The 115,343-nt window shown below is 46.0% G+C and carries 86 protein-coding genes (1 of these 86 running past the window's edge); 82 read left to right on the top strand and 4 right to left on the bottom strand.

Annotation, left to right across the window (positions count from 1 at the left end; translation table 11 throughout):
* The 36 genes from AR543_RS22780 to AR543_RS22605 all read left to right on the top strand — a co-directional run.
* Window positions 1-815 carry the 3' end of a DUF5693 family protein gene (locus tag AR543_RS22780; protein ID WP_060536542.1) on the top strand. It extends 1,213 nt beyond the left edge of the window, so 815 of the gene's 2,028 nt are visible here — the last part of the coding sequence; its start codon lies off the left edge, out of view; it ends in the stop codon at window positions 813-815.
* The gene (gene csaB, locus AR543_RS22775; RefSeq protein ID WP_060536541.1) at window positions 788-1,963 is read left to right on the top strand and encodes a polysaccharide pyruvyl transferase CsaB; all 1,176 of its coding nucleotides are present in this window, start codon (window positions 788-790) and stop codon (window positions 1,961-1,963) included. Before AR543_RS22780 ends, csaB begins: the two co-directional genes overlap by 28 nt.
* A 6-nt stretch (window positions 1,964-1,969) precedes the next feature.
* Window positions 1,970-2,728 carry a WecB/TagA/CpsF family glycosyltransferase gene (locus tag AR543_RS22770; protein WP_060536540.1) on the top strand — a complete coding sequence of 253 codons (759 nt, stop codon included), beginning with the start codon at window positions 1,970-1,972 and terminating at the stop codon, window positions 2,726-2,728.
* A gap of 113 nt (window positions 2,729-2,841) precedes the next feature.
* A complete protein-coding gene (locus AR543_RS22765; RefSeq protein WP_060536539.1) occupies window positions 2,842-3,969 on the top strand; it encodes an MraY family glycosyltransferase in 1,128 nt (375 codons plus the stop codon).
* Window positions 3,970-4,320: 351 nt separating this feature from the next.
* Window positions 4,321-8,331 carry an S-layer homology domain-containing protein gene (locus AR543_RS22760; protein ID WP_060536538.1) on the top strand — a complete coding sequence of 1,337 codons (4,011 nt, stop codon included), beginning with the start codon at window positions 4,321-4,323 and terminating at the stop codon, window positions 8,329-8,331.
* 835 nt (window positions 8,332-9,166) lie between these two features.
* Entirely contained in the window at window positions 9,167-11,557 is a 2,391-nt protein-coding gene (locus AR543_RS22755; RefSeq protein WP_060536537.1) for a copper amine oxidase N-terminal domain-containing protein, read from the top strand.
* A 211-nt stretch (window positions 11,558-11,768) separates the two neighbouring features.
* Complete coding sequence (locus AR543_RS22750; protein ID WP_064505605.1) at window positions 11,769-12,398, top strand: hypothetical protein; 630 nt, start codon at window positions 11,769-11,771, stop codon at window positions 12,396-12,398.
* 544 nt (window positions 12,399-12,942) lie between these two features.
* Complete coding sequence (gene metK, locus AR543_RS22745; RefSeq protein ID WP_174703760.1) at window positions 12,943-14,163, top strand: methionine adenosyltransferase; 1,221 nt, start codon at window positions 12,943-12,945, stop codon at window positions 14,161-14,163.
* Window positions 14,164-14,674: 511 nt separating this feature from the next.
* Window positions 14,675-17,347: a stalk domain-containing protein gene (locus AR543_RS22740; protein WP_087071291.1), complete on the top strand. Its 2,673-nt coding sequence runs from the start codon at window positions 14,675-14,677 to the stop codon at window positions 17,345-17,347.
* 60 nt (window positions 17,348-17,407) lie between these two features.
* Entirely contained in the window at window positions 17,408-18,559 is a 1,152-nt protein-coding gene (locus tag AR543_RS22735; RefSeq protein ID WP_060536533.1) for a sensor histidine kinase, read from the top strand.
* Between the two features lie 13 nt (window positions 18,560-18,572).
* The gene (locus AR543_RS22730) at window positions 18,573-19,298 is read left to right on the top strand and encodes a response regulator (protein WP_017810950.1); all 726 of its coding nucleotides are present in this window, start codon (window positions 18,573-18,575) and stop codon (window positions 19,296-19,298) included.
* 129 nt (window positions 19,299-19,427) lie between these two features.
* On the top strand, window positions 19,428-21,521 hold the full coding sequence (locus AR543_RS22725; RefSeq protein ID WP_060536532.1) for an ATP-dependent helicase ComFA: 2,094 nt from the start codon (window positions 19,428-19,430) through the stop codon (window positions 21,519-21,521).
* 182 nt (window positions 21,522-21,703) lie between these two features.
* The gene (locus tag AR543_RS22720; RefSeq protein WP_158524003.1) at window positions 21,704-22,456 is read left to right on the top strand and encodes a ComF family protein; all 753 of its coding nucleotides are present in this window, start codon (window positions 21,704-21,706) and stop codon (window positions 22,454-22,456) included.
* 234 nt (window positions 22,457-22,690) lie between these two features.
* Entirely contained in the window at window positions 22,691-23,101 is a 411-nt protein-coding gene (locus AR543_RS22715; RefSeq protein ID WP_060536530.1) for a TIGR03826 family flagellar region protein, read from the top strand.
* Between the two features lie 342 nt (window positions 23,102-23,443).
* Window positions 23,444-23,731, top strand: a complete 288-nt coding sequence (gene flgM / locus AR543_RS22710) for a flagellar biosynthesis anti-sigma factor FlgM (RefSeq protein WP_060536529.1) — start codon at window positions 23,444-23,446, stop codon at window positions 23,729-23,731.
* Between the two features lie 3 nt (window positions 23,732-23,734).
* Window positions 23,735-24,238: a flagellar protein FlgN gene (locus AR543_RS22705; RefSeq protein ID WP_060536528.1), complete on the top strand. Its 504-nt coding sequence runs from the start codon at window positions 23,735-23,737 to the stop codon at window positions 24,236-24,238.
* A 17-nt stretch (window positions 24,239-24,255) separates the two neighbouring features.
* On the top strand, window positions 24,256-25,833 hold the full coding sequence (flgK, locus tag AR543_RS22700; RefSeq protein WP_060536527.1) for a flagellar hook-associated protein FlgK: 1,578 nt from the start codon (window positions 24,256-24,258) through the stop codon (window positions 25,831-25,833).
* Between the two features lie 24 nt (window positions 25,834-25,857).
* Window positions 25,858-26,781 (top strand): flagellar hook-associated protein FlgL, encoded by a 924-nt coding sequence (gene flgL, locus AR543_RS22695; RefSeq protein ID WP_060536526.1) that lies wholly within the window; start codon window positions 25,858-25,860, stop codon window positions 26,779-26,781.
* 27 nt (window positions 26,782-26,808) lie between these two features.
* Window positions 26,809-27,381: a DUF6470 family protein gene (locus AR543_RS22690; protein ID WP_060536525.1), complete on the top strand. Its 573-nt coding sequence runs from the start codon at window positions 26,809-26,811 to the stop codon at window positions 27,379-27,381.
* Window positions 27,382-27,473: 92 nt separating this feature from the next.
* Window positions 27,474-27,908, top strand: coding sequence for a flagellar assembly protein FliW (locus tag AR543_RS22685; protein ID WP_060536524.1), 435 nt, complete (start codon window positions 27,474-27,476; stop codon window positions 27,906-27,908).
* A 2-nt stretch (window positions 27,909-27,910) separates the two neighbouring features.
* On the top strand, window positions 27,911-28,147 hold the full coding sequence (gene csrA / locus AR543_RS22680) for a carbon storage regulator CsrA (RefSeq protein WP_060536523.1): 237 nt from the start codon (window positions 27,911-27,913) through the stop codon (window positions 28,145-28,147).
* 180 nt (window positions 28,148-28,327) lie between these two features.
* The gene (gene hag / locus AR543_RS22675; RefSeq protein WP_060536522.1) at window positions 28,328-29,200 is read left to right on the top strand and encodes a flagellin Hag; all 873 of its coding nucleotides are present in this window, start codon (window positions 28,328-28,330) and stop codon (window positions 29,198-29,200) included.
* Between the two features lie 278 nt (window positions 29,201-29,478).
* Window positions 29,479-30,351 carry a flagellin Hag gene (hag, locus tag AR543_RS22670; protein WP_060536521.1) on the top strand — a complete coding sequence of 291 codons (873 nt, stop codon included), beginning with the start codon at window positions 29,479-29,481 and terminating at the stop codon, window positions 30,349-30,351.
* A gap of 257 nt (window positions 30,352-30,608) precedes the next feature.
* Window positions 30,609-31,478, top strand: a complete 870-nt coding sequence (hag, locus tag AR543_RS22665) for a flagellin Hag (RefSeq protein WP_060536520.1) — start codon at window positions 30,609-30,611, stop codon at window positions 31,476-31,478.
* 259 nt (window positions 31,479-31,737) lie between these two features.
* Window positions 31,738-32,610, top strand: coding sequence for a flagellin Hag (hag, locus tag AR543_RS22660; protein ID WP_060536519.1), 873 nt, complete (start codon window positions 31,738-31,740; stop codon window positions 32,608-32,610).
* Window positions 32,611-32,739: 129 nt separating this feature from the next.
* Window positions 32,740-34,617 (top strand): TPR domain-containing glycosyltransferase, encoded by a 1,878-nt coding sequence (locus AR543_RS22655; RefSeq protein WP_060536518.1) that lies wholly within the window; start codon window positions 32,740-32,742, stop codon window positions 34,615-34,617.
* 56 nt (window positions 34,618-34,673) lie between these two features.
* Window positions 34,674-36,335 (top strand): glycosyltransferase, encoded by a 1,662-nt coding sequence (locus AR543_RS22650; RefSeq protein WP_060536517.1) that lies wholly within the window; start codon window positions 34,674-34,676, stop codon window positions 36,333-36,335.
* A gap of 91 nt (window positions 36,336-36,426) precedes the next feature.
* Entirely contained in the window at window positions 36,427-36,819 is a 393-nt protein-coding gene (locus AR543_RS22645) for a flagellar protein FlaG (protein WP_060536516.1), read from the top strand.
* A gap of 73 nt (window positions 36,820-36,892) precedes the next feature.
* On the top strand, window positions 36,893-38,461 hold the full coding sequence (gene fliD / locus AR543_RS22640) for a flagellar filament capping protein FliD (protein WP_060536515.1): 1,569 nt from the start codon (window positions 36,893-36,895) through the stop codon (window positions 38,459-38,461).
* Between the two features lie 28 nt (window positions 38,462-38,489).
* Entirely contained in the window at window positions 38,490-38,882 is a 393-nt protein-coding gene (fliS, locus tag AR543_RS22635) for a flagellar export chaperone FliS (RefSeq protein WP_060536514.1), read from the top strand.
* Complete coding sequence (locus tag AR543_RS22630; protein ID WP_060536513.1) at window positions 38,875-39,210, top strand: flagellar protein FliT; 336 nt, start codon at window positions 38,875-38,877, stop codon at window positions 39,208-39,210. Before fliS ends, AR543_RS22630 begins: the two co-directional genes overlap by 8 nt.
* A gap of 270 nt (window positions 39,211-39,480) precedes the next feature.
* Complete coding sequence (locus tag AR543_RS22625; protein WP_017815470.1) at window positions 39,481-39,678, top strand: cold-shock protein; 198 nt, start codon at window positions 39,481-39,483, stop codon at window positions 39,676-39,678.
* A 456-nt stretch (window positions 39,679-40,134) separates the two neighbouring features.
* Complete coding sequence (hpf, locus tag AR543_RS22620) at window positions 40,135-40,707, top strand: ribosome hibernation-promoting factor, HPF/YfiA family (protein WP_017815471.1); 573 nt, start codon at window positions 40,135-40,137, stop codon at window positions 40,705-40,707.
* Window positions 40,708-41,380: 673 nt separating this feature from the next.
* The gene (gene secA, locus AR543_RS22615) at window positions 41,381-43,834 is read left to right on the top strand and encodes a preprotein translocase subunit SecA (RefSeq protein WP_060536512.1); all 2,454 of its coding nucleotides are present in this window, start codon (window positions 41,381-41,383) and stop codon (window positions 43,832-43,834) included.
* Between the two features lie 108 nt (window positions 43,835-43,942).
* A protein-coding gene (gene prfB, locus AR543_RS22610; protein WP_145953941.1) for a peptide chain release factor 2 occupies window positions 43,943-45,059 on the top strand; the annotation gives its coding sequence in 2 pieces (ribosomal slippage) (window positions 43,943-44,014 and window positions 44,016-45,059; 1,116 coding nt in all).
* A gap of 463 nt (window positions 45,060-45,522) precedes the next feature.
* Entirely contained in the window at window positions 45,523-46,422 is a 900-nt protein-coding gene (locus tag AR543_RS22605) for a YitT family protein (RefSeq protein ID WP_046227687.1), read from the top strand.
* A 347-nt stretch (window positions 46,423-46,769) separates the two neighbouring features.
* Here AR543_RS22605 and AR543_RS22600 read toward each other — a convergent pair whose 3' ends face one another.
* Window positions 46,770-47,240, bottom strand: a complete 471-nt coding sequence (locus AR543_RS22600) for a DUF6386 family protein (RefSeq protein WP_060536510.1) — start codon at window positions 47,238-47,240, stop codon at window positions 46,770-46,772.
* A gap of 378 nt (window positions 47,241-47,618) precedes the next feature.
* On the opposite strand from AR543_RS22600, the gene argC reads away from it, so the two are divergent.
* From argC to AR543_RS22505, 19 genes are all read left to right on the top strand, one after another.
* On the top strand, window positions 47,619-48,671 hold the full coding sequence (argC, locus tag AR543_RS22595) for an N-acetyl-gamma-glutamyl-phosphate reductase (protein WP_060536509.1): 1,053 nt from the start codon (window positions 47,619-47,621) through the stop codon (window positions 48,669-48,671).
* Window positions 48,672-48,775: 104 nt separating this feature from the next.
* The gene (gene argJ / locus AR543_RS22590) at window positions 48,776-50,002 is read left to right on the top strand and encodes a bifunctional glutamate N-acetyltransferase/amino-acid acetyltransferase ArgJ (protein ID WP_060536508.1); all 1,227 of its coding nucleotides are present in this window, start codon (window positions 48,776-48,778) and stop codon (window positions 50,000-50,002) included.
* Between the two features lie 21 nt (window positions 50,003-50,023).
* On the top strand, window positions 50,024-50,845 hold the full coding sequence (gene argB / locus AR543_RS22585; protein ID WP_060536507.1) for an acetylglutamate kinase: 822 nt from the start codon (window positions 50,024-50,026) through the stop codon (window positions 50,843-50,845).
* A 95-nt stretch (window positions 50,846-50,940) separates the two neighbouring features.
* Window positions 50,941-52,182: an acetylornithine transaminase gene (locus tag AR543_RS22580; RefSeq protein WP_060536506.1), complete on the top strand. Its 1,242-nt coding sequence runs from the start codon at window positions 50,941-50,943 to the stop codon at window positions 52,180-52,182.
* A gap of 42 nt (window positions 52,183-52,224) precedes the next feature.
* Window positions 52,225-53,190, top strand: coding sequence for an ornithine carbamoyltransferase (gene argF, locus AR543_RS22575; protein ID WP_060536505.1), 966 nt, complete (start codon window positions 52,225-52,227; stop codon window positions 53,188-53,190).
* A 192-nt stretch (window positions 53,191-53,382) separates the two neighbouring features.
* On the top strand, window positions 53,383-54,636 hold the full coding sequence (locus tag AR543_RS22570) for an argininosuccinate synthase (RefSeq protein ID WP_046227694.1): 1,254 nt from the start codon (window positions 53,383-53,385) through the stop codon (window positions 54,634-54,636).
* 8 nt (window positions 54,637-54,644) lie between these two features.
* The gene (gene argH, locus AR543_RS22565) at window positions 54,645-56,048 is read left to right on the top strand and encodes an argininosuccinate lyase (protein WP_060536504.1); all 1,404 of its coding nucleotides are present in this window, start codon (window positions 54,645-54,647) and stop codon (window positions 56,046-56,048) included.
* A gap of 697 nt (window positions 56,049-56,745) precedes the next feature.
* Window positions 56,746-58,173, top strand: coding sequence for a glucuronate isomerase (uxaC, locus tag AR543_RS22560; protein ID WP_060536503.1), 1,428 nt, complete (start codon window positions 56,746-56,748; stop codon window positions 58,171-58,173).
* A gap of 122 nt (window positions 58,174-58,295) precedes the next feature.
* Window positions 58,296-59,687, top strand: coding sequence for an MFS transporter (locus AR543_RS22555; protein WP_060536502.1), 1,392 nt, complete (start codon window positions 58,296-58,298; stop codon window positions 59,685-59,687).
* 194 nt (window positions 59,688-59,881) lie between these two features.
* Window positions 59,882-60,889, top strand: coding sequence for a LacI family DNA-binding transcriptional regulator (locus AR543_RS22550; RefSeq protein ID WP_060536501.1), 1,008 nt, complete (start codon window positions 59,882-59,884; stop codon window positions 60,887-60,889).
* Window positions 60,890-61,191: 302 nt separating this feature from the next.
* Window positions 61,192-62,661: a tagaturonate reductase gene (locus AR543_RS22545; protein WP_227871800.1), complete on the top strand. Its 1,470-nt coding sequence runs from the start codon at window positions 61,192-61,194 to the stop codon at window positions 62,659-62,661.
* Window positions 62,662-62,693: 32 nt separating this feature from the next.
* Entirely contained in the window at window positions 62,694-64,184 is a 1,491-nt protein-coding gene (locus AR543_RS22540; protein WP_060536499.1) for a UxaA family hydrolase, read from the top strand.
* Window positions 64,185-64,472: 288 nt separating this feature from the next.
* Window positions 64,473-64,859: a membrane lipoprotein lipid attachment site-containing protein gene (locus AR543_RS22535; RefSeq protein WP_060536498.1), complete on the top strand. Its 387-nt coding sequence runs from the start codon at window positions 64,473-64,475 to the stop codon at window positions 64,857-64,859.
* Between the two features lie 197 nt (window positions 64,860-65,056).
* On the top strand, window positions 65,057-66,613 hold the full coding sequence (locus AR543_RS22530) for an MDR family MFS transporter (RefSeq protein WP_060536497.1): 1,557 nt from the start codon (window positions 65,057-65,059) through the stop codon (window positions 66,611-66,613).
* 242 nt (window positions 66,614-66,855) lie between these two features.
* Window positions 66,856-67,542 (top strand): cell division ATP-binding protein FtsE, encoded by a 687-nt coding sequence (ftsE, locus tag AR543_RS22525; protein WP_017815490.1) that lies wholly within the window; start codon window positions 66,856-66,858, stop codon window positions 67,540-67,542.
* Window positions 67,532-68,452 carry a permease-like cell division protein FtsX gene (gene ftsX, locus AR543_RS22520; protein ID WP_060536496.1) on the top strand — a complete coding sequence of 307 codons (921 nt, stop codon included), beginning with the start codon at window positions 67,532-67,534 and terminating at the stop codon, window positions 68,450-68,452. The genes ftsE and ftsX overlap by 11 nt, the downstream gene beginning before the upstream one ends.
* Before the next feature lie 138 nt (window positions 68,453-68,590).
* Entirely contained in the window at window positions 68,591-69,883 is a 1,293-nt protein-coding gene (locus AR543_RS22515) for a murein hydrolase activator EnvC family protein (protein WP_060536495.1), read from the top strand.
* A 44-nt stretch (window positions 69,884-69,927) separates the two neighbouring features.
* Complete coding sequence (locus tag AR543_RS22510; RefSeq protein ID WP_060536494.1) at window positions 69,928-71,385, top strand: S41 family peptidase; 1,458 nt, start codon at window positions 69,928-69,930, stop codon at window positions 71,383-71,385.
* A gap of 169 nt (window positions 71,386-71,554) precedes the next feature.
* Window positions 71,555-72,994 (top strand): PDZ domain-containing protein, encoded by a 1,440-nt coding sequence (locus AR543_RS22505; RefSeq protein WP_060536493.1) that lies wholly within the window; start codon window positions 71,555-71,557, stop codon window positions 72,992-72,994.
* A 202-nt stretch (window positions 72,995-73,196) separates the two neighbouring features.
* Here AR543_RS22505 and AR543_RS22500 read toward each other — a convergent pair whose 3' ends face one another.
* Both AR543_RS22500 and AR543_RS22495 read right to left on the bottom strand, forming a co-directional pair.
* Window positions 73,197-74,003 (bottom strand): flagellar motor protein MotB, encoded by an 807-nt coding sequence (locus AR543_RS22500; protein ID WP_060536492.1) that lies wholly within the window; start codon window positions 74,001-74,003, stop codon window positions 73,197-73,199.
* 2 nt (window positions 74,004-74,005) lie between these two features.
* Entirely contained in the window at window positions 74,006-74,791 is a 786-nt protein-coding gene (locus AR543_RS22495) for a flagellar motor protein (protein WP_060536491.1), read from the bottom strand.
* 371 nt (window positions 74,792-75,162) lie between these two features.
* On the opposite strand from AR543_RS22495, the gene uvrB reads away from it, so the two are divergent.
* The 7 genes from uvrB to galU (AR543_RS22460) all read left to right on the top strand — a co-directional run bounded on the left by uvrB (window position 75,163) and on the right by galU (AR543_RS22460) (window position 89,576).
* Entirely contained in the window at window positions 75,163-77,163 is a 2,001-nt protein-coding gene (gene uvrB, locus AR543_RS22490) for an excinuclease ABC subunit UvrB (RefSeq protein WP_060536490.1), read from the top strand.
* A 222-nt stretch (window positions 77,164-77,385) separates the two neighbouring features.
* On the top strand, window positions 77,386-80,247 hold the full coding sequence (gene uvrA, locus AR543_RS22485; RefSeq protein ID WP_060536489.1) for an excinuclease ABC subunit UvrA: 2,862 nt from the start codon (window positions 77,386-77,388) through the stop codon (window positions 80,245-80,247).
* Between the two features lie 219 nt (window positions 80,248-80,466).
* The gene (locus AR543_RS22480) at window positions 80,467-81,621 is read left to right on the top strand and encodes a S1C family serine protease (protein WP_060536488.1); all 1,155 of its coding nucleotides are present in this window, start codon (window positions 80,467-80,469) and stop codon (window positions 81,619-81,621) included.
* A gap of 54 nt (window positions 81,622-81,675) precedes the next feature.
* Window positions 81,676-83,613: a stalk domain-containing protein gene (locus tag AR543_RS22475; protein WP_060536487.1), complete on the top strand. Its 1,938-nt coding sequence runs from the start codon at window positions 81,676-81,678 to the stop codon at window positions 83,611-83,613.
* A gap of 787 nt (window positions 83,614-84,400) precedes the next feature.
* Window positions 84,401-86,911, top strand: coding sequence for a U32 family peptidase (locus AR543_RS22470; protein WP_060536486.1), 2,511 nt, complete (start codon window positions 84,401-84,403; stop codon window positions 86,909-86,911).
* Window positions 86,912-87,515: 604 nt separating this feature from the next.
* Complete coding sequence (gene galU / locus AR543_RS22465) at window positions 87,516-88,403, top strand: UTP--glucose-1-phosphate uridylyltransferase GalU (RefSeq protein ID WP_060536485.1); 888 nt, start codon at window positions 87,516-87,518, stop codon at window positions 88,401-88,403.
* Window positions 88,404-88,679: 276 nt separating this feature from the next.
* Complete coding sequence (galU, locus tag AR543_RS22460) at window positions 88,680-89,576, top strand: UTP--glucose-1-phosphate uridylyltransferase GalU (protein WP_060536484.1); 897 nt, start codon at window positions 88,680-88,682, stop codon at window positions 89,574-89,576.
* 181 nt (window positions 89,577-89,757) lie between these two features.
* Here galU (AR543_RS22460) and AR543_RS22455 read toward each other — a convergent pair whose 3' ends face one another.
* Window positions 89,758-92,220 (bottom strand): O-antigen ligase family protein, encoded by a 2,463-nt coding sequence (locus AR543_RS22455; protein ID WP_060536483.1) that lies wholly within the window; start codon window positions 92,218-92,220, stop codon window positions 89,758-89,760.
* Window positions 92,221-92,346: 126 nt separating this feature from the next.
* On the opposite strand from AR543_RS22455, the gene AR543_RS22450 reads away from it, so the two are divergent.
* The 20 genes from AR543_RS22450 to ligA all read left to right on the top strand — a co-directional run bounded on the left by AR543_RS22450 (window position 92,347) and on the right by ligA (window position 115,066).
* Window positions 92,347-93,654 (top strand): class I SAM-dependent methyltransferase, encoded by a 1,308-nt coding sequence (locus tag AR543_RS22450; protein WP_060536482.1) that lies wholly within the window; start codon window positions 92,347-92,349, stop codon window positions 93,652-93,654.
* A gap of 275 nt (window positions 93,655-93,929) precedes the next feature.
* Window positions 93,930-94,715, top strand: coding sequence for an ABC transporter permease (locus tag AR543_RS22445; protein ID WP_060536481.1), 786 nt, complete (start codon window positions 93,930-93,932; stop codon window positions 94,713-94,715).
* 65 nt (window positions 94,716-94,780) lie between these two features.
* The gene (locus tag AR543_RS22440; RefSeq protein WP_227871799.1) at window positions 94,781-95,470 is read left to right on the top strand and encodes an ABC transporter ATP-binding protein; all 690 of its coding nucleotides are present in this window, start codon (window positions 94,781-94,783) and stop codon (window positions 95,468-95,470) included.
* 8 nt (window positions 95,471-95,478) lie between these two features.
* Window positions 95,479-96,351 carry a glycosyltransferase family 2 protein gene (locus AR543_RS22435; RefSeq protein ID WP_060536479.1) on the top strand — a complete coding sequence of 291 codons (873 nt, stop codon included), beginning with the start codon at window positions 95,479-95,481 and terminating at the stop codon, window positions 96,349-96,351.
* 278 nt (window positions 96,352-96,629) lie between these two features.
* Window positions 96,630-98,633 carry a glycosyltransferase gene (locus AR543_RS22430; RefSeq protein ID WP_227871798.1) on the top strand — a complete coding sequence of 668 codons (2,004 nt, stop codon included), beginning with the start codon at window positions 96,630-96,632 and terminating at the stop codon, window positions 98,631-98,633.
* A 7-nt stretch (window positions 98,634-98,640) separates the two neighbouring features.
* Complete coding sequence (locus tag AR543_RS22425) at window positions 98,641-99,144, top strand: hypothetical protein (protein WP_158524001.1); 504 nt, start codon at window positions 98,641-98,643, stop codon at window positions 99,142-99,144.
* A 34-nt stretch (window positions 99,145-99,178) separates the two neighbouring features.
* Window positions 99,179-100,618, top strand: a complete 1,440-nt coding sequence (locus tag AR543_RS22420) for a DUF2142 domain-containing protein (protein ID WP_060536476.1) — start codon at window positions 99,179-99,181, stop codon at window positions 100,616-100,618.
* Window positions 100,619-100,641: 23 nt separating this feature from the next.
* Window positions 100,642-101,349, top strand: coding sequence for a glycosyltransferase family 2 protein (locus AR543_RS22415; RefSeq protein WP_060536883.1), 708 nt, complete (start codon window positions 100,642-100,644; stop codon window positions 101,347-101,349).
* A gap of 8 nt (window positions 101,350-101,357) precedes the next feature.
* Window positions 101,358-101,729: a DUF2304 domain-containing protein gene (locus AR543_RS22410; protein ID WP_060536475.1), complete on the top strand. Its 372-nt coding sequence runs from the start codon at window positions 101,358-101,360 to the stop codon at window positions 101,727-101,729.
* Window positions 101,730-101,753: 24 nt separating this feature from the next.
* Window positions 101,754-102,119 (top strand): EamA family transporter, encoded by a 366-nt coding sequence (locus AR543_RS22405; protein WP_060536474.1) that lies wholly within the window; start codon window positions 101,754-101,756, stop codon window positions 102,117-102,119.
* Between the two features lie 20 nt (window positions 102,120-102,139).
* A complete protein-coding gene (locus AR543_RS22400) occupies window positions 102,140-102,883 on the top strand; it encodes a sugar phosphate nucleotidyltransferase (RefSeq protein ID WP_060536473.1) in 744 nt (247 codons plus the stop codon).
* Window positions 102,884-102,898: 15 nt separating this feature from the next.
* Entirely contained in the window at window positions 102,899-103,444 is a 546-nt protein-coding gene (gene rfbC / locus AR543_RS22395) for a dTDP-4-dehydrorhamnose 3,5-epimerase (RefSeq protein WP_060536472.1), read from the top strand.
* Between the two features lie 140 nt (window positions 103,445-103,584).
* Entirely contained in the window at window positions 103,585-104,604 is a 1,020-nt protein-coding gene (rfbB, locus tag AR543_RS22390; RefSeq protein WP_060536471.1) for a dTDP-glucose 4,6-dehydratase, read from the top strand.
* Complete coding sequence (rfbD, locus tag AR543_RS22385; RefSeq protein ID WP_060536470.1) at window positions 104,604-105,488, top strand: dTDP-4-dehydrorhamnose reductase; 885 nt, start codon at window positions 104,604-104,606, stop codon at window positions 105,486-105,488. The genes rfbB and rfbD overlap by 1 nt, the downstream gene beginning before the upstream one ends.
* A gap of 287 nt (window positions 105,489-105,775) precedes the next feature.
* Complete coding sequence (locus AR543_RS22380) at window positions 105,776-106,735, top strand: glycosyltransferase family 2 protein (RefSeq protein ID WP_060536469.1); 960 nt, start codon at window positions 105,776-105,778, stop codon at window positions 106,733-106,735.
* A 200-nt stretch (window positions 106,736-106,935) separates the two neighbouring features.
* Window positions 106,936-107,841, top strand: a complete 906-nt coding sequence (locus AR543_RS22375) for a glycosyltransferase family 2 protein (protein ID WP_060536468.1) — start codon at window positions 106,936-106,938, stop codon at window positions 107,839-107,841.
* Window positions 107,838-109,262: an undecaprenyl-phosphate glucose phosphotransferase gene (locus tag AR543_RS22370; RefSeq protein ID WP_060536467.1), complete on the top strand. Its 1,425-nt coding sequence runs from the start codon at window positions 107,838-107,840 to the stop codon at window positions 109,260-109,262. Before AR543_RS22375 ends, AR543_RS22370 begins: the two co-directional genes overlap by 4 nt.
* A 243-nt stretch (window positions 109,263-109,505) precedes the next feature.
* Window positions 109,506-110,195 carry a heptaprenylglyceryl phosphate synthase gene (gene pcrB / locus AR543_RS22365; RefSeq protein WP_060536466.1) on the top strand — a complete coding sequence of 230 codons (690 nt, stop codon included), beginning with the start codon at window positions 109,506-109,508 and terminating at the stop codon, window positions 110,193-110,195.
* Between the two features lie 292 nt (window positions 110,196-110,487).
* The gene (pcrA, locus tag AR543_RS22360; protein ID WP_060536465.1) at window positions 110,488-112,827 is read left to right on the top strand and encodes a DNA helicase PcrA; all 2,340 of its coding nucleotides are present in this window, start codon (window positions 110,488-110,490) and stop codon (window positions 112,825-112,827) included.
* A gap of 217 nt (window positions 112,828-113,044) precedes the next feature.
* Window positions 113,045-115,066, top strand: coding sequence for an NAD-dependent DNA ligase LigA (ligA, locus tag AR543_RS22355; RefSeq protein ID WP_060536464.1), 2,022 nt, complete (start codon window positions 113,045-113,047; stop codon window positions 115,064-115,066).
* Window positions 115,067-115,343: the final 277 nt, after the last annotated feature.

The raw sequence follows: 115,343 nt of genomic DNA, 5'->3' as shown, positions 1-115,343 counted from the left end.
TCGGCAGCGCCGGATTGATCCTGATTCACAAAGCACTGCTGCTGGAGCAGGGAATCGCTTTGCTGGCAGCAATCAGTATTCCTACTATTGCAATGATCTATGCCGTACGCAAAGTAGACCGTTTGTATGAGTCGAGACAGACTTTATCTACTGGCAAACGTGTGATCCAGGCAGTAGTATTGTTTATTATTACTTCCCTGTGGTCGCTGACCGGAGCCTTGTTCATTATTGGGCTGCTCGATGATATCACTTATCAGCTGGTTATTAATCAATTCCGTGGTGTGAGTCTTCTGCACTTTGCACCGATTGCACTGACAGCTATTTATATTGCTTTTTATCGTGGTAAAGAAGGATTCGGCTTTGCCGGCCTTCGTAAACTGCTCAAATCACCAGTTACTCTGACATGGATCATCGTGCTGGGAGTAGTATTTGTAGTCGGTCGTTATTATCTGGAGCGTACAGGCAATGCCGGAACCGTATCTCCACTGGAAATGCAGTTCCGTAATGCACTGGAAGGACTGTTTAATGTTCGTCCACGTAACAAGGAATTCCTGATGGCGCATCCGCTGTTTATTGTTGGTGTGTTTATCGCAGCCAAGTATCGTCATGCCATTTACATTCTGATTATTGCTTCAATCGGTCAGCTTTCGATGGTAGACACATTTGCCCATATTCATTCACCGGTACTGATTTCCCTGTCCCGTGGTCTGCTGGGTATGGGACTGGGTCTGATTCTGGGACTCGTGGCAATCGTTATCTGGCAAATCATTGAAAGGTGTTGGAGAAAATGGCTTCCGTCTCTGTTCAAATCGTAATTTCGGGCTATTACGGCTTTCGTAACAGCGGTGACGAGGCGGTCCTGAAATCCATACTGAATTCACTGGCAGCACAGGAAAAGGAGCAGGGCATCCGGATCGTACCGGTTGTCCTGTCCAATGATCCGGAATGGACATCTCGCATGTATGGCGTTCGCTCCGTACAGCGGATGAAGCTGGGCGAGATTCGCCAGCTGCTCAAGGAAAGCGATGGACTGATCAGTGGCGGAGGCAGTCTACTGCAGGATTCTACTGGACTGCTCACCATCCCCTACTATCTGGGCATTGTCCATATCGCCCAATGGGTACGTAAACCGGTATTCATCTATGCTCAGGGCGTCGGCCCGGTACAGCGCCCGTTCTTTTTCAAATGGATTCGCAACGTATTTCGTAAAAGTGCCTATATTTCTGTTCGTGATCAGGAATCAGCTTCACTGCTTGGCCGGATGGGAATCGATTCTTCTTCCGTCGAAGTTGTAGCTGATCCAGTGATGGGGCTTCCTTTGCCGGATGGTAATTCTGCTGCTTCATCAACTGCCAGTCATGGATCAGCTCATCAGGCGGCAGAAACAGCATCATATTCGACAACAGATTCGATTCCGGTGATTGGCATATCCGTTCGGTTCTGGGACAAGCAGCGCCGCGAACTGGATGGAATCGCCGAGGGACTGAAGCTTCTGAGCTCTCAGCGTCCGGTTCACCTGCGTTTCCTGCCTTTTCATTTACCTGATGATGAGCAGGCTTCCCGTTATGTTATTGATAAAATTGGAGACATAAGCGGAAATGGTAGTATAATCAGTACAGCCGATCAAGTGACAGATCCACAGCAGATGCTGGCCGAAGTCAGCCGCTGTCATATGCTGCTCGGTATGAGACTGCACAGTCTGATCTATGCAGCTTCACAGTCGGTTCCGCTGATGGGAATTTCCTATGATCCCAAAATTGATCAGTTCCTGAACCGGATGCAGATCAAGCCAACCGGTACCAGTTCGGTAACCGAACCTGCACGTCTGGTAGAAGATGCAGTATACTTGCTGGATCATGGGCAGGAATGGCAAACCAACAAACTGCCGCTTATCCAGGCATTACAACAGGATGCTGCCAGACCGGCTCATTTTATAGCTCAATATTTTCTGGCAAAAAGGTGATAACTAATGAATCAATTCCAAACAATTCCGACTGTGCCAATCTACGGTCTGAATGTATCCAAACTGAATATGAATGATACGGTAAGCTACCTTGAATCCATTGTAGGTACAGGCAAGCCTCATCAGATTATTACAGCCAATCCGATAATGATTATGACTGCCCTGGAGCAGCCGCAGTATATGCATATCATGAAAAATGCAGAATTGCTCGTTCCCGATGGAGCCGGGCTGGTATGGGCAGCCTCTACATGTGGACAGCCTGTAGCTGAACGCGTAACCGGATTCGATCTGCTTCATCGTCTGTTGGATGTCGGTCAGAAGCACAGCTGGAAAGTGTATCTGCTGGGCTCTACTCCCGAAGTGATTCAGGCTGCAGCCGCCCGGTTACAAAGTTTATATCCCGGCATTGTGATTGCCGGATACAGAGACGGATTTTTCGGACCGGACCAGGATGCGGAAGTCATCGCCGGTATTCGTGAAGCAGCACCGGATCTGCTGTTTGTAGCAAGGGGTGCGGATACGCAGGAACCATGGATTGGCCGGTATAAACAGGAGCTGGGTGTGCCGATTATGATGGGTGTAGGCGGTAGCTTCGATATCATTTCAGGCAAAACAAAACGTGCACCGGTGGCGTTTCAGAAATTGCGGATGGAATGGTTTTATCGCCTCATGAAAGAGCCTTATCGTTATAAACGGATGCTTGTTCTTCCCAAATTTGCTCTAAAAGTGCTTAAAGACAAGGAAAGTGTAGTAAAAGCTCAGTAATCCCTTGAATTTTCTATGCATTTTTGTCGAAAAGTTCTTAAAAAAAGCTTGGTGTTTAGATTCGAACGGAGTATAATTGGCTCCGTGAGATAAATTGGGGGTCGAAAAGCAAAATGTTAACTATTTGTATTATCGGGTTTGTCCTGGCGCTTGCCTTAGCGCTGGCACTCACACCACTCGTCAAAAAGTTTGCAATTCGAATCGGGGCAGTAGACGTTCCCAATGCCCGCAAGGTGCATACACGGATTATGCCGCGGCTTGGCGGACTCGGGATTTTCCTGGCATTTACGATTGCATTCGTTGCAGTCCTGCCATTTTTGCCTTTTGATCTTCCCGCACGCGATGCGAACTTTATGAAGGCGTTCTTTACAGCCGGCTCCATCATTGTACTGATTGGAGTACTGGATGACCGCTTTGAATTATCAGCCAAAGTTAAATTATTAGGACAAATCATTGCTGCATGTGCAGTAGTATTCGGATACGGTATCAAAGTTGATTTTGTAGATATTCCTTTTCAGGATAATTACTTCTCACTCGAAAACTGGATTTCCATTCCGCTCACGATCTTCTGGATCGTTGGTGTGACCAATGCAATTAATCTGATTGATGGACTCGATGGTCTGGCAGCCGGTGTATCTGCGATTGCGATCGGCAGCATTTTCACCATGTCACTGATTATGGGTAACTATCCTGTAGCGCTGCTGTGTGTGCTGCTGCTGGGTGCGATTATCGGATTCCTGTACTTCAATTTCCATCCGGCCAAGATTTTCATGGGGGATACCGGTTCGTTATTCCTCGGATTCAGTCTGGCCATGCTGTCACTGCTTGGATTCAAACAAATCGCGGTGGTATCGTTTATTACGCCGCTGATCATTATCGGAGTTCCATTGTCCGATACATTCTTTGCAATCATTCGCCGCTGGGTACATAAAAAGCCGATTTTTGCTCCGGACAAAGGTCATTTGCATCATTGTCTGCGTGAACTCGGACTCAGCCATCGTCAGACTGTACTGATGATTTATGGTATTGCTGCATTCTTCGGTGTTCTGGCGATTATCCAATCGTCGGCTGCATTGAACGAAGCCAACTGGGTGACCTTTGCCGTGATCTGTATCATGATGTTCGTTATGCAGATTGGAGCCGAACTGATTGGACTTGTCGGTAAAACAAGACGTCCACTGCTTACATTGCTGGCACGCCTGCGGGTCAAACCTGATCCAACAAGAGGCAGCAAATCGTAAACAAACCAGAATGGATGAAATGCGATAATACAGGTTGATTCCTCTGTCTAATTCAGTTGTTTACAAGACGGAAATTAACCGTTTCGTCGAGTTTCTTCTATATAATATGTACAGGCAATTCAGCTTCTCTAATAGCTAGGTTATAAGATAGAAAAGCCATAGCTGTTTGAATGAATAGGATACAGCCGAATAGCAGACCTCAAAGCTCTCTTCCTCCGGGAAGGGAGCTTTTTTATGGAATTTCCTGTTTTTATTAAAATATGAGTTACATCTGCCGATAAAATAGGTAGACAGGTTAAGCCCGCCATAAAGAGTTGGAGCGGTGACCGGAATAAAAGGAGGAACATTATTTTGAAGAAAATACTATCGATGCTTATGGCGGTAGTCTTGTTGGTCGGTATTTTGCCGCAGGGGATTGGTGGAAATACGGCCCAGGCAGCGAGCTTCTTTATTTTCCCGAACGAGAGTTATGATGCAAACTCACCACACGTAGTCGGTGATGCCAAAGTTACAATTAAGGGTAGCTATAACGGCGTGAATGCAAGCACGATTAAATATAGAGTCGTTCGTGTATACAAAAGTGGATCAGGCTTCGTAGAAGATAGTTCCAACGAAACAAAAGGCTTAACTAACTATACGGTTGAAAATTCCAGCATTACAGTAACTGATATTCCACTGTACTCTGGTTTGAATAAAGTAGAATTCTCCGCTAACCCTGCTGGTGGCGGTAACGCAGTAACCGAATCTATTTATTTTGATTATCATGATGGTCCTACTTTGTATAATCTGTCGGGTACGCTTGATGGAAATACGGTAGCACTGGAAGAAAATGTACCTGCTATTTTGAAAGCTTCCACAGGAAGTATCAGCTTTGGACAGGATAAAGCGAGTATCGCACTGAGCGGTTCTGCACCTAATGCCAAACAAGTTATCGTATCTGTAAATGGCGGAGCGAGCAGAACAGGTACAGTATCAGGCACAAACAGTCAGTTTACTGTTGCGCCGCTTACACTTAACAGCGGTAAAAACACACTGACGATTCAAGTGATTAATGGTACTCAAAAGCTGGTAACTACACGTGATGTTACATTTTTCAATGGTAAAACAACCTTTTATGATACGTATGCAGTAAAGGGTACAACTACTTCTGCTGATTTGTCCACGTATCCCGATTTTAGTGCAACACCTGAAACCGATGGTACAGGCAAAGTAGATATCACAGGTAAAGTGGTAATGCCAGTTCCTGCTTCTGGTGAACCTAACCTGCAAGGGTATATTACGTATGCTTTATCTGGAGATGGAGTTGGAACAGCTACAACAAAAACAGGCAGTGTGGATGCTGTGAAAATTGCAGCAGAGAGTACTTCAGCATATATCACTTTGAAGTATACTGTCTCTGGAGTATCCGGTCTCACTTACGGTAAAACCGTTAATGTAAGCATTAAAACTACAGATGGTTTGGCTTCCAATAATAGTTTGGGCTTTACGCTGAGAGATAGCTCTTCACCGTATATTTATAAAGTAAATTATCTGCCAGGCTATTCAGCTTCCATGAAAAGCCAAGCAAGCAGCTTGAGCAGCTCTGCTCTGGACGGTGCCAACATTTTCTCACTTCCAACAGCTATTGAGGTTCTTGTTGTAAATGGTACGGATAGTACTGTTATTGATACAAAAGCTGTAGATTCCCAAGGACAAGCCGCAACAATCAAAATGACAGAAATTCCAGGCACACGTAAAGATACTACAATGACTGTTAACGGCAAGTCTCAAACAATGAAAAGAATTTTGTATGAAGTTACAGATGTATCTCTAAAAGGAACGCTGACCCTTTCGTTTACTGCGAAAAAAGATTCAGCTGCTACTACAGCAAGTCCAGTAGTAAATGCTACAATCAATTTCCTGTATGGACCTTATGTAAGTTATACCAAAGCTTATGATGGTCAAGTTGTAAAATATGGACAAAACGATACTGAAGTAGCAACGAGTGTAGTAGACAAAGAGCTGAATAATTTTGCTGGTCAAATCTCGAATATTGCGGATGCCAGTGAAATTGTATATAGCGGAACAGGTCAAACTGTGTTCTTCTATATTAATAATACGCAGGTACAACTGAAAGAGTCTTCGGACAAATTCCACTTTGTAGTAGCTGATACGGCTACTGCTTACAAAGCGATGTTCTCTGGAGAAAACACAATCAAGTTTGTAATCAGCTCCAATAAGAATTCTTATGAAAACACGATCAAGGTAAGTCTGGTTCCAACAGATATCCCTGTTATTCCGTATAACGCTACACTGGGAATTTTCCCTTTCAAAGCAAGCACTTCTGTTAATCAAAGTGTGGAAATTCCTACTGCTAAGGATACCGTTAACTTCCCGATGAATGGATCGAACTATACTGCCAAAGAAGGCGCATTTAATGTATACGGAACATTCGATTTCCTCGATCTTGGTAAAGACAAAGCAACCGTACAAAACAATGTTAAACGTATTAGCAAATTGGAAAATTATAAATTACAGATCGTCGATTCAAATGGATTAACCAAGATTTGGACATTGAACAATGCATTCAGCTCTATCAGTGGTGGTAAATCTACAGGTGATGCTCTGAATCCAAATTCAAGTGCAACATCAGTAGACGGACTGTCTGTATTCTATGATTATGATACACAATCTTTTGCATTCACTATTACCGATGCCAAAATGGCTGAAAGCCCGATTGTATATAGCTTTACTGTATATAATTCTGGCGATGGCGGTCCAACTGCTACAGCTACTGTAGAGATCGACCCGGTAAGTGGAACTTATGATATTGTAAGACCATTAACTGCTCAAAAGACTACAAATAGCAACTTTATTGATGTTATCCTGACTTCCAAAGATGCATCTGAAGTAACAATCAACAAAGTCAAAGCTGAAAAGCAAAACTTTGATACAGATGGTAATGGAACTAATGAATTTGAAAATGCTTATCGTGTAACTGTAAAAGATCTGAAACCAAATAAAGAGACCAAGATTCCGATCACTGTAAAAATTGGTGATCAGACGCTTAAAGATACTGTAACCGTAAAATATGTGCCTACGAATATTCCTGGTGCACAGTATATGCAGACGATGAAAAACTCTGCTAAAGTATTCGATGGCAATCTCTCTCTGAAGTTTCCATCAGGAACAAGTTTGATCAGACGCGATGCTGAAGCGGCAGAAGACTTCAAATCCGAAGTTTTCTCTGGAAATAACATTTTGTTCGCAATTGCCAACAGTAATGATGGTGTTATCAACCGCTATGATTTTGAATCTCCAAAAGCGGGTGTAAAACAACAGTTCACAGATTATGGTAAACAGTATTTTGTAAATAACTTTAATAGCCATTTTGTTAAAGCTAGTGATGTGTACTGGATGGATCCAGGGATCGCAGATAATGCTTCTACTGGAACATTTGATCCGATTTCCGATGGTCAAGATCCTTATCAACCTGTAAACTTCCCGAGCAATCCTCAGGCACCAAGCTACTGGAACCGTGATGCAAATAATGAACTCGTTCCTTCCAAGCAAGGTACACTGACTTTATCATACCTGCCCGATATGGCAGTAGATGCCGGTAAACTGGTTACTGTATTCTATTTTGATCCTGAGTTGAAGCAATGGGATAATATCGGTGGTGTTGTAAATGCCTCCAAACGTACCATTACTGTACCATTTGATCGTTTTGGATATTATGTAGTAGCCAAACTGAGCTATTCCTATACTGACATCGTACAGCATAGTTATGCACGTGATTATATGGAAGCTTTGTTTGCCAAAGGTATTATGAACGCTACAGATCCAGATACAGCATTTGGTGCCAACCAGTATATTACACGTGGCGAGTTTGTACGTGCGATTGTTAAAGCACTGGAAATTCCTCTGAACTATCAGGGAACTAAGCACTTCATCGATTTGAATACCAATGTCAACTCGATTCGTTCCACAGATTTATATGATTTCCGTTATATCGAGACAGCGGCTCGTGCCGGCTTTGTACGCGGTACAGATCCACAGGTATTCAGCCCTGGTGATAATATCACCCGTCAAGATGCTGCTGTTATTATTGCCAGCGCAACCAACCTGAAACTCGAAACAGATATCGATAAAATCAATAAAGGTCTGGTGAAATACTTCAAAGACTTTAACTCAATCGACCGTTATGCTCGTGCTTCAGTACTGGCCGTAGCGAAAAAAGGTTATATTACTGGATCGGCTATTGATCCAACCGATCTTACCAAAGGCTACACTTATGATCCATCTGCCAAAATGCTGCGTTCCGATACAGACGTTATTCTGGCAAGAGTAATGATTGGACAAAAGCTGCTGCCTAAGATGTAAGTAGCGATTTTAAAATTTATTAAGCTTAAAAGGAGTACCTGACTAATCGGGTACTCCTTTTTTATGTGAGGAAAAACGCAAAGCATTAGCATTGTGCCATCATAAATATTCAGGCAAGAATCAAATTGCATCATTTAACTTTAATATGAATTGGTATCAGAAATAGATCACAAATATATAGGCACCATAACTGTTCGCAGGAAATTGAAAGACAATTATGCTGCCTACAATATCGTCTGTAAACGGGAGGATGATTGAGTATTACAGTACATTTCTAACAGAGTTAAAAAAAACAAAAATTCTTTTGCAACCTCTGCAACCTTTTCGCAACCCCCTGCGTCTATAGTTTTGGAAGCAGCAAATGATTTGATGAAATAACTGCTCCAGCCTGTTTGAACAGCAGCTAAGCTGTTTAGTACTACTATAGTTACCAAAAAGTAGTACAGTCAGGTTAGGCAAATTGGTATTTCTGCTAAAAGTGTAGTAAAATTAATAAGGTTGGGCCAAAAAATAGAATTTGATTAAAAAATCGAAACTTTTTTTGGAAGAACCGCAACTTTTAGAGAAAACCTGCGTCTATGTATATGAACCTGATGAAACAACAGCAAACACATGCTGGCAGGTTGTTGAATAAACACGAACCCAAATGGAACTATTCAACAATCTCAATGTGAAAAAATGTCTTTACGGCATCATTGACGCAATGTATAATACTTTTGGACACTGCGGTTTTCGATTGACGAATGTTCCGGTTACGATTTTCTGTGATTTTGTCACAGATATCATCATACAAAAACAGGATTTGCTTAAACTCGGAAAGGGGGTGTAACGACTGATGAGTGACAAAATCCATAACAAACAAAAAAACAAAAAAAACGTTTATGATATTCAAGGAGGAGAACAAAAGGTTATGAAAAAGTCTACTAAAAAAGTTATTAACGTAGCAGCAAGCGCAGCATTGCTGGCTGGCGTTGCTCCAGTTGCAGGTATCATCGCTCCAACAGCAGCACATGCATCGGGTAGCTTCGATGTAATCAGTGTTCCAACTATTTCTGGTAACTCTACTGAGTCCGTAACTGAACTGGGACGCGTAAGAGTAAATGTATTCGAAGATACACTCAACGATGGTACTGCAACAACTGCAACTTACAAATATCTGACAGTTACACTGCCAGAAGGTCTGGAACTGAAAGCTAACGCTAATCTGAATAGCATTGTTACTAGCCGTTCTGATGTTACTACAACAGGTGGAAACAATGTAATCGTATCTGCAGCTGAGCGAGTAGGAAGCAGCAACAAAACTTTCCGTATCGGCGTTAAAGGTACTAACCAAGACGACGATTTCAACTTCCAAATTGACTTGGCTAACCAAGTACGTTCTACTGGTCTGACTAGTGGTGATCTGAACCTGTCCTTTACTGCAGATCCAAACAGCGGTTTGCCTACAGGGAATGTTAAATTCGCTACTGTTGTAACTTCTGGTCAAGTAGCTCTGGAAGCACGTGAAACTCAATCCAGCAGCGAAGATTTCGCTTTCACACTGCGTGTGACTGAATCTGTTGCAGCTTCTCTGAGAGATGGCAATGCTATCAAACTGAAACTGCCAAGTGGTTTTGATTGGAGTGCTGCTGGTACTGCTACTGCATTGTACGGTGACCTGGATAACGAAGATCTGAACATCTCTATTGATGATGATACTCTTACAATCGCTACTAAATCCGGCGTTCGCTCTACTAGTGCTTCTTCCTTCGATCTGCCACTGACTTTCAGTGTAGATGATGAAGATCAAGCAAAAGATGGTGATGTTACAGCTTCCATTAGCGGTAACTCTTCTCTGAATGTTTCTTCTCTTGTAGTAGGTACTTATGGTGAGTATGGTGGTGGAGTAACAATTGCTTCTCCAACGACTGTAACTTCCGGACAAGATGAGCAACAAATCGGTGATGTAGTAATTAAAGAAACTGTAGCTGGTTCGTTCCTGAGAGGCCGCACAGTAACACTGCAACTGCCAGAAGGTGCACGTTGGCAGACAGTTTACGAAGATGGTAAAGGCGCAACTGGTAGCACAGGTTCTGTTGAAACAGCAAATGGTCTGACTCAACCTAACTTTGAATATTCCGGTACAGACGGTCGTACACTGCGTCTGACTTGGCCTACAGGTACTAACGACACTAATGGTGGCAAAATCAACACATCTAACCGTGCTGGTTCTATCACACTGAAAGATGTTGAAATTGCTGTACAACCAGGATTCACAGGTGATGTTAACCTGACAGTAGCTGGTAGCCAAGGTTTGACTGGTACAGTTAAAGCTGCAACTGCTACTAACGCTGTAACTCTGACAGCAACTAATGCAACTTACAATGTTGCAATTGGTACAGATATGGCTTCTATCGGTGACCTGACTCTGAAAGAAGGCGCTGCTGGTGCCTTGACTGATGACAATGGTAACGATGTAGCTAGCCCAGGTCTGGTAGAAATTCTGCTGCCATCCGGCGTGACATTCGGTTCCACTCCAACAGTATCTGTAACTTCTGGCGACCTGCGTATCCGTAACGTGTCTATCGACACTTACCAAAACAGTACTCAAGGCGTTCTGCGTTTCTACGTAGATAGCGAAAGTACTACTGCAAGTACTATTTCCATCAATGGCGTAAACCTGCGTATCGACCGTACTGTACCACAAGGCGATATCGTTGCTAAAGTACAAGGTCCTGCAGCTTCTTACACTGCTTACAACAGAAACAATGATGTAACAAGCAGCTGGTATGACAGCAACCGTGCAGCAACTCAAGCAGCAATTGCTACAATTGGTACAGCTCCAGCTGACCAAACTGACAATGCTGTAACTGCAATCTACACAATCGGAAGCACTGCTTACAGCGTAAACGGTACTACTCGTACTGCTGAAGTTGCTCCTTATGTAGAAAACGGCCGCACTTACTTGCCAGTTCGTTACGTAGCTGAAGCTCTGGGTGTATCCCAAGCTAACATCCTGTTCGACAAAGCAACTTCTATGGTTACTTTGATCAAAGGCGACCGCGTAGTTCAGCTGAAACTGAAAACTAATCAACTGACTATCAACGGTTCCACAATCAACATGGACGTTAAAGCTGTAACTAAAGCTAACCGTACTGTACTGCCAATCGCATGGGTTGGTAAAGCACTGGATGCAACTGTACAATACGATGCAGCTGCTAAAACTGTAACAGTAACTAGCAAATAATATCCCTGATATTATTGCTACAAAATAGAAGGTAGTAATACCTTCACTGAGACACCTCGGAGTAGGCAACTGCTCCGGGGTGTTTTTTTGTATATTTCTTTTAATATTAGGATAAATAAATGAATACTGAATACAATTTGAAGATCAACATATTTATCCGAATGAAAGATAGCGTCAGGTAAACACGATCAATATTTTACTGGAGGCAAACATGAAAAAATATTCAACGTGGTTAATGGCAGCAGGAACTATTGTTATCGGAATATGGGCAGGAAGTTCAATGACTACAGTTACCAGTGCAAGCAGCCAGCTGGGATCTGCAGATGATCCAGTAGTAACCAAAAGTTATGTCGACCAGCAAATTCAAAAAGCGCTTGGTGGAAAAATCAGCAGCGCCGATTCCAATATTACCGGTTCTAAAACTACACTTCCATCTAGTTCAAATGCTACTGGCACTTCCAGCAGTTCTACCAATAAAAATACTGCAAGCAATGCTGTGACTCCTTCGACAGGAACAGGTAATACAGGCTCAACGGTTACAAACACCGGTGCCAGTTCTTCTACAAGTTCCAATGTAAACATTGTAGAACTGCGTCCTGGCAAGAAACTCATCGCTGAGGCCGGAACTCAAATGATTGTACGAACCGGAAAAGCTATAGTATATAGCGATGGAGCTAATGGACTTATTGATATTACGGTAGGCAATGAACTAAGTAGTGCGCAACCAGCACCGAATAACCATTTGCTGCTTTTTCCAAGAGAAGGCCGTGGTGTAACAGTGGATTCCAGTATGCGCTATAATGCTACAATAATGGTTATTGGCAATTATAAAGTACTGTAAATCAGATGATTATTTGTCATATGGGTTCTTATTTATACTTGATTGAAGAATAATTTGTAAGAGATTATATAATAATTTTTTTCTGATAAACAATCTGATTTTATCAAAATATTTTCAATACTACTGAAGTTCACTGTTTTTGTTACTAATTATATAGGTAGTGTTTTTGTAACTGTTATACTTTTATAATCCATCTGTTTGTATTGCTCAATATGCTGGGATAATATAGTTACCAAGCAATTGTCATACCTGTAATAATCAACTTGGCTAATAATGCTCATTTTTATAAAGTGACAAATGCAATTGTTCTCTTTTTCGTAAGTATATCTCGTTTATTCTATTCGAATTGTGAAGGCGTAATTGCTTTTATTTCTATGTAGAGACTTACAAATAATAAGTTTGACACCAGGTATCAAATACGTTATTATGACTTCTGAGGCTTGTAAAGCAACCTTTTCCTTATGGAAAGGGTTCATTTTTTGTGTAGAAACTCTTGATATGCACACTGAGGTATTTTGCACAACGCTCACACCTTATTATCCATATGGGAGGTTGGAAACTGTTGTCCAATATTAAAAAACATCTATTTACATCAGAGTCTGTAACCGAAGGACATCCAGATAAGATTTGTGACCAAATTTCTGATGCTGTACTGGACGCTTTTTTGGCAAACGACCCGAATGCACGTGTTGCATGTGAAGTGTCTGTAGCTACAGGCCTGGTACTTGTCATTGGTGAAATTAGCACAAACTCGGAATATGTGGATATTCCATCTATCGTGAGAAATACTGTCAAAGAAATTGGCTATACTCGTGCCAAATACGGCTTTGATTACAATACATGTGCAGTACTGACTTCCCTGAACGAGCAATCTGCCGATATCGCCCAAGGCGTAAACGCAGCTCTGGAGACTCGTGATCCGGAACAAATGGAAAAAGAAACCGAAAATATTGGTGCAGGTGACCAGGGTCTGATGTTCGGCTTTGCAGCCAATGAGACCCCTGAACTGATGCCTCTTCCAATCGCTTTGTCCCACCGTATCGCACGCCGCCTTTCTGAGGTGCGTAAAGACGGTAAGCTGGATTATCTGCGTCCTGATGGCAAAACTCAGGTAACCGTAGAATACGAAAACGGTAAGCCTGTACGCGTAGATACAATCGTTGTATCCACACAGCACGCTGAAGAAGCAACACTGGAGCAAATCCAAAAAGATATTCGTGAGCATGTTATTCTGCCGGTTGTTCCTGCAGAACTGCTGGACGATGAAACCAAATACTTTATTAATCCTACAGGTCGTTTTGTTATCGGTGGTCCTCAAGGTGATGCAGGTCTGACAGGTCGTAAGATCATTGTAGATACGTACGGTGGTTATGCACGTCATGGCGGCGGAGCATTCTCCGGTAAGGATCCTACAAAAGTAGACCGTTCTGCTGCTTATGCTGCACGTTATGTAGCTAAAAACCTGGTGGCTGCAGGTCTGGCTGACAAATGTGAAATTCAGCTGGCGTATGCGATCGGTGTAGCTAACCCGGTATCGATCAACGTTGATACGTACGGTACAGGCAAAGTAGACGAAGACAAACTGGTAGAACTGGTACGCGATAATTTTGATCTGCGCCCAACTGGCATTATTCGTATGCTGGATCTGCGTCGTCCAATCTATCGTCAAACTGCAGCATATGGTCACTTTGGCCGTACTGATGTGGATCTTCCTTGGGAACGTGTAGACAAAGCAGAACTGCTGAAATCCCAAGCGGGTCTGTAATACAGGCAGAATAGCGATTGTATACAATCAATAGCAATAACAGGATTTTTGTAACCTCTTGTTTTAATTGTTATATGGCTGTATCATCGTGAAACGTTATCCGTTTTCTGACAAACGGATTTGCTCGTATTCATATCGTTTATAAATGAAGCAATGTATGTATGCCGTCCGGCCAAGTTACCGGGCGGCTTTTTATTTTATTATCAAGATACTGTTATTTCGCATGAAATCAAAATTGTAGTACTGTAAATAGTATGGTTGTACCATAGGCATGCTTTCACTTCTATGCGGTACATTTCATAATAAAGATGACAATATTTCAATAAAGTGATGATTGTTCCGTAACTTTTTATCCTTTTTGTAGTCTAACTGATAGAAGGATAACTTTGCCGCTTGGCGGTTAGTGGCTCATCATGAGTATAATTGAGGGATAGGAATAGGATATCCCTGTCGAAGACAAATAGATAAAGAATAGAAAATGGAATTTCAAGGAATAGGAGCGTTCAAAATTATGAATGGCAAAACAAAAACAATGCGCAAATGGATCGTACTGACCATTGCAGGCACATTGTGGATTCAACCCGTGCTGGAGATCGGCGTACCGGCAGCATCCTGGTTTCCGGTGCAGCGAGCCGAAGCTGCTTCAACCACTAAACTGAATGAAAGCAATATTACTTCAGGAGCCCAATTACTGGAGTATCGCTATAACACGACGCGATCTGGCAAGTCCGCTACTGTACTAGCGGATGTGGTCAAAGTGGATTTACAAAATCCATATGTTAATTTGAATGTGATGACCGGACAGGGTGGCAAAATTACAACCCGCCAATCTGTAGAAGGTATGGCAAAGGAAACCAAAGCAGTCGCTGGTGTCAATGGAGATTACTTTAATACGAGTGCCGAAGGCGTTCCTATGGGCGCCCAGGCATCGGATGGCGTATTGATGTCCAGTCCATCCGAACTCTCCGGAATGTACGCTTTTGGCGTAACCAAAAGCGGAACGCCTATGATTGAACAGTTTACATTTGAAGGTAAAGTAACCGCAGAAGATGGTTCTACTTTTGACCTGGCGGGTATTAATCAGGCTTCTTATATGACGGAGCCGGACAAAACTTTCAGTCATACTAATAAAATGTATATCTATACAGATGCATGGAAAGCAGTAGAGCGTCCGGCGAACAGTTCCACTACACCTACCGAAGTGCTGGTACAGGATGGAGTTATTACCCAGATTTCTTTGAATAAAGGAATCAAACAGACGGTTCCAGCAGGTGCCTACATTTTGAGAGCACACGGAACAGCTGCCAAATATATTCAACAGCATATGCAGGTAGGACAAAAAGTCACGACCGACTATGCCCTGAAAACACGCTCTACCGGTAAAACAGTAGATCCTGCTGATCTGAAAATGATGATTGGTGGTCATACGATTCTGGTGGATGAAGGCAAAACGACTTCCTTTTCCCGGAATGTGAATGCACTGGGTGGTAATCGTGCACGTACAGCGGTAGGATATTCCCAGAATGGACGTTATGCGTATATTATTGCAGTACAGGATAATAACAATAGTGCCGGGATGTCGCTATACGAGCTGCAGTCCTTTATGGTCTCTATCGGAGTATGGAAAGGCTTGAACCTGGATGGTGGGGGCTCTACGACCCTCGTGACGCGTCCACTCGGTGAGAAGCAAGCCGAGCTTACCTTTGAGACCGAGTACGGGGGCACGACCCAGCGCAGCGTGGTAAACGGTCTGGGTGTATACACTACCGCTCCTCAAGGCAGTGTAAAAGGATTTAATATTAGTGGTCCGAAGCAGCTGCTGTTAGGTCAGACTGCGAAATATTCGGCGAATGGATATGACACCTACTACAATCCAATCAACAATGAAAATATTAAGCCAACCTGGAAAGCAGGCAGCAGCAATATCAAATGGACAGGCAGCGAGTTCAAAGCAACAGGCTCGGGTACAGCCAAAGTCGTTGCAACAAGTAACGGAATCAGTACCAGCATGAATGTAGATATTGTAGGCGCCGATGCGATCCAGAGCCTGACTCCGGCAAGCACGACAGCTACGCTCAAAGCAGGTACAACTATTGCGGTTCCTGTAACGGCCAAACTAAAAAATGGTTCCAGTCTGACAATTTCGCCGGAAACATTGAAGTGGGAATTCGTCGGCTTCAAAGGAACAGTTAAAGATGATCAGCTGACTATCAATTCCGTAGATAGTGGTACTACAGTGGGCTACGCTATTGCACGTTATGATGGATTCAGCACAATGATGGTATTAACGACCGGTGGCGGCGCAACGACCACATGGGAAGACTTTGAAGGCCCAGATACGACAGTAAGCTTCCTCGGCAACCCAAGCTCGGTTACAGGTACAGCAGCAATCACGCAAGGAGCAGAAGATCACTCCAACTCCAAAGTGCTGCAGCTGACATATGATATGACCAACGGAACCGGCAAAAAGTATGCTTATGCTCAACTGAATGGCAAAACGTTGAATGCAGGTACCAAGGCGATGGCCGTAGATGTGTATGGCGATCAGAGCTTTAACTGGCTGCGCGCCGAAGCAACTGATGCCAGCGGCAAAACTGTCTATATCGATCTGGCGAAAAGCGTGAACTGGAAAGGCTGGAAAACACTGAATGTGGACCTGTCTTCACTCGGAATCAGCTATCCGGCCAAATTGAAACGCATTTATCTGGTTAATGTAGAAGAGGGTCAGGACGAACGTGCTGCTACCGGAAGCATCCAGATCGACAATATCAAACTGACCGGTGCTGCCCAGGCTGCCAGCTTTACAAACCCTTCAGGCACACTGGCCATGACTGTTGGTAAAAAGACAGCCACACTAAATGGCCAATCTCAGGCTATCGACGCGGCTCCCATGCTCCGGAACAACGCAACCTATATTCCGGTAAAATACATTATCGATGCATTTGGCGGACAGGCGAATTGGGATCAGAAAAACCAGCGTGTAACCATTCTTCGCTCTGGTGCATTGATGGATTTGACGGTTGGTAACAAAGAATATGTAATGAATGGCAAGCTGAAAAGCTCCAGTGTAGCACCTCTGGTTGTCTCGGGCAGGACTTTAGTCCCGCTCCGACTGGTATCTGAAGAGCTTGGTCTATCCGTAAAATGGGATCAAAAAACCAAGACGATTACTGTCCAATCATGATAAGTTATAATATGATATAAAAGTATCATATAATTGACTTACAGAAATGGAGAAGATCAAGTGGAGTTCCACGCTGATGCGATAGATCACGTCATTAAGAACGCAACAAACGTAATGGAAAACAGCAAATATCAGATCTTCGAGATTCTGGATACTTCTCGAAGAGAACTGCTTTCTCTCAATACGGAGCTGGAGCTTGTATTAAGGGAGACGGCAGAGACGATCGAGAAAGTAGATCAGCTCGAAGTCGGTTATCGCAGTTCCCGAATCAGACTCACTGAGGTAAGTCGTGACTTTGTGCGGTATAATGAAGAGGATATCAAGCAAGCCTATGAGAAGGCGACTCAGCTACAGCTTGATCTGATGATATACCGGGAAAAGGAAATGTACCTGAAAGCCAGACGGGACGATTTGCAAAAGCGCGTTAAAAATGTGGAAAGCTCTATCGAGCGAGCCGAGACGATCGGTTCGCAGATGGGCGTCGTACTGGAATATTTGTCCGGAGAGCTGAATCAGGTAACCCGTATCCTGGAATCTGCCAAAAATCGTCAGCTGATCGGCTTGAAGATCATTCTTGCTCAGGAAGATGAGCGCAAAAGAATTTCCCGGGAAATCCATGATGGGCCTGCGCAGTTGCTAGCCAATCTAGTTCTTAGGACGGAAATTTTGGAAAGAATGATTGCCAAGCAGGAATATCAGATGGTTAAGGACGAAATAGTAGATTTGAAAGCACAAGTGCGTTCAAGCTTACAAGAAATGAGAAAAGTCATATTTAATCTAAGACCGATGGCACTGGATGATCTGGGCCTCATTCCTACTTTGCGAAAATATGTGCAGGATTTTGAAGAAAAAACTCGAATTCGTTCTATTTTCGAAACCAGAGGCAAGGAATATCGGCTTACTTCAGCCATGGAGGCTGCTATCTACCGGCTGGTTCAGGAGGCGCTGACGAACGCATCCAAACATGCCGAGCCTACCTATGTAACAGTCATTATTACATTCCAGTCACAGATCGTGAAGCTGACTGTCGAAGATAACGGCAAAGGCTTCAATCTGGAAAAAGTAGAGCAGCGCACCAAGGACCATAATAACTTTGGATTAATTGGTATGCGTGAACGGGTTGAATTACTGGACGGCAGAATGGAAATTGAATCTGCCGAAAACCAAGGAACAAAAATTGTAATTCATATTCCGACGAACGTGGAAAAGTGAAAGGGGCAACAGAATGGAAAACCATGATTACGGCTCTAAAAAAATTAAAATACTGCTGGCCGATGATCATCAACTGTTTCGCGAAGGTCTGAAGCGCATCCTTAATATGGAGGATGATCTTGAGGTTATTGGCGAATGTGGAGATGGCATTCAAGTGCTGGAATTCTGTAACCATACTCCACCAGAGGTTGTATTGATGGATATCAATATGCCGATTGAGAATGGAGTAGAGGCTACAGAGAAGCTTCGTGAGCTTTTCCCGGATATCAAGGTTATCATTCTCTCTATTCATGATGACGAAAGTTATGTATTCGAGACATTGCGTAAAGGAGCATCCGGTTACCTGCTGAAAGATATGGAAGCCGAGTCACTGGTGAATGCTATCCGTTCTGTAGTGGAAGGACATGCTTATATCCATCCCAAAGTAACAGGTAAGCTTATTCAGCAGCTGCGCCGCATGACATATGTTAATGAGACCGGTACACTGGCAGACAATAACAACAATGGCGAGACCGGCGTTAAATTTGTTGCTGGTGATGACAATCCATTGACACGGCGTGAAGCAGAAGTGCTGCGTCTGATGGCAGAAGGCAAGAGCAATAAAATGATTGGTGAATATCTGTTTATCAGTGAGAAAACAGTTAAAAACCATGTCAGCAGCATTCTGCAAAAAATGGAAGTGGACGATCGTACACAAGCCGTTATCAATTCTATCAAACATGGCTGGGTTACTTTGTAATCTAGTTGATAACTTCTACAATATGATAGCTCAATAAAGTGAAGCACACTTTCCCATTAGGGAGAGTGTGCTTTTTTGTTTGGATGCCATCTGATCCAAATCAATAATTTGGCCGAGGAGGGACTACATATGCAGGTGGCTTTATATACTATCCAACATGAACAAGAATGGTCTATTTATATATCCCTTGATTTGCGAGTCGATCTGATCTGGTGGACTGCTTTGACAAAGCGAGAGCATATGAATGAACAGATCTGCCTGGTGACGACAGGTGTTCCTTTGGGCTGGGCACTACAATGCTGCTCACAACTTATGGCATTGGATCGAAGTTCTATGCAGCAGGAGGTATGGGGCTATCACATTCATAGATCGCTGCTGGATTCCTGTCATGCCAGTCTATCATTGAACAGCAGTAACCATACGCAGAATCATCCTGGTATCAATAATACGTGGAACCTGCTATGGGATATTCAAACTGGCTGGACAGCAGCAGGTTATTATATTTTGAATAGTAAAGAAGAAGATCAGCTGGAAGGTGATCCCGATTCATTCTTATGGAAAAAGCAGCTTACCCGGGAAGCTGCCTATATCAGCACAGCACTCCAAGGGCGTTCTCTGCTTTTTAACGAATTCACTGCTATGTTGCAAGATTCGGATCGGACACAGCATAACGTGAAAAGCTCGCTTCAGCTCGCCTATTTAAATCAACATATTTCATTACTCTCAGCTGTATATAAAGTGGATCAACCCAAACGGTCACATTATCTACCAATGTGGTTAACTGCCTCCTCTACCAATGAAGCCAGATGCCGCCGCTGTGGAGGCAACCGTATCCGTTATACTCCCTGTGCCAGCTGTGGTTCCGCTGCCTGTGGTTACTGTGAGGATTGTCTGACGCTTGGACGCAGCAGGGAATGTACACTGCTGCTGCAGACAAATTGCCTGAATACAGAGCTACAGCCTGCAGATCTTCGGGATGATCTCCAGCAGGAAACTATGAATATTTCCTATAGGAGATCTGCATCTGCTTTCTGCACCAGCTCCTATGATCCGCAAATGATTCAGCAGCGCTGGGGATTAAGCCCGCCTCAAACAGCTGCAGCCTATCAAGCATTATTATTTTTGTCCAGGCCAGTGCCTGAATATGTTGTTACCACTCCAGATCCTCTTCTATCTAGATCCAGCTATCACAAACGTAACCAGCACATACATAACCCCGATATAAGACACCCATCCATCAAGGAACGGTTTCTGTTGTGGGCAGTGACGGGTGCAGGCAAGACAGAGATGGTATTTCCGCTGCTGGAACACGCTATTTGTAAAGGAGGCAGGGCCGTTATTGCAACGCCGCGCCGGGATGTGGTATTGGAGCTGGCTCCCCGTCTGGCAAAAGCTTTTCCGGATATAGAGATTGCTGTCCTGTATGGCGGCAGTGAAGACAGGTGGCAGACAGCAGCGCTCACTATTTCGACTACTCATCAGCTTATGCGTTTCCACGAAGCTTTTGAACTGGTTATTATCGATGAGATCGATGCGTTTCCTTACCATAATAATCCTATGTTGAGCTACGCGGCAGCTCAGGCATGCCGGTCCAATGGCAAATTCATATATTTGTCTGCGACTCCATCTGCCAGTCTGCAGCAAGAGATAAAACGTGGTACATTAGCCCATGCCAAAGTTCCGGTTCGTTATCATCGTCATCCGCTACCTGTACCGCAGCATATCAGAATGAATTCATTATCCAAATGTATGGCCAAGAAGCAGCTGCCGGCTTCCCTGCAAAGCCAATTGCGCCAATCTATCGATCGTGGAGCACAGATTTTCCTGTTTATTCCCCGTATTGCCTGGATCGAGGAAACTGTTGAACTGATACGAAAATATTTTCCCCATATACAGGTTGAGGGGACATCTTCACAGGATCAGTATCGGACGGAAAAAGTAAATCTTTTTCGCCAGCAGCAGATCCGTTTGCTGGTCACAACGACTATTTTGGAACGTGGCGTGACAATCCCTCGAAGTGATGTCTACATTGTGGATGCGCAAGACAAGCTGTATGATGCCGCAGCGCTGATCCAGATGGCTGGCCGGGCAGGGCGCTCTATCGATGATCCAGCCGGAAGTGTATTTTTTGCTTCATCCGATTGGACGCTGGAACAGAAAAAGGCAGTCAATCAGATCAAGCGAATGAACCGGATAGCTAGAAAGCAGGGGTATTTGAAATAAGTTTGTGAGGATTGTGTTCCTATATTCCTACTATATATAGGAACCGTCTGGTACCGAACAGAGAATATCTATCCAAGGAGAACAATATGTCTATTCAGCAATTATCCGGTTTATGGGAAGGAATACTATCCTATCTGCATCCTCGACATACGATATGTACAGCCTGTAGTCGTCCAATCGGCATGAAGAGTAGAATCCCGGGTTTGTGCAGTCATTGTATTGCTGCTATTCCCTGGATTCGTCAGCCGATATGCAAAGTATGCGGCCGCTCGGTAGAGTGTCCGGATTGCCGTCGTGCTGCCTTTGCAGGACGACAATTTACATTCAACCGTAGTGCTGTACGGTATGATACAACTATGAGAGCATGGCTGGCTGCTTATAAATATAATGGGAATGAAGGTTACTCGGCAGTGATTGGAGGTATATTAAAAGAGGGATATTACCGTATGCAACAGGAGATGTCTTCATTTTACCGGGAGATTTGGTATCCTGATCTAATCACCTGGGTTCCTGCCAGTCCGGATCGTCTGGTCAGTCGCGGATTCGATCAGGCAGGCGTGATTGCAGAGGATTTGGCTGGAGCCATAAAGGTACCGTGTCTTCCTATGCTGATGCGCAATCGCCACACCGTCAAGCAAAGTACACAAAACCGTCAGGGCAGGATGCAAAATGTAGCAGGTGTGTTCTCCTGTCAGCCGCAGGCAGAAGATTGGCTGCTACATATCGCGCAGGCAAAAAATAGCAGAGCGACGAGCAATCTTTATTATTCATTAAAAGAACAAGCTGCCAAAAGCCTTCCGCTGCGTATTTTGCTAATCGATGACATTTATACAACAGGCAGCACCATCAATAGCTGTGCCGGAGCCCTGCAGCAAGCCGCTAGATATGGTCATACCCAAGCAGAAATATTCTCGCTCACCTGGGCACGTTCCTGAGCAATCCTTTTTGCTGCAAAATAGGAACTAAATTGAGAATAAGAAAATGGGGCTATATGTATCAAACTTGATCGAAGTGCTTACATCGGTGAATAATGAAATTGTTATTATGACTATTTATTTAGATATGGTACCTAACAAAAAAGCCTCCATCTTACGATATAAGTATAGACAAACATTTTAACTGCTATGCTCAATCCTATAGATGTTATGAACTTCAGGAGGCGAATATAAATGAATTTAGCAAACTGCCCGCAATGCGGTAAATTATACGTGGCCAATCTCAGAGGAATGTGCGGAAACTGTATCAAGGATATCGATCAGCAATATGAGCGATGCAATCAGTATCTGCGCGAGAACAGAGGAACAACAATCACTGAACTGTCCGAAGCGGTAGACGTGTCCATCAAGCAAATTTCCACATTTATCCGTGAAGGACGCATCTCGATCGCGAATGCACCAAACATGGGCTATGCCTGCGAAGTATGCGGAACACCTATCCGTGAAAACAATATGTGCGAACCATGCCGTACCCGTCTTACCAAGGATATCCGTAATGCATATCAAGATGATGCAGCTGCCAAAGAAACCAATAACACCAGTCATGGTGCCTATCGAATTGTCGACAAATACCGCAATAACTAGGAACTGTTCCTATTCCTAGTCAAATAACGACATTTCCTAGTACTATAAGAGGGCTAAAACTTGCATAGCTACGCAGGTTTAGGACTTAAGCAATGAAAAAAATTACTTTGTAATTAACCACTTTAAGACTATAAAATTTGTAGTTAAACTGGTCGATAATCTTAGTAAGAACAATCGGTTGCCTTATGATACCAGGAAATGAAGCAATTTGGATATCACCCAAGATTCCTGGTATCCTCTGAAGGACTTCCTATTTTGAAAAGACGGTCCCTCTTGCAGATTCAATTGACGGTAAGAACTAGGAACTCTTTCTCAAATTTACTAAGGAGTGTGTATAAAACCATGAAAATTAACGATACTCAACGTGTAAACGCAATTAACCCATACCAAAGAAGTGCAGAAGCCAAATCCGTAACTAACGATAAAAAAGCAGGTCGTAAAGACGAAGTATCCATCTCGCCGGAAGCTATGGAAATGCTGCAAGCCAACGCCACTCAAGCATCTGCAAATGCAGAACGTGCACAAAAAATCCAAAGTCTGAAAGAGCAAGTAGCTGCAGGCACTTACAAAGTAGACGCTGGTGCCCTTGCTGACAAACTACTTCCTTTCTTAAAGGGAACGGGGAATTAATCTATGTCTTTAGACAACCTTGTCGACGTGCTGAATAAGCTGGACGTACATCATCAGCAAATGATCGAGCTAGGTGAAAGTAAAAAAAGCAGCATTGTTGCCAATGATGTGGATGGAATGATTCGAGTAATGAATCAGGAGTCCAAGCTCATCAAGCTGATTGAGCAAACTGAGCAGGAACGTATGCAGGCTTCCTATGATTTTCTAAAAGAGCGCGGAATCAAGTCGCAATTGAATCTTACGCTGACTGAATTGGCACGTCTGGTGTTCGATGTGGAAGATAAAAAAAGATTATTAGGCATTCAGTCTAAACTTAAATCCACATTGGACCGATTAAAAGAATTAAACGATCTTAATCAGCAGCTAATTCAACAGTCTTTGGATTTTATTGAATTCTCGCTGGATGTAATGGTTGATAAGCCTGAGCAAGATATGGTGTATCAGCATCCGGCAGCAGCCCAGTATGGTGCAGGGCAGCGCAGAGGACTGTTCGACACGCGCGGATAATTATAGGGGGTTAACCAGTGACATCTACATTCCATTCGATTGAAACGGCAAAACGGAGTGTCATTACGCAATCGACGGCACTCAATACCACAGGCCATAACATAGCGAACGCAAATACAGAAGGTTACTCGCGGCAAACTGTAAAAATGTCAGCTACCCGTCCAATTGAAGCTCCGGGATTCTCGCATTCCACAGGCGCTGGACAAATTGGTACCGGTGTAGAAGCCACACAGGTTGTTCGTGTTAGAGAATTATTCTTGGATGGTCAGTTCCGTCAGGAAAATGCGACGCTGAATAGCTGGACCACCCGGGCAGATTCTTTAAGTAAAATCGAAGAGATTTTTCAGGACCCTTCTGAAACTGGCTTTAGTGCCGTACTTAAGAACTTTTGGGATTCCTGGTCTGACCTCAGTAAAGATCCAGATAGCCTTACAGCTCGCAGCGTAGTCAAAGAGAACGCCCTCGCTTTAACCGATTCCATGAATCAGATCAGCAAGCAATTAACAGACTATGCTTCTGATTTGACTGCCAATGTTACCAATACCGCTTCTGAAGTGCAGGGGTATGTCAACTCCATCGCCAACTTAAACCAGTCTATTGTCAAAGTAGAAGCGCTCGGTGATGATGCCAACGATCTTCGAGATCAACGGGATCTGTTCGTTGATAAGCTGTCTGCTCTCGTGAATATCAATGTAACCGATACAGCCCAAGGCTATAACGTAACGATGGGTGGACAGAGTCTTGTACAGGGATATACTCCTACCACAGTAGACGCTGCTTTTTTAAATAATGCTTATGAAGGCGGTACGCTAACAGGTGGCGAAGTGCATGGCATGATCCTGTCGCGTGACTCTTATGTAGCCGGTTATACCAATCAGCTGAATCAGCTGGCCAATACTATTGCAAATGGCGAAGTGCAGGTAACGTTCCCTAAAGGCTCCGTGATGCCGGAAGGAACAGTAGTACAGGTTGTGAATTCAGATGGTACCAAAACAGAGAAAACCTATACAGGCGCCAACCGTACCCTGACTTCAGATACCAATGTTATTGTCAAAGGTATTAATGGTCTGCAGCAGATGGGATATTCCATGGATACAGATGCTAGTGGGGCAGCCAAAACAGGTGTTCCGTTCTTTACATCATCCGATAATGGTACGTTGACTGCAGGCAGTATTACCGTGAATCCGGATATCGTGAATAATCTTAATGCGATTGCCACATCGATGCGTGTAGATGCAAATGGCAAAGTGATCAAGGGTAATAACGATATGGCGCTGATTACTTCGCAATTAACAGGCGCCAAGTTCAATAATGCAGATGGAACACAGTCTGCAACCATCAATTCATTTTACAGTACTATGGTAGGCCAACTCGGTGTTCAGGCTCAGGAAGCTAATCGTCAATCAGACAACTCTACAACAATCGTGACACAGATCGATTCTCGCAGACAATCGGTAAGTGGTGTTTCTGTTGATGAAGAAATGAGTAACCTGCTCAAATTCCAACATGCTTACAGCGCAGCAGCACGTTTCATGACGACTTATGATCAACTGCTGGATAAGCTCATTAACTCCACTGGCTTGGTTGGAAGATAATAACGGATAAAGGAGATTATTGAGATGCTTAGAGTAACCAACGGAATGAAGAACAATCAGCTGCTCATGAACCTGAACCGAAACGCACGAGCAATGCAGAACACCCAGGAACAAATGTCGACCGGTATGAAGATCAACCGTCCTTCGGATGATCCAGTAGGTATCACGTATTCCCTGCGCTACCGTGCCGATGTAGCTTCGGCACAGCAGTACCAGAAGAATGTGGACAGCTCTATTTCATGGCTGGAATACAATGATACCGTATTGACCCAGACTAATGATGTTATGCAGAAGCTGCGCGAACTTACTGTACAGGCAGCCAATGACACCAACCCACAATCTGCCCTGGACAGTATTAACAGTGAGGTTTCCCAGCTAAAAGAGCAGTTTATCGATATTGCTAATAGCCAGCTAAATGGGAAATATATTTTCAATGGTCAGAATTATAATGAAAAACCATATCAGTTCCCTACAGGTGCAGATGGAACACAGGATATTACCAATGGTGCTTCCATACAAACCGATACCGGCACTGTGAATTATATGGTAGGCGATAATATCAAGCTGCCTATTAACACAACAGGTAATGATGTATTTGGACAGACGGGTGAAGTGGATAATGTATTCAACCTGCTGAATAATATTTCGGCTGCACTGAAAAGTGGAGATACCAAAGAACTGACAAAGCAGCTGGCTAATATTGACTCCCGTGTCGGAAAAGTTCTAACTGCTCAGTCTCAGGTAGGAGCCAAAACCAACCGGGTAGAATTGATGCAAGCTCGACTTGGTGATATGGAGACCAACCTTACCGCTTTGCAATCCAAAGTAGAAGATGCAGACTATGCGCAGTTATTGGTCAAATCCCAAACCCAGGAAAATATCTATACAGCTTCCTTGTCAGCAGGTGCCAAAATCATCTCTACAACGCTGGTTGATTTCCTGAGATAATTTTAAAAAGTTAGAGGGGGCTATACCATGACCTCCATGCCAATTGTACAAATCAGACAGACACCAGGGCGAATCGGAATCGAGACGACCCCTGGTTCTTTCTCCATTCGGCAGCCTAAAGCCGATCTTCAGATTACTACCCAAAAAGCCGATCTGGAGATACAGCAGCCCAAACCCGAACTGACGATTGATCAGAGCCGGGCATTGGCTGCTTATGATGGAGGAAGCCATCTGGAGATGACCAAGCGGCTGTATTCCAATGTACAGCAGCTGTTCCTGCAGGGATTAAGTCAGCGAATGAAAGATGGAGAACGTATGCGGGAATTCTATAAGCCGGGTAATTCACTGGGAGAGATTATGAAGTCACGTTCCCAAAACACTCCTGGATTTATAGAATATAGAGGAGCAGCATCATCCGATAATGTGGATATTCAAGTGGAACGCAGAGATCCTATCATCGAAGTGACGACGCATAAGCCGGATATTCAGGTCCAGATCAACCGTCCGGAAATTGAATATACAAGAGGTAATGTGAATATCTATATGCAGCAATACCCATCCGTTCAGTTTATACCACCGGAAATAGATACTACCATGTAAAAGCCATGGATGGCGATTGTTCGCTATCTGTGGCTTTTTCAGTTATATTAAAAATATATACTGGCTATTACGCTGGAAAAGGAGAATATAACGTGATCATAAACACATTAACCTGGGGAAACATTGATGTCGCTGAAGAAAATATTTATCAATTTGCAAATGGTATTCCTGGTTTTGAAGAAGAACAGACATTTGCCTGGATCGATGTAGAAAATAGCCCATTTAGTTATCTCCAGTCTGTGCAGGAACCTGGTCTGTCTTTTCTGCTAGTGGATCCGTTCTCTATCTATGCCGATTATGAATTTGAAATCAAGGAAGAAGATTATCCTGAATTAACTACGGAGCAAGCAGTTCGTGTGGCTTGTATGGTCACATTGAATGATCCGATGGATAAATCTACGCTTAATCTTCTGGCGCCTATTGTATGCAATACAGATACACGACAGGCTGCACAAATCGTACTGCATCAATCGTCGTATCATACCAAGCATCCTCTGCAACCATCTGAACAGAAGGAAGGTGTGTAATTATGCTAGTATTGGCTCGTAAAAAAGGAGAAAAAATCGTTATACAGAACGATATCGAAGTTACTGTGCTTAGTGTTGACGGAGACACAGTAAAACTCGGTATTTCTGCACCTTCGCATATTGAAATTTATCGTCATGAAATCTATGCTGCTATTCAGGAAAGCAATAAGGCGTCTGCAGCTCCCCAATTAACACAGGTAAATGCATTGCTGGAGCAATTTAATAAATCTTCAAAATAATATTCCAAAAAATACTTTTTTTTCTAAAAATGCTATTAATAAAACCAGCGTAGCACCGATATATATATTAGGCGCTAAGGAGCTAGCAAAGTACTTCAAATTGCTGAACTTAGCGAATAAAAAACCTAAAGACGAACCACAAGGACGTGGATCGCTTACATTCCAAGGAGGAAATTACAAATGATTATCAACCACAATATCGCGGCACTGAACACTTCCCGTTCCCTGAACTCTGCTTCTGCAGCACAAAGCAAATCGATGGAAAAACTGTCTTCGGGTCTTCGCATTAACCGTGCGGGCGACGATGCAGCAGGTCTGGCGATCTCCGAGAAAATGCGTGGACAGATCCGCGGTCTGGATCAAGCTTCCCGTAATGCTCAAGATGGTATCTCCATGATCCAAACAGCTGAAGGTGCACTGAACGAAACTCACGATATCCTGCAACGTATGCGTGAGCTGTCTGTACAGTCCGGTAACGATACCAATACATCTGACGACCGTGCACAACTGCAAAAAGAAGTGGACGAGCTGGCAAAAGAAATCACTCGTATCTCCAACACAACCGAATTCAACACCAAGAAATTGCTGGATGGCCAAGGTGCTTCTTCAGTAACTCTGCAAATCGGTGCAAACACGAACCAAACCATGGCACTGAGCGTTAATGCGATGGATGCTAAAACGCTGGGCGTTTCCAAAGCAGCAGATACAGCAGCAACCGCAGCAGGTGGCGATGCAGTAGCAACTGGTGGTCTGGATATCTCTACAGATGCAGCAACTGCAACCGCAGCTATCGCTACGATTGATTCCGCAATCAAGAAAGTATCGGACGAGCGTTCCAAACTGGGTGCAAACCAAAACCGTCTGGAGCACACAATCAACAACCTGGGAGCTTCTTCCGAGAACCTGACAGCAGCCGAGTCCCGTGTACGTGACGTCGACATGGCTTCTGAGATGGTAAAACAAACTAAGAACTCCATCCTGTCTCAAGCAGCACAAGCAATGTTGTCCCAAGCCAACCAACAGCCACAAGGCGTACTGCAATTGCTTCGTTAATACTTGGTTGTATTCAAAAGACCTCCTTTTTGGAGGTCTTTTTTTAACAATTAATTGTTATCATTCATCCTGATTTAGGATATATTTTGCTACAAATTTATTTTGAAAAAAAGGAAAAATGTATAAAATTATATTAATAAATGGTATATATAACCGATATATATATTAGACGCTAAGGAGTCAACAAGAGCGGCCGATCTTGTACTTCAAGCGCATAAAACATTATAAGATGAACCACATGGATGTGGGTCGCTTACATTCCAAGGAGGAAATTACAAATGATCATCAACCACAATATCGCGGCACTGAACACTTCCCGTTCCCTGAACTCTGCTTCTGCAGCACAAAGCAAATCGATGGAAAAACTGTCTTCGGGTCTTCGCATTAACCGTGCGGGCGACGATGCAGCAGGTCTGGCGATCTCCGAGAAAATGCGTGGACAGATCCGTGGTCTGGATCAAGCTTCCCGTAACGCTCAAGATGGTATCTCCATGATCCAAACAGCTGAAGGTGCACTGAACGAAACTCACGATATCCTGCAACGTATGCGTGAGCTGTCTGTACAGTCCGGTAACGATACCAATACATCTGACGACCGTGCACAACTGCAAAAAGAAGTGGACGAGCTGGCGAAAGAAATCACTCGTATCTCCAACACAACCGAATTCAACACCAAGAAATTGCTGGATGGCCAAGGTGCTTCTACAGTAACCCTGCAAATCGGTGCAAACACGAACCAAACGATGTCACTGAGCGTTAATGCGATGGATGCTAAAACGCTGGGCGTTTCCAAAGCAGCGGATACAGCAGCAACCGCAGCAGGTGGCGATGCAGTAGCAACTGGTGGTCTGGATATCTCTACAGATGCAGCAACTGCAACCGCAGCTATCGCTACGATTGATTCCGCAATCAAGAAAGTATCGGACGAGCGTTCCAAACTGGGTGCAAACCAAAACCGTCTGGAGCACACAATCAACAACCTGGGAGCTTCTTCCGAGAACCTGACAGCAGCCGAGTCCCGTGTACGTGACGTCGACATGGCTTCCGAGATGGTAAAACAAACCAAGAACTCGATCCTGTCTCAAGCAGCACAAGCAATGTTGTCCCAAGCCAACCAACAGCCACAAGGCGTACTGCAATTGCTTCGTTAATACGTTATTCCTCAAAAGGTTCTCCTTGTGGAGACCTTTTGGTACATACTTTAGAATTGTAAAATTTCGTATGCTAAAAGAAATTTTTGAAAAAAGTGTTTATTTGCTATTCACAAATATATACATTCCTCCGATATAAGGATTATAGTTGCTTGCTGGCTTACATAATGAATTGATCTTGGTAAGTTTCAACGCATCTAATCAAAAGATGGACCACAAGGATGTGGTTCGTTTACATCCCAAGGAGGAAATTACAAATGATTATCAACCACAACATCGCAGCACTGAACACTTCTCGCTCCCTGAACGCAGCTTCTGGTGCGCAAAGCAAATCGATGGAAAAACTGTCTTCGGGTCTTCGCATTAACCGTGCGGGCGACGATGCAGCAGGTCTGGCGATCTCCGAGAAAATGCGTGGACAGATCCGTGGTCTGGATCAAGCTTCCCGTAACGCTCAAGATGGTATCTCTCTGATTCAAACAGCTGAGGGCGCACTGAACGAAACTCACGATATCCTGCAACGTATGCGTGAGCTGTCTGTACAGTCCGGTAACGATACCAATACATCTGACGATCGTGCTCAACTGCAAAAAGAAGTGGACGAGCTGGCGAAAGAAATCACTCGTATCTCCAACACAACGGAATTCAACACTAAGAAATTGCTGGATGGTCAAGGTGCTTCTGCAATGACATTCCAAATTGGTGCAAATAGTGACCAGACAATGACGTTGAGCATTAAAGCAATGGATGCTGCAACTCTGGGTGTAGGTGATACAACAGCAGCAGCAGCAACAGGTACAACTGCCGCTACAGCAGCAGGTGGTCTGGATATCTCTTCCACTGCAACAGTAGCAACAGGAGCAATTTCTAAAATTGATGAAGCAATCAAAAAAGTATCGGACGAGCGTTCCAAACTGGGTGCAAACCAAAACCGTCTGGAGCACACGATCAATAACCTGGGAGCTTCTTCCGAGAACCTGACAGCAGCTGAGTCCCGTGTACGTGACGTCGACATGGCTTCCGAGATGGTAAAACAAACTAAGAACTCCATCCTGTCCCAAGCAGCACAAGCAATGTTGTCCCAAGCAAACCAACAGCCACAAGGCGTACTGCAATTGCTTCGTTAATACTTGGTTGTATTCAAAAGGTCTCCTTTGCTGGAGGCCTTTTTTATTATATAAAGAAATGAAATACATAAATAATTTAAGAAAATTACTTATAAAATTTATCAAAAGCTATTAACAAACTAGAAAGAACGCCGATATATATATTAGACGCTAGGAAGTAAGCAAAGGCGATCGACTTTGCAGCTTCCAGTGCATCAAACTAAGAACAAGACGAACCACAAGGACGTGGATCGCTTACATTCCAAGGAGGAAATTACAAATGATTATCAACCACAATATCGCGGCACTGAACACTTCCCGTTCCCTGAACTCTGCTTCTGCAGCACAAAGCAAATCGATGGAAAAACTGTCTTCGGGTCTTCGCATTAACCGTGCGGGCGACGATGCAGCAGGTCTGGCGATCTCCGAGAAAATGCGTGGACAGATCCGTGGTCTGGATCAAGCTTCCCGTAACGCTCAAGATGGTATCTCCATGATCCAAACAGCTGAAGGTGCACTGAACGAAACTCACGATATCCTGCAACGTATGCGTGAGCTGTCTGTACAGTCCGGTAACGATACCAATACATCTGACGACCGTGCCCAACTGCAAAAAGAAGTGGACGAGCTGGCGAAAGAAATCACTCGTATCTCCAACACAACCGAATTCAACACCAAGAAATTGCTGGATGGCCAAGGTGCTTCTACAGTAACCCTGCAAATCGGTGCAAACACGAACCAAACGATGGCACTGAGCATTAATGCGATGGATGCTAAAACGCTGGGCGTTTCCAAAGCAGCGGATACAGCAGCAACCGCAGCAGGTGGCGATGCAGTAGCAACTGGTGGTCTGGATATTTCTACTTCTGCATCTGTAGCAACAGGAGCTATCGCTACAATCGATACAGCGATCAAGAAAGTATCGGACGAGCGTTCCAAACTGGGTGCGAACCAAAACCGTCTGGAGCACACGATCAATAACCTGGGAGCTTCTTCTGAGAACCTGACAGCAGCCGAGTCCCGTGTACGTGACGTCGACATGGCTTCCGAGATGGTAAAACAAACCAAGAACTCCATCCTGTCTCAAGCAGCACAAGCAATGCTGTCCCAAGCCAACCAACAGCCACAAGGCGTACTGCAATTGCTTCGTTAATACTTGGTTGTATTCAAAAGGTCTCCTTTTTTGGAGGCCTTTTTTCCTTAAGCAATTATTTGCTGGCATTTGCCTAATAGTTTGTTGATAATAAATGTAATATATTTGAAATTATCAGGAGGCGAAATAATGAGATTTACGGTCTCTTTATGTATGATCGTAAAAAACGAAGAAGAAGTTATTGGCAAGTGTCTTGAAAGTATCCATAAACAAATAAATGAAATTATTATAGTAGATACGGGTTCTTCTGATCGAACTATTCCTATTGCTGAAAGTTACGGGGCTACAATTCATTCATACAAGTGGAATGATGATTTTGCGTCTGCACGTAATTATTCTCTGCAGCAAGCAAAGTCGGATTATATTTTGATACTGGATGCAGACGAATACTTTGAAGGGGAATATGATTTGCAGAAAGAGCTAGCAACTGCAAAAGACTTTTACATCTTTCCTATCCATAACTTATTGGATAATGAAAGATATTTTATACATTCAGCTATCCGCTTATTTAAGAACAGTCCAGAGTTACGATACAAGAACCGCTTACATGAACATCTGGATCTTGAAGGGAAAGAAAAGCAGATGCAGTGGTCAAAAGTCTCTGTATCTATTCAGCATACAGGCTATCAAAGTAATACAATTATCGAGAAGGATAAAAACAATCGGAATCTCAATCTCATGATGCAGGAAACCAAAGAGCATCCTAATAGCTACAATTTCTACAACCTGGGTAAAGCTTACATGGCTATAGAGCAGTATGAGGAGTCTGCAGAGTATTTTGCTAAAGCTATAACAGACAGTGATAATCAGACTCATCAAGCGGATTTGTTGAAAAAATGGGGCGAGAGTCTTCTTCAACTCAATCGATCTAACGAAGCATTGAAAATTCTGTATGATGCTGTTCAAAAATACCCTGCCCATACAGACTTACTTTATGTATTGGCAGAAGCTTATTATGATGAAAAATACTTAAAGGATGCAGCTTCTACTTGGATCAAGTGTACTGAACTTGGAAACAAAGGCGACTTTATCAGCGAAGGAGTATCTGATTACCTGGCTTATGCCCAGCTTGCTGAACTGTATAAACAAGAAGACAACCTGGCTGAAGCCTATAAATATATTTTAAAAGCAATTACCTCCAAAAGAAGTCATATGCCAGCTTTGAAAAAGTATTTTGAGATTGCCTATATATACGCATTTGCTGAAGACGACATCAAAAAAGACCTTGATATTTCCTATAAAATTACTCGTGTAGAAGAGTTGCAAAATTTACTGGATGTACTGTACACGATGAGACACTACTTGTTCAGTGGTTATCTGAAATCCTATAATATCTCTCCTGAAAAAAATGTGCTTGCTATATCTTACCAGTATAGTAAGCAATACGATTTGGCTAAGAATAGTTGGTACGAAGTTGAACATATTCCTGAAGAGAATACGATAGATATTCTTACTCTGGCGTTCCTTTTAAAAGATGAAAAATTAGTAAAAAGCCTGCAGAATGTTGGAGAAATCGGTCCAAGTGATATTCGCATATTACTTCAGCTGCTGCACAACGAAAGTATCCAGATGGAAGAACTATCTTCGTCTCTGGAAACTCTTATATTTCAATTGGTTAATAATTTGATCTATATGAAGGAGTTTGAAGCTTTTCAAACTGTATTGCAATTATTGATGGGCAAAGATTTTGAAGTGAAGTATCAGATAGGCAGTATGTTAAATGGACACGGATATTATGAAGCCGCTATTGATATTCTGGTACAAGCTTATCATTTGGATTCTGAAAATATTCAAATGATTGGATTATTGGGAGACATATGCTTACGAGCAGGTTATTTTGATGATGCCGAATATTTTTATACGAACCTCATTGAACGATCACCGGTCTATGCTTCCTATGAGCGTTATTATCGTCTGTATGAACGCAAAAAGGACGAGAGTCGGATGCAAGAGATCAAGCAATTTATTGCAGCTCATTATCCAATGGCAACATGGAGTCAGGAATAAGTTTTTAATTTAGCCCTAATAACGATCTATACTCCAAATGAAATGAGGGACTGAAATTGCCTACAAGCTGGTACCAAACGATTCCCAATATATTAAATCACATTATTATGGAAAACCCTGCTTCTATTCTGGATATTGGTATAGGGTTTGGCAAGTACGGATTTTTAAGTAGAGAAATGCTGGAATTGCCTTATGAAAGGTATCAAAAAGAACAGTGGACCGTTAGGATCGATGGGGTAGAAGCATTTGAAAGCTACAAAAATCCGATTCATGAATTTGTGTATAACGATATCTATTATGGAGATATCTTGGAGACTATCGATCAGTTGCCTTCTTATGATGTTATTTTATTAATCGATGTATTGGAGCATTTCACCAAAGAAGATGGAAAAAGACTGTTAGAAAAGTTGGTTAAGCATACCAATAAGGCGCTTATTGTTTCTACTCCTATTTTTCCGGCGGAGCAAGAAGAATATTTGGGAAATAAATATGAGGAACACAAAAGCAGATGGTCGATTACGGACTTGGTTGATTTTTCATTTACGTATGAAGAGTTTTTGATTGGCGGAAATGGGGCTCATATATTTAAATTTTATCCCAAAGTCGAGCAACAGCAGAAAAGTATAGATCAATTGCTGATCAGTAAAACGGGGATAATAAATGCAAATAAAAAATTAGTGGTTACTTTTGTTCTGCCTCATCATGTGCTCACAGGTGGTCTCAAAATGCTGCTTCAGCAAATGAAAGAGCTTCGCAAAAGAGGACATGTGGTACAGGCAGCTTTGAGAAGTGATGAAGGACCCGTATTACCATCCTGGCTGGATCTGTCTGTAGATAAACAAATACTTATCCCTTCAACGGAAAACTATCTTCCTTATTTGGCAGGATCGGACATTATCGTTGCTGGCTGGTTTGATCAACTTCATGAATTACAAAATGATGATATTCCGGTATTTTATTGGGAACAAGGACATGAATGGCTATTTGGTGATATTGTGTCGCAGTATGAGACAGAAGTGGTTCGGAATCATTTACAGCTTAATTATGAGCAAAATATTGTTTTGACAGCCGTTTCTCCGATTATTTCCAAACTTCTCGAATCAAATTATGGGAGAAAATGTATAGTTCTGCCCAACTTTATTGATACTCATTTTTATCACCCTGCTATAGACAAGGTTGAGGACGATGAGTTAACGATCTTGCTGGTTGGTGATCCTGGATTAAGATTCAAAGGATCTGATATTGCCTTGAATGCGTTGCATCTGGTAAGCCAGGCGGGCTATCCATTTAAAGTCCAGTGGGTTATGCCAACATTGCGCGATCTGGGAGAATGGTCTTTTGATATCGAGTATGTTATAAAACCTTCTCAAGAAGAATTGGCCCAGTTATACAGGGACGCAGATATCCACTTGTTTACTTCATGGTATGAAGGATTTGGAATGCCTCCTCTTGAAGCCATGGCTTCGGGAATACCGGTAGTAGCAACCAACTGCGGAGGAATCAGTGTATACGCCAAGCATGGAGAAAATGCATATTTGGTTGAACCGGGTGACTTTGAAGGATTGGCAGTAGGTCTCTTATACTTTATGAAAAATGCCGCTAAACGTCATGAATATGGACAAAAAGGAAGAAATACTGCGCTGATGTTTGAATACTCTACTGGCATACAATATCTCGAAGAGTGTCTCATCAAAACGGTTGAACATTATCAGAAGTAGAATTTATATTTATAAATTCAATTCTGCTCTAAATCTATTCTCCAAAATGACCGATATATACAATAAATAGATTAGCGAAAGGTGGAATATCATGAATATCCAGTTTTCCTTCTCCTCAAACAATACTTATACTGCTCCGTCTTCAGCTCCTGTCAATCAGGCTCCTTCCGATTCCAAAACAATCGAAGAACGTCTGGCGGCCACTACAAGTTTGAGTCAAATGCAGCAGCTTGAAAAACAAGGAGCGGTACTCCCAGTTGGTGAGGAAGAGTTGATGCGCCGATTGGATACTGCTTTTAAAACTCTTTCTGGACCGGAAACTACTCTTGAAGTAAGTATGCATAAGGATACACACAGCATTATGGTCAAGGTATTGAACAAGGAAACTGGTGAAATTATCAGAGAAGTTCCCAGAGAAAAGACATTGGATCTGGTAGCCAATATGATGAAAATAGCTGGTATTCTCGTAGACAAGAAAGTGTAATACCCGTTCATTATAGCCTCATGAAATAGCACACGAACGAGTTCAAAATAAATACTATGAAGGAGGCTATTATATGTCCTACATGACATCGGCTTCATCTGTTCTACGCGTAAGCGGAGGAGCATCAGGGATGGATACAGACAGTATTGTCAAGCAGCTCATGGCAGCTCAGCGTATCCCACTGGATAAACTCAATCAAAATAAACAAGTTCTTGAATGGAAACGTGAATCCTACCGGGAAGTAAACAGCAAATTGGTCGATTTTCGACAAAATAAATTATTTGAATTCAAGAAAAGTGAATCCTTGAATGCGCAAAAAGCAGTCGTCACTGGTAATACCAGCGCAATGACTGCTACAGCAAATGCAGACGCCAGCGGTATTCCGATGAGTGTCTCTGTTGATCAAATGGCAACCAAAGCAACAGCTACCGGCTCTGCGCTTACTGTCAGCGGCGCAAAAGCAACTACAGCAACAACTATTGGACAGTTAAGCGGAGGTACCAGCGATTACACAGTGAAAGTGAATGGAGAAGAACTCACTTTCAAATCTACAGATACCATTTCTTCGGTTATTTCCAAAGTGAACAGCAATAGTAAAGCAGGAGCGACAGCAACCTTTGATGAGATCACCGGAAAATTCTCGATCAGCTCCAAAGACTTTGGAAAGCCGCTTGCTTTGGATAATGGAACAAGTGGTGGCAGCTTCCTAGAACTGAGTAAAATTAAAGACAGTTACCCTTCCAGCGTAACCAACGCGGATACATCCAAGGCCCAGGTTGTAGTTAATGGAACCAGCTTGAATTTTACAGGGGACAAAGCCAAAGCAACTGTCAATAATACAAGCCTTACTTTTGATAGCAATGTTAATACTTTAAATGGTGTAACCATGAATTTCCTTAATGTATCCGGAGCAGCCGGAGCAACCAATATTACAACCCAGACGGATACTACCAAAGTCGTAGATACCGTAAAAGCATTCGTTACAGCATATAATGATTTGCTGAATACGATGAAAACCAAAACCGAAGAATCCAAATACAAAGATTTTGCACCATTGACATCGGAACAAAAGAAATCAATGAGCGAAGATGATATTACTGCATGGACAGCCAAAGCCAAAAGCGGAATGCTGAAAGGCGACGATATCCTCAAAACAGCTCTACAGGATATGCGCAATGTGATTACATCTGCTCTGGGCAGTGTACCGGGCGGAGTCAGTCTTCCTGATATGGGGATCACCACAGGCAGTTACAGCGAAGGTGGTAAGCTGTATCTGGATGAATCAAAGCTGAAAAAAGCAGTTGCCGACAATCCGCAGGGCGTTATTACTACTCTAAAAGGTACGGGTACAGACACGACGAGCGGAGTATTTAACAAGTTGTACAACAAGCTCGATGAAACGGTAACCAAGTTTTATGACAGAGCCGGTACATCCAAGCTGAGTACAGATGTAAATGCAGCTTTTAACACCAAGAGCATTATAGCCAAAGAACTTACAGACTACAATAGTCGCATCAATGCCTTAACAAGCCGCTTAAATGATGTGGAATCACGATATTACAAACAATTCAGTGCCATGGAAAGTGCACTGTCCAAGCTTAATTCCCAGTCGTCCAGTCTAGCAGGGTATCTACAATCTTAATTTATCGGATATATAGGAGGACGCAAAAATGATTTCTTCCCCATATGAAAAATATCGTCAAAATGCAGTACAAACTTCTCCAGGTCAGCTACTGATTATGCTATATGATGGAGCGATTCGCTTTACACTGGCTGCTATTGACGGAATCAACCAAAAAGACTACGAGAAATCCAATATTAATTTTGGAAAGGCTCAAGCGATCGTAAGTGAATTCCGTGCTAGTCTGGATCGTTCGTACGAGGTGGCTGAAAACCTAGATCGTTTGTATGAATATATGAATTACCTGCTGATTCAGGCGAATGTGAAAAAAGATGTAGCTTCTGCCGAAGAAGCACTGGGATACCTGAAAGATCTACGCGAGACATGGGTGGAAGCCAATAAATTAGCACCAGCAGCATTAAGTGAAGCCAAACATGGATAATCCAATTGCTGCCTTAACTAAGGTGACAGAAGAATTAAGTCAGAATATTTTTCAGTTGTCCTATGAAGAAATGGAATCTTTTGTACAGCAACGTGAAGCGCTGATTAACAGCACCAATGACTATTTTATGGAACATCCTGTGACTCCGGAAGATAAAGAGCAGATCGAGCATATATTGAGTTATGATGAAGCGATTAAGAGCCGTATGATGGAGCTGAAGAATGAGGCTGCCAAATGGCTTACTCAAAGAAACGCAGCCAAATCACAGCGAAGTGCATATGAAATGAATTACTCGGCAGACAGTATGCTAATGGATCGTAAAAAATAAAAAAGAACACCCTGGCTTGAAAGAGTCAGGGTGTTCTTTTTGTATAAACAATGAAGAAAAAGCTACTATAATAGAATCTTGTCTTCACTTTTATAATACCATTTATTAAATAATCGATAGGTTAAAGAATTATAAATCGACACTCAATTTATGTAATATAATTACAATAAAACCTTTTCTCTTCCAATTGACATTTTCCAACCAGAGATGGTATATTCAGAAATGTAAGCGAGATCTTACTTTATTTGATAACGAAGGGAATGTTATTGCATGCAAGGTAAAGTAAAATGGTTTAACGCAGAAAAAGGTTACGGCTTCATCGAGACAGACGAAGGCGGAGACGTATTTGTACACTTTTCCGCAATCCAGTCCGAAGGTTTCAAGACGCTTGAAGAAGGCCAATCCGTAGAGTTCGACATCGTCGAAGGCGCGCGTGGACCTCAAGCAGCTAACGTTATCAAATTATAATCATCCCCTGGCAGCTGCCGACCTTACATAGGTAATTCCGATGGTTACATTTGAACAATTAGCTAAGACTCCGGTATATGCCGGGGTCTTTTTCTGTATATACTTTTGGTCTAAGACACTCTGTTGTAACGATCTTCAATCAAGTAATAATTCTGCTTCCTAATACCCGTTTTGGTACGTATTCAATCTTGGTAAAACAGGTTAAAAAGAAAGCAGAACCATCTGTACCGACTGCCAATTGTCCTACAATATATGTATCCTGATGGATATCGCTAAATGCTCAATCGTATAGAAGATATCCAGACCATCGCACCAATATTCCGGCTTGTAACGAGCTTGAACAGACGCTGTAGCAGTCGGTCACTAATTTGTTATACATTGCAGCTTCTTTCCTTTAACGCTCCTTTTACTTGCCGCTAACATCTATGTTATAATTCTCTAAAGGAGGAATGCTCTATGAATTTTGCTATTCGAGGTCAGCACTTTGAAGTCACAGATGCTATTAAAGATTATGTGGACAAAAAGCTCAACAGACTTGAAAGATATTTCGATTCACCTCCCGTATCCGACGGTATGGTTACACTTAGCTCCAATCGCGGACGCTTTACCGTTGAGGTTACGATTCCTCTCCCCGGCCTGCTGTTACGCGCTGAGGATCGCAGTGAAGATATGTACGCTTCTATCGACTCGGTTGTCGACAAACTGGAGCGCCAGATCCGTAAGCACAAAACCAAGCTGAACCGGAAATTCCGTCAAAATGACGAAAATCTGAAAGCGTTCTTCGTAGAAGATCCAACAGCTGCTGCTCTGGCAGTAGACGAAGATGCAGACGTGGAAGTGGAAAGCGATGAGTTCGAAATCGTCCGTAACAAACGCTTCCTCCTGAAGCCGATGGACGTTGAAGAGGCCATTTTGCAAATGAATCTGATCGGACATACGTTCTTTGTATTCTCGAACATTAACAGTCAACAGGTTAACGTAGTCTATCGTCGTGACGACGGCAAATACGGCCTGATTGAACAAGAATAATATACACTTGTGTAATGGAGCCTCGTCCAGCCGGACGGGGCTTTTTGAATTCCCGATAATATCCGCTTGCCGCAAAATGGAACGCGGCAGGAAAGCCCTGAAAAAAGTGCAATCCGGCGTAAAGTGGAGTATACTATATAGAGTGCAAAAAGCTAACGAATCCTGTCCAATGCCTTGCAGTTCCGCGACTCGGCAAGCTGGTGAAATCAAGGGATTTCGTTGAATGCTGGCTTTTACTGCACACACACATAATGAAACATTTCTGCTTTTTATACGTATAAGTATACGCACTAGCATTTACAGTAATGAATATCATATGGATATCGTCAGGCGCGGGATATATTTATCCTGGGCCCTATTGAAATTTAGTGTGTTAAGCGTTTGGCATTTAAAACGCGATGTTCGATAAAAAGTGATTTTTGCGCAGCAAAATATCTTACAATCAGCGCCAGGCATTTTGGGCGCAATTTCCAATAAAATCATCCATACAAAGCAAAATATCCTGCTTCATCATTATATGATTTTGCTTCCGGAAATAGCTGATTTGTTGCGGCTTTTACCTGAAACTGGTACAATTTATTGCAACTGAGGTTATTGAATAATCCCCCGGAAGCGTCGTGTAATTTCCATTTATTCAATAATCCATCTCTGTTTAGCGCGAAAGGGGTTAACCATGCTAGGTATCGTTAAGAAAATCTTTGGTGACACAAATGAACGTGATGTTAAACGGATCATGAAGACGGTTGACATCATCAACAATATGGAACCGGAATTTGAAGCTCTTTCCCACGATGAACTTCAAGGGAAAACAGCAGAATTCCGTGAACGTCTGGAAAAAGGCGAGACGCTTGAACAGCTGCTTCCCGAAGCTTTTGCCACAGTGCGTGAAGCTGCGAAACGTCAGCTGGGTATGCGTCATTTTGACGTACAGATGATTGGCGGTATTGCTCTGCATGAAGGCAAAATATCCGAGATGAGAACAGGTGAAGGTAAAACGCTGGTAGGTACACTGCCTGTTTATCTGAACGCCCTCGAAGGCAAAGGCGCTCACGTGGTTACGGTCAATGACTATCTGGCCAAACGTGACAGCTTGCAAATGGGTCGTATCTACAACTATCTCGGCATGGAAGTCGGCGTAAACCTCAGCGGCATGAAGCATGAGGAAAAACAGGCTGCTTATGCTTGCGACATCACATACGGTACGAATAACGAATTCGGCTTTGACTACTTGCGTGACAATATGGTGCTGTACAAAGAACAGATGGTACAGCGTCCGCTGCACTTCTGTATAATTGACGAAGTCGATTCCATTCTGATCGACGAAGCTCGTACCCCGTTGATCATCTCCGGTCAGGCACAGAAATCGACAGAGCTGTACTTTGCAGCGGATCGTTTCGTGAAGAGCCTCAAAGCGGAAGATGACTACACAGTGGATATCAAAGTAAAATCCGTAGCCCTGACTGAAACAGGTGTTGAAAAGGCCGAGAACTTCTTTGGTCTGGAGAACCTGTACGATAACGGCAATGTAACCATCAACCACCATGTAGTGCAGGCGCTCAAAGCGAATGCCATTATGCATCGTGACGTGGATTATGTTGTAGCTGACGGTGAAGTTCTGATCGTTGATGAATTCACTGGCCGTCTGATGGCGGGTCGTCGTTATAGTGATGGTCTTCACCAGGCGATTGAAGCAAAAGAAAACCTCGATGTACAAAACGAAAGCATGACGCTGGCAACGATTACGTTCCAGAACTACTTCCGTATGTACAAAAAGCTGGCAGGTATGACCGGTACAGCCAAAACCGAGGAAGAAGAGTTCAAAAAAATCTATGGTCTGGAAGTACTGCAGGTTCCTACTAACCGTATTAACCAGCGTAAAGATGCTCCGGACGTTGTATACAAGAGCGTGCAAAGCAAATTCCGCGCAGTAGTAGACGAAATCGTGGTTCGCCACGAGAAAAACCAGCCGGTACTGGTGGGTACTGTCTCTATCGAGAACTCGGAGCTGCTGTCCGAAATGCTGAAACGCAAAGGGATCAAGCACCAGGTACTGAATGCAAAATACCATGCGGAAGAAGCGGAAATCATCTCCCGTGCCGGTCAACCAGGTACAGTAACAATCGCTACCAATATGGCCGGACGCGGTACGGATATTATTCTGGGTGAAGGCGTTGCGGAAGTAGGCGGTCTGCACATTATCGGTACAGAGCGTCATGAATCCCGCCGGATCGATAACCAGCTGCGTGGTCGTGCCGGACGTCAGGGTGACCCGGGTTCTACCCAGTTCTACCTGTCGCTGGGCGATGAGCTTATGAAGCGTTTTGGTGCGGATAACGTTATGAACATGATGGAGAAACTGGGCTTTGAAGAAGACCAGCCGATCGAGAGCCGCATGATTACACGTGCCGTGGAATCTGCACAGCGCCGCGTCGAAGGCAGTAACTTTGATATGCGTAAAATCGTCCTGCAATATGATGATGTAATGAACAAACAGCGTGAGATCATCTACAAGCAGCGTCGTGAGGTTCTGGAATCGGACAACATCCGTGAGGTTGTTCTGCAGATGATCAAGCCTTGTATCGAGCGCGTGGTTGAGGTTCACTGTAACGATGATATTCCGGAAAACTGGGAGCTGCAGGAAGTCGCTGATTATGTAAACAACAACTTCCTGCTGGAAAATGCAATCAGTGAAGCCGAACTGCATGAGCAAGAAAAAGAAGAGATGGTCAACTATCTCTTCGAACGTGTAGAACTGCGTTACCTGCAGCGTGAAAAAGAAATCGGGGAAGAAACGATCCGCGAGTTCGAGAAAGTGGTTGTTCTGCGTGCGGTTGACCGTAAGTGGATGGACCATATCGATGCGATGGAACAACTTCGCCAGGGTATCCACCTTCGTGCATACGGCGGTACGGATCCGCTGCGTGAATACCAGTTTGAAGGATTTGAGATGTTCAATCAGATGGTGGCTGACATCCAGGAAGAAGTTGCCGGCTATGTGATGAGAGCTCAAATTCAGACACAGCAGGAACGTCAGGCTGTAGTAGATACAAGCCAAGTTAGCACCAATAGCTCGGAATCGGCAGAAAAGCGTCCTTCTCGTGAAGAACGCCGCCGCAGACGTAAATAATTCAGGTAATCGAACCAGGCTGTACAAGATACCGGAAGACACTCACCATTATCGTGGGTGTCTTTTCTCGGATAAAGGAATCGTATACTAACGAAGAGGTGAATGTTCATGATCGAACCGAATGTAAAGCATGATCTGCGTGAAATGGCTCAAAAATTATCCAACCTTAGGGGGTCTCTTTGACTTAGATCTCAAAAATGAAATGATCGAGAACTTTGAGGTGAAAATGTCAGCTCCGGACTTCTGGGATGACAATGAATCGGCTCAAGCGGTCATTGCAGAGATGAATGCAGTCAAAGGATCGGTAGACCAGTACAACAAGCTGCAGCAGGAATATGATGATATCAGCCTGATGGTTGAACTGGCAGACGAAGAAAATGACGAAGATCTGGCGAAGGAAGTCACTTCCGGCGTACAGGCTCTGGTCAAAAAGCTGGAAGAATTTGAACTGCAGCTGCTGCTCAATGAGCCGTATGACAAGCTGAACGCTATTCTGGAGCTGCATCCAGGTGCAGGCGGTACAGAATCCCAGGACTGGGGCTCCATGCTGCTGCGTATGTACACACGCTGGGCAGAGAAGAGTGGATTCAAAGTAGAAGTAATGGATTATCTGCCGGGCGACGAAGCCGGAATCAAAAGCGTTACCCTGCTGATCAAAGGCTATAATGCCTACGGTTATCTGAAAGCAGAAAAAGGAGTACACCGTCTGGTGCGTATTTCTCCATTTGATTCTTCAGGCCGCCGTCATACGTCATTCGTATCCTGTGATGTTGTACCGGAGATTACCAATGATGCCGAGATCGAGATCCGTACGGAAGATCTCAAAGTGGATACGTATCGTGCCAGCGGCGCCGGTGGTCAGCATATCAATACGACTGACTCCGCTGTCCGGATTACGCATTTACCATCCGGCGTTGTCGTGAGCTGTCAGACCGAACGCTCCCAGATCAAAAACCGTGAGCGGGCGATGACGATGCTGCGTTCCAAATTGTATGAGCGCAAAATCGAAGAGGAACGCAAGCAGCTGGATGAAATCCGCGGCGAGCAATCCGAGATTGCCTGGGGCAGCCAGATTCGCTCCTACGTATTCCACCCGTACAGCATGGTCAAAGACCATCGTACCCAGGTAGAGACCGGGAATATCGGAGCTGTTATGGACGGGGATCTGGATCCATTTATTGATGGATATCTTCGCAGCCAGCTGAAGATCGAAGTCGATCAGTAAAAGAATAAATGTAGTGCAAATGGATTGATAATCGAGAGCGACCTTCATTTTTATAGATGAAGGTCGCTTTTTTTAGTTTGCAGAATATGCGGACGGACCACATAATAAGGCAGTTACACAGTTACACAGTTACACAGTTACACAGTTACACAGTTACACAGTTACACAGTTACACAGTTACACAGTTACACAGTTACACAGTTACACAGTTACACAGTTACACAGGGAGGGACTAATTATAATATAGCTGCGTAACTATTCAGTTATTCAGCCTGAAGTTGCGTAGCTGCGTTGGCTCGCTCCCGGATTAAAGTATCACCTATTTGCCGTATGTTCTTTCAGAAATAAGCAATATGCACTACAATAAAACACGCGACAGATAGGTGTCTTCAATAGGAGAGGCGATCTGTAAGGGTTGTTCGGCAACTGATGCAAATTTTATGGGGTATAGGTGAATGAATATATGATGACAACATCTTCTCAGTCTAATGCACGCAGGCGGAAGCCGCCAATGATTCCACTGACAGGGCCGCTGCGTAACAGCTGGGATGCGGCACTGATCGTAATTGGGGCATGTATTATGGCATTGGCATTTAATCTGTTTTTGCTGCCTAACCATATCGCTTCGGGCGGGGTAGCAGGGATCTCCATTATTGCTTCGGAGGTTATGGGGATTGAACCGGCATATACACAGTGGGTCTTTAATATTCCGCTGTTTGTGGCAGGGTATCTGCTGCTGGGGCATCAGGCGAGCATACGGTCATTGCTGGGTACAATTGTACTGCCCATGTTTATTTATTTGACGCGTGATTTGCCGGCGCCTACCACCAATCCACTGCTGGGTGCACTGTATGGCGGGATCGGTGTAGGTATTGGTCTGGGCATTGTATTCCGCGGCCGGGGATCGACAGGCGGAATGGCGATTCTGGCGCAGATTATACACAAGCTGACCGGATTTAGCATGTCTTTCTGTGTCATTTTGACAGATGGTACCGTTATTCTGCTGGCAGGGCTACTGCTCAAGCCGGAACAGGCGCTGTATGCGCTGATCGGTCTATTTGTAACGAGTAAAATGATTGATGCGGTGGAGCTGGGATTCAGTAACTCCAAAGTGGCTTATATCATCTCTGATGAGATTGAACCGATGCGTCTGGCGATTCTGAATGACCTGGATCGTGGACTCACCAAGTTGAATGCTCAGGGTGGATATACAGGCGACGACCGAACGGTATTCATGGTTGTTGTCGGGCAAAATGAAGCCAGCCGGTTGAAAACTATTGTACGAGCAGTCGATCCGGATGCATTTGTCATTATTAGCAATGCGCATGAAGTACTGGGTAAAGGATTCAAGTTGCCTGGATGATCCTGCATAATATGTGGTGATCATTGATAGACAAGAATAAACGGTCCAGAAGAGTATGATGTACAGTGCAGGTTACAATGAACAGGACAAATGAAATACAGGCTGAAAAGCAGTTATTTCAACGAAATACAAATAAAGATTCCATGATTGTGGCAGCGATGTAAGATGATTAGCTGTTGGAATGAAAATAAAGCGTACAGACCGGTCGTGCATAATCGGTTTGTACGCTTTTTCAATATATTTCGTGCAGAATAAGTAAAGTGAAAGAATCAACCATAGTTATATACATAATAGGATGAATATAAGATCTACATGATGCAGAATTTTGGGATGATCGACTGCTATATTTAATCGAGCCGAATAGAATCTCTCCGTGAGTTATGATGTTCTCTGGCCGGGATAAACGATATCTGTATCTTGTATTCATTGAGATGAACAGAAAGCTCATAATTGCCGGGAGGCAGCGTGATAATTTGTCCGGATACAAAAGTCGGATCATCCGGCTGCAAATTTCCTCCAGTGATATCTTCCCCGGCACCGATAAATATTTGTCCGGATGGAACATGTAGATGACAGCGCACCTGTGTATCTGCTAGATGCGGAACAAGCTGAACGTCATAGGTACCGTCTGCAGGTAGATGACATACAATTATATTCCCCTGATTTAGTTCGCCGAGTTCGTCTTCCGGGATCGTCCACCAGTCGGGTGTATCCGTGATCCGGTGGTGAATCGCCTGCATATCGAATATTGCCAGAGCTGCTGTATCGGTTGAAAAAGAAAAAGAGGTATTTGTATCCGGTCTTTCGAATGTATTCATAAGGAACTCCTTCCACGATATGGATTGGATAATAATCAGGATCGAAATGAATTAAATAACAGTATGAATTGAATAAATCCATGAACATAAAGTGTTGATAAGTGACAGACAAAATGTAAAAAAGTATTCGACTGATGTTGAAGCGATGAATAAAGCAGCATTTATCTTTTATCTAAAGAATAATGTTCTACATGGGTAACAGTGAGCGATCTAAAGTAAGAAGGTAACATAATCTGTATAGTACTTCTGCTATTTTATCTGCTAGAGGTACTTATATGCAATGAAGGTTGTATTTATATTACATCGGATGTATAATAATACACATCTTATATTCGGAAATGCAAAGGCCAGGAAGATGGCGAACAGGGGGAAACAAGAGTGAATCCAGTTAAAACAAGAGTAGCTATTGTAGGTTCCACCGGTTACGGCGGGGTGGAGCTGATTCGTTTTTTGCATCAACATCCGGAAGTGGAGATTACTTCGGTCATATCGGCTTCAAGCAGCGGCAAGCCGATGTCGGCGCAGTTTCCTCATTTGATCGGTGTTATGGATATGGAGCTGGATGGAGTAGATGCAGCGAAGACCGCGCAAAAGGCGGATATTGTATTCCTGGCAACACCATCGGGCGTGAGCAGCAAGCTGGTTCCTCAGTATCTGGAAGCAGGCTTGAAGGTGATCGATCTGTCCGGCGATTATCGGATCAAAGACAGCAGCACCTACGAAGAGTGGTACAAACACGATGCACCGGATGCAGCTTCCCTGGAAGAAGCGGTATATGGATTGTGTGAGCTCAAAGGAAATGACGTACAGGGGAAACGCCTGATTTCCAATCCGGGCTGCTACCCAACGGCAACACTGCTGGGACTGCTGCCGGGTGTGGAAGCAGGATGGCTGGCGACGGACAGCATTATTATTGATGCCAAATCGGGAGTATCCGGTGCTGGACGCGGTACCAGCCTGACATCGCATTATGCAGAGATGAATGAGAATTTCAAAGCCTACAAAGTCAACAAGCATCAACATATCCCCGAGATTGAACAGGTACTGGGCGCCGCAGCCGGCAAGCCGGTAACGGTCACTTTTACCACCCATCTCGTACCGATGACACGGGGCATTATGAGCACCATGTATGGATCGACAGCAGGCAATCATTCCGAAGAAGAATGGATAGAGCTGTATCGTGAATATTACCGGGATCGTCCTTTTGTACGAATCCGTAAGCAGGGACAGTGGCCTTCAACCAAAGAAGTAGCAGGTTCCAACTATTGCGATATCGGCTTTGCACTGGATGCACGTACCGGTCGAATCACCATTATTGCGGTTATCGACAATCTGGTCAAAGGAGCAGCCGGTCAGGCGATTCAAAATATGAACCGTATGATGGGCTGGGCAGAACATACCGGATTGAACATGCTTCCGGTCTATCCGTAACCTTTTACCATCTGTCCAATCTGTTGACGTTTTGCAATATGCATATTCACTGCATGACAATATACAGCATATATAGTGCCTACGGGAAAGCGAGAGGAGTTATCATGTCACAATCATTGTTTGAGCCGGTTCCAAGCGGAACGATTGTTACTCCGCAGGGATTTCAGGCAGCAGGGCTGCATTGCGGACTAAAAAAAACAGAGCGTAATGATCTGGGTGTGATTGTATGCAGTGTACCGGCAGCAGCGGCTGCGGTGTATACGACCAATCTGTTCCAGGCAGCGCCGCTTCAGGTTACTCGTCAGAGTCTGGTCAATGGAACGCTGCGCGCCGTAGTGGTGAATAGCGGCAATGCCAACGCCTGTACCGGACAGCAGGGCGAGCAGGATGCCTATACGATGCGTGCACAGACCGCAAGCCAGCTCGGACTGGCGGAAGATGAGGTGGCGGTAGCTTCGACCGGCGTTATTGGTGAACTGCTAAAAATGGACTGCGTCACTGCAGGTATTGCGCAGCTGCCAGTGGCAATCGGCAATCAGCCGGAACATGCAGAGGAATTCTGTCAGGCGATTCTGACAACCGATCTGGTCAAAAAGGAAATATGCGTCGCTGTACAGGTGAACGGTCAACAGGTACATATTGCAGGAGCGGCCAAGGGATCGGGTATGATTCATCCGAATATGGCCACTATGCTGGCATTTATGACAACCGACGCGGTGATCTCGGGAGAGCATCTGCAGCAGCTGCTGCGGGAGACAACCGATCAGACATTTAACATGATTACGGTAGATGGTGATACCAGTACCAATGACATGCTGGTAGCGATGGCAAGTGGACTGGCCGAGCATGAGGCATTGACGCCGGGGCATCCGGATTGGAAAGCTTTTGCAGCAGGATTCCGGCATGTATGCGAACATCTGGCCAAATCGATAGCAAGAGATGGCGAAGGCGCGACCAAGCTGGTGGAAGTGGTTGTAAACGGCGCTATCAGTGATCTGTCTGCGCGTGCGATTGCCAAAACCGTGATTGGATCCAGCCTGGTCAAATCCGCGATGTTCGGAGCAGACGCCAACTGGGGACGGATCATTGCAGCTGTCGGTCGCGCCGGTGAACCGGTAAACGTGGATACAGTAAACATTCGCCTCGGCGATATCGTAGTACTGACCGGCTCCAGACCGGTACCATTTGATGAAGAAGCGGCACTGAAGTATCTACAGGGCGATACCGTACAAATCGTCGTGGATCTGCATTATGGCGAAGGACAGGCGCTCGCATGGGGCTGTGATCTGACATATGATTACGTCCGCATCAATGCAGCCTACCGCACTTAACTAGAACAGGGGGACTTCATTATGACTGAAATTGCAGCCGATCGTACCTTTGTGATGAAGTGCGGTGGAAGTACGCTGGCGGCCCTGCCCGCCTCCTTTTTTGAAGACCTGAAACATATTCAGGAATCGGGGATTACGCCTGTCATCGTACACGGGGGCGGCCCTGCCATATCGGATAATCTGACCCGGCTGGGCATTGAAACCGAATTTGTCGGCGGACTGCGCAAGACGACCGAGCAGGTGCTGGATGTGGTGGAAATGGTACTGTCCGGCAGCATCAACAAGCAGATTGTCCGCCGCATTCAAGGCAGTCATGCTAAAGCAATCGGGATATCGGGTGTAGATGGCGGACTGATTCAGGCACGACCGGTAAGCAACTCGGCAGAAGTCGGTCTGGTCGGCGACGTCACTTATGTAGAAGCCTCGATTATTCGTGCGATTGTCCAGCTGGGTTATATTCCGGTTATTGCACCGGTCGGCGCCGATGCTGTTGGACAGCGATATAATATCAATGCCGATACGGCAGCCGGAGCGGTCGCTTCGCATCTGGGTGTACCGCGAATGATCGTCGTCACCGATGTGCCGGGAATTATGCGCACGGTAGACGGCGAGAAACAGGTATTGCCGCGTGTAACGATCAGCGAGATCGACGAGATGATTGCTACCGGTGAAATCTATGGCGGCATGATCCCCAAGGTGAAAGCAGCCATTGCCTGTATCCAGGGAGACGTACAACAGGTCATTATTGTGGATGGCAGTGAACCGCAGATACTGAGTCGTGTACTTCGCGGCGATGCCGTAGGTACCCGTATCGTTCGTAATGAATCGATAATCAGCCAATGATTCCTAGAGCACAAAATCTGTATTAACTAAGATGTCTTTCAGTAAAAACAAGATTTCTACAGCACCAACTACCAATTCAGAGGAGCGTGACCCGTATGGCTAATCTGGCAAATAACCAGCAGCAATCACAACCGAACAAGGAAAGTGCATTATTCCCGACGTATGCACGATACCCGCTTGCTTTTGCAAAAGGACAAGGCAGCTACCTGTGGGATGTGAATGGCAAAAAGTATCTGGACTTTATGTGCGGACTGGCTGTAACCAATCTGGGTCATGCTCCGGCAGCAGTAGCCGACAAGCTCAAGCAGCAGCTCGACGAGCTGTGGCATACCTCGAATTTGTTCCAGATCCCGAATCAGGAAAAAGCAGCGCAGCTGCTGACTTCCATGACTTCCGGCGATGCCGTATTTTTTTGCAACAGCGGGGCCGAAGCCAATGAAGCAGCGATCAAGCTGGCACGCAAGTATCAGCAAAAGGTAAAGGGCGCAGATCGCTACGAAATTATTACCTTTACCCAATCATTCCATGGACGTACGCTGGCTACTCTGACAGCGACTGGACAGGACAAGGTCAAAGAAGGATTCCATCCTCTGCCGGCCGGTTTCGTTACGGTAGCGCTGAATGATCTGGAAGCACTCCAGTCAGCGATTGGACCGCATACGGCAGCAGTGATGCTGGAGATGATCCAGGCGGAAGGCGGCGTGTATCCGGCTGAAACGGAATATGTACAGGCAGTAGCAGAGCTGTGCAAGCAGCATGGACTGCTGCTCATTATCGATGAGATTCAGACGGGTATGGGGCGGACAGGGAAACTGCTCTCTTTTGAACATTACGGCATTGAGCCGGATATTTTCACACTGGCCAAGGGACTGGCGAGCGGATTCCCGGTCGGCGCGATGGTCGGCAAAGATTATCTCAAAGAAGCCTTTACAGCAGGCAGTCATGGCTCTACCTTTGGTGGTACACCACTGGCAACTGCAGCAGTGATTGCAACGCTGGAGACGATGCAGGAACAAAACGTGATCGAGCATGCCGCCCAGATGGGCGACTATCTGATGCAGCAGCTGCATGACAAGCTGTCGGGTCATTCTTTTGTCAAAGAAATTCGCGGCAAGGGTCTGATGATCGGGATGGAATGTGCAGCACCGGTGAACGAATTGATTATGGCCGGACAGGAAAAAGGGCTGCTGTTCGTCAATGCAGGACCTAACGTAATTCGTCTGCTGCCGAATCTGCTGATCACCGAGCAGGAAATTGATCAGGCAGTCCAGATCTTGAGTGAGATTATTCATGAATATGCTCCGGTAGTCAGTGCTTCCGGACCGAGCGGCGTATAGATAGCAGGACAGGCGACCATATCCGACAAGGGGGAAAACAGTATGGCAGATGCAGCACAGCAGAATCAACTGGAACTCAGTCATTTCAAAGGCAAGGATTTTGTGGAACTCAGCGATTATACAGCGGAAGAAATCAACTTTCTGATCGAACTGGCGATTGAGCTGAAGCGTAAGCAAAAAGCAGGAGAAGTCTACCGTCCGCTGGAAGGTAAAACAGTAGGTCTGATTTTTGAAAAGTCCTCGACACGTACACGGGTTTCTTTTGAAGTGGGAACCTATCAGCTGGGTGGACATGCCCTGTTCCTCAGCAAAAACGATATCCAGATGGGACGCGGCGAGACGATTGCCGATACAGCACGCGTCATGTCACGTTATCTGGATGGCATCATGATCCGTACATTCGGTCATGAAAATGTAACCGAACTGGCGAAATATGCAGACATCCCGGTGATTAACGGGCTGAGCGATCTGGGACACCCTTGTCAGGTGCTGGCAGACTTCCAGACGATCGTGGAGCAGAAGGGCAAGCTGAAAGGGCTCAAATTAGCCTACATCGGCGATGGCAACAATATGGCGCATTCCCTGATGATTGGCGGCGCACGGGTCGGCCTGGACGTGTATGTAGCGAGCCCGGAAGGGTATGAGCCTGATCCTGCTGTGATCAAGCAGTGCGAGCAGCTGGCAGCCGAGAGCGGAGCGACGGTCAAAGTCGTACGCGATCCGCAGGAAGCAGTGCAGGATGCAGATGTGATTTATACCGATGTATGGGCCAGCATGGGCTTTGAGGAAGAGCAGAAGATCCGTGAGCAGGCATTTGCCGACTATCAGGTAAATGAAGCACTCGTTAGCCATGCCAAGCCGGATTATATATTCCTGCACTGTCTGCCGGCCCACCGCGGCGAAGAAGTAAGCGCAGGTGTGATTGATGGACCGAACAGTGTTATTTTCGATGAAGCAGAGAATCGTCTGCATGCACAGAAAGCTATCATGGCTGCGCTGATCGGTTAAGATCTGCAGAAATAGCAAAATAACAAGCGATCTATTGGGATAGTGCATGACAGATATACAAGAAAGCCGAACCTATCAGCCATTGCTATTCTACAGAGTGTAGCTACGATCCATAGAAGCCCCATGAAATAAAGAGTATGACCAAAAGCAGCAACCAATACAAAGCGAATCAGTAACTGGAGGAACCTACTTATGGCTAAAGATAAAATTGTACTCGCCTATTCCGGCGGTCTGGATACATCGATCATTCTGAAGTGGCTCAAAGAAACGTATGACGCCGAAATTATTACCTTTACTGCCGATATCGGACAAGCGGACGAACTGGACGGTCTGGAAGAAAAAGCACTTGCTACCGGCGCCTCCAAAGTCTATATCGATGATCTGCGTGCTGAATTTGCCGAAGATTTCATTTATCCCATGTTCCAGGCAGGCGCACTATATGAAGGACAATATCTGCTCGGCACGAGTATTGCGCGTCCGTTGATCGCCAAGCGTATGGTCGAGATCGCCCGTGCCGAGGGAGCAATCGCTATTGCTCACGGCGCGACGGGTAAAGGAAACGACCAGGTACGCTTCGAATTGAATGCTGCTGCACTCGCACCGGAGATTCAGGTAATCGCTCCATGGCGTCTGGAGAAATTCCGTGAGGACTTCCCGGGACGTGCCGAGATGATCGCTTATGCGGAGTCCCACGGTATTCCGGTAACGGCATCGGCTGCCAAGCCATACTCTACCGACCGTAACCTGCTGCATATCAGCTATGAGAGCGGCGTACTGGAAGATCCGGACTTTGACGCAAGTGCAGAGAGCAACAAAGATATGTTCGTACTCAGCGTATCGCCGGAGGATGCACCGGATCAGCCGGAAATGCTGGAACTGCAATTTGAAAAAGGAAACTGTATCGCTCTGAACGGTCAATCCATGACACCGCTGGAAGTGATGGAGAAGCTCAATGAGCTGGGCGGCAAGCATGGTATCGGCCGCGTCGATATGGTCGAGAATCGCTTTGTCGGTATGAAGAGCCGCGGCGTATACGAGACACCGGGCGGCACGATCCTGTTCACCGCTCACCGCAAAATGGAGTCCCTGACGATGGACCGCGAAGTAATGAGTCTGCGCGACTCGCTGATTACCCGTTATGCGAATCTGGTCTACAATGGATTCTGGTTCGCACCGGAGCGCCTGGCACTTCAGGCACTGGTAACCGAGAGCCAGAAGAACATCACCGGTACCGTCAAAGTCAAACTGTACAAAGGCAATATCATCGCGGCAGGACTGAGCAGTCCGGTCAGCCTGTACAACCCGGATATCGCTACAATGGAAGCCGATCCGACCAATGCCTATGATCAGGGCGATGCGGCAGGATTTATCCAGCTGAACGCACTGCGTCTCAAGGTAAATGCAGGTGTACAGCAGGCAGCAGCACAAGCCAAACAGGGAGTGTGACCAACAGCATGAGCAAACTATGGGGCGGACGTTTTACCAAACAAACCAACCATCTGGTGGAGGAATATACAGCCTCTATCCATTTCGATAAAGCACTTGCAGAAGAAGATATCCAGGGCAGTCTCGCTCATGTCACCATGCTGGGCAAATGCGGCATCGTACCTGCAGAAGATGTAGAGACGATCAAAGCCGGTCTGAATAAAGTATTATCCAAGATCCAGGCGGGTGAAGTACAATTCTCCGTCTCGGATGAAGATATCCATATGAATATTGAAAAGCATCTGATCGAGGAAGTCGGCGCTGTCGGCGGCAAGCTGCATACCGGACGTAGCCGTAACGATCAGGTCGCGACCGATATGCATCTGTATCTGCGCAAGCGGGTCGTCGAGCTGATCGGGCTGCTGCATGCACTGCAGGAATCCCTGATTACCCAGGCCAAAAGCAATATGGACACCATCGTGCCGGGCTATACGCATCTGCAGCGTGCCCAGCCGATCCTGTTCCCTCATCATCTGATGGCATATGTATCCATGTTCGAACGGGATATTGACCGTCTCAAGGACAGCTACAAGCGTATTAACGTACTGCCGCTCGGAGCAGGTGCGCTCGCAGGGACGACCTTCCCGATCGATCGTCATTTCGTAGCCGAACAGCTCGGATTCGATGCTGTGTATGAAAACAGTCTGGATGCGGTCAGCGATCGCGACTTTATCGTCGAGTTCCTGTCCGGTGCCTCGCTGATCATGACGCATTTGTCCCGTTTGAGCGAAGAGTTGGTGCTGTGGAGCAGTACCGAGTTCAACTTTGTCGAATTGGATGATGCATTCTGCACGGGCAGCAGCATTATGCCACAGAAGAAAAATCCGGATGTTGCCGAGCTGGTACGCGGCAAAACCGGACGGGTATATGGCAATCTGATCGGTCTGCTGACCGTACTCAAATCCCTGCCGCTTGCTTACAACAAAGATATGCAGGAAGACAAAGAAGGCATGTTCGATACGGTAGCGACGCTGGAAGGCGCCCTGCAGCTGTTCGCACCGATGATCGCGACGATGAAGGTCAATACCGGCCGGATGCGCGAAGCGGTCAACAAGGACTTTTCCAATGCGACCGATATTGCGGATTTCCTCGTGGGTAAAGGTCTGCCTTTCCGTCAGGCGCATGAAGTTATCGGTAAAACGGTGCTGTATTGCATCCAGGAAGGCAAGTATCTGCTTGATCTGACACTGGACGAGTTCCAGAACTTCTCTCCGCTGTTTGACGATACGATCTATCAGGTACTGCAGCCGGAGACGGTCGTGAATGCCCGTAACGTATATGGCGGTACAGCAACCGTACAGGTGGAGCAGGCTATCGAACGTGCTGGAGGCAAACTACAGCATACAGTACAGTGGCTGGAGCAGCATACCTGATCGCATACTGGACGGGTATCGATAGATGGCTGAATCGGCCGGAAAATAATGGCGTTTGTATAGAAATGAAAATAGGATGGATCAGGCAGGAAAGCAAATGTGTATCCTGTCAGGTCCATCCTAAATAGTACATTTGAGAAGCAGCAGTCTGTATAAGACTGCTGCTTTTTGGCTTACAGATCATCTTGTGCCGATAGAAGCAGGAAACCGATTATATGCAAAAAGTCATATTGAACAGCCAAATAATAAGAACGTTATATGACTTCTCTGAGGAATAATAACAGTCCGGATGCTAATTATATTGATTATACAGACCCTAATAGAACCAAACTGGGCAAGCAGTCAGCTATATCATTACTATAATTAACGGGAAGAAGAAAGAAAAAGAACGCCCCTAAAACAAAATCCAGCTCCAGCAAAATAATGTAATGAAAAGAAACAATAATGAAAGCATATCCGTACAGGAAATGTAACGCTCTCCAAATGATAGATCGTGATCCACGAATTTTATCTGTGATATCTGTTACAGTAACAGTGTATACATTTTCAAATAACTGTAACAAGAAAAAACAGGAAATTGTATTGCGTATTCGTCAAAAACAGCTACAATGAAGTTGTAAATGTTAACGTTAACAATTTGAATTCAGACAGACGATCATGTGAAGTACCAGCATACATTGCGAAGGGAATGACGAACATGGCTAAAACGTTTTTGGATGAGAATTTTTTGTTAAACAGTGAAACTGCGATTCAACTGTATCATGGTACAGCCAAAGAAATGCCTATTATTGACTATCATTGCCATCTAAGCCCACAGGAGATTTTTGAAAATAAAACGTTCAAAAATATAACCGAAGCCTGGCTATACGGCGATCACTACAAATGGCGGGTCATGCGCGCCAATGGGATTGAGGAACGCTATATTACCGGAGAAGCCGAAGATTATGACAAATTTCTGGCCTGGGCACGTACAGTACCGCAGCTGATCGGCAACCCGCTGTATCACTGGACCCATCTGGAATTGCAGCGTTTCTTTGGCGTATATGAACTGCTGAATGAACACTCTGCTCCGGCGATCTGGGAAAAGGTGAACAAACAGCTGCAGGGACCGGGCTTTGGCGCACGTGATCTGATCACCAAATCCAAAGTGACTGTCGTGTGCACTACAGATGATCCTGTCGATTCGCTGGAGTACCACGCTCAAATTCGCGAAATCAGCGGATTCGAGACAGCTGTGCTGCCAAGCTTCCGTCCGGATAAGGCACTGGAAGTCAACCGCGCGACTTTCAAGCCATGGCTGGAGAAACTGAGCGTAGTACATGGTTCCGACATACGCAGCTATGATGAATTCCTCGCTGCTCTGGAGAAAAGAGTACGCTTCTTCCATGAAGCCGGCGGACGCGTCTCTGACCATGCGATCGACAAAGTCATGTACGCGGATACGACAAAAGAAGAAGCTAGCGAGATTTTCACCCGACTGCTGGAACAGGGACAGGTCAGTCCGGAAGAAGAAGCCAAGCATAAGAGCTATACGCTGGTCTTCCTGAGCAGCCTGTATGCGGAATTGGGCTGGGCGATGCAGCTGCATATTCATGCCTTGCGCAACAACAATTCAGTTGCTTTTGCCAAGTTGGGACCGGATACCGGATATGATTCTATCAATGACGGGGTAATTGCCCAGCCGCTTGTCTCCCTGCTGGATGCGATGGAGAATGCCGGCGGATTGCCGAAAACAATTCTGTATTCCCTGAATCCGAATGATTATCACGTACTGGCTAGTGCAGCAGGCAGCTTCCAGGGTGGAGGCATTCCAGGCAAAATCCAGTTCGGTACTTCATGGTGGTACAACGATCATCGTGATGGCATCCGCGAGCAGATGCGCATTCTCGGTAACCTGGGTGTACTGTCCCGCTTTGTCGGTATGCTGACCGATTCCCGCAGCTTCCTGTCGTATACCCGGCATGAATATTTCCGTCGTCTGCTGTGCGATCTGCTGGGCAGCTGGGTGGAGAGCGGCGAAGCGCCGAATGATCCACAGCTGCTGAGCAGCCTGGTAGAGGGAATCTGTTACAACAATGCCGAGCAGTATTTCAACTTTCCTGCAGTAGTCAGCAGCCGCTCTTAATTTAGAAAGCCGGACATTTCTTGCCGGATGCCAGCATATCCGCTGGTATCCGGGCAGAATCCGGTACGTCTTATTTAATAATGTGAAATATTTCACTAAATCAATTGAAGGAAGTGTTACAGATGGGAGCAACAGCATTAAAGCCTGTACATGTCGAGGAACAGGCAGCGACAACGAAGATCAGCCTCAAGGAAAAAATATCCTATGGCATGGGCGACTTTGGAAACGGATTCATGTTCGACCTGGGGCAGCTGTATTTGTTGAAATTCTTCACAGACGTTGCTGGCATACCGGCGATTGCAGCCGGTGGTATCTTTGCAGCGAGCAAACTGTTTGCGGCATTCTGTGACCCGATTGTCGGCTCCAGTATTGATTATCGCAAAAATATCGGACCTCGCGGCAAATTCAGACCTTATCTGATTATGGGCAGTATCGCGCTGGCGATTCTGACGATCCTGACCTTTATTTCGCCTAATCTGTCGACCTCTGGCAAGCTGATCTATGCGTATGCTTCCTATATGATCTGGGGCATCGGCTATTCCTTTGTCAATATTCCTTATGGTTCACTCGGAGCAGCGATTACGCAGGATACAGTGGAACGAGCCTCGCTGTCTTCTTTCCGACAGGCCGGTTCGCTGGGAGCATTGTTCGTAACGAGTGTTATCGTTATGCCGATTATCGTGCATTTTGCCAATCCCAAAGTCGGCTATCCTGTCGTCATGGGGATTATGTCGCTGATTGGGGTAATCGCTTTCTTCTTCTGTTATAAAGGAACCCGTGAACGGGTGGTCAATCAGTCACCACCGAGAGAAAAATTAACGCCTTGGCTGATCATCAAAACATTTATCAGCAACAAACCGCTGCTGGTACTGGTACTGATGACCGTATTTACCATTTCGGCTTACAATATCAAGTCGGCGATGCTGGTGTACTTTGCCCAGTATAATCTGGGTAACGTGGAATTGATGGCATACATGAACTTTATTATTATCGGTTCTTCCTTTATCGGGGTGCTGTTCCTGCCCAAGCTGGTCAAAAAGTTCGGTAAACGCAATACTGCAATGATCGGTCTTGGAGTGAGCGTAATTGCGGATACGATCAACTTTCTGGCACCATCCAATGTAGTTCTGTTCACGATTCTTGCGAGTATTGCTTTTATCGGGATCAGTATTCCGAACGGGATCACCTGGGCATTTGTATCGGATATTATCGATTACGGGGAGTGGGAATCCGGTGAGCGCAAAGACGGTATTACCTACTCGCTGTTCAACTTCTCCCGCAAACTGGCCCAATCGCTGGCAGGTACTTTGTCCGGTATCGGACTCGGACTGGTTGGTTATATTCCGAATGTCGCACAAAGCGCAGGTACGCTGCTCGGGATCAAAGGTCTGCTCTGTCTGTATCCGGCGATCGCACTCGCTATTGCCATGCTGATTATCGGATTCATGTACAAACTTACCGACAGCAAGCACGAAGAGATCGTTGCCGAGCTGAAGCTGCGCAATCAGCAGTAGAGCATCATACCAGCCATTTATAATGCAGCGAGAAAAAGCATAGCGCAGCAGGGCAGTTCTTATTATGGTCAATATGCATAGTATGGTATTCTTAGGGGAAAGCAGACGACAGTTAAGCGTCTGATCTGTCCGGTATCGTCATTACAGGATGCGGCCGGATCGATACTCAAGTTACGGAAAAGGAAGGTATGCATATGGCGGCTACGATCAAGGACATTGCCAGACTCGCCAATGTCTCTCATACAACAGTATCTCGTGCACTCAATAACAGCCCGCTGATCAAGGAAGTAACCAAGCGCAAAATTATGGAAATCGCGCGTGAAGTGAACTATATTCCCAACTACAATGCCAAAAGTCTCGTACTGCAGCGTTCCCATACGATTGGACTGTTTTTTACAAGTATTTCAACCGGTACAAGCAGCAGCTTTTTTGCAGCGACGATCCGGGGAGTGAACTCGGTGGTCGGCATCGGCTACAATTTGTTCGTACGCGGGATCGATGATTACGAGGATTTCTCTACGATTCACCGTAAGCGGTTCGATGGCATTATTTTGATGAGTCAGAGTGACGCGGACAACGAGTTTATCGAGCATGTGCTGGAGCAGAATATTCCGCTGGTTGTGCTGAATCGGCTGATTCCGGGAGGAGACTTTGTCAATATCGTCTCCAATGACCGGGAAGGTTCCCGTGAAGCCGGACGATATCTGATCGAGCAGGGTCATGAGCGGATCGCTATTATTGAAGGTATCAAAGGATTCAAGTCCACCGAGCAGCGCCGGGCAGGATTCCTCGAAGCCATCGAACAGAGCGGCAAAACGGTTCCGCAGGAGTACCGGATCGCCGGCGATTATACGACCGAGAGTGGTCACCAGGCGATGCGTCAGCTATTGCAGCTGCCGACACCGCCAACAGCCGTATTCTGTTCCAATGATGATATGGCTATCGGAGCGATGAATGCTGCCTATGCACTGGGGTACAACGTGCCGGAAGATGTGTCGGTTATCGGATTCGATGATATCAATTTTGCCCGTTATACGAATCCGGCACTGACTACCGTCAAGCGGCCGATTGAACAGATCAGCGCACATGGCGCCGAGAAAATCATGGAACGGATCGAAGAAGATGCCAACCGGGAAGAATTGATATTTCTGGAGACTCAGCTGATCGAGCGGCAGTCCGCGGCCGTTCGATCCGGCAGCTAACCCGGCGAGCAGAATTCTGCTATATCCCCGGTTCATGGAAAGCAGCTACAGCAGTGCATTCGCTGCTTACCACTTTCTATGAACCGGGGGAAAGCAGCGAATTTCTTTTCTTCAAAAGTGTGATTTAATTCATTTTGTTAACGTGTGCATAAATTTAGAATAAAAGTATGAATAGACGGCTTGTTGAATCTGTATCTGCTCTGATCCTCCTCGATTCTGGCAGTCTCATCCGAGATTCGGCAAGCCTTGCTTTTTATAAGGAATCCATGTGGACAATGAATCAATTAACGGAGGCGATAATTATGCAACGACTGAATCGGAATAATCATCCGGCAGAGCGATATCCGGAGAAAGTACTGCAATTTGGAGAAGGCAACTTTTTACGGGCTTTTGCAGACTGGCAGATTGATCAGATGAACCGCAAAGCGGATTTTAACGGAGGCGTAGTCATTGTACAGCCGCTGGCAAATGGAATGGCAGAGCAGCTGAATGAGCAGGATGGGCTGTATACCGTTTATCTGGAAGGCATACAAAATGGACAGGCGCTGCAGGAGCATCAGGTGATGGAATGTGTCACACGGGGCATTGATCCGTATGCCCGTTATGAAGTGTACGAAGAGCTGGCGTATCAACCGGAACTGCGTTTTATCGTCTCCAACACGACGGAGGCTGGTATCGCTTTTCAGCCGGAAGATCGACTGGAAGATCGTCCGCAGAGAAGCTATCCCGGCAAGCTGACTGCGCTGCTATATCGCCGTTATCTTCATTTCGGTGGGGATCGTTCCAAAGGGTTCATCATCATACCGTGTGAGCTGATTGATCGCAATGGTGAAGTACTAAAAGATATCGTGCTTCAGTACAGCAAGTTATGGGGACTGGAGAGCGAGTTCGTCAGCTGGCTGGAAGAAGCCAATACATTCTGCTGCAGTCTAGTAGACCGGATCGTACCGGGTTATCCCAAGCAGCGTATGCCGCACATTACCGCAGAACTCGGTTATGAGGATTCCTTTGTCGTAGTAGGTGAACCATTTCACTTGTGGGTAATCGAAGGACCTGCCTGGATTGCACAGGAATTCCCGGCTGAAGCGGCGGGACTGCAGGTGAAGGTCGTCGAAGATATGGCCCCTTATCGGACGCGCAAAGTGCGTATTCTGAACGGCGCACACACAGCGCTTACGCCGGTAGCGTATCTGTATGGGCTGGAGACGGTAGGACAGGCTGTAGAGGATGAACTGGTAGGCAGCTTTGTCCGTGAGCTGATTGATGAAGAGATTATTCCGACACTGGATCTGCCTGCCGAAGAACTGACTGCTTTTGCTGCAGCGGTGCTGGAACGATTCCGCAATCCGTATGTAGAGCATTATGTAATGAGCATCGCCCTGAATTCTATTTCCAAATTCAAAACACGGGATCTGCCTACACTGACTGCTTTTGTAGAGGAACAGGGTAGACTGCCGGAAAGACTGACCTTCTCCCTGGCAGCCCTGATCGCCTTTTACCGTGGAGAACGTGAAGGTGAGCCGATTCAACTGGCAGATAACAGTGCTGTTCTGGATTACTTCCGCCAGATCTGGTCACAATATCAGGATACCGCAGAAGATATGAAGCAGCTGGTAAGCAGTGTATTCGGACAGACTTCCTTTTGGGGGATGAATCTGAACGAAATACCGGGGCTGACCGAGCAGACCAGTCGCTATCTGTACCAGATCCGGACAGAAGGTATCCGCCAGGCGCTGCGTGAGCTGATGACCCATGGCACATTGGCCGTCTAAATGCATATCCAAACAACAGGGAGGCTGTTACCGTGCTTGAGATGATACAGATTAATGAACAGGATAATGTGGTGGTGGCTCTGCGCGATTACCGTCGTGGCGAGACCATTCCGGCAGGGGAGCGTCAGATTGTCCTGCAGGAAGATGTAGCCCGCGGACACAAAATTGCAATCGAGACGATCGAACCCGATCACAATATTATTAAATACGGTTATCCGATCGGTCATGCTCTGCAGCGCATTCCGGCAGGCAGCCATGTGCATACACATAATGCTAAAACCAACCTGACCGGTGTGGAGGAATATCGGTATGAACCGCGTACGTTTTCGATTCCCTATCATTTGGAAAATCGTACTTTTCAGGGCTACCGCCGGGCGAATGGAGAAGTGGGCATCCGTAATGAGCTGTGGATTGTGCCGACAGTAGGCTGTGTTAATGGGATTGCCGAGATGATCCTCAAACAGTTCCAGGCAGAACTGGACGAGCTGGCTCCTTTTGAAAATGCGCTTGTACTCAAGCACAGCTACGGCTGTTCCCAGCTGGGTGACGATCATCTGCATACCCAGACCATTCTGGCCGATGCAGTCAGACATCCGAATGCCGGCGGCGTACTTGTACTCGGTCTGGGCTGCGAGAATAATATAATGGAAGACTTCAAAAAGGCGATTGGTGATTATGATGAGTCGAGAGTCAAGTTTCTTGTCTCCCAGATCGTATCGGATGAAGTAGAAGCAGGTGTGGAGCTGCTTCGGCAAATTTATCAGAGTGCTTCGCAAGACAGACGTGAAGAGATTCCACTGTCCGAACTCCGAATCGGTCTGAAATGCGGCGGCTCCGATGGATTATCCGGTATTACCGCGAATCCGCTACTCGGCAAACTGTCGGATTATATGGCAGCCCAGGGCGGAACAACGGTACTGACCGAAGTGCCCGAAATGTTCGGCGCCGAGAAGATTCTGATGGAGCGTGCAGCCGATGAACAGGTATTCGGCAAAATCGTGCATCTGATTAATGACTTCAAACAGTACTTTCTCGATTACAAACAACCTGTATATGAGAATCCATCGCCAGGCAACAAAGCCGGCGGAATCACTACGCTGGAAGACAAGTCGCTCGGCTGTACACAGAAATCCGGTATGTCTACTGTACAGGATGTGCTGCAGTACGGAGAACGGCTGCAAAAGCGCGGGCTCAATCTGCTCAGTGCGCCGGGGAATGATCTGGTCGCTTCCTCGGCACTCGGAGCTGCGGGATGCCAGCTGGTGATTTTCACGACAGGCAGAGGCACACCATTTGGTTCGTTTGTGCCTACGATGAAGGTGTCCACCAATTCGCCGCTGTACGCCAACAAGCCGCACTGGATTGATTACAATGCAGGGGTGCTGGTAGAAGAGACGACAATGGAAGACTGTCTGGCTGATTTTATCGATTACATTATCGAGGTAGCCAGCGGACGCTGGGTAAATAACGAGAAGAATAACTTCCGCGAGATTGCCATTTTCAAAAATGGGGTTACTTTGTAGGGTGTTGGTAAAAGAAGCATAATAATGATAAGACCTTGATCCTTCTATAATAAGAAGATCATGGTCTTTTTATTATCTAATAATGATCCAAAGGGCAACATGAATGTTCTTGGTCAATTTCTGAGTTTTATTTAAGTATTTAATGTAGGCAATCTAGGCAAAATAGGATTCGAGAAAAATGTGGTGATAAATCAGCACCGTAGACTAGTGTTATCAACAATTATAGTTATACTGTAAATGCAAAAGCTCAATAATAATTTTAACTAGTTATTCATCAAAGGGGGATCCATGCGTAAAATTTTCGTTTTTTTAATACTTGTTGTATTACTTACAGGTTGCGGTGCAAATAACCGTGAAAAAGCTATCGGGCATTTACTAAGTAGCCAAAAGAAGAGTGAAGAGATTTCAATAATTGTTTTCAGCAAGAAGTCTCTAGAAGAATCATTTATTAGGGATTTACAAACTAATGTCGACTACATTAATAATCATATCCGAATTGAGGATCCTATAGTAAATGTATCCTTGATCAATATAAAAGATGATCAGACTTATAATTACGAAAAAATCTTTGGCCTTCAGCGAGATCCACAGATTATTCTTTTCCAAAACAACGATGTGCTGTTGGAACCTGATAAGCCGGAAGACATACGTCAATATTTCGAAAAACAAAAATAGTAAGAAAAAAAATCAAAAAAAGAGACGCTTTCTCTAGAGAGCGTCTCTTTTTCTGTGGAAATTGAGAATGAAGATTAGTATCTAAATATATTTTATGACCGATGGGTCATTTTATTAAAATTGTGTTAATATCAACATATGTATTGTTGCATGTGATCACAAGGCAATGGTGAAAGCAAAATAAGGGGTGTGTAACTATGGCTCAAAGAGCGGTAGCTCAAAAAAGCACGTTAAAAACCGGCTGGATTGTAGCAGGACTGCTGCTGGGTATATTTATCGCTTCAATCGACAACACGATTGTAGCGACTGCCATCGCGACGATTGTTGGCGATCTGGGCGGGTTTGATCAGTTTGTCTGGGTGACTTCTGCTTATCTGGTGGCTTCGCTGGCAGGAACACCGATTTTCGGTAAATTATCCGATATGTATGGACGGCGACGATTTTTTATTTTTGGACTGGTAATGTTTATGATCGGTTCGATCTTGTGCGGAACTGCGCATTCGATTGTAGAGCTCAGTATTTACCGGGCGATCCAGGGAATTGGAGGCGGCGCGCTGGTACCGATTGCGTTTACAATCGTGTTTGATACGTTTCCACCGGAAAAACGGGGCAAAATGACAGGTCTACTGGGAGCGGTATTTGGAATGTCCAGTTTGTTTGGGCCCCTGCTGGGCGCTTATATTACCGAGTATTTCAGCTGGCGGTGGGTATTCTATATCAATGTACCATTAGGCATTGTATCCTTGCTGCTGATCGTTATCTTTTACAAGGAATCCCTGGAACGTTCGCGGCAAAAGATTGACTGGGCAGGTGCCGGTCTGCTCGTTGGTGCGGTTGTATCCCTGATGTTTGCGCTGGAGCTGGGCGGGGGCACGTATGCGTGGAATTCGGCAGTGATTATCGGTTTGTTCAGCTGTTTTATTGTGCTGGCAGCTGCTTTTGTACTGGTGGAGCGCCGTGCGGCAGAGCCGATTATTTCGTTCCCGATGTTCCGCAAGCAGCTGTTTGCAGGCAGTGTAGCGGCATCGTTCTTTTATGGAGCCGCCTTTATTACGGTTACATTATATATTCCTATTTATGTACAGGGAGTTACCGGAGGCACAGCAGTGAACTCCGGTCTGACGCTGATGCCGATGACGATTGGCTCGGTGATTGCTGCGATGATGGGTGGTATTCTGGTTAATAAAATGCCGTTTCGCCGAATTATGCTGTTCTCGGCGGTTGTATTTACCTTTGGCATGTTCCTGCTCAGTCGTCTGACAGCAGATACTCCTACCTGGCTGCTGGTAACCGATCTGGCGATCACCGGGTTTGGTATCGGATTCTCCTTTTCCGTGCTGGGGATTAGCGGAATTCAGGAATTTGATTTCCGGCAGCGCGGTGCAGCCAATTCCACGCTTTCCTTTGTCCGTTCGCTGGGCATGTCGATTGGCGTGACTGTATTCGGATTGGTACAGCGCAGTCTGCTCAGCGGCAGAATCAACGAGCAGATAGGCACAGGCGGATCGCAGCCGGCCGGCATGGATCTTTCGGCTATTGATCCGAGAGCCCTTTTATCGGAAGAAATGCAGTCGCGGATACCGGCAGCTGTTCTGGAAATGATCCGTCAGGCATTGACGGTATCGGTCGCCGGTACATTTGGCTGGGCGATTATCCCGGCGATCGGTGCGTTGATTGCCGTGGCACTGATGGGTGGCAGCCGGGCGATATCTTCCGATTCAGCCACTGCCAAACCGAATATGAAAAAGGGCTGAGCCCGTTAGCAGCCTAAGAACACAGCAGAAAGCCCGGTTTCATTGTCAAAATGAAATCGGGCTTTTTTGATTCTGTGGATATTTTCGCGTTATTATAGTACTCAAGAGGTAACGAATTTGTTACAATAGAGATTGTTGAATTGTTCATAAATCTGGTCAAAACCTTATGATTATTGCGTTTCCCGTTACCTATGAAGCGAATGTTATTGTCATAATTGAACCTGTGCTTAGGAAGTGATGAATTGATAGAGATGCAAGACGTATGGAAAACGTACCCGAATGGTGCTCATGCCCTGCAAGGTGTTTCCGTAAAAATTGACCGTAATGAGTTTGTATACGTGGTCGGGCCTTCCGGAGCCGGCAAGTCCACCTTTATGAAATTAATGTACCGCGAAGAACAGCCGACCAAAGGACAGATTTCGGTAAACGGCTTTAATTTGAGCAAGCTCAAGCAGCGCAAAATTCCGCTGCTGCGCCGGAATATAGGCGTCATTTTCCAGGATTTCCGTCTGCTGCCCAAGCTGACTGCCTACGAGAATGTCGCTTTTGCCATGGAAGTTATCGAAGCGCCAAGACGGCAGATCAAAAAGCGGGTCATGGAAGTGCTCGATCTTGTCGGTCTGCAAAGCAAAGCCAATCGTTATCCGGACCATCTGTCCGGCGGGGAACAGCAGCGGATCGCGATTGCCAGAGCGATCGTCAATAATCCTTCTGTGATTATTGCGGACGAGCCGACAGGTAACCTTGATCCGGAGACATCCTACGGGATTATGCAGCTGCTGGACGAAATTAATTTTCGGGGGACCACGATCATTATGGCTACACATAATAGAGATATCGTCAATTCCATGCGTCGACGCGTACTGGCGATTGAGAACGGTATGATTGTCAGAGACCAGATCAGAGGGGAGTACGGTTATGAATTTTAGTACCTTCTTGCGGCACATGCGGGAAGGGTTTAGAAGCGTATTCCGCAACGGATGGATGTCGATAGCGTCCATCACCTCGATTATTGTGTCCCTGTTTATTTTGGGCGTATTTATACTGCTCGTTTTTAATGTCAATAACCTGGCAGACCAGGCTGACAGTCAGGTAGAAGTCAATGTATTTTTGGAACTGAATGTGAATCAAGACCTGCGCGAACAGCTGCAGGACGAAATTAGCAAAATGCCGGAAGTCAGCAATATCCGTTATATCCCCAAGGATAAGGGATTGGAAGAGCTGCGTGAGAACCTCGGCGAGGGCGGCGAAAGCTTCCTTGAAGGCTATGCCAAAGATAACAACCCGCTGCCGGATGCTTTCCGGGTGCAGGTAATCGAAGCAACCACTGTACCTTTTGTTGCTCAAAAGATCGAAGCACTCAATACGGAGCATGTAGAGAAGCCGATTCTCAAAGTACGTTATGGTGGTGAGACGGTACAGACCTTGTTCAAGGTTACAGCATTGATCCGCAATATTGGATTGATCCTGGTTGCGGCTCTGGCACTGATGGCGATGTTCCTGATTGCCAATACAATTCGTGTGACGATCCTGGCACGCCGCCGGGAGATCAGTATTATGAAGCTTGTCGGTGCGACCAATCAGTTTATCCGGTGGCCGTTCTTTATAGAAGGGGCACTGCTGGGCGGGATTGGATCGATCGTGACTATTATTATTCTGTTTGTCGGGTATCATCAGCTGGTTGTCGCTTCGGTGACTTCACTCAGCATGGCCTCCATGGTCACACTGATCCCGCTGCAGCAAATCTGGCTGTGGCTCGGCGGATTGCTGCTTGCACTGGGCATTGTGATCGGAGTATGGGGAAGTACGGTATCGATTCGCCGTTTCCTGAAAGTTTAATTCAATAATTTACCAGAAAATGTTTGAAAACTATCAAGGTATCCACTCAGGCTGCCGATAATAAAGTTGACGTAATTGCTGAATGCCGGAATCGACTATTTCAAACAACCTATAAATGTTAAAAGGATGGGAAAACAATTGAAAAAAGTCGCATCAGTCATGGCCATCATGTTATTGGCCGCTGCAGTGGTACAACCTGGACACGGATATGCTGCCAAATCTTCGAGCGAGATTCAAAAAGAACTGAACGCCGTCGAGCAAAAGGCTCACAAGGCTGAACTGCAGCAGAAAAAAGCACAGGCTCAAAAGCAAAAATCGGCAGCACTGAAGAAAAGCGCTCAAAAAAACCTGAGTAACGTACTGCAGGCGATTAATGAAGTGAACAGCCAGCTGTCACGGGTGTCCAATAATATAACGAAGACCGAATCGGGTCTGCGTCAGTCCAAAAAAGATCTGGCCGAAGCCAAAGAACGTATCAAGGCACGTGAAGGCATGATTGATACGCGCGTAAGACTGATGTATACGGATGGCAGAGTATCCTATCTGGATGTACTGATGTCTTCCACCAGCTTTTCCGATTTTGTAGAGCGCGCAGATTCGCTGCGTATGATTGTAGACCAGGATCAGGATATCCTGGCACAGCATGAGAAAGACAAACAATTTGTCATTGTGACTCAAAATAAATTAAAAGCACAGTATGCCTATGCCAAAAGCCTGTATGCTGAAAAAGCAGAACGCAAAGGTGAACTGAATGCCAAAGAAAACGAAAAACAGCGTCTGATTGCCAAATACGACCTGCAGATCGAGAATGCCGAAGAAGCAACAGCAGAGCAGGAGCAGGCACTGTGGGATCTGGCTGACAGACGTGCAGCTCTGTATCGTGAGAAAACAGCTGCCGAAGCCCAAGAACGAGCAGCAGCCGAAGCGCGTGCGGCCGCAGAAGCTGCAGCAGCCGCTGCCGCAGCGGCGGCATCCGGTGGAGGAAGTTCTTCGGGCGGTAGCAGCGGTGGTGGAGGCGGGGGTTACCAGGCCAGCGGTACTGGACTGCTGGGTGTGCCTGTTATTGGCGCTCGTCTGTCTTCTCCGTTTGGTTATCGGACCAACCCGGTTACCGGTATTTACAAATTGCACGCGGGTGTGGATTTTGCAGCACCTCAGGGCACGCCTATTATTGCAGCAGACGGTGGTACAGTAGTCGTAGCAGGAGCAATGAGCGGCTATGGTAATGCTGTTATTATCGATCACGGCAATGGTATTCAGACATTGTACGGTCATATCCGTAATGGTGGTGTGATGGTATCTTCAGGCCAGAGTGTTAGCAAAGGCCAAAAGATTGCCGAAGTAGGTTCGACCGGTAATTCTACCGGACCACACTGTCACTTTGAAGTACGGGTAAATGGAACAGCGGTCGATCCGATGGGTTATCTGTAAGCTATCGGATCGACGGGTTGAATGGAGAGAGGCGGTAATACACGATGAGAAAACGCACGGTGGCACTGCTCATTATTGCCATGATGGTGCTCAGCAGCGTACTGACGCTGGCTGTAGTCAATCTACCGTCTTTTGTGCAAAGAGCTTCAATGGGACAGGGCGTAATCGGCGCGCTGAGTGGCGGTGGACTCACCGACCAGGAACAAAGCAAGCTGAGTACGGTAGCCAGTCTGATTGAAAATAATTATTACCAGAATGTAGATGAAAATAAACTGGTGGATGGAGCGATCAACGGGATGCTCGAAGCGCTTGGTGATCCTTACTCCAGTTATATGGATACCGATACTGCCGGACAATTCTCTGAATCGATCGCAGGTTCCTTTACCGGAATTGGCGCGGAAGTGTCTGAGGATAACGGTAATGTTGTTATTGTATCTCCGATCAAAGGTTCGCCGGCAGAAAAAGCCGGACTGCGTGCCAAGGATATTATTGTCTCCGTCAATGGAGAAAGTCTGTCCGGCAAAGAACTCAATGCAGCTGTTGCCAAAATCCGCGGCGAAAAAGGATCAACGGCTAAGCTGGAAGTCAAACGTGCCGGCAGCAGTGATACGATGACATTCGATATTGTACGTGATGATATCGCGATGGAGACGGTATACGCACGTATGACCAAGGATAAAATCGGTGTAATCGAGATTACCCAGTTCTCCCTGAATACAGCGCAGCGCTTCGAAGAGGAGCTGCACAAGCTGGATGCCCAGGGCATGAAGGGACTTGTAATCGATGTACGTAACAATCCAGGCGGTGTATTGTCTGTCGTTGAAGAAATGGCAGAACAATTTGTACCCAAAGGCAAAGCTCTGGTACAGGTCGAGGACAAAAACGGTCAGCGTCAGGTAACCAACTCGAACGGTCAGGGAGTAAACTATCCGATCGCGGTTGTAACCAATGGTGGCAGTGCGAGTGCCTCCGAGATTCTGGCAGGTGCCCTCAAGCAGTCTGCCGGCGCTACGCTGTATGGAGAAACGACCTACGGTAAAGGCACCGTGCAGACCAGTATGGATAATCTGTTCAATGATGGCAGTCTGATCAAGATTACGATTGCCAAGTGGCTGACACCTAACGGTGACTGGATTCACAAAAAAGGAATCAAGCCCGACGTAAAAGTGGCTCCACCGGATTATTACACGGTGACACCGATCAACAAGGATAAAACCCTCAAGTACGATATGAATAACAATGATGTGAAAAGTGCGCAGATTATGCTTGCCGGACTGGATTACAAAGTAGATCGTAAAGATGGCTATTTTGATCGCAGTACCGAAATAGCAGTGAAAACTTTCCAAAAAGATCACAAGCTTGTTGTTAACGGTACACTGGATGCCAAAACAGCAGCTGAATTGGAAGCCGAACTGATCAAGCATATCCAGGACCCGCAATACGATGTACAACTGAATAAAGCCATCGCCGGCGTGAAGCAGCAGTTGAGCGCAACAAAGTAAAGTCCACGGAGTATAATGCTATAACAGCATGGAACCGTCGGAATTGCATCTGAGTAATAAGACGATGGATTGTAAAAAGAAGGCTGTCACAGCCTTCTTTTTTTATGTACAATAAAGAATGTTGGACAGCAAGTTGGCAGGTATGGAAAGCAAAGGAGTGTGAAGCGTGATGGCAGTGTTGGGAGAAGCACTCCGTATCACTGGTGGGGCGATAGGACAGCTGCTTTCGCAGCCATTTTACTATATATTTCTGATTGGATTGCTGCTGCATTATCGGCGGCAGGGAATACTGGAACGCAAACTGTTTAATATACGTGTACATATTTATGCCGGCAGGGTAGTTCGTACCGTTCTTACCGGACTGGTTATTGGGTGTATTCTGTCGGCAGTCATGCTTGGAATTGGTATACATATCGAAAAGGAAATCGTCTGGTGCCTCGGTATCATCATCGTGCTGCTGTCGCTGATTCGCCTGCGTCTGGCGCACCTGATGGATGCGCTCGCTGTGCTGATGGTAGTTCATGTAGCGTTACTGCTTTTCCCGTCATGGCAACCGCAAGGCTGGATTGGACAGACGGTAATAGCTATTCGTCAGGCGGATCTGCCGGGCCTGCTGATGATTGCCGTGCTGCTGCAGGCGGCCGAAGCGGTACTGTTCCGTCTGCAGGGACCTGCTTTGTCTTCGCCGGTAGTGATCGAGGGCAAGCGGGGCAAGCCGGTAGGGGCCTATGCGATGGAAGCTTTTTGGCCGGTACCGCTCTGGCTGCTGATGCCGGCGGCTGGTGGGTTTATTTTACCCTGGACGCCGCTGCATAACGGTGAATTCTGGAGCGGCGGAGCAGTAGTTACCGCGCTGCCGGTGATGATTGGCTGCAGTATCCTGACCCAGAGCCGACTGCCTGGAGACAAGGCACGTATCGTATCCAAGCGGCTGCTGCTCGGCAGCTTGGCACTGCTGGTGCTGGCTGCCGGCGCACTCTGGTGGCCGCCACTGGCTGTGCCCGCTATCTGTATCGCTGTGATCTGGCGCGAGGTGGTTGTCTATCTGAGCAGACGTGAAGAACTGGAGAGTATACCGCTGTATACCGAGACACTGCGCGGTCTGCGGATACTGGATGTTATTCCCGGCAGCCCGGCGCATGAACTGGGCATTCGAGCTGCGGAGACGGTCTATAAAGTAAACGGCATACCTGTACATCATCCGCAATCTCTGCATGAAGCACTGCGAATGAATCCGGCTTTTTGCAAGCTGGAAATCCTCAATATTCATGGAGAAAGCAAGTTTTTGCAGCGAGCGATTTACGCCGGGGATCATCATCAGCTGGGCATGATTTTTGCTCCCGATGATCACGCACCTGTTTCTCCTGATATTCAGCAACTGTCTGCTTTTCATTTGTTGGTTCGTCCGCGAACGCGGCGTCTTTCCTCGGGAAATACGGAATCATCCGGCAACTTGCTATTGGCTGCCGAATCAGCAGTTTTGTCAGAAGAACCTGTTTCTCCGGCAGAAAAGCTAGATACAGCGCCCGAAGATCATCAATCTGCACTGTCTGATGATAACTATAGTCTTCCGAAACGAAAACGCCGTACAGATAACAACAAGCACTAAGACGATCTATAAACAAGGGAATCCATAAAGCGGATCATAATACTATTCAGCAGATCATGACATTATCCATACTATGAATCATATGACTATGAAGCCTATGATTTACAATCATTACGGTCGTATGAACAATAATAAAAGCACACGGACTATCCGGGAGTATCCCGCTGTCCGTGTGCTTTTGCTATATCTGGCTTGTATCCGGCTATTCTTGCAGCTGGCGCAGCACGATAATTTCCACGCGCCGGTTTTTCTGGCGTCCGGCAGCGGTAGAGTTGTCGGCTGAAGGACGCGTCGCTCCATAACCCGCATACTGAAAATTGGCCTGATCCAGTTTCTTTGTATCAATAAAATAACGCAGTACGGACAAGGCCCGTGCGCCTGACAACTCCCAGTTATCCTGATATCGGGAAGCATAGACGATCGGCAGATTGTCTGTATGCCCCTCGATACTGATAGTTGTATTGATCGACTGGAACAGGCTGGCGAGCCGAGCCAATGTGCCCAGTGAACGCGCTTTGAGATCGGCTTGACCTTCGTCGAACAGGAATTGGTCGCTCAGGGTAATAGAGATCCCCTGCGGCTTATCCACTACCGATACCTGATTCTGCAGATTGTTGGTATCTACATAATTTTCAATAACCTGCATCAGATTGGCAAGTTCCTGCTCCTGCTTGCGAAAAGCTTCTTCGCGGCTGGTCAGCTGTTCCTGCCCTTTGTCGCCGCCTTGCTGTCCTGCCTGATTCTGCTCGGAGTCGGTACCACCGTTGTTCACATTCTGACCAGCGGTACCGGTAACGCCCTTGCCGCCGTCCAGCACCGAGTTGGCACTCTGGAAAGTGAGCTGCAGCGACTCGGTCAACACTTTGTATTTATCGGAATCAATCTGGCTGACCGAATACATCACGACAAAGAAAATTAGCAGCAGTGTAATCAAATCGGCATAAGTAATCAACCAACGATCTTTGTGATCATGTCCGGTATTTTTGTTGCGGCGAGAATAACGTCGCATCGTTATTCCTCCCTCATTCGTGGTTCGTTATCGGAATAACCATCTGTATCTGTCAGGAAGGTCTCCAGTTTGCGTCGTACCAACTGAGGATTTTCTCCATTCTGGATAGAAAGGATACCTTCGAGCAGCATTTCCATTGTCAGCGTCTCCAGTTCACTGCGCGCCCGGATCTTGGAAGCGAGCGGCAGGAAAATCAGGTTGGCGCTGGCTACACCGTACAGGGTAGCGGTAAAAGCTACAGCTATCGAACTGCCCAGACCGGTAGGCTCACTGAGACTGCCCAGTACCTGGATCAGACCCATGACCGTACCGATAATCCCCATAGTCGGTGCGTAACCACCGGCCGAATCGAAAATTTTGGCATGCTGTTCATATTCCTGCTCGACTTTGGCCATCTCCAGTTCAAGAATCTGACGGATAACGTCCCGGTCCGTGCCATCCACAACCTGCTGCAGACCTTCGCGTAGAAAAGCATTTTCATGCGATACCGCTTGCGGCTCCAGAGCGAGTACTCCGGCGCGCCGGGCATGCATGGACATATTAACCACATCTTCGATCAGCTGCTCATTATCCGAGCGAACCGGAACAAGTACCGTCCGGATAGCCTGCGGCAGTCTTTTCAGACGCGAAGCCGGAAAACTGATAGCGACAGCGGCGGCTGTACCACCAAACACGATCAGTGCAGCCGCTCCCTGAAGCAATCCTCCCGCGTCGCCGCCTTCCCATAAAAACCCCCCAATCAATGCAGCGATCCCTGCAATAATACCGATAATCGTTGTTAAATCCATGTATCCATCTCCTGTTCTGCGTCTGGGAAGTAGTTAGCTGTAACTGTGTGCCAGCCCCCTGGAAAGAAAGCAGGCCATGCCTTGATATGAAAAAAACGTCTGAAAAATTTGTCGTTTACAGACGTGTTTCAATTGCATAAGTAAAATTTGGAGAGTATAATAGAAGGGAACAAACATTCCTATTTGGAACATTAGGTTGTTAAATTATGTTATATAAGTATTAACCAATAATGAGATTCGTCTATTCAGGATGTGCCATTACAGCCAACGTTGGGTAAAGTATTATGTGTCCGGCACTCTGATGAACGGTCTCTTTTGTTATTATCGGGCAAGCGTAATATATATTTTAGACGATAGGGTGATGCAGGGCAATGAACGATATTGTTGTCAGCTCCAAAAAATTCGAGATAGAGTCGGAATTCACTCCGCAGGGTGACCAGCCTGCCGCGATTGAAGAGCTCGTACAGGGCGTACAGCAGGGCAAGAAGTTCCAGACACTGCTGGGCGCGACCGGTACAGGAAAGACCTTTACTGTTGCACAGACGATTTCCAAGCTCCAGCGTCCTACACTGGTTATTGCACATAACAAGACGTTGGCAGCCCAGCTGGCGAGCGAGTTCAAGGAATTTTTCCCCAATAACTCGGTCGATTATTTTGTCAGCTATTATGATTATTATCAGCCGGAAGCGTATATTCCGTCTTCCGACACGTATATCGAGAAAGACTCCAGTATTAATGAAGAGATCGACAAGCTTCGTCACTCGGCGACTAGCTCACTGTTTGAACGCCGTGATGTTATTATTGTAGCCAGCGTATCCTGTATCTATGGTCTCGGTTCGCCGCAGGAATATGGTGGCATGCTGCTGTCTCTGCGTGTAGGCATGGAAAAGTCACGCAACGAGATTTTGTCGCGTCTGGTCGATATCCAGTATCAGCGCAATGATATCAATTTTGTGCGCGGTACTTTCCGGGTACGGGGCGACGTTATCGAGATTTTCCCGGCTTCCAAAAGTGAGCATGCTATACGGGTCGAACTGTTCGGGGATGAGATCGAACGGATTACCGAGATTGATGTACTGACCGGCGAGCTGATCGGTGAACGCGAACATATTGCGATTTTCCCGGCGTCTCACTTTGTTACCAAAGAAGAGACGATGAAAGTCGCGCTCAAAAATATCGAGCGTGAACTGGAAGACCGCCTCGCCGTGCTCAATGAGCAGGGCAAATTGCTAGAAGCGCAGCGGCTCGAACAGCGTACCCGCTATGATATCGAGATGATGAAAGAAGTCGGTTTCTGCTCCGGTATCGAGAACTATTCCGGGCCGCTGACTTTCCGTGAACGTGGAGATACGCCGTTTACCCTGCTGGACTATTTCCCGGATGACATGCTGATTGTGGTCGATGAGTCGCATGTGACCCTGCCGCAGATCCGGGCGATGTACAATGGTGACCAGGCGCGCAAAAATGTGCTGGTGGATCACGGATTCCGTCTGCCATCTGCACTGGATAACCGTCCATTGAAATTTGAAGAGTTTGAGGACAAGATCAATCAGATCATTTTCGTATCGGCTACGCCGGGACCTTATGAGCTAGAGCACTGCGAGACAACGACTCAGCAGATTATCCGTCCTACCGGCTTGCTGGATCCGATTATCGAAGTGCGTCCGACCAAAGGACAGATTGATGATCTGATCAATGAGATTCGTATTCGGATTGAACGGGATGAGCGCGTACTGGTTACGACGCTGACCAAGAAAATGTCCGAAGATCTCACCGATTATCTCAAAGAAGTCGGAATCAAGGTCAGGTATATGCACTCCGATATCAAGACATTGGAGCGTATGGCTATTCTGAGGGATCTGCGGCTGGGTACATTCCATGTGCTTGTCGGGATCAACCTGCTGCGGGAAGGATTGGATCTGCCGGAAGTTTCGCTGGTCACTATTCTGGATGCCGACAAGGAAGGATTCCTGCGTTCGGAGCGTTCGCTTATACAGACGATTGGACGGGCAGCGCGTAACTCCGAAGGCCGGGTTATTATGTACGGTGACAAAGTGACCGACTCCATGGCTAGCGCCATGCGGGAAACCGAACGCCGCCGTACGATCCAGATTGCCTATAACGAAGAACATGGCATTACCCCACAAACGATCCGCAAAAAAGTACGTGATGTCATTGAAGCGACCAAAGTGGCTGAAGGCAAAGCGGACTATATGGCGGAAGCAGGCAAAGCCAAGATGTCCAAGCGCGACCGGATGGCGCTGATTCAGCGTCTGGAGAACGAGATGAAGTCTGCTGCCAAAGAGCTTCAGTTCGAACGTGCCGCCGAACTGCGTGATGCGGTACTGGAACTGCGGGCAGAAATCAGCTAATTTCTGTCGTTCCTGAATGTTGACAGCTGGACTCCTACAGCATGAACATGATACACAATCCAAGGTTGTTGGGTAATTCCGGATACAGAACCGGAATTCCCGGCAACCTTTATCATAGTTGGGCCGTTTATGCGCACAGCTCTTACATTTTGCAGATACACTACAAAATGACGGGCGGCGTTGTGATTATTCCGGAAGCACCGGATTTGGAGGTTGGATTATTTGTCGAATAAACATATTGAAATTAAGGGCGCGCGAGCGCATAATCTTAAAAATATTGATATCAGCATCCCGCGTGACCGCTTTGTCGTATTGACCGGTCTGAGCGGCTCGGGTAAATCTTCACTGGCATTTGATACCATTTATGCCGAAGGTCAGCGTCGTTATGTCGAGTCTCTGTCTGCCTATGCACGTCAGTTCCTCGGACAAATGGACAAACCAGACGTGGATTCGATCGAAGGTCTGTCTCCGGCAATCTCGATCGACCAGAAAACGACGAGCCGTAACCCTCGTTCTACAGTCGGAACCGTAACCGAGATTTATGATTATCTGCGTCTATTGTTCGCACGTGTGGGTCATCCGCATTGTCCGAATCATGGTGTCGAGATCACATCCCAGACGGTCGAGCAGATGGTAGACCGGATTATGGAATATCCGGAACGTACCCGTCTGCAGATTCTGGCTCCGGTCATCTCCGGTCGCAAAGGTGAACACAAAAGTATTTTCTCGGAAATCTCCAAGCAGGGCTTTGTCCGTGTCCGTGTAAACGGGGAACTGCGTGATCTGTCCGAAGATATTCAGCTGGAAAAAAACAAAAAACATACGATTGAAGTCGTAGTTGACCGGATCGTGGTCAAGGAAGACGTAGCCGTACGTCTGGCCGACTCGATCGAGATGGCGCTCAAAATGTCCGGTGGTCAGCTGCTGGTCGATATTATCGGTCAGGAAGAGCTGCGCTTCAGCTCCAACTTTGCCTGTCCGATCTGTGGATTCAGTATCGAAGAGCTGGCACCGCGGATGTTCTCGTTTAACAGCCCATTTGGTGCTTGCCCGGAATGTGATGGTCTGGGTATCCGTATGGTGGTAGATCGTGATCTGCTGATTCCCGATCGCAGCAAAACAATCGAAGAAGGTGCTTTCCAGGCATGGAGCGGCGGATTATCCAACTACTATCCACAGTTCCTGAAATCGGTCTGTCAGCACTATAAGATTCCGACAGATGTACCGCTCTCCGAACTAAAAGAAGAACAGATCAATCTGATCTTGAATGGCTCGGATGGACAAAAGATTCGTTTCCGCTACGAAAGTGATTTTGGACGGGTCAAGGAAGCTCATGTCGTATTCGAAGGCATTATTCCCAATCTGGAACGCCGCTACAAGGATACTTCATCCGAGAGTATGCGCGAATATATCGAAGGTTATATGAGTGCCAAGCCTTGTCCGGTATGTAAAGGAAAGCGTCTCAAAAAAGAAATTCTGGCCGTGAGTGTGGACAAGCGAAATATCGCTGATATTACCGATCTGCCTATTGGTGAAGCCAAGCAATTTTTTGAGCATATTCATCTGAGTGAAAAGGAACAGAGTATTGCGCGCCTGATCCTCAAGGAAATCTGCAGCCGGCTTGGATTCCTCGTGAATGTCGGTCTGGAGTATCTGACCATGTCCCGTGCAGCAGGCACGTTGTCCGGTGGGGAAGCCCAGCGGATTCGTCTGGCGACCCAGATCGGTTCCAGTCTGACCGGCGTACTGTATATTCTGGATGAGCCGAGTATCGGTCTGCACCAGCGCGATAACGATCGTCTGATCAAGACGCTCGAGCATATGCGTGATCTGGGCAATACGCTGATCGTCGTAGAGCATGATGAGGATACGATGATGGCAGCGGATCATATTATCGATATTGGTCCGGGAGCCGGTATCCATGGCGGTCAGGTCATTGCCCAGGGTACACCGGCGGAGATTATGGAAGATCCCAACTCACTGACCGGACAGTATCTGAGCGGCCGCAAATTCGTTCCTGTGCCGCTGGAACGTCGTAAAACGGATAATCGCTGGCTGGAGATTCGCGGTGCCAAGGAAAACAACCTCAAGAATATTAATGTCAAAATTCCAATTGGCGTCTTTACCGCAGTAACCGGAGTATCCGGCTCTGGTAAATCAACACTGGTCAACGAGATTCTGTACAAAACACTGGCACGCGATCTGAACAAGGCACGCGTTATTCCGGGACAGTATCGCGAAATTCGTGGCCTGGAGCATATTGAGAAAGTAATCGATATCGACCAGTCGCCAATCGGCCGCACGCCTCGTTCCAACCCGGCGACCTATACCGGCGTATTCGATGATATTCGTGACTTGTTCGCACAGACGAATGAAGCCAAAGTACGTGGTTACAAAAAAGGCCGCTTCAGCTTTAATATCAAGGGCGGCCGCTGTGAAGCCTGCCGCGGTGACGGTATTATCAAAATCGAGATGCACTTCCTGCCGGATGTATACGTTCCGTGCGAAGTCTGCAAAGGTCAGCGTTATAACCGCGAGACCCTCGAAGTGAAATACAAAAACCGCAATATCGCCGATGTGCTGGATATGACGGTTGAAGATGCTGTGGATTTCTTCCAGAACATCCCGCGTATTCACCGCAAAATGCAAACCCTGCTCGATGTAGGTCTGGGCTATGTGAAGCTGGGTCAACCGGCCACTACATTGTCCGGTGGTGAAGCGCAGCGCGTGAAGCTGGCTTCCGAACTGCATCGCCGCAGTACCGGCAAAACAATGTATATCCTGGATGAGCCGACTACCGGTCTTCATGTGGATGATATCGATCGTCTGCTGGTTGTGCTGCATCGTCTGGTTGATTCCGGCGAATCGGTACTGGTTATCGAGCATAATCTGGATGTGATCAAAACAGCCGACTATCTGATCGATCTGGGACCAGAGGGCGGTAGTGGTGGCGGTACGATTCTCGCTTCCGGTACGCCGGAGGATATCACCAGGGTAGAAGGATCCTATACCGGCCATTACCTCAAACCTGTGCTTGAACGCGACACGGCACGTAGTCGTGAACTAGAGAGCAGTCAGGTCTAATCTTTTTCTGCTTCATCTTTTTAGTTTGAGCAGGCTGTTGAAGGCAAATAAGCTTTCTTTGTATTCAACAGCCTGCTTATTTATACATAAAGATAGGCTTCTGGGTAATTGTGCCTGAATACAGGAATATGGTACTCTGGATTCAGACTCATTTTACTGTAATTACCAGTTAAATGGTGGACACGCAAGCAACTATAGAAAGGCTGGATGAATTTGAAAATGTTTTCCTCGAAAATACCTGCACTTGTACTACTGGCTTCGGCTTTTACCGTGTCTGCCCCTTATGCGACTATGGCTTCTGCAGCAGATTGGACTTCTCATTATACATACCAGGCACCACAATTGGGTGCTTCTTCCACCCATCCCGGATACAGCAAAATTATCGCCAAGGTATCTCCTTCTGTTGTTGGCATCGTTGGTATACCAACACCGGAAGCAATGGCTGAAGAAAGCAGCAGTGATGACAGTGACGATGGCGGTTACGGTCAGGACAAAGAAGGCATTGCTTTTGGTTCGGGCGTAATTATTGCCTCCAACGGCTGGATCGTGACCAATGCCCATGTTATCGACAGCATGCAGGAAGGCGCCAAGGTCATTACGTCCGAAGCAAATGGACAGAGCAAGACCTATCTGGTCAAAGAAATCTACAGCGACACCGTAAGCGATCTGGCGCTGATCAAGATTAATGCGACCGGACTCAAAACAGCTTCGTTTGTCTCCGGTAACCAGAAGCCCGAAGTGGGTGAGCAGGTAATCGCTATCGGTACGCCGCTGTCTCTCTCTCTTCGCAACTCGGCTACATCCGGTATTATTAGCGGTGTAAACCGTGCGGTGGATGCTTCTTACAGCCTGCTTCAGACAGATGCAGCGATTAACCCCGGTAACAGCGGCGGCCCGCTGGTGAATATGGACGGCAAAGTAATCGGCATCAATACGATGAAATATGAAGCACTGGGTGTCGATAATCTGGGCTTCACTATTCCGGCCGACACTGTAGAATACATTATCGACCAGCTGTACGAGTATGGCGAAGTACGCCGCGCTTCTATCGGAGTACAGCTGCAGGAGAGCGAAGACGCACTGATCGGTATGCCGACCAATGATGCGATGACCGTCACCGAAGTACGATCCGCAGCTGCCAAAAAAGCAGGCATCAAAGAAGGCGATGTGCTCTACAGCATTAATGGTAAAAGAGTCCATACAACGGTTGAATTAAATGAGCTGCTCAAAGCATATGCTCCCGGCCAGACCGTCAAATTGATGATGCAATCCGGAGGAGATATTGTAAGCCGCACGCTGAAGCTGACCCAGGCGCAGCCTGAAGATCTGATCGATAGCAGCCAGGCAGACGAGGAAGCTTCTCCTGAACAGTAATAAGCGATTGACCGGAGAGATTATCTACTTTGACTATAGAAATGAGGAAACGGAATGAACAAATGGGTGCGTATCGCTGCCACCGGCCTGCTGGCTTCCATAATTACACTCACAACGGCGTATGCCGGAGTACATACAGCAGCTGCAGCTGAACTGCTGGAACTCAAAATCAAAAAAGGCAGCACTGCCGCTGCGATCAACGGTGAAAAAGAAACGATCGTCAAACCGTATGAAGCGGGTGGAGTTACCATGGTGCAGCTGGGATTGTTTTCCCGTGCCTTCCATGCCGATGTACAGCTGCATGAGAATAACATCGTCCAGCTCACTTCGGGCAAACATATCATTTCCATGAAAATCGGTAGTAAAGCCGCGACGATTAATGGCAAAAAAGTAACGCTGGACGCAGCACCGGTAATGAAATCCAATACACTGATGGTGCCTCTGCGTTCACTGGTGCAGGGTATCGGTGGCAAAATGAAAGTTGTCTCCGGCCAGATTATTATTACACTGCCTGCATCTGCTGCGCAGACAGGCGATAGCAGCAGCGCAAGTGAACACGCGGATAAAAAGCTGGTAGGTAGCAGCCAGTACCAATGGACAATCAATTATCCGGAAGACCTGGTCTATATGGAAGGTTCGAGCAGCGGCACAGTCAATTTTATGGATAAGAAAAGTACGTATCTGCTGCAGATATCGGTACAACCGGATACCGTCAGTTCTTCCGTCTATGGACAGTCCGATCCCGAAGATCTGCTGGATTATCTCGTTGGATACAACGAAGAATTGGGCGAGACTGTACTGGATCAGCAGGTCATGAACAGTCCGGCTGGAGATTATGCCAGAGTGATCAGTCGCTCCGAAGAAGGTTATTTGTCCGAGAACAGACTATATTCGGGTAATGGCAATTTGTATTATGTGATGTATGTTGATTCCGAAGCGTACAGCTACAAAGACTTTGATGGAGCAGCAGATCTGCTGGATTCGTTCCGGATGTCCTTTGATAGCGGCAATAAAACAATAGAGGATATCGCCTCTACCGAATCCGGCGAAGAGCCAGTAGCCAGCGATAATATGCTGTCCAATGAAGAGTATGGTATCTCGGCGTCCTTGCCATCCAACTGGTCACTTAACAGTGATACGCTGGAGGCAGGAACAGCAGATGGCGGCTATACCGGAATCTATGCTTATAGTGCCCCGGCTGGCGCAACCGTTCAGGACTGGGCCAAGCAGATCCAGACCTGGTTTGGCGACAACTTTACATCGGATCACTATCGCTATGTGAGCACGACAGAACGCCAGGTTGGCAACCAGACAGCGACAGTGAATCAGATGCAATATACGTATGATGGTGATATCTGGTATACCGAGTACCAGATTCTGTTCCAGCGTGATGGATACCGCTATTATATGGAATATGGCGGAATGTCCGATTCGCCGACACTCACTTCCGATCTGGAAGCTATTCTGTCGACCGTTTCACTGGATTTTGATGCCTTGCAGGAGAATTTCGGCAAGCTGCCGGTGGATTATTATTCCGAAGACCGCAGCAAAACAGTGACCCGTACATCCAAAAATTACGGCTACAGTCTACAGGTACCGCGTTACTGGGTCAGTGCCAGCAATAACTATGAATCCACAAGCGTAAGCTTCCAGCATAGCGGTGGCAGTTTCGATATTACTGTGGATTATGCCAGTTCTCTGGATAAAGCTGTAGCCAAATGGAAAGCGAGCCTTTCCAAAAATGGCACTGCAGCTACTGCCAACAGTCAAATTCCGGAAGGTACAGCAACGACATTTGCCGGTGTACCCGCCTATACGTTTACAGTATCCTATCCGGACGCTTCAACACCATATCAGGCTAACTACACCATCTTTAATAAAGGCAAACGAACTTACATTTTGTCCAGCGAACTCAATACAGCCAACAATACACCATTCCATCAGGCTGAAATCTCCAAAGTAATGAATTCGTTCCAATGGTTAAGCAAATAAGCTTATTTCCTACATCGATGACAATATAAAGCGTGTCTGCTCCAAATCTTATCCAGAATGCCGTTCTATCATACTGCCTCTGTTTTAATGACAGAGTGCAGCACGATAGAACGGTATTTTTTCATGCTTTTAAACGTACCTATGCATCCACTTGCCCTGCAAGCTTGCCGTAGTATACATACAGTCTGCCAGAGGAATTTATAACGTACTCGTATAAAAACTTTACATACAACGTGCTTATATAAAGTTTTTATATACCACATTCATATATAAAGAACTTGTATGTAACGAACTTGCATGTAACACACTCACTTACTACGAACTCACGCGCAAAGTGCTTGCACACGCACATAACGCAAGAAAGGAAATAAGGGGAAAGGACAACATTTAAGCCTGGAGGTCACCCTTCCCTTTACCATCCCAAAGATCTCCAGGCTTAACCGGAGGACGTCCCCTTATTCCTTTCTGGAGTGAATGAAGCACAAAACACCACACCGTCATTTGTATCCCCATCTTTACAACTCAATAAGTCGATTATTGCTCCGCATTTGCAAACTCCACAATATTTCATTAATTTTCATACAAATTTAAACGATACTGTAGATACCCCGCTCCATGTCTGTTACACTGAATTAGAATCATTTTAAATTGAGGTGCAAGAACCCAGCGGTCCATAAAGCGGATTCAGCACCGGCGTATGTCGAATACCATAACCATCAGGATGAACTTTCATCCGCGAATAGAGTATTGCCTGGGCATCAGGCAATCCGGGAGGATAACAATCTACATGACTACAGCATTACGAAGAGAAGACGTGGAGCTTCTGGCGCCGGCAGGCGACTGGGACTGCATGCGGGCGGCGGTAGCTAATGGAGCAGACGCAGTCTTTTTTGGCGTGGAGAAATTTAACGCGCGTGCGCGGGCGAATAATTTCCGTATGGATGAATTGCCGGAGATCATGGCGTTTTTGCATAGCTATGGAGTCAAAGGCTTTTTGACGTTTAATATACTTGTTTTCGAGAACGAACTGGAAGATGCCAAGGAACTGATCGATGCCTGCGTGGATGCAGGTGTGGATGCGGTTATCGTACAGGATCTGGGTCTGGTCAAAATGATCCGTGAGATCTCGCCGGACTTCCCGATTCATGGTTCGACCCAGATGACGATCACTTCACCGGAAGCGGTGGAATTCACCAAGCCGTTCAATATGGAACGTGTCGTACTGGGCCGCGAGAACAACCTCAAGCAGATCCAGAAAATCGGCGAACAGGCTCGTCTGCCGATGGAAGTATTCGTACACGGCGCATTATGTGTATCGTACTCCGGACAATGCCTGACCTCGGAAATGTGGGGCGGACGCTCTGCCAACCGCGGGGAATGTGCGCAGGCTTGCCGTTTGCCGTATGATCTGATCGTAGATGGCGAGCAGAAGATCATGGGCGACGTAACTTATCTGCTGTCACCAAAAGATCTGGCAGCGATCGATATCATGCCGGAGCTGATCGAAGCAGGCGTAACATCCTTCAAAATCGAAGGTCGTCTGAAAAGCCCGACGTATGTAGCGAACGTGGTCAGCAAATATCGCAAAGCGATTGATCGTTACTTTGAAGGGGACAGCACACCGATCAGCCGCGAAGATATTCGTGAGCTGGAACAGAGCTTTTCCCGCGGATTTACCCATGGCTTCCTCGATGGAACCAACAACAAAAAGCTGGTAGATGGTACTTTCCCGAAAAGCCGCGGCGTATACCTCGGTCGCGTCGAGAAAATCCTGCGTGACGGCGTTGTCTGCCGTCTGGAAGCTCCGGTGAAGCGCGGCGACGGTATCGTATTCGATGCCGGCGACCCAACGCAAAAAGAAGAAGGCGGACGGATCTATGATCTGCGTCGTCAGGGCGTTAAGCTCGAAGGCGAAGCGGGAGAAAGCTGGATTGTGGATATCGTACCAGGTCGCAGCGATGTAAACCTCAAAAAGGTACACGTTGGGGACAAGATCTGGAAAACCAACGATCCTGCGCTGGATAAACGCATGAGACAGACGTATGAGACCGACAAGCCGTACCGCGTATTCCCGGTACATGTCAAAGCGATCGGTCATGCCGGTCAGCCACTGGTCACTTACTGGACCGATGTGCAAAAAGGTGTAACGATCCGCGTAGATTCCGAGATGGAACTGGAAATCGCAGCCAAGCGTCCGATGACTGCCGAACTGCTGGAAGAACAGTTTGGTCGCCTGGGCGGTACCATTTTCCAACTGGATGAACTGGAAGTACAGCTGCATGGCGATATTATCATCCCGATGCGTGAACTGAATGCGATTCGCCGCCAGGCGGTAGAACAGCTGGAAGGCGAACGTCCAAAACCGCCAGTCTATATCAAGCGTGATATTGCGACTTACGAGGATATTGCTCCGGCTACAGCTCCGGTCCAAGGTACCGAAGCGATGCTGACAGCACTGTGCCGTACATTGGAGCAAGTGGAAGCTGTTGTGAAGACCGATGTAGAGATGATCTATGCGGACTTTGAGTTTATCAAGCAGTTCCCGGCAGCTGTAGCCGCTGTACGCGCAGCCGGCAAAAAGATTGCGCTGGCAACGCCGCGTATTCATATGCCTGGTGAAAATGGCTATCATGCCAATATTCTGCGTCTGCAGCCGGATGCGGTATTGGTACGTAATACGGGTGCATTGTACTACTATCTGGCACGTCGCCAGAGTCATCCGCAGGAGAACCATCCACAGCTGATCGGTGATTTCTCGCTGAACATTGCGAACCACAAAGCGGTAAGCCTATTCCTGGACTCCGGCGTAGATATGGTCACTCCATCCTATGATCTGAATATCCAGCAAATGGTCGATCTGCTGGGACGTAGTCAGACTTCCCGGATGGAAGTGGTTATCCACCAGCATCTGCCGATGTTCCATACCGAGCACTGTGTATATTGTACGTTCCTGAGTGAAGGTACCGACTTCACCAATTGTGGACGTCCATGTGAAGACAGCCGGGTTTCCCTGCAGGATCGGATCGGTATGTCTCATCCGGTACGTGTCGATGAAGGTTGCCGTAATACGGTATACAATGCAATCGAGCAGTCCGGAGCAGAATACCTGAAGGATTTCCTGGAGTTGGGTGTGCCTAGATACCGTGTAGAGTTCCTGGAAGAGACGCCAGAGCAGGTTCTGGAAGTTATCGAACTGTACAGCAAAGCGCTGCGCGGCGAGATTAGCGGTACTCAGGTATGGCGCAGTCTCAAAGCAACCAACCAGCTGGGCGTTACACGCGGTCAACTGGTAAAATAAACAGATGAACTGGATAAATATGTGGATAGACCAAAATGATATACAGCAAATGTATATCTGCGGAGAAGTTATCCGCAAATCATCCACATTATCTACAGGAGGGTGTCATTTATGGCATCCTCTTTTTGATTTATCCCCAATATAGCTACGGATTTCTTCTTTTTGATGCTATATTATCTGATGAAATAAAAATATTATCCTCAGCCTATCCACAAATTAATCAAAACAATAGTGAACATAGCAGCAAATATAATAGTAAAAGCCGGGAATAGAGGAGAATAACCTATCGTTTCATCATAAAGCTGCGAATGACTGAATCCGTAAATTATCGATCAAACGATATGGATAAGCACAAATGTGTCTTTTTCACAGGTTATCCACATATGTAACTGCTTCCATCTGTAGAAAAGAATCTGCTGGGTAAAATCCTGTGGAATTGGGTAAGATATCAGAGTGAGATTGACGAGTTGCCGGCTTACATAGCACTGCCACCAACCCATCAGCGTGCAGGCGGTTAAGCGGCTGTACACTACTTAGGATTCTACAGCGGAAGCAGATTCTGCTGTAGACTATATCCAATACATTCGAGATGGAGGAAGAAATAATGAAAATACGCAAAGCGATTATTCCAGCTGCAGGACTCGGAACCCGTTTCCTGCCAGCTACCAAAGCCATGCCCAAAGAAATGCTGCCGATCGTAGACAAACCGACGATCCAGTACATTATCGAAGAAGCGGTTGCTTCCGGTATCGAGGATATCATTATTGTTACCGGTAAAGGCAAACGCGCGATTGAAGATCACTTTGACTATTCCTTTGAACTGGAACAGAATCTGGAGGAGAAAGAAAAGTGGAAGCTGCTGGATGCGGTTCGTGAACCGTCCGAGATGGCTGACATTCACTATATCCGCCAGAAAGAACCCAAAGGACTGGGCCACGCGATCTGGTGTGCCCGCAAGTTTATCGGTGACGAGCCATTTGCCGTACTGCTCGGGGATGATATTGTAGAGTCGGATACTCCTTGTCTGAAGCAGATGATGGATGTATACGAGAAGCATGAGTCCTCTGTGGTAGGGGTCAAAGAAGTGCCTTGGGAACATGTATCCCGCTATGGTCTTGTTGCGGGTGATCAGATGCCTGGTGATGACTCTGGTCGTCTGTATAAAGCGACTGGTCTTGTGGAGAAACCAAAACGTGAAGATGCGCCATCCAATCTGGCGATTATGGGTCGGTATATCCTGACACCGGAAATTTTTGATATTCTGGGCAACCAGGATGCCGGAGCAGGTGGCGAGATCCAGCTGACCGATGCGATTTCCAAACTGGGTCAGCAGCAGGATATTCTGGCTTACCAGTTCGAAGGACTGCGTCATGACGTAGGGGAGAAAAGCGGCTTTATCGAGACGACGATCCACTATGCACTGAAGCATCCGGAGCTGCGTGATTCTACCGTAGACTATCTGCGTAAAGTTATGGCAGAGATCGATAAATAAATCACCTTGCCAAATAGGAAGTAAAAATATATAAAAGGTACACCGTTTTCTGTTATAGATAGAGAACGGTGTATCTTTTTTTGATACCAAAGATTCGCTTATGATTTGCACAGGGGACTTGCTGGTTCGTATGAATTATTCTTTAAATCATACCAATCACCTGTCTTCAGTAAGGATAATCGGAGTTACCTGCCTCTCAGGTATAAATTCCCGTATGAATATAGTATAGTGTAGTCTCAAAGTATCGCTGCCTAAATGGCTAAAGGAGATCCAGTAATGAAAATACGCAAAGCGATTATTCCAGCTGCAGGACTCGGAACCCGTTTTCTGCCAGCTACCAAAGCCATGCCCAAAGAAATGCTGCCGATCGTAGACAAACCGACGATCCAGTACATTATCGAAGAAGCGGTTGCTTCCGGTATTGAGGACATCATTATCGTTACCGGTAAAGGCAAACGGGCCATTGAAGATCATTTCGATTACTCGATTGAACTCGAGCAGAATCTGGAAGAAAAAGAAAAATGGAAGCTGCTGGATGCGGTTCGCGAATCCTCCGAGATGGCAGATATCCATTACATTCGTCAGAAAGAACCCAAAGGACTGGGACATGCCATCTGGTGTGCCCGCAAGTTTATCGGCAACGAACCGTTTGCCGTACTGCTCGGGGATGATATTGTAGAATCCGATGTTCCTTGTCTCAAGCAAATGATGGATGTATACGAGCAGCATGAGTCTTCTGTGGTAGGGGTCAAAGAAGTACCCTGGGAACATGTATCCCGCTACGGTCTGGTAGCAGGAGATCAGATGCCTGGCGATGAATCCGGCCGTCTGTACAAAGCCACCGGTCTCGTGGAGAAACCAAAACGTGAAGATGCGCCATCTAATCTGGCGATCATGGGTCGGTATATTCTTACTCCCGAGATTTTTGATATTCTGGGCAACCAGGATGCCGGAGCAGGCGGTGAGATCCAGCTGACCGATGCGATTTCCAAGCTCGGCGATCAGCAGGATATTCTGGCGTATCAGTTCGACGGATTGCGCCACGACGTAGGCGAGAAGAGCGGCTTTATCGAGACGACGATCCACTATGCGCTCAAACATCCGGAGCTGCGGGAAAGCACTATTGAGTATCTGCGTAAAGTAATAAATGAGATTGATCACCCTACTGCATAACGTAATCTCTGTGAGGTACAGCGATAATCGTTTCAACCCAGATATACTATAAGCGGTGGATAGTGTGATTGAATAATAGAGTGTGGCAAAAATCATGCGTCATTAGATTTAAAAAAAGAGGCTTCTCCCGTGTAGGAGAAGCCTCTTTTTTATGATCAGACTATGTGGAATAAAGTTTGAATTAGTAAGTTGTTTTGGCCAGCTGATCAATTTGTTCTTTTTCCTTGGCATCAACAGCGATCAATTTGTCATAGACAGCCTGATCTTTTTGCCCTTCTTTTTGCAGGGCAGCCAGATAGTAACGTGCTACCTGTTTGTTCGTTTCATCGCTCAGATCGTCTTTGAGTCCGCGTTTCAGTGTTGCTGCCGCATCGGCATTCTTGCCTTGCATCAGCTGAATCTGACCGATACTCAGAGCAATCTTAGGAGTCACATCGAATTCGCGACCTTGCAGCTGACCTTCCGGCAAGGTGGTCAGGTACTGCATACCATCCAGTACTTGCTGGTAAATCGTGAGACCGGCCTGGAAGTATTTCTGTTCAGCAGCCGTGTCTTTTTTCTCGTGTGCCTGGTTACCCAGAATATAAGCCTGGGAAATAACACCTTCGTACCAGGAAATATCCCATTTATATTTCGGAATATTATCGACCATCAGATTGAACGCCTGATCGGTATCTCCATGCACCTGATACAGAGTAACCATCTGCTTGAGAATATCCTTGTTGAATGGCTCTTTTTCATGAGCTTTGGTCAACAGAGTCATATCCTCATTATAGAATTGGTCGTCCTTGGTCTGCTGGTAACCCTGTACAAGCAGTGAACTCAGGAAGACTGCTGCATCCGGGAACGTGCTGCGGATCGACAATGCGTCATCCAGCGGCTTGCGCAATCCTTCATACGTAGCCTGCGGAGTATTTGCCATGGTGGTTACTTCCATTACATCAGCGGAAGCTTCCTTGAAGCGCAGCGCCGTAAACACAACTGCAATCACGGCTATCCCCATCAGCGATACATAAATACCACGGATTGTTCCGGCGCCCAGTTTGAGACGTTTGAGCGGCTGTGCATCCATTGCAGCAGCCATACCGCCAAGACCCAGGAATACCAGAATACTCATATACACATAACTCAAGTTAAAGTCGAGCAGACTGTGCATCAGAATCGATACAACGAGTATAAAGTAAAGGAAATGAGATTCCTTTTTCTCGCGTTCCGATTTGATATAACCGCGAATATATTTGTAGAAAATAAAACCAACGAACAAAATGAAAATAATAAATCCTATCACCCCGACTTCGACCAGATACTGTACGAAGAAGTTATGCGCCTGACGGCTGACATACGGGTTATTCTGGTACGCTTCAAAAGCCGCACCCCATGCACCGCCACCGCCACCGAAGAACGGATAGTCACGCAGCAGTTTCATGGCATCACGATAAAACGTAAAACGCTCCAATACACTACTTTGCTGGAAGTTGATATTTTCAAAACGAACACGGATATTTTCCGGCAGTAGATTACGCAGATTCGTTGCAATCAATAGAACCAGAATAATACCACCGACGACAGCCGAGCCAATCGGCAGCCAGATGCTGGAGAAACGCTTTGCGGTCCAGCCTTCTACGCCATGCTCCAGTTTTGGAGCAATAAAACGACCAATTACTACCGCAATCAATCCGACGATCAGCGATGTAACCAGCAGGTAAGCCCAGCCTTTGGCAGCTACACCGCCATCATACTTGGCAATAACCTGCAGACCGATAGCCGTTACCGGATTCAGGATCACAGCAGATGCGATACCGGCGATTACAATATAAACAACCCAGAGAATCTGTTGGGCAGGACGCAGCATCAGCAGCAGGATCAGCAGCACAAATGGAAGCACTACAAGACCACCGCGTGACAGCGTCAGGATCAGGGACAGAATAATCGGTACCAGCATAAAGCCGTGGATAAAGTGATCATACGATCTTTTCAGACGGCTTACATTAAAGAGTCCTGCGAACAGGATCGCCATCAGGAAGGCCGCATATGTATTCGCATACTGGAATACGGAAGTCAGACGCCAGCCGTTGGAATCGCTCATAACTGCATCGACGTATACGCCGTTGCTTACAGCTACTGAGAACCAGGATACCAGATGTCCACCCAGAATCCCCTGGCCGAACCAGTTGAGGAATCCGAACAGAATAATCAAGTACGCGGAACCCATGATGGTAATTTGAATAATTTTGTTGGACAAACGATCACGCAGCATGTACACACCAATCACGAAAATAAATGCATACATCCATTGTATTAGCACCATATTTACGGCATAATGCCAAGAGGCGGCCGAAAACATGGAGATCATATACGAGATGGGCAGCAGAATAATGAGCAGTGCCACCATATCTCTTTGATCTTCCAGTTTGATTTTTTTGTGGAATTGAATCATTCCCAGAATCAACAGGACGCCGGCAGCCATGACTGCCCAGAAAATCGGTTGCTCAAAACTTACGCCGAGACCATTAAACAATGCAATTTGAAATGGGGTCCATAACAGGAACAAAATAAGACAGATGTTAACGACCCAGAACATGCCATTACGTTTTTCGTCCTCAGTGGACGCTTTAAACTGTTTGCCGTATACTGGATTAGCCAATGTTATATACTCCTTTTAAGTTATAATTCTAAGCTATTTTAGCACATTTTAATTGCAGGAACTATTCTCAAATAGGATAGCTCCATTTAATACTTTATTGAGGATAGCGAAACGAAGGAGGACAAAATGGACTTTACGGGCGAAAGGTATATTCCTGACAAAGTTTTTGGCGAAATCGAAGTTGAACATAAACAAAGATATCATGCCATTCTTGATTTTGTAAAAAACAAGAAAGTTCTGGATGCCGCGTGCGGAGAAGGCTATGGCACCAATCTGATATCCCAGTATGCTACCCATGTTACAGGAATCGATATATCGGAAGATTCTATTCGCTGGGCATCGGGGACCTACCGATCAGACAATACCGAATTTATCGTCTCGGATATACAGACACTTCCTTTGCCGGACCATTCGGTTGATGTAGTCGTCAGCTTTGAGACGATTGAACATGTGGATTCAGCAGCACAGGAGCGGTTCCTGCATGAGATCAAGCGAGTATTGACGCCGGGCGGCATGTTGATTATGTCTACGCCCGACAAGAGATTATACTCGGATATCGTTGGTTTCACAAATCACTTCCATATTAGAGAATTTTATTATTCGGAATTTGAAGACTTTTTAAAAACGAAATTTCAGCATATTCATATGTTTCGCCAGGGATTCTGTACATTCAGCTATTTGAGTTCGGCAGAGGTTCAGGCACGTACAGGTGATTATTACCGACTTCATGATATTCATGATACTCCGAATAATGGCAAGTATTTGATTGCGTTGTGTTCGGATCAGGAAATATCCGATACGGAAAAAATCAACAGCATTATGCCATCCCAGACAGAGCAGGTATTTCCAAGCAAGCTGTTTGTGAAGTATGGGCAAGACGGGACAGAGGAAAGCTGTTTTACCGGTGAACTTACGATTGAAGGCAGGGAGTTCAAAGTCTGTTTCGATCATATGGATCATCTGGATTCGATCCATAGTGTCAAATGGCAGCCTGTAGATGGATATATCACTCGACTTCATATCGTATCCTCTTCGGAGCCGGCCCGGTTTGTACCTTTAAATGCATTCAGCCAGACAGAAGAGTATGCAGAGTTCCATGAGCTTGATCCGCAATTCGCTGTTGAGCTGGAGCATAACGACATAAGTGCATTAACAATCCAGGGACATATCCAAATTCTGAATGGAGAGAGCGTCTTCAAGATGATGAAGCCGCGGATTGACAGGCTGGAGGCCCAGCTTGAGACAGAACGCGAGGAAAAGCAGCACTTGCATAATTTGCTGCTGGCCACTCTGCATGAGCGTGATGGTCTGCTGGTTGCCAAGCAGGAGCTGGAGCACGAAAATGTTCTGGTGACCAGTTCTACTTCATGGCAGATCACCAAACCACTGCGTGCAATTAGCCGAGTAGTCAAGCGCCCCAAAAAGAATACATGACTATCTGCAGGGCAGTATCAGTGATTTGACTGCTGCCCGCCTGCGGTGGACGCTTTATACGGTTTAACGTATACTGGATTAGCCGTGATATAATGCGGGCGCTGTGCATGGATATGTACCGTGCCTGACAGAATACCGGTTATCTGCCGGTTCTCTGTCAAATAGGATGCTAGCCAAAGAAGGTATAACCGTGCTACACCCGGCCTTGTCTGTAAAAAGATAGACAATCGCCGTTGAGATACAGAAAATTGAGACAATTAGGTGGCGGTAAGGAAATGTATGAGTTGAAGCGTTACTTTTTAAATTTTTATAAATACAAGGATTTATTGAAGCTGCTGGTGGCCAAGGATATCAAAATTAAATATAAGCGTTCTGTTCTTGGTATTATCTGGAGTGTACTTAATCCATTGTTGACGATGATTATTATTACGCTGGTATTTCAGGAGCTTTTTAAGTTTAACGTTGAGAATTTCGCGGCTTATGTCATTAGCGGCCAGGTACTATTTGGCTTTTTCTCTGATTCTACATCACTGGCTATGGGATCGATCTATTCATCCGGTCAGATTATCAAAAAAGTATATATACCCAAGTATATATTCCCTTTATCCAAGGTATTGTACTCGCTGGTAAATATGCTGTTTTCACTCTGTGCGGTATTGATCGTTTGTGTGATTACAGGAGTGGACCTTAAATATACATTTATATTCAGTTTCCTGTCTATCTTTTATGTATTCATCTTCAGCCTTGGTGTCGGTCTTATTCTTTGTAGTGTAGTTGTCTTTTTCAGAGATGTTGAACATATCTATGGAGTATTGATTACAGCATGGATGTATGCTACACCAATTATCTATCCAATGAATATTATGCCAGACCGTTATATGCCGCTTCTTCTGGGGAATCCGATGTTCTACTTTGTTACGCATTTCCGCGAGACGCTGTTATACGGGCATGTTCCTCCGCTGGAATTAAATATTCAGTGTGCCAGCTATGCATTTGTCACTTTATTGATTGGCGTGTATCTGTTCAAACAACGCCAGGATAAATTTATCCTTTACATCTAAGGAGTTTTATAATGGAAACAAGTAACATAATTATAGATGTTCAACATGTTTCAATGTGTTTTAACATGACCACCGAGAAAATCAGCGGTCTAAAAGAGTTTTTGATCAAAAGACTCAAAAACCAGATCAGTTATACTGAATTCTGGGCACTGAGTGACGTCAGTTTTCGGGTGAATCGAGGAGAATTGTTCGGCGTACTCGGTCTGAACGGAGCAGGTAAAAGTACACTGCTCAAAACGGTGGCTGGTGTTCTGAAGCCGACCAAAGGCTCTGTCAATATCAGTGGCAGAATGGCTCCACTTATCGAATTGGGTGCCGGATTTGATGCTGAATTGACTGCGCGCGAGAATATTTACCTCAATGGTGCAATACTGGGTTATTCCAAAAAGGAAATGAATGCCCGTTTTGCAGAGATTGTGGAATTCTCGGAACTGCAGGATTTTATTGATGTACCTGTCAAAAACTACTCTTCCGGTATGTATGCACGTCTGGGATTTGCAATTGCAACGTCGACCAGACCGGATATTCTGATTGTCGATGAGATTTTGTCTGTCGGTGACTTCAAGTTCCAGCAGAAATGTGAAGCCAAGATCAGTCAGATGGTTCAGGAAGGAACGAGCGTACTGCTTGTTTCCCACTCTATTGAGCAGATTCGCAGTCTTTGCAGCAGAGGAATTATTCTGGAAAAAGGGCAGCTGATCAAGGAAGGCAATATCGAAGAATTGTGTGACTTTTATTATTCCAAGTACAGCTAGGAAAGGGGATGGATTCACTCGTGTTTCCTGGATTGTACTACACTATAGCTAAGTATGTAATTCGATTTCAGATCAAATATCATCCTTTCCGGAAACTACAGGGGAGCAGCTGGTATGACAAGTGGATCCAATCCAACGAGCAGTATGATATTGAAGCGGCTCGTCAGGAATGTACCCGGTTTGACTATCAGCCGCTGCTATCCATTATTCTTCCTGTATATAATGTACAGGAAGAATATTTGCGAGAATGCATAGAATCGGTTCGGCGACAGTACTATACCAACTGGGAACTTTGTATTGCAGATGACCATTCCACCATGCCTCATATACGGAAGGTACTGGAAGAATACAAACAGCTGGATGACAGAATTCATGTGACATATCGCAGCCAGAACGGTCATATCTCGGAGTGCAGCAATACGGCACTCTCTATGGCGAGTGGCGAATATATCGTACTGCTGGACAATGATGATGCGCTGGCTGATTTTGCCCTGTATGAAGTAGTCAAAACATTAAACCAGCATCGGGATACAGATCTTCTGTTCAGTGATGAGGACAAATGGCTCGACGGTAAAAGAGTACAGCCATTTTTCAAAAAAGAATGGGGACTGCCGCTGCTGTTTGCCATGAATTATATTTGCCATCTTGCGGTATACCGGACTGCCCTGGTGCAGAGCATCGGAGGCTTCAGATCAGGTTATGAAGGTGTGCAGGATTGGGATCTGGCTATCCGTGCTGTGCAAAAAGGGGCCAGAATGAGGCATGTGTCCAAGGTATTGTATCACTGGAGAATATCTCCAACGTCGACAGCCGGAGGCGAACGCCAGAAAAGTTATATCAAAGACAAACAACGCATGCTGCTGCAGGATCATAAGAACTGAGTTAATCGCGTAAAATAAATTGTGTGAAGGTGATAAAGTTGGGTATAAATGCGCTTATGAAAAAAACGATTTCTACCATGAAGTATGAAGGGAGTAAATCGCTTGTTCGGAAGGCCTATAATTACACGAAAAAAAGAGTATTAAAAAAACATATCCCCTCCAAATACCATTTTAAAGACATACTCTTTATAAATGGCTGTTCTCTTCCGCATCCGCCCCGTTACCGTGTAGATCATCAGATTGAGCAGCTTCATTTCAACGGATATTCCTGTGATAGCGTGTATTATGAAGAACTTGATATCGAAATGGTACGTTACTACAGAACATTTGTTTTTTTTCGCTGCCCGCACACTCCAGTCGTTGAAGAATTAATCCAAAAAGCCAAATACTTTAATAAAACTGTCTTTTTTGATATCGATGATCTGGTTATTGATCATAAGTATGTCAAAGAAATTGATTATCTGAATACGATGAGCAAGGACGAGCTGGATCAGTATATGGATGGTGTAAATCGTACGCAAAAGACACTGAGAATGTGTGATTATGCGATTACAACAACCGGAAGACTGGCGGCAGAGCTTGGCAATTATGTAGATGAGGTATTTGTAAACCGAAATGTAGCTTCCGAGAAAATGGTAGATCTTTCCCTAAAAGCACTCAAAGCCAAAGAATTGAAGATGGCAGAAGCCAATACTGCTCCGGATAACCGTGTCATTATGGGTTATTTTAGCGGCAGTATTACACATAACGAAGATTTTAACCTGATCATTAATGTTGTCAGAGAAATGTTCGAAAAGCATCCAAACGCCTATCTGAAAGTAGTAGGTATTCTGGATATTCCAACCGAACTGAGCGATTACAAAGACCGGATCATTTTTGAGAAATTTACCGACTGGACTAATCTGCCGGATCTGATTGCCAATGTGCATATCAACCTGGCACCACTGGTAGATACGATCTTCAATGAAGCCAAATCGGAGAACAAGTGGACCGAAGCCGGACTGGTTAAAGTTCCGACAATCGCCAGCAATATCGGCGCATTCAAAGACGTAATGACACATGAGGTGGATGGCATCCTGTGCGATACAATTGAAGACTGGACATTGTATCTGGATAAGCTGATTGCTGATGCAAACTATCGTAATCAGATCGGTAAGCAGGCTCATACTACCGTTATCAATGGCTGGACGACGATGAGCAACGGATACAAGCTGTTTGAATTTATCGAATCCAAGCTGCATGACAATATTGCTTTTGTGCTTCCTTCTACACAGATCAGCGGTGGCGTGAACGTAGTCATCAAGCATTGTAATATTTTGCGGGATCATGGCAAGGATGTCACGATTATCTCGATGAGTGAAGATGATAAAAATATCATTAACAAAGATGGGGAAATCAACGTCATTTCTTACCATAGACATAGCTTCCATGGATTGTTCCGTAAATGTGTAGCTACGCTTTGGTCTACAACCGAGTTCCTGAATATGTATTCCAAAATTACAGAGAAGTATTATCTGGTGCAAAATTTTGAGACCAACTTCTATGAACCAGGCAACCATATGCGCATATGGGCCAACCTGACCTATAATTTCTTCTCGAATATTAAATATATAACCATATCCAAATGGTGTGAACAATGGCTGGCAGATCGTTACAACAAGCAGGCAGCCTATGTAGAGAACGGGATCGACCTGTCGGTCTTCCAGTATCAACCGCGCACGTTTGAAGGCAAGATCAAGATCCTCGTGGAAGGGAACTCCAGCGATTACTACAAAAACGTGGATGAGAGCTTCAAGATTACCAATCAACTCGATCCCAACCGTTTTGAGATCTGGTATCTATCCTATAGCGGCAAGCCGAAAGACTGGTACAGAGTTGATCATTTCCTGAATAAAGTGCCTCATGATGAGGTCGGTAAAGTGTACGCACAGTGCGATATTCTGCTTAAATCCAGTCTCCTGGAGAGCTTTTCCTATCCTCCACTGGAAATGATGGCTACCGGTGGTGTAGCTGTTGTGGCACCGAATGAAGGCAATATCGAATACCTGGTGCATAATGACAACTGCCTGCTGTACGAACAGGGAAATACAGCCAATGCACTCGAGATGATCGAAGCGGTATGCAGCGATGCAAGTATGCGTGAGCGCATTATCGCCAACGGTCTGAAAACGGCACAGCGCAAAGAATGGAAGCAGCTCGAAGGCGATGTATTGGCCCTGTATGACTATCAACTACAACCTATAGAAAATAACGGTGAAAAATATGAAGCAAAATCGGTTTAAGCGCTTTTTGATTCCTATTATTCTGATTGTTTTGTTCATTTATGTGTATGGAGGCAATATCGGTAAAATGACCGAGGTTATTTCTACAGACGGCACCCAGCCAGTCGGGGAGATTACAGGCGGAACCGAAGTGGGTCAGACATTTGTCTCTTCCATGAACAATTTAAGCGGATTTTCGATCAAACTGGCTACGTATGCACGTAAAAACGACGGTCATGTAACGATTGGGATTCGTAACTACGGCGACGACCAGCCAATCTACTCTACCCGGATCAAGGCAGAAAGTCTGGCGGATAATGCATACTACGATATGCGTTTCCCGCCTATCAAGTTTTCGAAAGATAAAAAATACTACATCTATGTAAGTTCCGAGTCCAGTACGAAAGATCATTCCATTACAGCCTATATGTCCAAAAAGGATACTTATGCCGGCGGCAGTCTGATCCGCAATGGCAAGGAAGAGCCGGGAGACCTGGCCTTTAAAGTGGTATGTAATCGTACATTATTTTAGTCAAATCATGGTATAGAAGGGGAATCTATTTAGAATGGAGCGAGAACAGGCACGAACATTTAATATTGAAAAAAAATTGTTGAGTATATTGCTGTTATTTGGTCTACTGTGTGTATTTATTACGCCTCCGTTCCAAATGGCCGATGAAGATAGTCATTTCAAACGGGCGTATACCGTAGCGATGGTTGATCTGATTCCGCAGGCCAATCAGCAGGGGGAACTTGGTTTTTATCTGCCCAAAGCGATTGTGGATTTTGAAGCGAGCTATCGCTATATGAAAGCTGATACCAAACAGAAATTTAACTATCAGCAGTATTACACGGCGATTTCGACGCCAACGGATTATTCGGAGAAGGTGTTTAGCGAGTTCAGTACGGTGGAGACCAATCCACTGCTGTATGTTCCGCAGGCAGCTGCTATGATTTTCTTTAAAGTATTCATGTACATTTTCTCACTCGGCAAAGCGGAGCTGCTTACACCGGTGAGTTACATGTATGCAGGACGCATCGGTAATCTGTTGTTCTTTATATTCTGTAGCTATATGGCGCTCAAGCTGATTCCATTTTACAAAAGAGTCGTGTTCCTAATTGCCTGTATGCCAATGACACTGGGGCTGGTATCTTCTACCAGCTACGATGGTATGGTAATCGGCATTTGTCTTCTGTTTATCGGTCTGGTATTCCATCTGGCATTTAATCCAGAAGCAAAATCGCTGGAACGAAAGCATGTCATTGTATTATGTATTCTGTCTTTTGTATTAATTCAGTTGAAGCAGGTATATTTCCCGCTGATTCTGCTATTCGCCTTAATACCCAAAGCAAAGTTTCTGAATATGAAAACCAGAATCACCCAATTTGTATTAATTTTGCTGTCCGGACTGGTTAGTTACGGAATTTGGTCGTTCCTGAGCCAGATTCATGGTAAATTTGATACAAATGGCAATTCATCAGGTCAGCTGGCTTTTATTATCAGTCATCCGATTGAATATGTTGAAATTCTGATACGTACGTTTTATGAGCTCAGTTTCTTTTATACCAACAGTTTTGTTGGTAATCTGGGCTGGCTGGATACGAACTTCCCGCCAATATTTATTTATATGTACTGTCTTTTGATTTTGGTATTCGCCATTCTGGACAGCAACCGGAATATAACGATCACTGTAAAGCACAAGCTGATCACGCTGGCGACCTTTGTTATCTCGGTTGTTCTAATTGAGACAGGGCTTTATTTAACATGGACATCCATTCCGGAAATTGGCGGAGTGGGCTATCCGACAGTCTCGGGTGTACAGGGCAGGTATTTTATACCGGTTGTTATTCTGCTGCTGACCGTGTTGTATAATCATAAGCTGCCTCGATACCTGAAAGCCAAACAAGAGGATTTCAGCGATAATGTTCTGATTACGTTCTGCACATTCAGCTCGGTCTTGATGTTATTCTTTATTATTGTTCGTTACTGGATTCCTGTTGTCTAGATATTGGAAGGTGAGTGATTGTGATTAATCAGAGAATTTTGATTGTCATTCCGGCGTATAACGAGGAGAAGAATCTGGAGAATCTGGTTCAATCTATCCGCGCCCTGAACAATCCAAACATAAATTTTATTATTATTAATGATTGTTCTTCAGACAATACGGCTTTTGTCTGCAAAGAACTGGATATCCCCGTTATCAATCTGCCGTGCAACCTCGGGATTGGGGGAGCGGTGCAGACCGGCTACAAATATGCGTATGAGAACGGGTTTGATATTGCCATACAGGTTGACGGCGATGGACAGCATAACCCATCCTATATCAGTGAACTGATCAAGCCGCTCATCAATGAAGAAGCTGATCTGGTGATCGGTTCCCGCTATATCGAGAAAGTAGGCTTCCAGTCCACCTTTTTGCGTAGAGTCGGTATCAATTACTTTTCCAAATTGCTGCTTACGCTGACAGGCCAGCTGATTACTGATCCGACATCCGGTTTCAGAGCCTGTAATCGGAAAGTGATTGAACTTTTCTCCAAAAGATATCCGGTAGATTATCCGGAGCCGGAATCGATCATGTACCTGAAACGGAAAGCTTACCGTATCGTGGAGATTCCGGTTGTGATGGAACACAGGGCAAGTGGAACTTCCTCGATTACCGCTTTTAAATCGGTATATTATATGATCAAGGTTTCTATTGCTATAATGATTGATAAACTTCGGAAAGAATTGGTATAGGAGAAGGTATGGTATCCCTAAAATTACAACTTATCCTGTTGGCAGGGTCACTTATTTGTCTGGTTTTATTAATTAACTTTATCCGTAAATACAGACTGGAACTGAAATATTCCATGCTCTGGTTTGTCGTTACTATTATCAGTGTGGTATTATCCATTTTCCCAACGATTCTGAACGGCATATCCCATTTAATGGGCATTGAACTTCCTGTTAATGCACTCTTCCTGCTGACATTCCTGGGACTGATTATGATTATCCTTTCTCTAACCCTGGAGTTGTCCAAATCAACAACCAAGATTAAGGAATTATCCCAGGAAGTCGGCATCCTGAAGCATGAAATGGAAAAAATAAAAGAACAGATGCGTAAAGAAAATCCTTAACGATCGGTTCAATGGAGGGGTGAAATGTTTAAGTCCGATACATTTATCAGTTATACATTGTTATTATTAAATATATTGATGCTGGTAAGCGGCCAGGCTTTTTTCAAACTGGGGCTTGAAAAGCTGGGCGGCGTCAATCTGGGCAATGCGTGGAAGGCACTATTGTCACCTACCATCATTATTGGTCTTGGACTGTATGCTGTAGCCACGCTGGTGTGGTTTGTCGTTTTATCGAGATTGCCACTCTCTGTAGCTTATCCGATCCAGAGTCTCGCCTATGTACTGGGAATTGTATTATCCATTATGATGTTCCATGAGACGGTTTCTACAATGAAATGGATTGGCGCAGCAATTATTGTTATTGGAGTATTGTTTATAGCTACCGATTAACCAAACAGGAGGAAATGATGATGAAAGGTATTATTCTCGCAGGAGGTACAGGTACACGCCTTTACCCTTTGACCAAAGTAACCAATAAACACCTTTTACCCGTAGGTAAATATCCAATGATTTTCTATTCCGTATACAAACTCAAGCAGGCAGGTATTCTTGATATCCTGATCGTAACCGGCAAAGACCATATGGGTGATGTCGTTAACCTGCTGGGCAGCGGCCGTGAGATGGGTGTAACCTTTACATACAAGGTACAGGACGAAGCAGGCGGTATCGCTCAGGCACTTGATCTTGCCGAGCATTTTGTAGGCGATGATCAGATGATCGTTATTCTGGGCGACAATGTATTTGAAGATGATATTGCTTCTTTTGTAGAAAATTTCCGTGCGCAAAAACAAGGTGCCAAGCTGCTGCTGCAGCAGGTTCACGATCCACAGCGCTATGGTGTAGCCGAGCTGGATGGCGAACGCATCGTATCGATCGAAGAGAAACCAAAAGTACCGAAAAGCGATTATGCGGTAACCGGCATTTATATGTTCGACAGCAATGTGTTTGATATCGTTAAAACACTCAAACCATCCGCACGCGGCGAACTCGAAATTACGGATGTGAACAACGCTTATATCCAGCGCGGCGAACTGTCCTTTGATATTCTGAATGGCTGGTGGACCGATGCAGGTACGCACGCTTCCCTCGCCAAAGCCAATGAACTTGCCAAAGATATCATTTTTGGTGAAGAATTCGGCAAACTCAAGCTGTAAATACAGGAGGAACCTATGAAAGCCACTTCTCTCAAATTAAGCGGTGCCAAGCTGCTGGAACCTGTAGTGCATGGAGATCACCGCGGTTTCTTTATGGAAAGCTATAATGAACAGACCATGCATGCCGCTGGTGTAACGCACCAATTTATCCAGGACAATCACTCGTTGTCTGCAGAACCGGGTGTACTGCGCGGACTGCATTACCAGCTCAGTCCCAAAGCTCAGACCAAGTTGATTCGGGTAATCTCCGGAGCCATTTATGATGTGATCGTGGATATTCGCAAGGATTCTCCGACATTCGGCGAATGGCAGGGATTTATTTTAACAGAATACAACAAGCATCAGCTGCTGGTACCACAGGGATTTGCCCATGGATTCTGCACACTGGTGCCGAATACACAGGTCATTTATAAAGTGGACGAGTACTACTCCCCGGAACATGACCGTGGTATACTCTGGAATGATCCTGCTCTGGGTATCGATTGGCCGGTATCTTCTCCGATTTTGTCTGACAAGGATACTCGTCATCCGCTGCTCAAAGATGCGGATATTAACTTTTAAGAACTCATCATTTACAAAAGAGACAGGTAATTGAACATTATTCAACGTTTGTATGATCTGTTTTGTACACAATAAAAATAATTCGTATGATAAGGTTCAGCATGCTGCTGAATCTTATTCATTGATATAGGAGGCAACTTATGAAATTACTTGTCACTGGCGGAGCCGGGTTCATCGGAAGTAACTTTGTTCTCTATATGCTGCGTGAACATCCTGAATATCAGATTATCAATGTAGATGCCCTGACCTATGCGGGTAATCTGGAAAATCTGAAATCGATCGAGAATAACCCGAATCATACCTTTGTCAAAGCAGATATTTGCGATACTGCCAAAATGGATGAGCTGGTATCCCAGGGTGTGGATGTGGTAGTTAACTTTGCCGCAGAATCCCATGTGGATCGCAGTATTCTGGAACCGGATGTATTCGTCAAAACCAATGTACTGGGCACTCAAGTGCTGCTCGATGCAGCCAAGAAACACAATATCACCAAATTCGTGCAGGTCTCTACCGATGAAGTATACGGTACGTTGGGCGAGACGGGTCTGTTCACAGAAGAAACACCGCTCACGCCAAACAGCCCTTACTCTGCGAGTAAAGCAGGCGGAGATCTGATTGTACGTGCATACCATGAGACATTCGGACTGCCGGTGAATATTACACGTTGTTCTAACAACTATGGTCCATTCCAATTCCCGGAAAAGCTGATCCCGTTGATCATTTCCCGTGCCCTGGCTGATGAAGCCTTGCCGGTATACGGCGATGGACTCAATATCCGTGACTGGCTGTATGTGGAAGACCACTGCAGCGCAATTGACCTTGTCATTCATGAAGGCAAAAACGGTGAAGTCTATAATATCGGTGGCAATAACGAGCGCACCAATATCCATATCGTCAAAACGATTCTGGAGCAGCTGGGCAAACCGGAATCCCTGATCAAGTATGTAGAAGATCGTCCTGGCCATGACCGCCGCTACGGTATCGATCCGACCAAGACCATGACAGAACTTGGCTGGAAACCAAAACATAACTTTGAGACAGGTATCCAGGCAACGATCCAGTGGTATCTCGATAATAAAGAATGGTGGACCCGTATTGCATCTGGTGAATATCAGGCTTATTACCAGAAGCAATACGGCAGCCGCCTGGGAACCGAATAATGCGTGTACTGGTCACCGGAGCATCCGGACAGCTAGGGCAAGATGTAGTCACTGTACTAAAGCATAAAGGCCATACGGTTATGGGCTGCGGACGCAGTGAACTGGATATTACCGATGCAGAACAGTGCAAGCAGGCGATCCTATCCTTCCAGCCGGATACGATTATTCATTGTGCAGCGTATACTGCAGTAGATGCAGCCGAGACGGATGTAGATGGTGCTTATCTGGTCAATGCGATCGGTAGCCGTAATCTGGCAGTCGCCGCAGAAGCTGTTCAGGCCAAAATCATATATATCAGTACAGACTATGTATTTGATGGCAAGGGTACAGTGCCTTATCATGAATACGACAATACGGATCCGCAGGGGATTTACGGCAAATCCAAGCGTGCAGGTGAAGTACTGACACAGACCTTGTCATCGCGTTATTTCATTGTGCGTACTTCTTGGGTATATGGCATGCATGGCAATAACTTTGTCAAAACAATGCTCAAGCTAGGGCAAGAGAAGCCACAGCTCAAAGTAGTGGATGACCAAAAAGGTTCACCTACTTATACAGTGGATCTGGCAGAATTCCTGTCGGAATTGATGCTGACAGAGAAATATGGTGTCTATCATGCATCCAATAGCGGAGCCTGCACCTGGTACGAGTTTACGCAGTCTATTTTTGCGCAGGCGGCAGACGTTCTCGGAGTCAGCTTCCAGGCGAAGCTGGAACCATGTACAACAGCAGAATTTCCTCGCCCCGCACCACGTCCGGCCAATTCGGTGATGGAGCATCTGTCGATCCGAACCAATGGATTTACCGATATCCGGTCATGGCAGGAAGGGCTGAATGCTTTTTTACTGGAGTACCAGGCAAGCATGCAGTCGAAGACGGAGTAAAAACAACAGGAATATCCAGCCGCTCGCTGTTTTAGCAGAGTACAGGACATGATAAGCGTCTTGGCTTGTTCCTTCCTGTGAGATGGACATGACTCGCAATATAATTTAGATATTTCGATAGACAGTGCGGTTCCCGGTTTGTATAGGGAAGCACTGTCTATTTTGATATGTACATATAATATATAGATAGCATGGAAATCAGCTGCAGGCTACGGGATATCCGGCACCTATTCTTTCTGATACAATAAGGCAGATACATACTACAGAAGAGCAGATGAGGTAGACGCATGGAGACAGTACAGGTACTTCTTTCCACTTATAATGGAGCCCAATACATAAGAGAACAGCTGGACAGTCTATTGAATCAGACTTATGGAGATATCCAGATTCTGATTCGGGATGATGGCTCCAGTGATGATACCCGATCGATATTAAAACAGTATACAGAGCAATATCCGGCACAGATCAGTTGGATAGAAGGAACGAATATAGGGGTTATTCCGAGTTTTTGGACACTTATGCAGCATGCAGATTCGAAAGCGGCTTATTACTGCTTTTGTGACCAGGATGATGTCTGGATGCCTGAAAAGGTAGCCAGAGCAGTAGCCCAGCTGCATAGGATGGAGCAGCCGACAGGGAGCCATCATCTTCAGCAGAAAGAACGGCTTCCGGCAATGATCTTTACGGCTACCCAGCTGACAGATGCAGATTTGAATCCTACAACGGTCTGGCCTGCGAATCTGCAGCGGGATGTTTCCTTTTACAATGCGTTGTTCCAGAATGTTGCGGTCGGTGCGACCGTTACTATTAACCGTCAGGCATTATTTCTGCTGAGAGAGTCAGAGCTGAATATAACCCGTATACTGATGCACGACTGGTGGATGTATCTTACCATTTCCTGTTTTGGCAAAGTATATTTTGATCCTCAGCCATCTATTTATTACAGACAGCATGGCAATAATGCAGTAGGCGGCGAGTCGACTATTTCCCAGAAAATAAAAAAGAAATGGAAAAGCTTCCGTAAACATCAGAATCAGCAAATGCTTGTCGAACAGGCTCGGGAATTCAAACGGATATATGGTAAACAGATGACAGATCCACAGATGATCCAGCAGTTGGATGCTTTTATCGCTCCACGGCATCATCTGCTGGATCGGGTTCGATATCTCAGACAGTGCCGTTTATATCGACAGTCAGCAGCAGAGCAGAATCTGTTCCGCTTCCTGATTTTGATCGGATATCTTTAATCAAGAAATGTGCGATAGAGTCAGGTACGAGCCTAGTATTTTTCGGATTGCTATTGGAATAGTTTTGAAATTGCCTTTCGGTAGTACATCTATGCTATAATGCGATTAGATCACAATATTGAAATTTTTCAGAAAGTATGCAGCAGCGACAAAGGTTCTGTCTGCAGCGGAAGCTTTCAATACAGAGCAGGAGCGTTATTATGGACGTTAGCGTTTTAATTTTAAATTACAATACATGTCAGCTGACTATGGATTGCATTCAATCCGTATACAACTCACAGACTCAATATTCCTACGAAATCATCGTCGTGGATAATCATTCGAGCGATGATTCCACTACGCGTATTCCAGCAGCTTACCCGAATATTGTCTTCATCGCTAATCAGGATAATGGTGGCTTTGCCAAAGGCAATAATATCGGGATGAAGATTGCCCGGGGACGATATACATTGCTGCTTAATTCCGACACCATCGTTCAGCCGGACACCCTGGAGACGATGGTGTCTTTTATGGATAATCATCCTCGTGCAGGAGCATCCGGTTGCAAAATTATTCTTCCGGATGGCTCACTGGATAAAGCGTGCAAGCGCGGATTCCCGACACCATCGGCATCGTTCTATTATGCATTCGGCTTTTCGAAGCTGTTTCCGAACAATCCGAAGTTCAACGGTTACCAGCTGGGCTATCTGAGCCCGGATGAATCGTATCAGGTGGATTCGCTGGTTGGTGCTTTTATGCTGGTACGCCGCGAGGTGATCGAGCAGATCGGCGGGCTGGATGAAGAATTCTTTATGTACGGGGAAGATATCGACTGGTGCTACCGGATCAAAGAAGCAGGCTGGGAGATCCACTACCGCGCAGACACATTCATCGTGCATCACAAAGGTGCCAGCAGCCGGCGCAAGCCGTTCAAGATCATTTATGAATTCCACCGGGCGATGTGGTTGTTTCACCGCAAGCATTACCAGCAAAAGTATTCATTTATCACCAATGGGATTGTCTACACGGGGATCGGTGTCAAACTGATGCTTTCCCTACTCAAAAATAAACTGCTGCGTGCCACGCCGGCGTCGGTATCCGATTCAGAAAGGAGAGTCCATACGTGATCCGCAAAAATCAGCGCTTTTTGACCAGACTGTATATTCTGGCGGATTTCTCTGTGATTCAAATTTCCTTTCTGATCGCCTGGTTTATCAAATTCCAGAGTGATATTCTTCCGTATGACAGCCCTCCGGCTGGCTATGGAGCACTGCCGTTCGAGACGTATGGCAAATGGAGCCTGATCTATGGTGTTATCGCTATTCTGATCGGGGTTATCAGCAGTCTGTATTCTCCCAAGCGCAAAAAGCGTTTTGCCGATGAGCTGCTGAAAATTGTACAGACCCATGCAGTCAGCATTTTTATGCTGCTTGGCGCTTTGTTCTTTTTCAAAGAGATCAATATCTCGCGTTACTATCTGCTGCTGTATGTTGTATTGAATCTGCTGCTCATTATGGCATATCGCTATGTGATCAAGCTGGGGCTCAAGCGTGCCCGTCAAAAGGGATTTAACAAGCAGTTTGTGCTGATCCTGGGTGCCGGTTCGCTCGGCAAGCGGTTCTACGACAATCTGATGCAGTATCCGGAGATGGGCTACGAAATTGTCGGTTTCCTCGATGACTATCGTACCTTTGATGGCATCGAATTGAAAAAGTATAAGCCGGTACTGGGCAAAATCGATGATCTGGGGCGCAAGCTGCAGGAGATGATGATCGATGAAGTCATTCTGGCACTGCCGCTGGATGCGCATAACAAGTATCCACTGATTATTGCCGAATGCGAAAAAGCCGGTGTACGAACGCTGATTATTCCCGACTTCTTTGACTATTTGCCGGCACGTCCTTACTTTGATAATTTTGCGGGAATGCCGATGATCAATGTACGTGATATTCCGCTGGATATTGCAGCCAATCGGATTTTCAAAAGGCTGTTCGATATTGTGTTTTCATTGGCAGCTATTATTATCACTTCACCGATCATGCTGTTTGTGGCTATCGGAGTGAAGCTGACTTCGTCAGGACCGATCATTTTCAAGCAGGAACGCGTTGGACTTAACCGGCGGACATTTATGATGTTCAAGTTCCGCTCTATGCGGGTTATCCCGGAAGGACAGATCGATACCGGATGGACGACAGCCGATGATCCGCGCAAGACCAAGTTTGGTTCCTTTATCCGGCGTACGAGTCTGGATGAGCTGCCGCAGTTCTTTAATGTACTGATCGGTGATATGAGCGTAGTCGGACCACGGCCAGAACGTCCTTATTTCGTGGAGCAGTTCCGGGAGGAGATCCCCAAATACATGGTCAAACACCATGTCCGTCCGGGAATCACCGGTTGGGCGCAGAGCAACGGACTGCGCGGAGACACATCGATCGAGGAACGGATCAATCACGATATTTTTTATATCGAGAACTGGTCGCTGTTATTCGATATCAAGATTATTTGCAAAACGATCCGCAATGGATTTGTAAATAAAAATGCGTATTAAGATTCGGTATCAACATAATGGATCAAGATACAGCGCAGTTGACTGACCCCAGAAAAGAGCTTTGTATGCCAATGCCCCGTTTGAACAGACGGGGCATTTTTATTTGCAAATTAAGGTGCAAACATGCTATGAAATATCGTATAATATAACTTTGTTCCCATCAAATACGAACAAAAAATTGACACTGTACAAGCACTGTCATAGACTTATTCTGAAGGTTGCAGAAAGACGGAGGAATGAAGGTTGAGAGATGAAATTAAAGCGTGGCAGCACGTATTCAAATTGGACCCCGACCGTCTGATCTCGGACGAAGATCTGGATCGTATTTGTCTGTCCGGTACCGATGCCATTATGATTGGTGGTTCGTCCGGAGTAACCTATGATAATACGGTGGATCTGATGTCCCGTGTACGCCGGTACGAACTTCCCTGTGTACTCGAAGTATCCGATCTGGAAGCTGTAGTACCCGGATTTGACCTGTACATGATCCCGATGGTACTGAATACCGATCATAGCAAATGGCTGCTCGGGCAGCATGTACAAGCGGTTGAGCAGTACAGCCATCTGATCCCTTGGGAGCTGATGGTGCCGGAAGGGTATATTGTACTGAATCCCGATTCGACAGTAGCCCGTCTGACGGACGCATTGACTGCTATTGATAGAGATCGTGCTGCGGCATATGCACAGGTAGCAGACCGTCTGCTCAAGCTGCCGATCATCTATATCGAATACAGCGGCCGGTTTGGAGATATGGAGCTGGCAGCGGATATTCGGCGTGCTGCCGGTGAAGCCAGCGTTTTTTACGGTGGAGGTATTCATAATGCAGAGACGGCCAGAATAGCCCGGCAGGTCTGTGATACAATTATTGTGGGCAACAGCCTCTACAGCGATTTGGATCACGCGCTGGAGACAGTAGCGGCAGTGAAAAGCTGAATATTCCGTTTACCGGAATCATTGATACGGATGATTCAAAATACAATATGATTCCAATGATGATCATACGAACTGCTTACACAGTTTAATGCAATGTATCGCAATAATGCCTGTTCTTGTTACAACAGGCGGCTCATTAACGTTTAACCATACTTGACTCACTATCCACGCTTTGATTCGTACACACCACATAACATGGTTCAACATATACAGGCCTTTATCAAGCAAGCCAATCGGCTGACTCTTTATTTTTTATATCCTATTTCTATTCTGAAAGGGGCAAGACTTCTACATGACGACTGTAAATATACAGGATGCAATCAACCGCCTGAATCCCAGACAAAAAGAAGCTGCGCTCACCACAGATGGACCACTGCTCATTATGGCAGGTGCAGGTAGCGGTAAGACCCGGGTACTGACACACCGTATCGCCCATATTATTGATTCCCGCAAGTCTGCACCGTGGGGCATACTGGCGATCACATTTACCAATAAGGCTGCACGCGAGATGCAGGATCGTGTTGCCCAGCTGGTCGGCCGTGACGGTCGCGAGATCTGGGTATCTACTTTTCACTCCATGTGCGTCCGTATTTTGCGCAAAGATATCGAACGGATCGGTTTTACTTCCAACTTTTCCATTCTGGATTCCGGCGATCAGCTGTCGGTAATCCGTTCCTGTATGAAAGATCTGAATATGGACACCAAGAAATTCGAACCGAAAGCCGTTCAGGCGATGATCAGCGCTGCCAAGAACGAACTGGTAACGCCTGCCCAGTATGAGCAGAAGATCGGTGACTATTTTGAAGGTCTGGCGTCCAAAGTATACACGATGTACCAACGCAAGCTTCGTGCCAACAACTCGCTCGATTTTGATGATCTGATCATGACGACGATCCAGCTGTTCAAGGAAGTACCGGAAGTGCTGGAATTTTACCAGAAGAAATTCCGCTACATCCATGTCGATGAGTATCAGGATACCAACCGTGCGCAGTATATGCTGTGTAAAATGCTGGCGGATGCGCATCATAACATCTGTGTAGTCGGCGATAGCGATCAATCGATCTACCGCTGGCGTGGAGCAGATATTACGAACATTCTGAATTTTGAAGAAGATTATCCGGAAGCCAAAACGATCCTGCTGGAACAGAACTATCGTTCCACGTCTAATATTCTGAGTGCAGCCAACGAAGTTATTGGCAACAACAGCGGTCGTAAGCCCAAGAAACTGTGGACCGACAAAGAAGGCGGCGCCAAGATCAAGGTATACCGTGCCGACTCCGAACATGATGAAGGATATTTCGTTACTTCGGAAATTCATAAAAGTGTAAAAACAGGCCGGCCGTATCAGGATCATGCAATTTTGTACCGTACCAATGCCCAGTCCCGGGTAATAGAGGAAATTCTGATCAAATCGGATATCCCTTACCAAATCGTCGGCGGCATCAAGTTCTACGATCGCAAAGAGATCAAGGATATCCTCGGATATCTGCGTCTGTTGTCCAATCCGGATGATGATATCAGCTTGACGCGTATTATTAATGTGCCGAAGCGCGGTATCGGCGATACCAGTGTAGCCAAGCTGGCTGCGGCTGCAGGTGAGCGCGGAATTTCTATTTTCCGGGTGCTGGAGATTGTGGATGATCTGGGCTTTGCCGGTCGTACGCGTAATGCGCTGGTAGAGTTCTACGATATGATTGCCGCTTTGCATCAGATGGTAGACTATCTGTCTGTAACGGAGCTGACCGAGAAGATTCTGGAAATGTCCGAATATCGGGTCGAGCTGCAGCGCGAGAATACGCTGGAATCCAAAGCGCGGGTAGAGAATATCGAAGAGTTCCTGTCGGTAACAATGGAGTTCGAGAAGAACAATGAGGATAAGTCGCTTATTTCCTTCCTGACCGATCTGGCTCTGATTGCAGATATCGATACCGTAGGAGACAAGCCGGAGGAGCAGGAGGATGCGGTCGTACTGATGACCATGCACAGCGCCAAAGGTCTGGAATTCCCGACCGTCTTCATTATCGGTATGGAAGAAGGAGTTTTCCCGCACAGTCGTGCCTTTATGGATAATGATGAGCTCGAAGAAGAGCGTCGTCTTGCTTATGTAGGCATCACCCGGGCAGAGAAGCAGCTGTTCCTCTCCTGTGCCCAGATGCGTACACTGTTTGGACGCACTACGGCGAATCCACCGTCCCGTTTCCTGGAAGAGATTCCGGAAGAATACAAGGAAGATACCAAAGTGGCACCGAACAATTATCGTCGTGGCGGCACCAGCAGCTATGGAGGCGGAAGCCGTGGATTCGGCGGATCGACCAGCAGTTTTGGCGGCAAACGGGATAATTCCAGCGCCTTTGGTAGTGGATCTTCCGCACGTGCGGTTCCGCGCCAGACACCGACTTCTTCCGGCGTAACTGTCACTACAGGCAATGGATCGGCGCCGAAGCCGGCAGCCAGCGGTAGCAGCGAAGGTTTCCAGGCAGGAGACAAAGTGTCCCATGGTAAATGGGGTATCGGTACGATCGTTGCTGTCAAAGGAACCGGCAATGATATGGAACTGCAGATTGCTTTCCCTGCGCCTACAGGACTGAAGCGCCTGCTGGCAGGCTTTGCCCCGATTACCAAAGTGGAATAATGGAACAAATTCATCTACAGCGCAAGGTGATTGCCTTATCGATTGTATGATTGACCGTATAGTATATCTCTTCATAGAACCGGATACTTTATGATTCGGTTCTATTTTTTCGAATACGGGGATATATGTGCATGACCAAATGAAATAACCGAGTCCCTATTGTCTATATGCTGGCGGATAGCGGACTTACATATTAGATACGGGAGAGATGCCACCCATGGACCCGATGAACGAAATGGAAAAGCTCGTCGCCGAGCTGAATAATTACAGTTATCACTATTACACACTGGATGAGCCGTTGGTCGATGACAAAGAGTATGATGCCCTGTATGACCGTCTGCTGCAGCTGGAACAGGAAAGTGGTGTCGTCCTGCCGGACTCACCAACACAGCGCGTAGGTGGCGAACTGCTCAAAGGATTCCTGCCGCATCGTCATCTGGCTCCACTCTGGAGTCTGGACAAAGCGCAAAATCTGGAGAAGCTGTCCAGCTGGCATACCCGTGCCCGCAAGCTGATCAACGATTATAACACCAAGAATCCGGACACGCCGCTCCCTGAGCCGACCTATGCGGTTGAACTCAAGTTCGATGGATTGACCCTGAACCTGACCTATGAAAATGGACGCCTGGTGCAAGCAGCTACACGCGGCAATGGTGTAGTCGGCGAAGGCATCCTGGAGCAGATCAAAACGATCCGTTCGATTCCGCTGTCTATTCCTTTCAAGGATGGCAAAATTGAAGTGCAGGGAGAAGGCATTATGAACTTGTCCGTGCTGGCTGCCTATAACGAGACAGCTTCCGACAAAGACAAGCTCAAAAATGCCCGCAATGCTGCAGCTGGTGCGCTGCGCAATCTGGACCCCAAAGTTACAGCCAAGCGCCGGTTAAGCGCGTATTTCTATAATATCGGTTATATGGATGGTATCCGCTTTGATACGCAGCAGGATATGATGCAGTTCCTCAGGGACAATCATTTCCGGGTCAATCCATATGTATCGTATTTTGAGAATTTTGACGACGTGATTGCCCAGCTGGAAGACATTCAGACGCGCCGCAGTGGACTGGATTATCTGATCGATGGAGCTGTCGTGAAGATTACCGATATGCGTACCCGCGAGGTACTCGGTTATACGGATAAGTTCCCGCGCTGGGCGATCGCTTACAAATTTGAAGCGGAAGAGACCAGTACGATTCTGGAATCCGTATCCTGGAATGTAGGGCGTACCGGTAAAATCACGCCGCTCGCACGTGTGGAAGCGGTAGAGCTCGCCGGTGTAACCGTACAGAACTGCACACTGAACAATATTGGCGATATCGAACGCAAAAATCTGAAGCATGCTCTGGGCACACGTGTCTATATTCGCCGCTCCAATGACGTTATCCCCGAGATCCTGGGCAAAGTATCCGAGGAAAATGATGGCGAAGAGATCGTATATCCGGAGAATTGCCCGGCCTGTGGATTCCCGCTGGAACAGCGTGGAGCACATTTATTCTGTAACAACAAGCTGGGCTGTGAACCACAGATCGTTGCGCGTATCACTCATTTTGCTTCCCGTGATGCGATGGATATCGAGACATTCAGCGTCAAGACAGCGACGCAGCTGCAAAGTGAGCTGCAGGTACGTGAGCCGGCCGATCTGTATACATTGCAATTTGATGATCTGGTCGGTCTAGAGCGCTTTGGCGAACGCAAAGCAAGCAATCTGCTGCAGGCTATCGAAGACAGCAAAACGCGTGATCTGGCTTCTTTCCTGTATGCGCTCGGCATACCGAATACTGGCAAAACGACGACACGAATGCTGGCTGAGCATTATCGGGATTTGGACAAGATCATGAATGCGACAGCCGAAGAACTGGTGGAGCTACCCGATGTAGGCATGATTGTCGCAGAGAGTATCGTAGAGTTCTTCGCAGATCCATTTATGCGTGCGAGTATTGAGAAAATGCTGGAACTTGGCGTACAGCCGCAAGTGCCGGAAGCACCTGTTGTAGTCGTATCCGACTCCTACTTTACCAATAAAACGGTAGTGCTCACAGGTACACTGCATACGATGACCCGTGATGATGCAGCCGCACGTCTGGAAGAACTGGGAGCCAAAGTAACTGGCAGTGTATCCAAAAAAACCGATATCGTTATCGCTGGCGAAAAAGCCGGCAGTAAATTAACCAAAGCTCGTGATCTGGGTATTGAAGTCATTGAGGACGAGGAACAATTGCGTCAGCTGCTGGAACTGGAATAGTCGAACAAAGCGGGTGGATTTAGAAAGAGCCATCAAGCTATGCATGCATTCAAGTATCTGCTTCACAATACAGTGACCGAACTTATCATCCGAGAACCGGATACTCGAATAAATGTTGTAATATCTATATATAATCAAAAAAGACGAGATGCCTCTATCAGGAGGTAATCTCGTCTTTTTGTTGATAAGCACTAATTTTGAACTTTTCGAGTTATCTCTATCTCTTTATGCAATACATCAGGTTTGCAACCTATACCAAAGGAATCAACCCATCAAT

The organism is Paenibacillus bovis (assembly GCF_001421015.2).
GTDB classification, from domain to species: Bacteria; Bacillota; Bacilli; order Paenibacillales; family Paenibacillaceae; genus Saccharibacillus; species Saccharibacillus bovis.
This window is presented reverse-complemented; position numbering and strand designations above follow the sequence as displayed.

Coding starts and splice junctions, on each gene's coding strand:
- uvrB (WP_060536490.1), top strand. CDS start 75,163: ATGAACGATATTGTTGTCAGCTCCAAAAAATTCGAGATAGAGTCGGAA.
- argJ (WP_060536508.1), top strand. CDS start 48,776: ATGTCACAATCATTGTTTGAGCCGGTTCCAAGCGGAACGATTGTTACT.
- AR543_RS22555 (WP_060536502.1), top strand. CDS start 58,296: ATGGGAGCAACAGCATTAAAGCCTGTACATGTCGAGGAACAGGCAGCG.
- AR543_RS22500 (WP_060536492.1), bottom strand. CDS start 74,003: ATGCGACGTTATTCTCGCCGCAACAAAAATACCGGACATGATCACAAA.
- AR543_RS22505 (WP_060536493.1), top strand. CDS start 71,555: ATGGCAGTGTTGGGAGAAGCACTCCGTATCACTGGTGGGGCGATAGGA.
- fliS (WP_060536514.1), top strand. CDS start 38,490: ATGATTTCTTCCCCATATGAAAAATATCGTCAAAATGCAGTACAAACT.
- hag (WP_060536521.1), top strand. CDS start 29,479: ATGATCATCAACCACAATATCGCGGCACTGAACACTTCCCGTTCCCTG.
- galU (WP_060536484.1), top strand. CDS start 88,680: ATGAAAATACGCAAAGCGATTATTCCAGCTGCAGGACTCGGAACCCGT.
- AR543_RS22725 (WP_060536532.1), top strand. CDS start 19,428: ATGCAGGTGGCTTTATATACTATCCAACATGAACAAGAATGGTCTATT.
- AR543_RS22435 (WP_060536479.1), top strand. CDS start 95,479: ATGGATTCACTCGTGTTTCCTGGATTGTACTACACTATAGCTAAGTAT.
- rfbD (WP_060536470.1), top strand. CDS start 104,604: ATGCGTGTACTGGTCACCGGAGCATCCGGACAGCTAGGGCAAGATGTA.
- uxaC (WP_060536503.1), top strand. CDS start 56,746: ATGGCTAAAACGTTTTTGGATGAGAATTTTTTGTTAAACAGTGAAACT.
- rfbB (WP_060536471.1), top strand. CDS start 103,585: ATGAAATTACTTGTCACTGGCGGAGCCGGGTTCATCGGAAGTAACTTT.
- AR543_RS22475 (WP_060536487.1), top strand. CDS start 81,676: ATGAACAAATGGGTGCGTATCGCTGCCACCGGCCTGCTGGCTTCCATA.
- AR543_RS22445 (WP_060536481.1), top strand. CDS start 93,930: ATGTATGAGTTGAAGCGTTACTTTTTAAATTTTTATAAATACAAGGAT.
- AR543_RS22690 (WP_060536525.1), top strand. CDS start 26,809: ATGACCTCCATGCCAATTGTACAAATCAGACAGACACCAGGGCGAATC.
- ligA (WP_060536464.1), top strand. CDS start 113,045: ATGGACCCGATGAACGAAATGGAAAAGCTCGTCGCCGAGCTGAATAAT.
- AR543_RS22655 (WP_060536518.1), top strand. CDS start 32,740: ATGAGATTTACGGTCTCTTTATGTATGATCGTAAAAAACGAAGAAGAA.
- AR543_RS22605 (WP_046227687.1), top strand. CDS start 45,523: ATGATGACAACATCTTCTCAGTCTAATGCACGCAGGCGGAAGCCGCCA.
- argH (WP_060536504.1), top strand. CDS start 54,645: ATGAGCAAACTATGGGGCGGACGTTTTACCAAACAAACCAACCATCTG.
- argB (WP_060536507.1), top strand. CDS start 50,024: ATGACTGAAATTGCAGCCGATCGTACCTTTGTGATGAAGTGCGGTGGA.
- AR543_RS22705 (WP_060536528.1), top strand. CDS start 23,735: ATGTCTTTAGACAACCTTGTCGACGTGCTGAATAAGCTGGACGTACAT.
- hag (WP_060536520.1), top strand. CDS start 30,609: ATGATTATCAACCACAACATCGCAGCACTGAACACTTCTCGCTCCCTG.
- flgL (WP_060536526.1), top strand. CDS start 25,858: ATGCTTAGAGTAACCAACGGAATGAAGAACAATCAGCTGCTCATGAAC.
- AR543_RS22770 (WP_060536540.1), top strand. CDS start 1,970: ATGAATCAATTCCAAACAATTCCGACTGTGCCAATCTACGGTCTGAAT.
- metK (WP_174703760.1), top strand. CDS start 12,943: ATGGGAGGTTGGAAACTGTTGTCCAATATTAAAAAACATCTATTTACA.
- AR543_RS22400 (WP_060536473.1), top strand. CDS start 102,140: ATGAAAGGTATTATTCTCGCAGGAGGTACAGGTACACGCCTTTACCCT.
- AR543_RS22450 (WP_060536482.1), top strand. CDS start 92,347: ATGGACTTTACGGGCGAAAGGTATATTCCTGACAAAGTTTTTGGCGAA.
- AR543_RS22750 (WP_064505605.1), top strand. CDS start 11,769: ATGAAAAAATATTCAACGTGGTTAATGGCAGCAGGAACTATTGTTATC.
- fliD (WP_060536515.1), top strand. CDS start 36,893: ATGTCCTACATGACATCGGCTTCATCTGTTCTACGCGTAAGCGGAGGA.
- AR543_RS22480 (WP_060536488.1), top strand. CDS start 80,467: ATGTTTTCCTCGAAAATACCTGCACTTGTACTACTGGCTTCGGCTTTT.
- AR543_RS22720 (WP_158524003.1), top strand. CDS start 21,704: ATGAAGAGTAGAATCCCGGGTTTGTGCAGTCATTGTATTGCTGCTATT.
- flgM (WP_060536529.1), top strand. CDS start 23,444: ATGAAAATTAACGATACTCAACGTGTAAACGCAATTAACCCATACCAA.
- hpf (WP_017815471.1), top strand. CDS start 40,135: ATGAATTTTGCTATTCGAGGTCAGCACTTTGAAGTCACAGATGCTATT.
- AR543_RS22405 (WP_060536474.1), top strand. CDS start 101,754: ATGTTTAAGTCCGATACATTTATCAGTTATACATTGTTATTATTAAAT.
- AR543_RS22550 (WP_060536501.1), top strand. CDS start 59,882: ATGGCGGCTACGATCAAGGACATTGCCAGACTCGCCAATGTCTCTCAT.
- galU (WP_060536485.1), top strand. CDS start 87,516: ATGAAAATACGCAAAGCGATTATTCCAGCTGCAGGACTCGGAACCCGT.
- AR543_RS22765 (WP_060536539.1), top strand. CDS start 2,842: ATGTTAACTATTTGTATTATCGGGTTTGTCCTGGCGCTTGCCTTAGCG.
- AR543_RS22510 (WP_060536494.1), top strand. CDS start 69,928: ATGAGAAAACGCACGGTGGCACTGCTCATTATTGCCATGATGGTGCTC.
- AR543_RS22755 (WP_060536537.1), top strand. CDS start 9,167: ATGAGTGACAAAATCCATAACAAACAAAAAAACAAAAAAAACGTTTAT.
- secA (WP_060536512.1), top strand. CDS start 41,381: ATGCTAGGTATCGTTAAGAAAATCTTTGGTGACACAAATGAACGTGAT.
- csaB (WP_060536541.1), top strand. CDS start 788: ATGGCTTCCGTCTCTGTTCAAATCGTAATTTCGGGCTATTACGGCTTT.
- AR543_RS22530 (WP_060536497.1), top strand. CDS start 65,057: ATGGCTCAAAGAGCGGTAGCTCAAAAAAGCACGTTAAAAACCGGCTGG.
- AR543_RS22730 (WP_017810950.1), top strand. CDS start 18,573: ATGGAAAACCATGATTACGGCTCTAAAAAAATTAAAATACTGCTGGCC.
- AR543_RS22740 (WP_087071291.1), top strand. CDS start 14,675: ATGAATGGCAAAACAAAAACAATGCGCAAATGGATCGTACTGACCATT.
- argF (WP_060536505.1), top strand. CDS start 52,225: ATGGCAGATGCAGCACAGCAGAATCAACTGGAACTCAGTCATTTCAAA.
- AR543_RS22570 (WP_046227694.1), top strand. CDS start 53,383: ATGGCTAAAGATAAAATTGTACTCGCCTATTCCGGCGGTCTGGATACA.
- AR543_RS22715 (WP_060536530.1), top strand. CDS start 22,691: ATGAATTTAGCAAACTGCCCGCAATGCGGTAAATTATACGTGGCCAAT.
- AR543_RS22375 (WP_060536468.1), top strand. CDS start 106,936: ATGGACGTTAGCGTTTTAATTTTAAATTACAATACATGTCAGCTGACT.
- AR543_RS22630 (WP_060536513.1), top strand. CDS start 38,875: ATGGATAATCCAATTGCTGCCTTAACTAAGGTGACAGAAGAATTAAGT.
- AR543_RS22580 (WP_060536506.1), top strand. CDS start 50,941: ATGGCTAATCTGGCAAATAACCAGCAGCAATCACAACCGAACAAGGAA.
- hag (WP_060536519.1), top strand. CDS start 31,738: ATGATTATCAACCACAATATCGCGGCACTGAACACTTCCCGTTCCCTG.
- AR543_RS22600 (WP_060536510.1), bottom strand. CDS start 47,240: ATGAATACATTCGAAAGACCGGATACAAATACCTCTTTTTCTTTTTCA.
- AR543_RS22440 (WP_227871799.1), top strand. CDS start 94,781: ATGACCACCGAGAAAATCAGCGGTCTAAAAGAGTTTTTGATCAAAAGA.
- ftsX (WP_060536496.1), top strand. CDS start 67,532: ATGAATTTTAGTACCTTCTTGCGGCACATGCGGGAAGGGTTTAGAAGC.
- csrA (WP_060536523.1), top strand. CDS start 27,911: ATGCTAGTATTGGCTCGTAAAAAAGGAGAAAAAATCGTTATACAGAAC.
- AR543_RS22625 (WP_017815470.1), top strand. CDS start 39,481: ATGCAAGGTAAAGTAAAATGGTTTAACGCAGAAAAAGGTTACGGCTTC.
- AR543_RS22410 (WP_060536475.1), top strand. CDS start 101,358: ATGGTATCCCTAAAATTACAACTTATCCTGTTGGCAGGGTCACTTATT.
- pcrA (WP_060536465.1), top strand. CDS start 110,488: ATGACGACTGTAAATATACAGGATGCAATCAACCGCCTGAATCCCAGA.
- AR543_RS22470 (WP_060536486.1), top strand. CDS start 84,401: ATGACTACAGCATTACGAAGAGAAGACGTGGAGCTTCTGGCGCCGGCA.
- AR543_RS22380 (WP_060536469.1), top strand. CDS start 105,776: ATGGAGACAGTACAGGTACTTCTTTCCACTTATAATGGAGCCCAATAC.
- rfbC (WP_060536472.1), top strand. CDS start 102,899: ATGAAAGCCACTTCTCTCAAATTAAGCGGTGCCAAGCTGCTGGAACCT.
- hag (WP_060536522.1), top strand. CDS start 28,328: ATGATTATCAACCACAATATCGCGGCACTGAACACTTCCCGTTCCCTG.
- AR543_RS22420 (WP_060536476.1), top strand. CDS start 99,179: ATGGAGCGAGAACAGGCACGAACATTTAATATTGAAAAAAAATTGTTG.
- AR543_RS22535 (WP_060536498.1), top strand. CDS start 64,473: ATGCGTAAAATTTTCGTTTTTTTAATACTTGTTGTATTACTTACAGGT.
- AR543_RS22645 (WP_060536516.1), top strand. CDS start 36,427: ATGAATATCCAGTTTTCCTTCTCCTCAAACAATACTTATACTGCTCCG.
- AR543_RS22545 (WP_227871800.1), top strand. CDS start 61,192: ATGCAACGACTGAATCGGAATAATCATCCGGCAGAGCGATATCCGGAG.
- AR543_RS22495 (WP_060536491.1), bottom strand. CDS start 74,791: ATGGATTTAACAACGATTATCGGTATTATTGCAGGGATCGCTGCATTG.